We start from the raw sequence: 113,548 nt of genomic DNA, 5'->3' as shown, positions 1-113,548 counted from the left end.
CCTGACCGAACTGGAACGCAGCAACTTACAATTGATCCAGGCCGCCGAAAACAAGTAGAACTGCTTTATTTTGAAAAAAAAGTGGCTCAGCACTTGCGTATAATGGTGGGACGTATTACTTTTGCGTCACTCTTGGAAAAAACGCTTTCTGGGACTGGTTTTAGACCTATGGTGTAACGGTAGCACATCTGATTTTGGTTCAGCCTGTTAAGGTTCGAATCCTTATAGGTCTACAAGATTTTACATAATCCGTTGAAAACCAATGTTCATTTTTGAACCGTGGTTAGAATCGTGGTTATTATCTCCAAAAAGGGGCAATTCGTTGGTAGCGGGTGCCCCTTTTTCTTTTTACTCAACCTCGTTAGTTTGAGTTGTTGGCAGCTTTTCTGCTGCATCCTTCGCCAGCTTTTCCACCACTTGAAGAAAGGATATTCCCCAAGTTTCCACCAGCTTTTGAAGAATTTCGTGGGTATCGGGATCAACCCTTAAGGTTTTGTAACCCCGGCGCGTCCCACGCGGTTGGTATTCGCGTTTCACCTTCTTCATGTTATGCACAACATTAGAGTGATTTGACGGAACATACAAACGGAAAATGATAATGTGCTGAACTATTTATGGAACGGCTGCTTTTAGATGGTGATTGGCAATTTTTTCTAGGTTTTTGGAAGCGGCACTTAAATAAATCACTCTTAAAATGTTTTTTGATCCTTCTTTTGACCTGTTGCTGCTCTAATCAGCCAGTAAGTTTTGAATTAGGATTAAATACGATTCGATTAATTGACCGCTTTACTTCTTTTTTTTATTTTTGAGAAAGTCAACTATACCTTTTTAATTCCGTATTATGGATAAGGCTAAATCTCTTTCAAGACCGTCTAAAGGAAAAACGAAGCTCAACATTTGTTGGCCGGGAGCAATATTTAGAGCCTATTTAGGCAAAATTTAAGCCGTTCGCTAGATAGTGACGATTACTACTTCATTTTCAGCATCCATGGACAGAGTGGAGTAGGCAAAACCACCTTGGTAAATAAATTTCAACAACTTGCTAAAGAATATGAAACCTTAGTCATCTATACAAATGAAGATATTCGGGAAATACCTGATTTACTCGGTTTATTTGCCAAGCAATTTAAAGAACAAGGAGCTCCACTCAAAAAACTGGAAGACAGGCACCGTATCTATTTAAAAGAAAAGAAACTATTAGAAGCTGACCCAGAGGCACCAAAAAATATTGGGGCATTTAGTGGAAGAATGATCGCTAAGGGGGGAAAGGAATTAGCACGTAATTTAATACCTGGCGCAAGTATAATTCTAGACCAATTTGATACAGATGCAATTGGTGAGAAAATCGGAGAATTAACCAGCTATTTGGTGAAAAAAAAGATGAACAAAGATGAGGTGGAGTTATTGGTCAAACCTGTTGAGGTGTTAACACTTTTATTTTTGGAAGACTTGAAAGATTATGTGGATAAACCCAAAATTTGCTTCTTTTTCGATACTTATGAAAAAACAGACATTTATCTTGAAGAATGGCTGGGTCAACTATTGGAGGGCAAATTCGGCGATGCCCCAGACAACATTTTAATTTGCATTGCCGGGCAGGAGGAACTTAATCCCAATAAATGGAATGATTTTGCTGGTTCTATAAGTACTATTTCGTTAGAGCCTTTTACCCAAAATGAAGCTAGAAATTATTTATCCAGAAAAAAAGTAACAGACCCTGCTACTATTGACACCATTATCCATCTTTCAGGGTGTTTACCTGTGCTACTTGAGGTATTAGCTAAGACAGCTCCAAATTCACCAGATGAAATAAATGATCGATGTGATACAGCAGTAGAAAGGTTTTTAAAATGGATAGATGAGCCAATATTAAGAGATTTGGCTTTACATGCTGCATTGCCTAACTTACTAAATGAAGATATTATAAAGCAGTTATTATCAGAAGGGGCAGATGCTGTGAAGCTCTTTTACTGGCTCCGTAACAATCCTTTTGTATACAAACGTGATGATCATTGGGCTTATCACGCTCATGTTCGAGAATTAATGCTGCGTTATCAAAGGCAGTTATCCTTAGAAACTTGGGAGGGGCAAAACATCAAATTGGCAGAATATTACCTTCAACGAGCTAATACGATGGGTTTAGAAGGTGACACTGGATGGAAAGATAAGACCTGGCGTGAATGGATGCTAGAACATCATTATCATCAATTATTGGCTGCCCCTAAAAAGGCCATCATAGAGGCAATACGCGCATTTGCTAGAGTCTTTCGCTTGAACGGATTTTCCTCAGCAATACCTTGGAGTGAATTAATTGTTCAAGCTGAGCAAATAACCCAAGAAACAGAATTTGGAATAATTATTAGAAGAGGGGTAGCCGCATGGCAATCAGATGAAAATGAAATTGCGATTCAAATGTTTGACTTGATAAATAAACTGGAATGGCTAGTAGATTCAACAGATAAATGTTTCTTTCATTTTTTGGAAGCACATTGCTGGAACACAATGAGTAACTTGCCTAAAGCTATTTCTCAGCTCCAAAAGGCTATCGAAACTAAACCAGACTTTGCCAACGCATACCAGTTTCTAGGTGATACTTTGCAAGCCTCTGATGACTTACAGGGAGCAATTGCTCAGTACCGAAAAGCTATCGAACTCAACCTGGAAAATAATCTTTTATACACTGGATTAGGACTAGCATTATTGCGTTCCTCTAACCTAACTGAAGCTATTGCACTGTTTCAAAAAGCTATCGAGCTTGATCCAAATATTAGCATATCTTATACCTGTCTAGGTATAGCATTCCAAGTCTCTAATGATCTGCCAGGAGCAATTGTTCAACATCAAAAAGCTATCGAACTCGACCCGGGCGATTCTAATGCATATTTTAACTTGGGTATAGTATTGCAAGCCTCTGATGATCTGCCAGGAGCAATTGCGCAGTTCCAAAAAGTTATCGAACTCGCCCCGGGCAATTCTAATGCATATTTTAACTTGGGTTTAGCATTCCAAGCCTCTAATGACCTGCCGGAAGCAATTACGCAGTTCCAAAAAGTTATCGAACTCGACCCGTGCAATTCTAATGCATATTTTAACTTGGGTTTAGCATTCCAAGCCTCTAATGACCTGCCGGAAGCAATTACGCAGTTCCAAAAAACTATCGAACTCGACCCGGACAATTCTAATGCATGTTTTAACTTGGGTTTGGCATTCCAAGCATCTAATGATCTGCCAGGAGCTATTGCTCAGTTCCAAAAAGCTATCGAACTCAATCCGGAAAATGCGGATGCATACATTGGATTGGGTTATGCATTGCAAGCCTCTAATGATCTGCCAGGAGTTATTGCTCAGTTCCAAAAAGCTATCGAACTCAACCCGGAAAATGCGGATACTTACACTACATTGGGTTATGCATTCCAAGCATCTAATGATCTGCCAGGAGCTATTGCTCAGTTCCAAAAAGCTATCGAACTCAATCCGGATGATGCTGATACTTACGCTGCATTGGGTTATGCATTGCAAGCATCTAATGATCTGCCAGGAGCTATTGCTCAGTTCCAAAAAGCTATCGAACTCAATCCGGATGATGCTGATACTTACGCTGCATTGGGTTATGCATTGCAAGCCTCTAATGATCTGCCAGGAGCTATCGCTCAGTACAAAAAAGCTATCGAACTCAACCCGGATGATGCGGATACTTACGCTGGATTGGGTTATGCATTCCAAGCCTCTAATGATCTGCCGGGAGCTATCGCTCAATACCAAAAAGCTATCGAACTCAACCCGGATGATGCGGGTACTTACACTGGATTGGGTTATGCATTCCAAGCCTCTGATGACTTGCCGGGGGCTATTGCCCAATTCCAAAAAGCAATTGAACTCAACCCGGATAATGCTATTTACTATTACCACCTGGGTAATTTATTGTTAAAGTCAAAGGATTTTCATGGAGCTATTGTAAATTACCAAAAAGCAATTGAAATCAAGTCAGGCTATGCCGATGCTTGGCATGGTTTGGGGTGGGTATATCTTATAACTCACCAATTACAAAATGCAGACGATTATTTGATGAAATCTTGGGAACTTTGGAATAAAAATAATAGCTCCATAGCTATAAATCTTGGCCATGTAGAGCTACTCAAAGGCAATAAAGAAAATGCCATAGAATGGTATAAGAAAAGTATTCAACTAAATGAAAATATAGAAGACTTTTTTGAAGAAATGGAGTCCGATTTTACCGACCTCCAAATGGAAAAGCATGGTATCAGTCTAACTACTTACGACAATCTTTTACAAAAACTAAGGACATTCGTATAAAATAATCACTCCCCAGGACAGACTATTCTGATCTTCGCAATTAATAAAGCAAAACAAAATCATTAGTATTAGTGGGGCACTAAAATAAGTGCAGTGCCCCACTAATACCTTCAAAATTGGATTTGTACGTTAGATAGGTCTATTTTGCAAATCCAAATTACGATAACCGCAAAGATAAAAGCCAAAAAAACAAGGGAGTAAGCCAAATCACGTCCCTTCAATTTTCCTCCTTTAATCTTTAACCACTTGCCGAAATTGAGTTCAAATTCTAACATAGTTTTATTAGTTTAAATGAAGCCTAATTGTTTTTGATAGGCTCTATTGGTTGCTCCTATCCGATACCCTGTAGAAGCTTCAGGCGCAATAAACATCAAAAACCAGCTATTTGACCTAGCTAAAGATGCAGGAGAAACCCAATTGTGTCTCTATTTAGCATCACTTGCATGTTTTATTTGCCAGTAAAAGAGATACCTAATACTCTTTCTTTTAGCAGACAAACCTGATGTTGTTGTTTTCGCTAATACAAATTTAAGGACAGTTTGCGAACTTTGCAACATGTTGTATTTCAGCGCATTAGATCTAAAAAAAAATTGCCCATTTTTTGACCCACAACTGCAATTTTGGATGAGTTTAAAGTTCTAATCCATTCAATACCTTAGTATCCAAATTAACCCCTCGTTAATACTTTTTTAACGAGGGTCAATTTGAATTATTTTTATTTTTATTTGTATTTAATTGTAAATCAATACATTGAACAGTATAAGCGGCATTTAATTTTTTTGATCAAGAAAATAAATATTTAAATATTTAAATTTTAAATCGCTGATTATCTATGGTAATTAAATTAAATATAATTCATATCTAATCAAAAAAAATATTATTTTTTTTTACTACCCCTCTTTTTTGAAAAAAAACAAGGAAATACCCAATTGAAATGGGCACCTAATAGCAGAAAAAAAGGGGAATGCTCAACATCATATCAAAAGCTTTTTGCAGTCTCTTTCTTGTTTCGAGTGTGGACACATCTTTTTACAACACTTTTTTCAATCAATGTGACTAGCTCAGATAATAATACTCGCCTATGTTTGCTTCCTGGTAGAAAAATTAATGACAAATCACCCCTATCTTGCAAAGCTCTGATGTATTCGGATGAACATGCTAAATGTTCAGCGGCTTGTGAGGTAGTAAGTAGCCTTACATTTTCCTCTTGCTTAGCTTGCAAATTCTTTAGTGTATCTAGAAGGGTAGCCTTTACAGCATCGGCTACAGCAATTTGTATTTGTTGCTCCAAACTCATACATACATATTTTGAAGCTCTACCAATGAAGTAGCGAGATTAGGTAAATCGATCATTGGGTTCACTGCCCTACCTTGCCTCCAGGCTTCCCGCTCTATCTGTGGCTTCCAAAAGTGAGTCTTTCTAACTACATAGCTTTGCAAGTCGTTTTGCTCCATTAACAAACCTGCAACTTTGGCATAGTTAAGAGCCTTTTCTAAGTCATTTTCAGCAGTCAAAGCAGCCGACAAAGACAACTGCTTAATCATTATTTTAACGGTTCGGTCTGTTTTGGGTTTTGCTTTAGCCTTTATTCGCTGGTAGTTTTCGGTTTGCACTTGGTCAAAGTCAATGACTGTTATTTTTTCAGCCCTTTGAAGCCTTTTTTGCCTTTGGTGAGCATTTGGAGCATTGCGAAGGGCATCAGCGGGCACCCACTCAAAAAAGCTCTTTGTGGCCACTTCTGTCAAAGCAAGCAAACGCTTTTTATCGAATAAATGCGACCACTCAAAACCACATACGGTTTTTAAAAAATCAGTTTTCAATTCATACTCTAAGCGCCAGATATTACCCTTGACATCATTCAACCCGTTGGCTTTCCAATAGTCCAGAATGTACGTTTTGTGCTGAGATTTTTCGGTTATTTCCCTAGACTTGTCATAGCATCGAATAAGGCGACCACTGGAGCGAGAACCATAGGAAAACCCGGTACACTCCCGCTCAAAATTGGAGTAGTTGTAGGCGCAATTTCCCCCCTTCATGGAGCTTGCCCGGATGGGTACAATTTGCATTTGGTCAACCGATCTAGCAAAAGCCCCAAATTGCGGGCAATCCAAGGCAATATCTGCGCGTAAAACACTCAGAATTTTGGAGCCTATAGCTTTTACAAAGTTGCTGATTATGGAATGCAAGGTAATTTCTGCAAAGTCATCGTAAAATACAGTGTTTTCAAGCTGGAGTTTTGCCGTTTTAGAGAGGTTTTCAAAGATGGAATCAAAGTGAACAGTTCCCATTTTGGAATTACCATAGTATACCGCTGCGCCTGTACGATAAGTTTTTCCGCCAAAGGGCAAAAGCTCAAGGCTGTAAAACTCTGATCCTTTTACAAACGTACAAGTACCTTTTTGATTAAATGCTTCCAATGAGAGGTGACCAACCTCTAATTTGAGTTCAAGCCAATCCAAACCAATAAGAGTCTTTTTTTGATTTGTCCATTTTTCCCCCGTTTTACCTATTGGGGGAAAGTTAGCAGATATGGCTTTAACCGATGGAGCTCCCGTAGCAGCTTTCCAGCCTAGTTTGTTTTTGATCTTGCCCTGGTTAGGAGTAGTTGTGCCAGAAGTAGGTGCTAAGAGGATTGGCTTTAGCTGTGTGGCGTTTTCACTGCAATCGGTGGGATCACCATAAGGTAAGATTTCGGGCGATAGAGCGCCCTCAATGGCATGGCTGCTTTGGTTGTTATTAGCTTCTGTTGAACCAATAACAAACTCATTACAGGCCAAGACGTTTGCTTTTTCAAGCTTTTTACGTAACTTTGGCATGTTGAAAACATTTTTAGCCCGAGAGGGCTTTTTTTGTTTTTAAAAGTCGATTTCGCCAGGTCTTAAAGCCTGGCTTTTTTGTTTTTAAAAGTCGATTTTGCCCACCTTCGCAGTTCAAAAGACCTACAAAAGCGACATAGGGTATTTTTCAAGGTGAATCTGTGATCTGCGATTTTACACGCCAATAGCACAAAATTCGAGGTAAAAAAGCGGGGGGACATTTGCCCCGTTCCCCCCAGCGGGTTCGCATCTACACGAGTTCACCCGGTGGTCGTGAATACCCCTAAACAGTTCCACCGGGTAGCCCATTTGCGGGTTATTTTAAGCAGATTGTGCTGCTAATTGTAACACCTCTTGTTTTTCAAACAATGTAGTTTCACCTATTCTATACCTGGTCAATTGCTCATGCAACACTAGATGTTCACCTCCCAGGATTTCAAAAGCTTCGCTTTCATTTAGCAAAACTTTAATCCCCTTCGCTCCGATGCAGCGATTTTTGAAGACAGTGTCTACACAGTCAATCACCAGCATCTCTAATTCTATTTTGCTCAGATTGTCAACTACCATTAGTTTTTGTTTCTAGTGCAAAAAAAAGCCCTTTGCCACAGGCATTTTGTGAAAACCGTGAAAACTTCCCAGCTTTAATTTTCACCGTAATTTCAGCATTAAAGCTTGCCTCAATTTGTCCACCTTTGAACCTGGTTTAGGTCGTTCATCATCACTTACATATTTTATCTTATTGTGAATTTTTAGGCCAACAAATTCTGCGAATAATTCACAAAGGTTTGGTGGACTAACTTTAATATCAATCCTGCTTACAATGGCCTCAATGATCAAGGGGATAGCTGTTTTGGTCTTGTAAATCCATTCTTTGTTTTCATTCAAAACCTGTAATTCAATTAGAGCATTTATAACTCTTTCATAGTCTATTTTCCGTTCAAATGCTGTTTCAAAAGTTAGTTGTTCGTCCATCGTCATAAAAAGATGTTGAAGCCAGTTAAGTGAGCTGATCACTTCATCTTTGCCTTCTTTTATTTTTGGTAATGGACTATTTTTTAGTTTAACCTTTCCAAACATTTCTTTTTCAAGGTGCTTGCTAAATAATACAAAATCTTGTCTATCAGGTAGATTGGCGTCTATAATCATATTTACCTTATCTACCTTTTTTACTTCAACATTTGCACGGCTATTCTCTCGAAAATGCCATTCTATAAACTCAAAGAAATTGAGGGGCATAATCATTTTGTTTTGCTCCATCACTCCAGCAACATTATGGTAGATAGCATTAAATCTTTCAGCATGCTTCTTAAACAAAGTCATTATTGCCTTAGCAACCTCCAGATATCTCTTTACATTCTCAAATTTGACATCCGAGTCATCTGGATTTTTAGCAAATACATTTTGCCGAAAATCTACATACTCAGCTATGATTTCTTTAGGTGTCATCTTTTCGAGTTGGGCTGAGCGTAGTGCATTCTGCTTATCTAACTCTTCCCATTGCTCCCTTGGTGAAAGTTTCCGTTCTTCGTTCATGCTTGTTATTTTTAGCGTAATCAGGTATGTCAAAATTATTAATTTGCACACCTGGTTATCAGCTTTGATGCCCAAATATTACTCGCCAGTAATATGTTGTATTTTATCATGCTTAAGAAATTGATTTTCAATCGCACCCCCCTCCCCCCCCTTTTTTCACATCCTGCCGTTTAGGTCAAGAGAAGGGAGGGAAAATGTTTACCCCCCCCCTCCCCAATTTTTCTGGGTGGGTGAACAGAGCGGGGCAGCGATACGCGCCGGGACGGCGCTAGATATTTAGGCCACCCCCCGGTTCATCTTTCCCATGCCTCAACCATCTTTCTAATCTCTGCTAAGTCCACCTGAATGGCCGTTTCATTTTCCCACACTTTCCTAACTTCTAATCCAGCACTAGCAACTGCCCTATTCAGATCAATTAAGCCCGCTTTAATCTCATTATCCTGTTGAATAATGGTGCTGCTTTGCTCTTTAATTGTACATACTGTTTGCTCAAGCATTCGCAACCGCTGCCCGGCATTTTGTAGAAGGTAATCCAGTACCACTAAGTGATCTTGAACTAGTGTTAAGTCCATTGTTTTGATTTAGTTGATCAATGAAAAATTCAACCCATTCCAGGTTATTCACCTCTGCTTGCAAAGTTCGTTTCGTAGTTGTGCGCCCTGCTCTCTCATTGGCCAAACGTTGCTGTACAAAGCGGGCATGACGCTTTTTGTACATCTTTAAGCGTTGGCGCAATTGCCAGTCATTGAGGGCAATTTCGTGTGCTATAAAGGGTATTGGGCTTAAGGCTTCCCGGTTCCGTTTCCATTCAGAGAATGTCCGTTCAATGCCCCCGGCACATGGTGGCCATTCTTGCGCCGGGTTGATCCGTTTCCCGTGGTGCTGCTTGATTGAGGTGATCCGCTACCCGTATTTGATGGAGTTGGGTTAGGAGCTGGAGCCGATGCAGTACCGCCTGGCGTCCGGTTGGGTATAGTGATGTTTTTGTAAGCGGCGGGCAACTGCTCAAAACTTACATTGAAAACGGGTTGCTGCATGTTGTCTAGGCTATACAATTCATTAGGAGAAAGGGGTAGGGGTGGAGGTGGTGTATTTTCTTCAATGCGCCGTATGCGCTCCCTCACAAATTGGTTCCAACGGCATCCCAGGGCGTGAAACAATTCGCTCAAAACACTACTGGAAAAATCGTATTGAGTAGGTAATACTTTGGCTTCAATGCCTGATCCTTTTTTGTGGATTTCATCAACAGCAACCGATACAATCAAGATCAAGTGGCAAATGACTGTGAACCAGCTTAACCCGCCTTTGTATCTGCTTGTCCGTTGGTCGGTTTCAGCTACCGTTTGATTGTTGGCCTTTTCAGTTTGTTCCTTAACTTTCCCTAGATCAGCAGCAGCACTAGCTAAGGCTTCGTTTTTCCGGCCAGCAGCAGAACTTATCTCCTTACTCTTTGCTGTTTGTAAGGTGGCCAGTTTTCCGGCCTGGTCAGCCTCCAAAGTGGTGATTCGTTCACGAGCTTGGTTTTTGACGGTGGTGAAGCGCTGCCCAGCTCGTTCTTTAGCTTCGATTCTTTGTAGTTGCCCGGATGCTTGAGCAATCAATGCCTTATACTGTGCTTTGATTGCCTCCAGTTGGACACCATAGCGCCCAGTAATTTCTGTACTGTCTGTTCGCCAAGTGCTGAGTATTTTTTGTTCGGCTTGCTTATATGTCAAATCAGCAGCAGTAGTTTCCTCTAGCTTTGGTTTGGGCTTGACCTGTTCTACGATATCCCGGCTACCGTGGTAACTCATTAAAGTACCTACACTAAGCAGCACCATACAAGCACCCCATACAATGACTGTAAGCGGCAAATCCAGCCCGGAAAATCGACGGTGAAGGATCGCCCGGATACTATACGGCAAAAGCACCCTTAATCCAGTTTCAATAATCGCCACGCCAATAAAAGCCCCTACAATGGCACCACTCCAAGCCAAACCGGGCACAAAGAAAACCAAGCTGGAGTGGATCGCAGTAAACAAAACACCTAACTCCGTAAGGGCTGAAACGACCTGAGCCAAATAGCCCGATACTTTGAGCGCTGGAATCAATCGAGCGTAACGATTGAAAAAATCGCTGTCTTTGGGCAGCGTTAGAAATGATTTCATAAATTTGATTAAGTTTTCATTAGAAAATTGCCCTTGCTTGTCGCCTGCTATTGCTCAAGTGAGGGCTTTTTGTTTCTACCTCCAGGGGTCAGCCATACCCATTTAGGCAGCTCTTACCACCTCTTTAGCCTTTCCAGTTCGGTACAGTTCAGCGCAAGCAATACCATTGCGGATGGAGCATAAAAAGACCATCTGCCCAGGTTCCGGTTTGTAGTCACTCCGAACGAGCAGGCAGTTTTCACCGTCAGTTGCTACATACTTTTCCCAACCGTGGGTGATGTTGCCCGGCATGATACTTTCAAAGTGTTCTTTGGCCTTTTGGCCGAATTGCAAAGCGTTCATTAAATGCTCTTTATAGTTAGAAAATCAGATTACTTAGATTGCCTTGATTTGGGCTTTGATTGCGGCCACGGTTTCCCGGCGCTTTTTGCGCTTTTCGTCCTGGCTAACGCCAATGTATTCCATGAGTTGGGTAGCGTTTTTGTGTCCGGTAACGCTGCAAATTTCATCCACGGGCATGCCCAGATTGTACCAGATGGTGGCAAATGTTCGCCGCGCTGTGTGTGTACCCACGGCTTCCCATTTTTCGATTTCGTATTCTTTGATTTTTCCACCGCTGTCTTCACTCCAGCGCATTTTTTCGGTAATGCCAGCACGGCGGCAAAAGAACTTGACCCGCTCGTTTATCTTCACATCAGCGGTTTTATTGATTTGCTTTCCCACTGTAATAATTGGAGATTGATTGTCGTATTTGGCCAATAAGTCCCCCAATGAATGAGGCACCAAACCCGCGAAAAGGTCTAATTCTACCTCGCAGTAATTTTCGGTCTTTTCCTGTTGGTAAAAGCGTACTAAATCGCCTTTCACTTGGTACGGTTTAATAAATCCGTAATCGCTCCAGCGCTGCCCGGTAAATGATCCAATCAAAAAGCAATCCCTTATTTTTTCATCCAGCCCAGTAAGCTCCAAGGCTGCAAGTCGGTTCAATTCCTCCAAAGAAAGGGCAATAGGTACGTTTTTGGCCTTTTCAACTCCAGCACTTTGTACATTCGCCCAACCTCGTTCTTTTGAAATTGCGTTTTGGTGGTGACCATTGGCTCTTGACTCGTTGATGAATTGCCCGAAGCGCTTTAGAGTGCCTTGTACGTAGGAAACAGAATAGTTTTGTTCAAAGCAATAGCGAATCAGCCTTTTCCGAAAATCCCAGGTAATGGCCTCAAACTTTACATCCTTTGCCCTGGCTTTATCCCAGTCAATCAGCGGCCACGTTGCCACCTTAGCCCCGGTGACAAAATTGTACAAAATGCGCCCGGTAACTTTTAGCTCTTTACGGGTATTTTCTGCACAGTATTCACGCATATAGGCCAATAGGAAAGGCGTTTTGGCTGGTTCAGCTTTGCCCGTTGCCTCGTTCATCAATGCGGAAAAATCAGATTGGGTCAAGTATCCAGCTCCAGACAGGGCTTGTTCGGTGAGTACTTCCAGTGTGTTCAATTCTTCCCGGATGTGGGGTAGGTTACCCGATTTAGGACGGTTGCGCTTGGCATCCCATTGAGCAGGGTTGATGTGCAACCCGGTTGACCACTTCAAAGACTTTTGATAGTGGCGAATGGTTAGAATGATTGCTGTTTTGGCCTTCGCTTTGGCATCTCTTAAGTTAAAATGCACTTTCATAAATGGCTATTTTTGCCAAATCTCCAAATAACTGCCCGTGGTTAAAAATGAGGTTAAAACCGTTGGCGTTTATCTGTTGAGTTGGCTATTTTGCCACAATTCAAAAATGCGAAAGGCCAATAAAGCCAATAATACTGGTTTTAAACGTATTTGTAAAAGTCCTTATAGGTCTACATAGAAAAGGCATAATTACTTGTTCTGCAAGTTTTTATGCCTTTCTTGTTTTGGGGTGGGTGTTTTGATGCTCCGTTTAGAAATCTTCCGAACCGTTTCTGAGCTTCTTTCTTTTTTGTAAAAAACAGTACTCAACAAAATTAGCCAACTACATCTTGGAAAAAAAGAGCCAACACCTTCACAACGATTGCCCCCTTTTTTTTATGTTACACTATCTTTCATTAAAAATCAAAAAATGAAAACTGCAAAATTATTACGTTGGAGCACCCTGCATTTGTGTTTTGCCTTGTTTTTCTGGTCTTGTGGCGGAAACAATTCTGCTGCCCATGAGCACCAGCAAGACGATAAGGCTCAAACCGAACAGAAAGCGGAAAAAGGCAAAGAGTACACCTCTGCTTATGTTTGTCCAATGCATTGTGAGGGCAGTGGAAGTGAAGAAGCAGGCAAATGCCCTGCTTGTGGAATGGATTATGTTGCTCAGGCAGAGCATAGCAAAGATGGCCACAACCATTGATAAACATGAATCATCCCGAATTTTCAAAACAATCTCAAAGCGACATTTTTTATCACAAAGAAAGCACAGAGAACCACAGAGGACACAAATCGAAGCATCGTCTACGTCTAACTTTGTGTTCTTTGTGACCTCTTTTTTTCCTTTGTGATAAAAAAATGTCGCTTTTGTAATGCTTTAAGAAATTTGGGATGACTCATATTTCATTTTAATGTTTCCCTTATTGTTCCCTTAATCCACGTGTTTTACCTTTGGCTAAAACCAAGTAGACCTCAAGATCATGGATTCAAGGAGAGATTTTCTGAAAAAAGCCAGCGTGCTCGCTACGGGTGCGGGCCTGATGGGCTCACTGCCAGCTTCCATTCAAAAAGCATTGGCCATCAACCCGGCGGCGGGCAGCACTTTTTTGGATGCGGAGCACATCGTGATTTTGATGCAGGAAAACCGCTCTTTTGACCATTGTTACGGCACTTTGCAGGGGGTGCGGGGCTTCAACGACCCACGGGCGATCCGTTTGCCCAATCGCAACAAAGTCTGGCTGCAAACAGACAAGCAGGGCAATACCTTCGCGCCTTTTCGCCTGGACATGAAAGGCTCCAACGCGACCTGGCTGCATTCACTGCCCCATTCCTGGGAGGATCAGGTCGATGCGCGCAACAAGGGTTGGCACAACCGCTGGCTGCAAGCCAAACAAACCGGCCTGGCCGACTACAAACACATTCCCCTGACACTGGGCTATTACAACCGGGAAGACATCCCCTTTTATTACGCCCTGGCCGACGCCTTTACGGTATGCGACCAGCATTTTTGCTCCTCTTTGACGGGTACCACGCCCAACCGCCTGTACTTGTGGAGTGGCACGGCGCGGGAACAACCCGATTTTAACACCAAAGCCAATGTCAAAAATGAAGACGTGGACTATGGGAAATGGGCAAAATGGAAATCCTTCCCCGAGCGCCTCGAAGAGCAGGGCATTTCCTGGCGGATTTACCAAAACGAGATCAGTCTGCCTTCGGGTCTGGCGGGAGAAAAAGACGCACTTCTGGCCAATTTTACCGATAACCCGATCGAGTGGTTTGAAAACTATCAAGTGAAGTACCACCCCGAATACCGCCAATACCTGCTGGAGGTGAAGGACAGCTTACCGGGTGAAATCGCCAAACTGGAAGAAAAAATCAAAACCCTGAGTGGTACCGATTTGAGTAAGGCCCAGAAAGAGTTGAGTCGCAAAAAAGAGTTCTTCGAAACCGCCAAAAAAGACCTGGAGCTACACACCCCCGAAAACTTCGCAAAACTGAGCGATTTTCAAAAAAACATCCACCAAAAGGCCTTCACCAACAACCGCAAAGACCCCCATTACCGCGAGCTGAGCACTTTTGAATACCAGGAAAAAGGGGGAAAACGCAGTCTAGAACTCCCCAAAGGTGACATTTTCCACCAATTCCGCCAAGACGTGGAGGGCGGCACCTTGCCTACGGTTTCCTGGCTGGTTGCGCCCGAAAAATTTTCCGACCACCCCACGGCACCCTGGTACGGTGCCTGGTATGTGTCGGAAACCCTGGATATCCTGACCCAAAACCCGGAAGTTTGGAAAAAGACCATTTTTATACTCACCTACGACGAAAATGATGGGTATTACGATCACGTTCCACCTTTCATTGCCCCCAATCACGAAAAGCCGGACACAGGTAAGGTTTCCACTGGCATTGACGCATCTGTCGAACGGGTCAACATCGTGCATGAAAAACAGCGGGCCTATCGCGACCCTGAAAAACAGGCCCGCGAAGACGCTATTGGTCTCGGTTTTCGGGTGCCGATGGTGATTGCTTCACCGTGGAGCCGGGGTGGTCAGGTCTGCTCCGAAGTGTTTGACCATACCTCGGTAGTACAGTTTTTGGAGGGATTCCTGAGTGCCAAAACGAAAAAGGGGATTGTAGAAAGCAATATTTCAGCGTGGCGGCGCACCGTTTGTGGGGATTTGACCTCGGCTTTTAAACCCTACAACGGCGAAAACATCCAACTGCCCAGTTTTGTGGATAAAGAGCCGTTCATCAAAGGGATTTTTGAGGCGCAATACCAGGGCAAACCAGCCAATTTTAAGGCTTTTTCCGACGCAGAAATTGCCCGGATCAACCAGGGAGATCCTGGCTTTGACTGGGGAGGCAAGCAGGAAAAAGGCATCCGCAAATCCTGCCCTTTGTCTTACGAATTGTACGCGGAAGGAGTACTCAAGCAACAGCAATTTGAACTCCAACTCAAAGTGGGCAATAGCGTTTTTGGCAAAAAATCGAATGGCAGCCCCTTTATCGTGTACAACTCAAAACCTTATCAAAATGCCTGGCCCGAGGCCCGCAATTACGCCGTGAAAGCAGGCGATACGCTGACGGATACCTGGGAAATCAACGGTTTTGAGGACAATATATACCACCTGGAGTTGTACGGACCAAATGGTTTTTATCGGGCCTTTCAAGGGGATTTGCAAACCACCCAACTGGAAACGGCACTGACGTATGAAGCAAAAAATAAGGGCTTGACCGGGAATGTAATCCTGGAACTGAAAAACAAGGGCAGCCAAAGTATTCAAGCGGTCGTTGAGGATTTGGCCTATAAAACAGCTGCCAAAACGCTAAGCCTTGCACCCAATAACAGCCAAAAGCTGCGCCTGGACTTGCAAAAAAGCCATCACTGGTATGATTTTGTGGTGAAAATTGTGGGCAATAGCAGTTTTGAACGGCGCTATGCTGGGCACGTGGAAACCGGGGCAGCGAGTTTTACGGACCCGGCGATGGGTGGGGTGATGAGTGCCTAAGGTGTACTAAGATGTCTAAGTTGGTTCATTAAAACACTTGCGCGTAAGCGCGAAGTACACATTTTTTCACCACCTTAGACACTTAAGTACACCCTAGACATTCACCTAAGGTTATTGTTTGACCACAGGTTGGGGCATGTTAATACATTAGTAGTCCTTCCTTTACGCGTGCAGAATCCAAAAAAACTGTTGAAAAGGAAGCCAGGACCGAATCATGCTGTGCTCATTATTTTATTATCTTTACTACCCATCATGTTTAACCAAATCACAAACACATGTTCAAAGAATTTAAAGAATTTGCCCTCAAGGGCAATCTGATCGACACCGCTATTGCTTTCGTGATGGGAGCTGCATTTGGTAAGGTAGTGACCGCATTTGTAGAAAAAATGTTCGCACCGGTAGTGGGCCTTATTTTAGGGGGAGTCAATCTGGCTGAAAAAAAATGGGTGCTCCGTGCCGCTGAAGAAGGTGGGAGACCCGAAGTTGCTATTGCCTGGGGGGAATTTATTACGGCATCCATTGATTTTTTGGTGGTAGCATTTGTAATGTTTATGGTCATCAAAGCGATGAACGCCGCCAAGCGCAAAGAAGTAGAAGCTGCACCCGCGCCACCGGCTGGCCCAAGTGATGTAGAGCTGTTGGCCGAAATCCGCGATTTGTTGAAGAAAGGGTAGGGCGGCAGGATTGCCCAATTTAAAGTTTTTCCTCCTGCTCGACAATGAGTAGGATCTGGAGCGTGCGCTCGTCGAGCCCGCTCGCGCAGCGAGCAATTTGGGATCGACGAGCGCATTTACCCAAACAACAAAACCCCCGATCACCGTAGCAATCGAGGGTTTTGTTGTAGAGACGCACGGCCGTGCGTCTCTACATCGTCCCATCAAAGACGCACAACCGTGCGTCTCTACAGGTTATTCGACAATAATCATCTTTCTGGTAGCCGTGTGATCTTCAGCTTCCAGGGTATAGTACAATACTCCGGTAGCATTGAAATCACTTGCTTTGAGTACCACCTGATTGGCCCCTTTGGCGTAATCAGCGCGAATGCTCTTCAGTACGCGTCCCGTTACATCGCTGATGGTCAAGGTAGCAGCACTTGCTTTTGGCAAATTGAAGCTGATCAGCGTTTCACCATTGAATGGGTTAGGTGTATTCTGCTTCAATTCAAAACCATTGGCCGGGGCTTCGGCTTTGCCAAACTGCAGGGCAACACCCAGTTGCTCGTTGTTTTGGCTGTAAGCTTCGGCGGAAACCACCCGGTTCAGGCTCAAAGTATTGCTCAATTGAGCATCAGCTTTAGCGCGGAGCACAAGCGTAAACAAAGTACCTTGTTTGAAGTCTCCATTCCAGGAAGTGGTGATTACCCCTTCGTTGGTGAATACACCAAAGTTTTCAGCTTTAGCCACACCGTAAACGATGTCAACCAGCTCAACTTTGCTCTTGTCCAGGCTTAGGGCGAACTGATAGCCTTGTACATTCTTCAGGTCAGCAGCATTGAATTCAACGCTGTATTCCTGGCCAGCCTTCAGGGCAGCTTCAGCGGCCTGAATGTTCAAGGTGCCATTGGTACGTACTTCAGCAGTAGCAGCAGCACTTACGCTTGCACTGGCGTTGACGTCACCCACTTTGATGGCTACGAAGTTGGCTGTTGCATTGGCAGGAATGTCGTTGATGCTCACTACTTCAGGGAATGCCGCAGCCCATGGGTTATTGGCATTCGGGAAGGTGTAGCTGGCATCCACAAATCTCCAGGAAGTGTTGTTCTGGAAGTTTTGATCGATGTTGAGGATCAACTTGCGCAGGGCAATCAAATCCAGGGTCGAAATCGACTTGGAGTTGTTCACGTCAGCAGCGATCATTTTGTATGGGCTGTTCAAAGCCGTTACACCCAGGATGTGCTTTTGGATCAACACCAGGTCAAAAGTAGATACCCCGTTCAGGTGGTTTTTGTCCAGTTGCGGAGTTACGGTGAAGTCACCTCCTTTGCTCAGGTTGATGAAGGAGTAACCACCATTGGCAGCAGTAGTGGCACTCTGCGAAGCGGCACCACTCAAAGTGATACTGGCACCTTGCAAATTACCCGCCCCTTCGGTAGAGATGGTACCGGCAATGCTCACATTACCCGTTGCGGAACCAGGACAAACGCTGCGGTTGTCTTGCACTTCCACATAAGTTACACAGAAGTCATCCTTACCCGCTTCATCCCATGCGTGCAATTCCACTAGGATTACTTTGCCTTTGTCAGCACAAGTCAGGTTGATTCCAGTTTGAGTAGCTACTACTGGGCTACCTACGCGGTTCAGCGAGTACTTGGTAACCAGTTTCAAACCATCCTTGGTTTCTGGGCCTTGGCCGTTGCAATCGTAAATCTTAGAAGCAACGAAGTCAGATGCCCATACTGCCATCATACCACCACCTGCGCCGTCAGGCATCAGTTCAGTGCTCAAGCCGTTGATGCAGATTGGTGCTGGACCTTTGCAGTCTTCAACAGTGAAAGGAATGCGGGTTGCCACACTCAAGTTACCACACTCATCACGTACTACTACGATCAGGTCATGCTTGCCTTGTGGCAAGTTAGCTACGTTGATCTCGAACTGGCCGTTGCCCAAATCTTTGGTGCTCCAGCGTGGAGTAGAGTACAGGATCATCTTGCTGGCATCCAAAGTTTGGCCTGGAGCAATCATCAGGTACTGCGTTTCCAAAGTCACTTGGTCTGAACAGTTGTCCTTACCAGTGATCACCATTTTGATGTTGGCCAAACAATCGCCACCCTCACGGATGCAGAATTTGCCTGGGTCACCAGTTACAACTGGACGAGTGTCATCGTATACCTTGATGATCTGGGTATAGATGAAGCTGTGGTAGAACTCATTTGCGATTTCGCAATATGGTGGTTTGAAGCGGATGTCATCAGCATTGGCATGGATCAAGTCCTTAGAGATGTAGAACTCTTCGATGCCATCACGACGGTTGTCTTCGCGGTCACGAACCAATACATAGATTGGAGCTTTGCCATAGTTGCCAAACACGTCACGAGGAATGATCGAGATGTTGGTTTGCAGCAGTGGGTCACCACAACGGTCGTCGTAAGTACACCAGTTGATTACGGAGTAAGTACGGAACAGTTTGTAGCACTCATCGTCAGATGCATCGTAACGCTTGTCCGAAACGTTGACCGACAAGATGTCACAAGCCAATTCGTCTGTAATAACCGTATCAATGATTGGAGTCTTGCAATCAGTAGCTACGTCTTTAGGGAAGCAAATGTTGTATTCGTGTACTGGCAGGATGTTGATGCGTTGCTTGCAAGTTACGCTGATTGGACCTTTAACCGTTTCTTTGGTCAAAGTCCAAATCCGGTCGATCCAGCCATAGCCACACTTCAATTTCTTCTCAGTAGTGTAAACGGTATCCAGCGCAGCACAATCGTTGCCGGAAGGAATGATTACATCACCGAATGCAGCAGCAGATGTTTTGATATCATCGATCAAAGCGAGGTTTTTGTCATCGCAATAAACGGTAACATCCCATGGAGCCAAACAAGTTGGAGCCACTTTGTCTTCGATCAGGAGGTCCATCCAGCAGTAGTTGGTGTTGCCGTAAACGTCTTCACCCCAGAGTTCCACCGTTACGCGCTCAGCGAGGTCGCAGCAGAAGAATTCCACAAAGTCAGCCAGCGGAGTCATGAGTTTGCCACCCTTCAGGATGAAAGTTTCACCGAAGTCCGCCAAATCGCCGTCGCCGTTGCGGTCAAAACCGTCAGCTTTGGTCCAGTCGCCATCAGCTGGCAGAGGATCCAATTTGCCGTTGTTGTTGCTGTCGTATCCTTTGGCAATGAAGCTAGCTGCACAACCAGCTGGTACATTGCGACGTACAGCAATCCAGTCCAGTTTGCAGTTGTCCCAGCTGCCTTCGTCGATGTCTGCTGCGCTCACCTGAGCATAACCATTGGTGTAGCCGTTGGCATTGCTCAAAGTGACATGCAGGTCATCGTCACACTTCATGACGGGTGCAATCTTGTCTTTCACTTCGAAGATGAAGCAAGTGGTCGAAGCATTGTAGCAGCCATCGAAAGCGTCAATCACCATCAGGTGTTTGCCTACCGGAAGGCCGATCATCATGCCATTCATTACGGCATAATCTACCTTGTCCCAGCAGATTTCATCCTTGTCACAGTCACCCAGTTGATAGTCTTCATTGTTTCCGCGCAGTTCAGCACCTTGCTTTGCACGAACACAGAAAGGATTCTCAGGTCCTTCGTAAACGAGGATGCCTTTTACATAACGATCTTTGGTGTAAACACTTACGCTGATGTTGCCCAAGGTGCAGTTGTCTTTGATGGTCACACCAAAGGCAGACTTGATACCCGCAACAGTTACTGGAATGGCTGCTGTGCAATCCATTGGGCCAGTAGAAATATCGTAAGGTGCTCCGTGAGCGTATTCAATAGTAGGTGCAGTGAAATCACCGATTTTGATCAGGATGTGGAAAGTATCTACGATACCACCCGCGCACCAGTCAAACACATACAGTTCACGGTCGATTTTTACTCCTTTGCCCCCACAGATTGGGAACTCAGTATCCTTGATCGATACCGAATAGTTGCATTCAACCTGGTCGATGAACAAACAACGTGGGTTGGCAGAAGTATTGAAGTAGCTGCATACATATGGCGTTACATCTTCCTTCTTGATCAGGCTCTTGTCAGGAGTACAGGAGTTGTACTCTTTTACCCGATCGTACTTACCTTCGCCAGGACCATTGAACACAAAATCATCCAGGTCTGGGCGAGTGAAGTGGATTTTCTGCACATAAGTGGTTCTCATGCCATTGCAATCGGTAGCGACCCACTCCCGAGAGATGGTGGCATAAATGCCTCGGTCTCTAAGCTCTGGATCAGTACAGGCATAGAATACTACTTTGTCACTCCACTTCAGGGTAATGCGGCAGCCGCAGCTGTAGCAGTTGTCTTTGAAGTAAGCGTAACCCAGGTTTTTGATGTTGTCAGAAACCAGGCCTGGAGGAATCAAACCCAAAGCGCAATTGTCACCAGTTCCAGCAACACCTTCAGCGTTGTTGATGGTTTGGCTGCTCGTTGCAGCAGGACGTGGGGAACTGGTAGCACCTACATTACCAATCGTCAAACGATTGTTCAACACGTAGTTTACATCGTAGCAATCCAAAGTGAAATCGGCCGGAGCACAAATCAGTGCAGGAGCAGTTTTGTCTTCTGCAGTGATTTTACCCCAACAAGGACTAAACACGAAGCATCTTTTGTACTCTTCCTTCAATTGTACCACATAGGTATAGGTGCCTGCACAAGTGATTCGATTTTTATTCTCGCCATTGTTACCACTGATCACCACTTCCAATGCATCACGCAGTACACGGCCGTTTTCGCAGCGGTCAAAATCAAGTACATGATTTGGCAGTACTTCAAATTGGCAATTGGCATCCAGGCTAACATTCACCTGTTCCATACAAGCCAGGCAGGCGACTTCAGTTGGTGGTTCTACCGTGATCGTAATGTAGAAAGGCTCACCAACACAGCTACCCGCTACACTGGTAGGCACTACGCGGTAGATGATGGTTTGATTGACCGTGGTCGTATTGGTCAACAGATCGTTGATGTTTGTGCTGGTACCTGCAGGGTTGATGGTCTCACCGTCAACATTTGGGTTATTGTAAGCAACCGCAGAACCTACGCTCTGTACACTGTACCAGCTAAAGGTGCTAGGTAGTTGGCACTTAACCTGGTTTTGCAAATTGACTCTAACTCGGTTGCAGCTGTAAATCGTTTTTTCCAAAGATTCGCCAATAGGTTTGGGCGAAATGACAAACTGAACGTTGTTGCCAATACCCGTACAGCCATTGGTGTCGGTAACACTGGCACTAAAGGTATAAGTACCTGCACCAGCTCCGGTAAAGTCAACTTCAAAAACGCCAGTCGTATCCCGGGCAATTGCGGCAGGCCCATCACCAAGCGGAGTACAATCCGGACCTACATAAATCCGGGTATGCCCAAAGGAAATGGTATAAGGTGCCGTACCCCCTTGAATGCTAACTGTAACCGTCAGTGTGCTGCCATCGCCTTCACAAGATGCAGCAGGGCCAGTGATGGTAACAACGGGAGCGGAGGTCACCGCAATGTTGACAAAGGTTGTAGCTGAACCACAGTCATTGGTCGCAACAATGGTGTAAAAAGTAGCTGGACTTGCCGCAGTAGGTGTACCACTGATGATACCCGTGGAGTCATCAAAAATCAAACCAGCAGGTAAAGCTGGACTGATGGTAAAGCTTGCACCCACACCACCCCCTATGGTTGGTGTCAGCGGCGTGATTGCCGTATTCGCACAATAAACAACGGTATCAGGAGCATAATAGAATGAGTCAATTTCGGAATCAATGTTCAAAGTGATGACCATACTGGTGTGGGCTGTACCGCAATAAGCATTGTTGGTAATGATGCGGCGGAAATAATAGACACCAGGAGTATTGTAATCATTTAATACGTTGTTGTAGACCTGGTCGTCCGCTTCACCGGCGTTTGCACCCGCTGTAAAGGGACCAGCAGGAGTGGTAGTCGACACTTCCCAGGCAAAGGACTGACCACCAGTAGGATCACCACCTTCCAGGTTATCGGTCAACAGGACTATCGGATTACTCGTTTCGTCTTCACAAAGCGTCACTTCGTTGAGGATGTTCACAAAAAAGCCAATGTTGTTGGCATTGGGCGAAACAACCAATAACCTTGGATTGCTGGAACCGCAGGCGTTATTGGCAACCACAGAAACAGAACCGATTTGAAACAGTGCACCAGAGGTAACGGTAATCGAAGTAGTTCCTTGACCAGCAGTGATCTGCCAACCCGTCGGAACTGACCATGTATAACTGGTTGCTCCGGAAACTGGAGCAATAGAATAGACTAAGCCAGAAGTGTTGTCACAAACACTTATACCACCATTAATGGCACCCGGTTGAGGAGGGCCACCATCTACTACAAAACCATCGGTATTGTTGCTTGGTATAGCACATTCCAGCAAATTGATGGTAATGGTCGTATTGCCATTATTGTTCAAATTTCCAGTAGTAAAAGAGCCAGTACCACCCGTGAAAGTAACGGTGGTATTGTTGTTGCTGGAAGTATTCGCACCAGAAATGCTATATACCACACTATATGTACCATCTGGTACCGTATTTGAACTAAGCACGACTGTCGCAGGCCCATCTTCACAAACAGGTTCGCTTACAGCTACTGAAAAATTGGAAACAACCAGTCCACAGGTCCAGCTTACGCTTACTTGGCCACGGGCACCACTGCCAGCAGTACTTGTTAAGTTTTCAGATCTGCCGCCGCCGCCGCCGCCAGGAGCAAAGCCATTTTGAGCAACCGAAAAGCCTACATCATCGGCACCTGCGCCACCGTCTCCAGCGCCGCCAGCACCACCGCCAGTACCTGCGCCACCGCCAGCCAAACCTCCTTCTCCTGGAGTAGTATTAGTACCCGCAGCACCATTGCGGCCATTGGCCGCAGAAGTAGCAGCACCGCCGCCGCCGCCACCAGCATCGGCATCAATGCCACCAGCATTGGAAGAACCACCGCCATTGCCGCCCGAAAAAGCGCCAATAGTAGGTGTACAAGCACTGGCTAAACCACCAGCACCACCGGTTAGGCCGCTGCCTGCGCTACCACCTACCGCAATGACTGCGCTACCAAAGCTGGAGTTACCTCCGTTTGAGCCTACGCCACCACCGGTACCTACCGTAACAGTGTAGGATGTACCTGGCGTTACGGCAAAGGTACTGGTAGCAAAAGCACCACCGCCACCACCGGCGCGGCCTCCAGTACCACCACCCGCACTACCACCACCCGCACCCCAGGCTTGTACGGTAATGCTGTTTACGCCTTGTGGCACCACAAAAGTACCGCTGGAACTATAAGTAATGGATTGAGCATCGAGGCCAGTGATTAAAGCACAGCAGGCCAGGATAAGCAAGGGAATACGCTGCAAAAGCAGGGATGGAAGTTTGGCCCCAAAGGACGAACTCCTTCCTCCAGGAAAGGTGTAATTCTTTTTCATTTAGGTCGTCGTATTAAAGCGTGTTCTAAAAAAATGGTACAAAACGTTAAAATCAAAACCCAAAAATGCCGCAACTGGCTAAGATACAATGAGATTCGGCTCAAAATTAAGCCAATTAAACCACAACAGAATACCGCTATTAGGAGAAAGATGGATGAAAACAAAAAAAATCCATGTAAACTCAATGGGATTAATGTTTTCCACCTTAAAACTCATTTTCCATTACCTTTGACCGATTATATTTCACCAAAACGAAGCAAATGGTTACCGTCTTGTTGGCCTTGGTATTGGCACTCTTTGCCGCCATGCTTTTTTTGAATGTCTACTTTCGGGTCAAAGTGTTCAAAGTGTACAAAATTTTGGTCCAAAATCGCGTTGAATTCGGTGCTGCCCACCTGTTCAATAAGCAAAAAATGGAAGAAGAGGTCATTTCCCGTTATCCACACATGCGGGAGCACATTTTGGCTTTTGTCAACCACATTCAGTATTCCATGCGGATGGCCACGGTACTCATTTTTTTAATCACACTTTTCGGAGCCATTCTGATGTATTTCAAATAATTAACTATGCTAAAAATAGGTGTACTCGGCACTGGCCATTTGGGGAAAATCCATTTAAAATGCATCCAAATGGCTGTAGAAACCTATGAACTAGTCGGTTTCTACGACCCCAACCCCCAGATGGCCCAAAGTGTGGCCGAACAATTCCAGCTCAAAGCTTTTGACTCGGTGGAAGCCCTCATTCAGGCTGTCGATGTGGTGGATATTGTCACTCCTACCACTACCCACTACGAGTTGGCATTAAAGGCCATTCAGGCGGGTAAGCATGTTTTTATTGAAAAACCACTTACGCACACCATTGCTGAAGCCGAGGAACTCATTCGTTTGAGCAAGGCAAAAGGTGTTCAGGTACAAGTGGGGCACGTGGAACGTTTCAATCCGGCATTTTTGGCTCTGGAGGACATGCCCCTCAAGCCCATGTTCATCGAAGCCCACCGCCTGGCTGCTTTCAACCCGCGAGGCACTGATGTATCGGTGGTGCTCGATTTGATGATCCATGACCTGGACATTGTTTTGAGTATGGTTGACGCGGCGCCGACCAAAGTAAGCGCCAACGGAGTTGCAGTGGTGAGTGAAACGCCGGATATTGCGAACGCGCGCATCGAGTTCGCCAATGGTTGTGTAGCGAACCTAACAGCCAGCCGCATTTCGATGAAACAAATGCGCAAAGTGCGTTTCTTTCAACGGGATGCCTACATCAGCCTAGACTTTTTGGACAAAAATGCTCAGGTGGTGCGCCTATACGATCAGGATGCCCCCAATTTGCCACAAGAGGCAAACCTGCTGGAATGGCATACCCCGCAAGGTGTAAAAATGCTGCACATTGATATGCCCCCCATCGAATCGGTCAATTCGATCAAGATGGAACTGGAGTCTTTTGCCGAAAGCATCGTTCATCAAACTACACCCAAGGTGAGTATTGAGGATGGGTATCAGGCATTGAAATTGGCGTATGAAATCATTGCAGAGATTGATCGGGGGCCCTGGAAGGTTTAACATCTGACTTTACAAAGGAGTAAACATTTGATCATATAGCCTTAACCTCAAAAAATGAGTACTCAGGGGAAAAAGCCTGATATTGCAACCCGAAGATGGAGCCAGGTCACAGCCTGGTTTTTTTTACTGCTGGGGACAAGTACCTGTGACCTGATCAATCCGGAAGAAGAAATTCCTTCGTACATCTGGATCGCTCCTTTTGAGGTACAAACGAATGGGACAACGCAAGGCAGCGCTTCGGCCAAAATCACTGAAGTATGGGTGAGTGTTGACGATGCATTTTTTGGGGTCTATCCATTGCCCGCGAAAATTCCCATCCTCAAAACCGGAAACAGTAAAATCAAACTGGAGGCTGGAGTCAAAGACAATGGCATCAGCACCACACCGGAGATTTATCCTTTTTTTCAGGCTTTGGAGTACAACATCGTACTCAAAGCCAACGAAATAGACAGCATTCGGCCCAAAACCACTTACCGCAGTGGCATCCGTTTTGCTTTTGTAGAAAATTTTGAAAACAATTCACACGTTTTTCAAACCTTGGTCACTGGTAATGAGTCTAATCGCATGAGCATTACCAATGAAGGAGCTTTTGAAGGTAGTGGATCTGGTCTTATTCAACTTAGTACCCAATATCCGGCTGTAGAACTTGCTACCCGCAATACCTACAGCGGCCTGCTGGCCAAAGGGACAGCAGTGTACCTGGAACTCAACTACAAAGCCGAGGTTCCGCTACTCGTAGGGGTAATTGCCTACAAGGCTGGAAACATAAATGCAGGGGGGCAAATCCTGTACTCGGCGGGTTTTAATGCCAGTGAAAACTGGAATAAAATTTATTTTAACCTAAGTCGGATAGTTGCAGACAGCAAATTGGACGAATACCAGATCATACTAAAAACAGAAATACCCAAAAACGCAGATGGTACAATCAATCGATCCAACGCGAAAATCTGGCTTGACAACGTCAAACTCGTCCATTTCTAAAGTTGACTACCTCACAACTACCCGCATCCGTAGGCGCCACACCCTGGTGTATAAGGTTGCCGATTTTTTGTCAGCGATGTTGGTTTGGGCGCTTTTCTTCAGCTATCGCAAGGTATTCGTTGAAAGTGGTACTTTTCCTGCTGACGTAGTAGCTGATCAAAATTTTTGGTACGGTGTCGTGTTGATTCCTCTGGGCTGGGTAGCATTTTATTCGATTTTTGATCACTACAAAGACATTTATCGATTATCAAGGGTGTCCACCTTGGCGCGAACACTTTTTTTGAGCTTTTTTGGGGCAGTTTTTCTGTTTTTTGCGGTCATCCTCGATGATGTCATCATCAGCTACCGTACCTATTACACCTCTTTTTTCACCCTTTTCACCCTGCATTTTGTAATCACAGCAACCGTGAGGATGATCTTGCTGACCCGTGCCAGCAAGCGACTGAAATCGGGCGTAGTCAGTTTTAATACACTGATTATCGGTGGAAATACCAGTGCACTTGAGCTTTATCAGGATTTAACTACCCGCAAAAAAAGCCTTGGGTATAAACTGCTAGGCTTTATAGATACCAATGTGCAAAACAGTTCCCCTTTGCGCAAACATTTGCCCAAACTGGGTTATGTCAATACAATTCCAGCCGTAGTAAGGGATTGTAATGTAGAAGAGGTAATCATTGCCATGGAAAGTAGTGAGAATAGCCGTGTTCGCGAGATCCTCAATACCTTATTTGAATTCAGCCCACCTGTACAAGTCAACATCATCCCCGACATGTACGACATCATGCTTGGGACCGTAAAAATGAACCACGTGTATGGAGCCGTATTGATTCAAATCCGCCAGGATCTTTTGGCCAACTGGCAAGTCATCATCAAACGGATGATTGACCTGCTGGCTTCTTCTTTGTTTTTGCTGGTTTTTGCTCCACTGTATGCCTACATTGCCTTGCGGGTAAAAATGTCTTCTCAAGGCCCAATTTTTTACAAGCAGGAGCGGGTTGGCATCAATGGCAAACCATTTTTTATCATTAAATTCCGCTCCATGTATACCGACGCGGAAAACCAGGGGCCACAGTTGTCGCAGGATGGCGACAATCGGGTTACGCCTTGGGGGGCCACCATGCGCAAATACCGCCTGGACGAACTGCCCCAGTTCTGGAACGTCTTGCGAGGGGAAATGGCCCTGGTTGGCCCCCGTCCTGAACGGCAGTTTTACATCGATCAGATTGTGCCCCGGGCGCCGCATTACAAACACTTGCTCAAAGTGCGCCCCGGCATCACTTCCTGGGGGCAAGTCAAATACGGCTACGCCTCCAATGTAGATCAAATGATTCAGCGCCTGAAATTTGATTTGTTGTACATCGAAAACATGTCGCTTGCCCTGGATTTTAAAATCCTGTTTTATACGGTCCTTGTTTTGCTTCAGGGAAAAGGAAAATAGAGTGAACCAAAACTTCCTTCCAGTTGTATATACTTTCAAATCCGCACAAAGCATTACCTTTGCTGCGGAATTGATTTTTTTACAAAAAAACAACTTAACCGACACGATATGTATCCAATCGAGATTGTAGCGCCGATGTCGCAGGACCTGACTTCTTTTGGGTTCAAAAGCTTAGCTACTCCAGAACAAGTTATTGAGGCATTGGATCAAACAACGGGCACCACCATGATTGTGGTGAATTCTGTGTGTGGCTGTGCAGCAGCAAATGCACGTCCAGGCGCTAAAATGGCACTGCAAGGCGCCAAAAAACCAGATAATTTGGTGACGGTGTTTGCAGGTGTTGATCAGGCTGCTACTGCTAAAGCCCGTGAATACCTACTGCCTTATCCACCCTCTTCTCCTTCGATTGCCCTGTTTAAAGATGGCAAACTGGTTCACTTCCTGGAAAGACACCACATCGAAGGCCGCTCTGCCGAAATCATTGCGGAGAATCTGAAAATGGCTTTTGAAAGATATTGTTAAGGGCTAATCAGAAACTTTGAATTGATCTTATAAAAAATCAGTTCAGCACCGAACAAAGGGAATCGTGTAGGATCACTACAGGATTCCCTTTTTTTGTTCATGCTGGCCTCTTCGGCGAACAGCACTTCATAATATTGGCTCAGTATACAGAATAATATTTTGAAATAGAAAAATAGGCCGTATCGAGAAAGCTTCTTTTTTGGATCAGTAAAACTTTTTTTCTGTGTGTGCGCACACACAATTAATAAAAAAATTTACCTTTGTCTAGGTACTTTTTTAATTCTATACACTATAAGCAAACAGTAAGAACATAGATTTTTTTTAGCAATGCCTATAAATCTATTCAGGAGTGTGTTTGGGACTTAATCTTACAAATACAAGCCTGCCCCCTAATCACATTGTACATGGCTGTATATTTTTCACCAAACCAATTTTCATTTATGAAACAGAAAAGGTTTTACCTAACCCTCGCACTGTTGCTGGGAATGGTATCCTTTACTTTGGCACAGATCAACGTGTCGGGTAAAGTTACCTCCAACACAGGCGAATCCTTGATTGGTGCCAACATTCTGGAAAAAGGAACCACGAATGGAGCGGTCACCGACCTGGATGGGAATTTTAATCTTCGGGTGCAAGCCGGCGCCACCTTACAAGTAACGATGATCGGTTTTGAAAGCAAAGAAGTTGCAGTAGGCAACCAATCTGTTATCAACATTACACTCATTGAGGGGGCTACCCTGGGCGAAGTCGTGGTTACTGCCCTGGGGATCGAACGCGCCCAAAAAACATTGACTTACGCTGCTCAAAAGATTGGAGGAGAGGACATCAACGAAGTGCGCGATGCGAACTTTGTGAACACCCTTTCTGGTAAAGTTGCCGGGATGACGATCACCCAGGCCGCTGGAGGCCCTGGTAGCGCAACCCGGGTTGTATTGCGGGGCAACCGCTCTATTCAAGGCAACAACAATGCCTTGTTTGTAATCGATGGGGTACCCGTTGACAATACTACTGTAGGCGGTAGTGTCGGCAACGACTTTGGTGGCTACAACGGCTCCGACGGTGCTGCCAACATCAACCCAGATGACATCGAATCCATGTCGATCCTGAAAGGTGCTGCGGCAGCGGTATTGTATGGTAGCCGTGCGGCCAACGGGGTGATCCTGATTACTACCAAAAAAGGTAAGGCTGGAAAACTAAGCGTAGATGTCAACTCTGGTATCGTGACCGAAGCACCAACCATTTTGCCCGATGTGCAAAATGAATTTGGACAGGGCAACGGCGGCGTCTCCAACACCACTTCCAGCGGTAGTTGGGGCGGCAAAGCCACTACTTATTCCGACAACATCAGCGCGTTTTTCCGCGATGCCATTTCCCTCAACAACTCGATTGGCATCAAAGGAGGAACGGAAAAGATGCAAACCTATCTGTCGTATTCCAATGCGCAGAACCAGGGCATTATCCCCAACAACGAGCTGAAGCGGAATACCATCACCCTGCGCATCAACAATCAATTGACCTCTCGTTTGTCAACGGATGCTAAAGTTACCTACACCAACCAGGTGATCAACAACAAGATCAAGGTGGGGGAAGAAAGTGGAATCGTGATGAACTTGTACAAAGTACCCCGGAGCATCAGCGACGCAACCATGCAGGATTTTGAAGACGAAAGTGGGAATCCTAAATACTGGACTTCTTCTTCCATTTACATGAATCCTTACTGGACTTTGAACCGCACTTTGAACAGTGAAAACCGCAACCGGATTACTTCTTTACTGGCAGCGAACTACCAACTGACCGATTGGTTGAAAATCACCGGCCGCGCCAGCATCGACCGCTATACCGATAAAGTTACTCGTACTTTTTATGACAAAACCCTGTTGTTTGCGCAGCAAGGTGGCTCCTATGAAGAAGGGTATTACGATGTAATGGAGCGCAACCTGGAAGCTTTCCTGACCGGGGGCAACAAACTGACCGAAAGCATCAGCGTCAATTACGTGGCTGGTACCTCGGTATCCCGTAGAGAATTCAGCCAAACTTTTGCTTCGGCCCAAGGTTTGTTGGTGCCCAATAAGTTTGACCTGAGCTTTGCCCGCAACCGTTCTACCGGTACGTCCAACGTAAAGCGGGAAATCCAATCGGTTTTTGCTTCAGCTCAAATCAGCTTGAAAGATTACTTGTTCCTCGATCTGACCGGGCGCAATGACTGGGCTTCCACCCTGCCTCCGGAAAGCAACTCCTATTTCTACCCATCCGTGGGTTTGAATGCCATTCTTTCGGAGATGACCAACTTGCCAGACTGGGTGAGTTTTATGAAAGTTCGGGGGTCCTGGACTCGGGTAGGTAATGACGTACCACAGGGGATTTTGCTCCAAACCTACAGCTTTGAACAAGGTGGAACGGGTGGCTTTATCCGTCGCGACGGGACTCAACCAATTCCTGATGCCAAGCCTGAGTTGACTACTTCTTTGGAATTTGGTTTAGACTGGCGTTTGTTTAAAAATCGGGTTGGCATCGACCTTACCTGGTATAAAACCAACTCAGTCAACCAATTGCTGCAATTGGAATTGGCGGCCCCTTCAGGTTTTGATCGCCAGTACATCAATGCCGGTAACATCCAGAATACCGGGGTAGAATTGACCCTTAACCTTGGTGTGATCCGCAAAGAGGTAGGTTTGAATTGGGACATCACTGTGAACTATGCCAAAAACAATCCGAAAGTAATTGAATTGCATCCTGACATCAAGCAGGCCTTCCTCGGTGGAGGTTATGGCCGTACAGCTGGTCCGCTGGTGCAGGAAGGAGGCAAATTTGGCGATTTGTACAGCGAAGGCTGGAAACGTGATGCACAAGGTCGCTTGGTGGTTGATGCTAGTGGCAAACCTGTAGGTAGCGGTTCTGGTGGTACTTTGGTGGGCAACTACAACCCTGACTTCATGTTGGGCCTTACCAATACCTTTACCCTCAACCGTTTGTCTTTGAACATCTTGATTGATGGCCGCTTCGGAGGTGTAATGACTTCCGGTACTGAAGCCAACCTGGCTTTTGACGGTACAGCCTCCTACACCACCGCCAACCGTACCGGCGGCTGGATTCTGGACGCAGTAACTGCCACTGGTGAGAAGAACACCAAGGCCATCGACGCAGAAACCTTCTGGACTACGGTATCCGGTGGTCGTTACAGCTGGGGCGAATTGTTCACCTACGACGCAACCAATGTACGGATTCGTGAATTGGCCCTGGGCTACGATTTTAAACTGAACAGCAAATTCATCCGTTCGGCCAAGTTGTCTTTGGTGAGCCGCAACCTCTTGTTTTTGTACAGAGGTAATGCGATCCTGGACATCCCTGGAGTACCAACGCGTAAGTTGAATTTTGACCCGGATATCAACCTGGGTTCAGGGAACTACCAAGGGGTTGAATACGGCAACTTACCTTCTACCCGCACGATTGGTTTGAACCTGAAGTTGACCTTTTAACTTTAATTCAAAGCACCAATTGTGATCTTTAACAAACTAAAATTAAAATGTCAAATACCATGAAAATCTTCAAAACCAAGTTTATATCGCTTGGCATTCTGGCCGCTTTGGCCATCGCCTCGTCGGTGTATCTTTCTTCTTGTACGAAGGATTTCGAGGAATTAAATACGGATAAGACCAAGTTGACCACTTTGACCAAAACAGAGTTCCCTTACCTGTTTTCCAAGGCGCAGTCGGCTTCTTCTTATGCTTTCTGGCGGTATCAGGTTGCACAAAACCTTTTTGCCGACCTTTATGCCCAATATTATGCCACCTCGGCTACTTACTTCCCTTCCGACCGTTATGTGATCCGGATGGACTGGATGCGCTGGCACTGGACACCCATTTACACCGAGGCAGTTCCTCAGCTGAAAACCTTGTTGGAACAAACCGACCCGAATTCTGCTGAAAATGCCCTGGCCAAAATCATGTGGGTATACACCTTTCACCGGGTGACCGACTATTATGGCCCAATACCTTACTTCAAAGCGGGCGAGCCTGGCAAAACGGTTGCTTACGATGCACAGGACAAAATTTACGACGACTTTTTTGTGAAGCTGAATGAAGCGGTAACGGTATTGAAAGGAAAAACCGGCGATAAGCCATACGGCGACTTCGACCTGATTTATAAGGGTGACGTGAACAAGTGGATCAAATTTGCCAATACCCTGCGCTTGCGCCTGGCCATGCGGATTTCCAAGGTTAATGCTGCTAAAGCCAAAACCGAAGCCGAAGCTGCGGTTGCGAGTGGGGTAATGACCGATATCGCGGATGACGCCTACATGGTGAAATCTCAGGATGGAGCAGACTTTAATGGCCTTTCCGGCATTTCGGTGTGGAATGAGTTCCGCATGAGTGCCTCTATGGAATCCGTGTTGAAAGGATTTGAAGACCCCCGCATTGGTGTGTACTTCCAACCTGCCAGCAACACGGGTACCTACGAAGGTTTGCGCAATGGCTTGTCGCCTGCTCAGTTGGGTATCGCAGCCAATGGCAACGACAACAACTCGAACGTAGGTGAGCGTTGGGTGAGAGGTAAAGGTGCCGCCTGGTCTGGCCAGAATACCACACCTCAGAACATCATGCATGCTGCTGAAGCCTATCTGTTGCGCGCTGAAGCCGCCCTCAATGGTTGGAGTGTAGGTGGAACCGCCAAGGAATTGTACGAAAAAGGCCTGGAAACCTCAATGAAGCAATGGGGCATCACCGATGCTGCGGCCATAACTGCATACATCAACAGTACCAAAACACCGATTGCTCCGGGTGATCAGCAAAATTCACCTGCCCTGTCAAACATCCCGGTGAAATGGGGTGCTACCGTAGCCGAGCAACGTGAACAAATTGGTACCCAGAAATGGTTGGCCCTGTATCCTGATGGCATCGAAGCCTGGGCTGAATTCCGCCGTACCCGTTACCCTAAATTGTACGCACCGGTCAACAGCGAGAACGCGGATGTACCTGCAGGCCAGTTCCTACGCCGCATTCCTTTCCTTGACCTGGAGAAAAACACCAACAAACCAGCTGTGGACGCTGCCGCCGCCTTATTGGGTGGACCGGACAAAGCCAGCACCCCGCTGTGGTGGGATAAAAACTGATTTCAAGCTTAATTTTTGATAATATTGTAGGGACAACGTAACCAAAACGTTGTCCCTGTTTTTTTAATCGTTCCTGAAGTACCAAATCACATGAGAGGTTTACTGCTAGGTTTATTACTAATCGGGCTTTTAACGGCTTGTTCTGATTCCAAAAAACAATTGTTCAGCCCTCTGAGCAAAGGCCGAACCGGAGTGGATTTTCGCAATCTGCTGATCGAAAGCCCCGACCTCAATGTGCTCAATTACCAATACTTTTACAATGGCAGTGGCGTAGCCGTAGGCGACATCAACAACGATGGGTTGAGCGACCTTTGTTTTGCTGGAAACATGGTCAAAAACCGCCTGTACCTCAATCAGGGCAACTTCAAATTTAAAGATATCACTCTGCAGTCCACCATCGCCGATAAACAAGGCTGGTGCACCGGGGTAACTATGGTCGACATCAATCAGGATGGTTGGTTAGACATCTACATTTGCCGCTCGGCAGATGTGGAAGCGGCGCGCCGTAAAAACCTGCTTTTTATCAACAATAAAGACCTCACCTTTACAGAAAGCGCTGAGCAATATGGCCTGGACGACGAAGGCTATTCTACCCATGCCTCCTTTTTTGACATGGACCGGGATGGCGACCTGGACATGTTTGTTTTGAACCATTCCACCAATGAATACGCCGGTTTTCGCAAGGAAATGACTGGCTTGAAGCAACAAAAAAACGAGTTGTACGGCAGTAAACTCTACCGCAATGATGGCGGGAATTTCAGCAACGTTACCGAAGAGGCCGGGATTACCAGCAATGTGCTGAGCTTTGGCTTAGGCTTGGCCGTATTTGACAGCAACAACGACGGTTGGCTGGATATTTACGTCAGCAACGACTTCAACGAGGAAGACTACCTCTTTGTGAACCAGCAAAATGGCACGTTTAAAGAACAGGTCAGGGATGCCTTCGACTACGTATCACTCTTCTCGATGGGTTGCGATGCAGCCGATTTTAACAACGATGGAAAAATAGACCTGGCCACCCTCGACATGTTGCCCGAAGACAACGCCACTCAAAAAATGCACTCCGGTGCCGAGAACTACGACAAGGTGCAAATGCTTTTCCAAAATGGCTTCCATTACCAGTTCAGCCGCAACATGCTACAACTCAACAATGGGGATGGTACCTTTAGTGAAATGGGCCAACTGGCGGGTGTGTCGAACACCGATTGGAGTTGGTCAGCGCTTTTTGCCGATTATGACCTGGATGGTCAAAAAGACCTTTTCGTCACCAACGGCTATGTGAAGGATTACACCAATATGGACTTCCTGCGTTTTTCCGCCGAACTCGCCAGTGAATCAGAGCGGAAACTGAGCCAAAAAGAACTCATTCAGGCATTATTGGAAAAAATGCCGGGCTCCAAAACGGAAAATTACATGTTCCACAATCGTGGTGACCTGCACTTTGCCAAGGTCACCAAGGATTGGGGTTTGGCGGGTCAGGGCTTTTCCTCGGGCGCAGCCTATGCCGATTTGGACAATGACGGCGACCTGGACCTGGTCATCAACAAAATAGACGAAGCAGCAGGCCTTTACCGCAATAACGCCGAAACCCTAACGGGCAATCAATACCTGAAAATTCAACTCCAGGATCAGGCCCCCAACATCGAGGCAATTGGTACCCAGGTGAAGGTCTTTACCCGGGATGGCCAACAAATCCAGCAGCAGATGCCTTCGCGTGGTTATGCCTCTTCGGTGGAGCGTCACCTGATTTTTGGTTTAGGCAAAAACAAACAAGTCGATTCGATCGTAGTCGTTTGGAATGATGGCCAAAAACAGGTGTTGAATAATGTAAAATCCAATCAGACCCTGCAAATCAAAAAAGCCCAAAGCCTGCTCGCTTTTGCTGCCCAAGCAGAAAAAGTTTTCTTTTTGGCGACCAACAACCTAAGCCATCAACACCTGGAGAACAAGTTTCAGGACTTCAAAACCCAGCCCCTGCTGCCGCATTTTTTATCGCGGTGTGGACCACATCTGGCCAAAGGAGATGTCAATGGAGATGGCCGGGAAGATGTGTACATTGGTGCTGCCAAAGGTTCAGTAGGTGTATTGTACATGCAGGCCTCCAATGGCAACTGGGTAGTGCAAAAAAACACCCCTTTCCAAGCGGATGCGGGCTGCGAAGACAGCGATGCCTTATTTTTCGATGCCGATGGAGACAAAGACCTCGACCTCTACGTAGCCAGCGGTGGTTACGAATTTGCTGAAAATGACCCTGCGCTCCAGGATCGCCTTTATGTGAATGATGGCCGGGGAAATTTTAGCAAAAATGCCAGCGCACTCCCCGCTGAAAGCAAGTCCGCCGCCTGCGTACGTGCTGCAGATGTAGACCGGGATGGGGACCAGGACTTGTTCATTGGAGGCTACGTCATCCCCTCCAAATACCCGCTTGCTCCCGCCAGTTCGCTCTTGATCAACAATGGCAAAGGCCAATTCAGCGACCAAAGCGCCAGCCTTGCGCCAGCATTCGCCCAACTGGGGATGGTACGCGACGCCTGCTGGGCCGATCTCAATCAGGATCGGCAAATGGATTTAATTGTAGTCGGGGAGTGGATGCCTGTACAGGTATTCATCCAGCAAAAAGGCCAGTTACAACCCAGCAATACCTGGTCGGTCGAGGCCTCCAGCGGTTGGTGGAATCGGCTCGTGGCGGCAGATTTTGATCAAGACGGCGACCTGGATCTAGTGGCAGGCAATCTGGGAACCAACGCCCAGTTCAAAGCCTCAATTGCTGAACCTGTTACCTTGCATTACAAAGATTTTATGGGCTCGGGTGCCATCAATCCAATCCTCTGCTATTTCATCGGCGGTAAAAGTTACCCGGCGGCATCGCGGGATGACCTGCTGGAACAATTGGTCTTTTTGAAGAAAAAATACACCAGCTATGCAGCCTATGCCAATGCCACGCTTAATGATGTGTTTAGCAAGGAGCAGTTGCAGGGGGCGCAAACCTTGGATGCTGTACAATTACAAAGTTGTTATTTTGAAAACACCGGGAAAGGTTTCGAGATGCAGTCTTTGTGCCCTGAGGCCCAATTTTCCCCCATTTATGCCCTGGAATCCCTGGATGTGAATGCCGATGGGCATTTGGATCTCGTTGCCGCAGGCAACAACCAAACCAGCAGGGTCAAATTTGGGCACTATTCAGCCAATCATGGCCTGGTTTTGCTCGGAAATGGCAAAGGGAAATTCAAGGCTTGTACAAGTCCTCAGTCTGGATTGAAGCTTCGTGCGGATGTGCGGGATGTTATTCAGGTCAAAACAGCTACAGGGACTCAGCTGATTTTTGGCATCAATGATCAGGCTGTACAAACTTATCGCCTGGGTTTGTAAGGAATGATGTTCAAAAAGGAATCATTAATCGGGCTCTAAGTTTATAAATGAGGCTGGCAATATGGATTGTATTTTTATAGGCAAAATGGTGCATGTAAAACCTTATCAAAAGTTTCAGACTTTCGATAAGTTCTTTAGCGCAAGCTGTTCAAGCAAAAACTTCCAATCTAGTTCTACATTTAAAAGTGAATTAGGCAAACTAAATTTAGGCTAGGTTATTTTTTCTCATGCCTTACTTCGTAACTTACATCCAGATCTATTCGGAATACTACATCACTTCAGATCTTATGAGAGTTACAACCTGCATCATTACCCTGCTTTGGAGCGTCATTTCTTTCGCTCAAGGGCCCCTCAAAGTTAGCACCAATCAACGCTACCTCGTCAAAGCCGATGGCTCCGCCTTTTTCTGGCTGGGCGACACCGCCTGGGAGCTGTTCCACCGCCTGAATCGGGAAGAGGCCACTCAATACCTGAGCAATCGAGCTGCCAAAGGTTTTACGGTGATTCAGGCTGTTGCCCTGGCCGAAATGGACGGCCTCAACACCCCTAATCCCTATGGTGACAAACCTTTGTGGAAAAACGACCCAACAACCCCCAACGACGCCTATTTCAAACATGTCGATTTTATTGTGGACAAAGCGGCCGAACTGGGCCTGTTTATTGGCTTGTTACCCACCTGGGGGGATAAAGTATTTAAAGACCGCTGGGGCATTGGACCTGAAATTTTCACTCCAGAAAATGCCAAAATCTACGGTCAATGGATTGGTGCCCGGTACAAAGACCGCAAAAACATCATCTGGATCATGGGGGGCGACCGCAATCCCCGCAATGAGCAGGACCTGGCCGTTTGGCGGGCTATGGCTGCGGGTGTCATCGATGGAGTAGGGGGCACAGACAAAGCCTTGATGACCTTTCACCCCCAACCCAATGACTTGCAAGACGGTGGCTCCTCCAAATGGTTCCACAACGATGCCTGGCTGGATTTCAACATGTTTCAAACCGGGCACTGCCGCGAAAACAACGTGTGGGACCGCATCCAGGTCGCTTATAAAAAGACACCCATCAAACCCGTACTGGACGGGGAAACCATTTACGAAGACCACCCCGTTTGTTTCAATGCCAAAGACCTGGGCACCTCCAGTGCTTACGATGTGCGCAAACACGCCTATTTGGATGTGTTTGCCGGTGCTTGTGGCCACACTTACGGTTGTCACGACATCTGGCAGATGTACGACAAAACCCGTGAGCCAGTCAATGGGCCCCATATAGTCTGGCAAGAAGCAATGGATCTGCCTGGCGCGACCCAGATGCAATACTTGCGCCGACTGATGGAATCCCGTCCCATGCTTGATCGGGTTCCTGACCAAAGCCTGATTACCAGTGCCCGGGCTGAACACGATCGGGTGCAGGCCACCCGGGGTAAGGATTATCTTTTTGTCTATTCTTCGCAGGGCAAACCCTTCACGGTCAACTTGGGTAAAATCAGTGGAAAAACCCTCCAGGCCACTTGGTACAATCCGCGCAATGGCGAAACCAAAGTGGCCGACAAGGTGCCCAATGTAGGACAAAAAGCATTCACCCCACCCAGCAGTGGCTACGGTCAGGATTGGGTATTGTTGTTGGATGACAGCAGCAAAGGCTATCCAGTACCAAAGTAGTGGGGTAAAATGAACACTTATCTTTTATCACCCCAAAACAAGACCGCTATGGGATACTTTGGAACAAGTGAAGACCTGCCTGCAACAACTTCATTCCGAGCAGGCGCCTGGACTGGCGTTTACGAAGCGGGTAAACTCCGTTACCTCCGTTTGGGGAATTGTGAAGTTTTGCGCATGATTTACCCGGCCATCCGCGACCAACATTGGCGCACCGCTCCGGCACAAATCCTCAGTGAAAGAATCCAGATTGAAGCCCAATCCTTTTCCATCGAATACACGGCGCGTTACCAGTTGGAGGCTGTAGATTTTCAGGCGCATTATGTATTCGAGGGCGACGCTGAAGGCCGTCTGAGTGTGACCATGCTGGGCGAAGCCCTGGCTGATTTTCAGCGCAACCGCATCGGCTTGTGTGTATTGCAGCCCATCGATACCTGTGCGGGAAAACCCGTATCCATCATCCATCCTGACGGCAGCCGGGAAGCTTCAACTTTTCCCAGCTTGATTAGCCCCCATCAACCTTTTATCGGAGTACAAGGCATGGAGTGGAGCCCCGCCCCTGGCCTGCAAGTACAACTCTTTTTTGAAGGGGACATTTTTGAAATGGAAGACCAGCGCAACTGGACAGATAGTTCTTACAAAACTTACAGTACTCCCTTGTCGATCCCTTATCCGGTGCAGGTGCAAAAGGGCGAAAGAATGCAGCAAAAACTTATCCTGCAAGCTCAGCCCAATGCCGTAGCAAATACGGAACCTGAACAACTGGAGATAAAAGTGTTGGAACAGACTTATGCATTTCCGAAGCTGGGAACAGACTGGAACACAGATTTTACGCCACAAACGCCAGCCTTACCCTTTGATTTTTTGAACTTGCTGTTGAAACTGGATCAGCCCGATTGGATAGAAAAACTGGCCGCCGCTGCGCAAACTGCAAAGCTGCAAAACAAAAAACTGGGACTCAGTGTGGCCTTAAGGTCAACTGCGGATCTTGCCCCTTTGACCCAGGGATTAGAACCCCTTAGCGACCAAATCCAACAACTTTGTATCCTGTCAGCAAGTGGTCCGGTACCTGCGGCGGACTTGATGGAGGCCGCCTACGCGGCATTGAAAGCCAACTTTCCTCACCTCCCAGTTGGTTTCGGCACCGACGGCTACTTTACCCAACTCAATCGCAATCGCCCTCAAACAATTGCTTTTGATTTTCTACAGTTTTCACCCAATCCTCAGGTACATGCCTTCGATACGCTCACGATCATCGAAAACCTGAGTGCCCAGCGGGATGTTGTGCGGACTGCCCAAAGTTTTGCCCCGGGCAAAGCCATCCATGCTGCTCCCATCACCTTGCGGGCGCGACACAATCCCAACCCGGCGGATGCGATTGACCCTCGTCAACATAGCCACCTGGCTGCGGCTTGGACATTGCTGAGTATAAAATACCTGGCGTCTTGTGCGGCGTTGAGTTATTTTGAATGGGTAGGTGAAAAAGGGGTTTTGCCCCAAGATGGTTCTTCACCCCTGGCGGATTATTTGCAGCAGATTGCGGAATTTCAGCCGGTCTGCATCGTGGATACCACTTCCAGTGACCCTCTGAAAAAGGATTTGTTGTTATTGGAAAACGGCCAGAAGGAACGACTGGGGTTTGAGGTGGATTTTGAGGCGGGGGAAATTCGGGTGTTTTAGCAACAAATGACTAAGCGGGCATCGCCTTAAAATACAACTGCGCATACCTCGCAATGTACTTCCCAATTACATCAAATTCCAGATTCACCAAATCCCCCTCCTTAATCGACTGAAAGGTAGTATGCTCATAGGTATAAGGAATGATCGATACCGAAAACAGGTCATCCACCGGGCTCACCACCGTCAAACTCACGCCATTGATACAAATTGAACCCTTGTCCACCAGCAAATGCTCTTCGGTAGGTGTGTAGCGGAAATGAAAATTCCAGGAGCCATCACGATCGTCGACTTTGGTGCACACACCTGTGCCATCCACGTGGCCTTGTACGATGTGCCCATCCAGGCGACCATTCGAGCGCATGGCCCGTTCCAGATTGACCAGGCTGCCGACTTGCCATTGCCCCAGGTTGCTGCGTTTTAAAGTCTCTTCGATGGCCGTGACAGTGTGGATATTGTCTTGGATGGCTACCACCGTGAGGCAGACCCCATTGTGGGACACACTTTGGTCAATTTTGAGCTCAGCAGAAATGCTGGAGGCAATGCTGAAATGTACATTGCTGCCTTCCTGGCGGATTTGTTTGACTTCGCCCAGTGATTCGATGATGCCTGTGAACATACAGAGATTGAATTTGTGTGCAAACATAAACAAGCTTAAGAGAGAAAAGATGCGGGTGTAAATTTAATAAACGGTCAATTGCAACCTATCAAAAAGCACCAATTCCGCACCAGCAGTAAACAAGGCCTCAATATTTGAAACCTCGTTTTCAAATAAAGCAATTAATTCCTCATTTTTGATATTGCCGAATTGAAGCAGCAATACTTTAGGTGGCGCGCCTTGTGCTAGGTAAGCATCAAAGAAATCACTGTCTTTAGTAATAATGATTCGATTTTCTCGTGCAGCTATTTCTCGGATTTCTTTGTCTTGCAGTAAGTGTCCTTCTGGAAAAAAAGTAGTGTGAATTGTATCACAACCTTTCGCATTTAGAAATTTCGCTAATTTATATGGGAGTTGAGTATCAACTATAAATTTGAGCATATGCTAAGCGGCAACGAGCGGAATAATTGATTTTACATTTGCCATGCGAGCAGCAAACAATAAGCAAGCGTAAATATCTTCTTGCTCCAAATAGGGATAATCCTCTAGAATTTCTTCATGAGTCATACCTGCTGCAAGCAACTCCAGCAACTGCGCTACGGTAAAACGCATATTGCGGATACTCGGTTTGCCATGCGAGACTTCAGAATTAATGGTAATGCGTTCGATGATAGTTTCCATATCCTACAAAAATACTAGAAAATTTGTTGAAAATAAAGAAAATCTTTCTCCATTCGGACGGTAGCAGCAGCAACCCAGTTCGGAGCTATGTGTACTCCGCTGGGCAATCCTACCCGCCAGGCACAAACCTTCCCAGAACAATTTCACAACTTGCTCCATTCCCTCAAAACCGCCCAATAAAATAGCCCATCATTCACTCCGCAGCGACTTCACCGGGTTCATCAGGGCCGCTTTTACACTTTGAAAACTTACCGTCAAAAAAGCGATGCCCACTGCCAGCAGGCCTGCCAGTGCAAACATCCACCACTGTAACTCGATGCGGTAAGCAAAATCGGCCAGCCAACGCTTGGTGAAATAATAAGCAATCGGCATGGCGATGAGGATGGCGATAAACACCAATTTCAAAAAATCCTTGGTCAGGAGCAGGGTAATGCCAGCGACCTTGGCGCCCAACACTTTGCGGATGCCGATTTCTTTGGTACGCTGTTGAATGACAAAAGTTGCCAGTCCGAATAAGCCTAAACAGGCCACCAATACCGCCAAAGCGGTAAAAATAGCCATCAGTGCGCCCATGCGCTGCTCCGTGCGGAACAATTGGTCGTATTGATCATCGAGAAAAGATGGATTGAAAGGGCGCATAGGTACAGTTTCTTTCCAAATTTGCCCCACTTTAGCCAATAAAGCGCGTGAGTCCTGGCCGGCTCCAACGCGCAACAGGGCGCTGCTGAATTGACCCGCCTCATTGTACAACACGACGGGGCCTACCTCCGTGCGCAAGGAGGCGATATGGAAATCGCGGATCACTCCTACAATGGTTCCCTCATTGAACAACCTACACCTGCGGCCAATGGCCTCTTCTGGCTTCAGGTTGTAATGCTTCAAAAAAGCTTCATTGACAATGAATTCGGTAATTACATTGTCGCTACTTATTTTTTTAGGATCGAAATTGCGCCCTGCCAGCATTGAAATTCCCAGGGTTGGAAGATAATGCTCGTCGGCCCCGATACCCCCTACTATGTGCCAATCGCTATTGTCTTTAGGATTGGGATTGAGCGAGAAGCCGTTGCCAATGACGGTCTCAAAGGGCGAACGATGGGTTTGTGCAACACTTTCAATCCCGCTCAGTCCGCGCAACTTTGTACAAAACGGCTTCAACTGATCGCGTAAATCGGCGTTTCCCTGCAAATAAACCACCTGATCTTTATCCATCCCCAATTTTTCCGATTGCATAAAGCGAAGTTGCGCTCCGATGACTACGCTGCCCACAATCAAAAAAGCTGACCCGGCAAATTGGAAGACCACCAAAACCTTGCGAAGGGGCAATCCGGAATGCTGCATGGAGTCTGGGTTCCCTTTCAAGGTGGTCACTGGCTTGTATTTTGCCAATACGATGGCCGGATAAAAACCTGCCAAAAAGGAAAGTGCAACCCAGGCCACCGTCAATACCAATAAAAAATTGGGTTCAAGGAGTCGGAATGGGATTTCTTTGCCGAGTAATTCATTCAACATCGGCAGGGTCAAAGCAGTCAATGCGACCGATAAAACAATTGCAGGCAATACTAAAATGAAGGATTCACCCAAAAACTGGGTTACCAATTGGCCCTTCTTGGCCCCCAATGCCTTGCGCACCCCCGTTTCTTTGGCCCTTACCGACGCCTTGGCAGTAGCCAAATTGATGTAATTGATACAGGCAATGCCCAAAATCAGTAAGGCAATGGCACCTAGGAGGTCTAAATACCGACTATCCGTAATGGCCAAAGCATCAGAATAATTAAAAACCTCCGTATTGAAATGCACCACGTTGAGGGGTTCTAGGGGCAGGTGCAAGCTTCTTTGGGTGATCTTCTCCTCCGGCGGATAGATCCAATTTTCAATTTTTTTCGCCAGTGTGTTCAACTTGGCTCCTGGTTGTAGCAAAACCCAGGTTGTATAATTGGGGTTGTTCCACTCAATGTTTTTTTCCGACTGAGCGTAACCCTCAAGGCTGTAATGCGAAGTGAGAAAATTGAAAGAAAAATGCGAATTGGCTGGCACATCTTCCATCACTGCAGCCACTTCATAATCTTTGTTGTTGTTGAAATTCAGAGTTTTATCAATAGGGTTTTCGTCGCCGAAATATTTCTGGGCCATACTTTTTGTCAAAATCAGGGTATTCGGTCGCGCCAGGGCACTTTTTAAATCACCTTTGAGGGCTTTAAAATCGAACAAATCAAAAAAATTGGGATCTGCGTAGGCAAATCCCGATTCGTCGAAAAGGCGGTCTTTGTATCGAATGGTTCGAGGCCGCCATTCTGTCGAAAACCGGGTAACATCCTTTACTTCTGGAAAACGGCGCTTCAACTCCGGCCCCACAAATACCGGAACCGAAGGTGAAATCACCTGTTCATTGCCCATCAGTACGTCGTAATTCACCCGGTACAAGCGATCTTTGTGTAGGTGAAACTGATCAAAACTGCGCTCATGGCTGATGTATAAAAGAATGAGTAAGCAGGCAGCCAGGCCGATGCTTAGCCCGGTAAGATTGAGCAGGGTGTATCCCAAATGCTTTTTCAGGGTACGGAGGGCGAGTAACAGGTTTTTGTTAAACATAAGCTTAGGTCTTTTTTCAATAAAAGCTCAGCGTTTAATCGGCCCGCAACACAGCTTTGCGGAGTTGCCAAGGAATAATCCGCAAAGAACATGCCACGTGTCTAAAATATTGTTTATCAGTTTTTAATAAAATGAATTCCTGTTCGATTTTGAACAATTCGATCTGTTTTCGGACATTTTTAGCATCAACCAAAGCCACTTCCAAAATAGCGAAATACACTTCTCAGGTGTAAGATTGTATATTTGTAAGCATGGGGTCTTACTACTGGACATTTTTGTATTTTAGAAGCGACGCCTAAAACCTGCACGACGATGAAAAAGAGCCACTTCTATATTTTGTTTGTACTTGGGTCTATTCTCCTCAACTGCAAAACAGGGAATAAAGCCACTCGCCTTTCTGTAAACGGCCTGGCAGATGCTGAAAAAAACCTGGATCACGCTGGCTTTATCCGCGATTTTGACAATAAAGCATTGGCAAGGGGGGAGAGAATTTACAATGCCAACTGCATCAATTGCCACGGAGACGAAGAAAACGAAGGCTCCATCCCGATGTCCTTAAAGTTTTGGTCCGAGCCATTTAAAGCAGGCAATGATGCTTATGCCATGTACCGAACCATCACTCAGGGCTACGGTGCCATGCCACCACAAGTGACGCTCAGTCCTCAAGAAAAATACGACGTCATCCATTACATCCAAACCAAATTGGTGTCCAAAAACAAAACTTCACCCCTTGCGCCAGTAACCCCCGAATACCTTGCTGCGCTGCCCAAAGGCACATCGAGAGGGCCAGCTCTTAAACCTTACCAGCCCTGGGCCGACATGGATTATGGGAATTTCCTGATCAACACTTACGAATTAGCCGACGAAAAAACGGGCATTCCCCGCTATCACTCCCCCGGCCCATCCCCTTTCCGGGACGAAGACTACTCGAAAAACAATTTTGCGTACAAAGGTATTGCCGTGCGTTTGGACAAGGGTGCTGGTGGGGTTTCCAAAGGCAAAGCCTGGATGATTTTTGACCACGACCTCATGCGTGTCGCAGGGGCATACACCGGCGAGGGTTTTATCGATTGGAACGCCATATTGCTCAACGACAAACACGAAACTTACCCGCGAACCATCGGTAAGCTCCACTTTGAAACGCCCGTAGGCCCAGGGTGGGCAAATCCAACAACTGGAGAATTTGAGGACCCTCGCTTCGTAGCTCGTGATGGAAGGAAGTTTGGGCCACTGCCTAAACCCTGGGCCAATTACAAAGGCCTTTATCATTTTGAAGACCAAGTCATTCTTTCCTATACCGTTGGTGAATCGGCTATTTTAGAAAAATTCGGGTTCGTCAACTCATCCATTTTTACCCGAACACTGAATGTCTCACCTTCCAATTCTATTCTAAAAATGCGGGTGGCCAATTTGCCGGCCAAAGTAAGCATCTCGGGCAAAGGAGCTACCCTGGTTGAAGAAAATGGGCAGATTTTCCTCAGCATCGATGCCAAAAATCCGGTAAAAGTTTGTGTAATGATTGGCGACAAGGATGCCGACTTTTCTAAGCAGAACTGGCCTGAGCCCGAATCTTTGATCAAATACACCCTGGGAAAAGGCCGTGCTCATTATCCTGAAACCATTAAAACCTTTGCAACCAAGGGGAAAGAAGATGGCCCTTTTGCCATTGATCAATTGACCCCACCCTTCGACAATCCCTGGGCTTGTCGCATGAAATTGAGTGGGATTGATTTTTTTAAAGATGCCAATACCGCTGCCGCCTGTGCCACCGATGGCGACATTTGGTTGATCAAGGGGCTTTTGGACCCCAAAGGTGTCCTGACCTGGCAACGCATTGGTTCGGGGCTGTTCCAACCTCTGGGCATTAAAATAGTAGCTGAAAAAATATACGTCACTTGTCGGGACCAATTGGTGCGCCTGCAGGACTTGAACGGAGACAAGGAAACCGACTTTTATGAAAGTTTCAACCACGATCATCAGGTAAGCGATCATTTCCATGAATTTGCGATGGGCCTACAAACCGACCAGGAAGGCAACTTTTATTATGCCAAAAGTGGCCGGCACGCCCGGGAGGCGCTCATTCCACAACATGGAACTTTGCTGAAAGTTAGTGCAGACGGCTCTAGAACCGACATCATCGCCACGGGTTTTAGAGCCGCCAATGGAGTATGTATCAATCCCGACGGTAGCTTTATTGTCACCGACCAACAGGGCTATTGGAATCCGATGAATCGCATCAACTGGGTCAAAGGGGTAGGGAAATTTTACGGCAATATGTGGGGCTACAACCCGCCAAAAGATTCGTCACGGGCAGCCATGGAGCAGCCATTGGTGTGGGTCGACATGAACTACGACCGCTCACCCTCCGAAATGGTGTGGGTCGACAGCAAAAAATGGGGTGCCTTGAATGGTGGCCTGCTGAGCCTTTCTTATGGCTATGGAAAGATTCAGTATGTGCTGAAAGAAACCGTCAATGGGCAAGAGCAAGGAGCGGTGATCGATTTGCCGGGAATTAAATTCCTTACCGGGGTCATGCGTGGTAGGTTCAATCCTGCGGATGGCCAACTGTATGCCTGTGGAATGTCGGCCTGGGGCACCAACCAAATGATGCGCGGGGGCGGTTTGTACCGGGTTCGCTATACGGGCAAAACACTTCCGATTCCCATTAAAATGCAGGTACTCGAAGAGAGCATAATACTGAATTTTGATACCCAACTGGACCCAAACTCTACCACTGATTTGACCAATTTTACAGTAAAAACCTGGCAATTGCTGAGGAGTAAAAAATACGGCTCAGAACGATTGGACCAGAAAGTTTTGGAAGTAAGCAAAGCCCAAGCAGAAGGCAGTAGTTTGAAATTGAGCATTAAAAACCTGGAAAAAGTGGACGTAATCACCATCGATTACAACATCAAAAACACCAAAGGTGAGGCATTAAAAGGCTCTATTCAAGGCACCATTCATCAACTTGGGAAATAGAATGGTTACCTAGAGCTGGACGCTAAATGTATACAATTATTGGTGAAAATTAAGAAGGAAAGAAAAAACTCCCCTGCGGTGGAGGTGGAATTGGGATAAGTTAAAGCAATGTTCTATTGTGGCACCGCAGGGAGAGGAGGAAGGTGTTTGGTTTTACAAAAGTCAAACGGTTAATGGGAATTAAATGTAGGGATCAGTGGTGTTTAACAAAATCATTTCAGTTAACTGGTAATTTAGCATTACTTGTACTGGAATCCAAGTTTCACTGGATTTGAGATTTAGCTATTATCAGTTGTTTTTGACTTCTCAAAAGTACTTCATCTAAATAGGGGAATGGGCAAAAAAGGACAATTACACACATTCAGATAACAGATGAACTGTTTTTAAAAACACAATATATTTACACGAAAATATTCCTAAGCCGTGTACCCATCCAACCAAATCAAAAATTCGCGCAAACGCTGCTGAGCAACGGGTACTTTGGCCCCGGTACTGAGCACGATGCAGGACTCGCGATTGTCGTATTGCCGGATGTATTTGTAATTGACCAAATAGCCATTGTGGACCCGGAAAAAGCCCTTACCAGCCAGGGAGCGTTCAAAAATACCCAGGTTCCTACCTGCGCCTACGGGCTGGTTATCTGCCATGTAAAAACGGGTGATCGGGCCATCCGCCTTCAAATAACAGATGTCGTCGATTTTCAATAAATCAAAACCCGAATGACTGGATATGCGGATAAAAGTGGGCGCTTTTTTATTCAATTCGGCAATCTGCCCTTCGAGGTTGTGGGTCATGTATTTTTCTACTGCCCGGCGCAAACGATCCGCTTCCACTGGTTTGATCAGGTAATCCACTGCGTCCACCTCAAAAGCCTGGGCGCCAAACTGCGGATAAGCTGTCACAAAAATAATTGCGGGCGCAAACCCCTCTTCCTTGAGGCTTTTGGCCAAATCAACCCCTTTGATTTCGGGCATTTCAATGTCGAGAAAAACCAGATCAGGGCGCAGTTCCAGAATACCAGCCTTGGCCTCTACCGCTGATTGGTACTGTTTGATGACCACCACATCCGGGCAGTAATTGCTCAAGTCGCGCTCCAATACTTCCAGAGCGTCTTTTTCGTCATCTACCAATATGGTTTTGATCATCATGGTATTCAGTTTTTGGGGATGGAAAATGGATTTCAACGCGGGTGCCAGTGTTCGTACCACGATCGGCAAGGTCAACGATGTTTATGCTTGCGGCTTGATTAAAACGTTCATTGAACAGTTTGAGGCGGTCGGCACACAAACCCATGCCAACACCTGAGCTGGCCAGAGAAAGTTCTTTGCCTTTTTCGCTACTGGCTTTGCGCCCAATCCCATTGTCTTCAATACTGAGCAAGACCGTAGATTCAGCATTCATGGTCACCGCAATCACCAGGGCTTGATGCGGAGAATTGTCCTTAAACGCGTGTTTGATGGCATTTTCGGCATAGGGCTGCAACAAAAGTGGTGGCAATTGAATGGCATCGAGGTGGATGTCAGGATCTAGTTCAAAAACGACCTTGAAACGATCCCGAAAACGCAATTGTTCTAGGTCGAGGTACAATTTGAGCAAATCCAGTTCTTCCCGCAGAGAAATGCTGGACTTTTCGGTCAATTCAAAGATTTGCCCCAATAAAATGCCCAATTTAGATAGGTATAAACTTGCATCGCCCGCCTTGTCGCGGGCGATGAGGTTGCGGATGGAATTGATGCAATTGGCTACAAAATGGGGCTTGAGTTGTTCGCGCAGGGCCAGCAATTCAGTTTCGGCCAAGGCTTGCTGCTTTTGGGTACCGATGACGTTGATTTGCTGTTGAATCAGACCTTTACTTTGCTCCTGAAGCTCCAATTTTCTTTGATCCAACTCCAGTTCTTTGGCAACGCTGAGCGTCTTCGCGTGTTTGGCGTTTTCTTTAGCGGTTTTTAAGGCGAGGTTTTGGGCTTCATTGCGGTCGCGTAAAATGGTATGGTGCCGAAAACTCAGCGCAACCGCCAAACAGAGCACATCCACAATTATGGCTACGTGCAGGGGCATGTCCCCGAGATGCAAAAAAGTCAGGGGACTTTCACCTCCCAGTCGGGTGCCGATAAAATTGCCAAGAATGGCACCCACTGCCGCCAAAAACGAGCCAAACAGCACCCAACCGACCATCACCCCCAACTTGCGTTGGTACAACTTCACAAAATTCCAAATCCAGAAAATGGACAGAGGTGCCAACACCGGCTGCATAAAATCCAGGCGTTCCCAGTACAACTTGGTAAGGAAATGCACCGGAATCAGGCAAACCAGGATCACATTGCTCCAAATGATGAATTTTTCCAACCATTTCCACTGCAGCCGGTCGCGAAGCAAGTAAAAAATAAATATTTGATAGGCCACAAAAGAGAGCAAATAAACCGGCGCCCGCAAGTGTTCCCACCACCAGGAAGCAGCTGGGAAGTACAAACCCAGATCAAGGAAGGGATTGATTTTTTCCAGGCGGCGAAAAATCAAAAACCACATCAAACCCAGGTAAATTACGTAGTAAATGAAAGCTTTATCGCGTTGTTGCAGGTATTGGATGAGCCCCAACAACATCGAAAAACTTAAAAAACTCAGCAAAGCAACATAAAACATCAGGTAGTGTAAAGCCGGTACCCCGGTAAGTTCCTGATACCCTTGGGCGCTGTACAATTGGAATTGGTGTTTTTTGGCCACCTTACACAACACAAAAATGGTGTCATTTTGCAGTGGGGGAATGGTTAGCAGGACTTTTCCCTCCTCGGGGCGGTAGACCAGACTGCTGTACGACTGTCGATCCCAACTGCTGATTTCGTTGTAAAAATGTAAGGGCCGTCCCTTTTCCCGCTGGATCATTCCAAATTTCAACCTGGTTTTGAGGGTAGGAAGGGGAAAAATGAGCCTTGCGGTATCTCGTCCTGGATTGTGGAGTACAAAAACGCTCAATACACTTTTGCCGTCGGCAGGGAATTTATTGGTCTGGTTTTTAGCCGAATGAGCATTGGCAAGGTACCAGGCTTGAACGGATGATGGGGTTACTGCAATGCTAGAAGGGAAGTTCAATACCAATGGTTGAAAAGAATAGCTGAGGCCTTCATTGGTCAGTGGCTGGTCCAAAACTGCCTGCACATTGATCCGGGGCTGAGCTGGCAAGAGCTGAACCAACCCACAGAGGCAAAAACAAAGCAGCCATTGGCAGAACCTATTCATAGAATATATTTTTGGCTATGTAGTGGGGCAAAATGAGCACTTATTTTTTTATTGCCCCTATGCTAAGCATTTTGGCGCGTTCGTTTTTTGGTTTTTAACAAACGCGTCCTTTTGTTGAATAAATCCCCACGATCATCTCACGGTTGTTTTTTGTGGATGCTCACGGTCCAGCCCCCCGGACTTCCTTCCAGTGTGCCACTAAAATCTGTACCCAGATTGTAGTTTTTTAACTGCTCCTGGGCATCCATCCAAATCTCCGGTTGGATTTTGGAGAGTTCAAACCCCAAGTTGTCGCTTTGTAAACTGATTTTCACCCAAGCTTCTGCTTCTTCCTGTATCAACCGTAGCCCCGGTCTGCCCGATGTTGGAAATTTTGCACTATGGTACAACAAAGACAAAAACAGCAAGGAAGGACACTGCCATTGTGGTTGCAAAGTTGATCCAGGCAACTCGATGGCAAAATCATTGAGTTGTACCAGGCGTTTACAGAGTTCTAATTCCCGTTGAATGGCAATACTTGGTTCGGCAGCAAAAAACAATAAATCACGCACGAAACCGCCAAAGCGGGTGAGCTGTTCATCCGCCGCTTGTACCTGCTCATTGGCCAGGTGTTGGTTGAGTTGCTGCAGGATGTCATCACTGGTTTTGGCCAAAAAGCCGTAGCGGAGGGTGCGCAGCTGGAGCCGCTTATAGGCCAGTTCGCGTTGATTTTTTGAGTCCAGTTTTTGATTGCTGACAATTTCTTCTTCCTGAATGGCCAGTTGCCGTTTAACTGCGGCCAATTCCTGTTCCAGGGTTACCTGCAAACGGCGCTCGTGGATGTGTCGCTGCTCCAGGGCCTTGGTTTCCCGTTCGCGGAAAGCCAGGTGCTCCTGCAACCAGCTTTTTTCCTGTTCACCCAAACTCACCAAAAAGAACACACTCTCCAAAAGGCCACCTATTCCAATGGGTAAAAAGCCCAAATCAACGCCTTGCACACTACTCAACTGCTTTTCAAAAAAAGTAAAAGCAAGCAAGGACAGGAAAAAGCCCCCAATCAAGGCAAAAGCACTGCGCAGGATATATTTGGTTGGTGCGTAATTGACTTTGCTTAAAAACCAGATCGCCCGCATGCTGAACAACACCACAAACCAGAGAAAAAGGTAAAACAACACCCAGCTAAGGTAAAGCTGATCGAGCCAAAGCAGGATTAAGTCCAGCAAAAAATAGCCCAGTAAAAAAAGTTTGGCCCTGTCTTGGATGGATTCAAACCACTCCGCTCCAACCCGCTTTTTTACATAGGAATAAATAAACTGCAGGTAGGTATAAAAAATAGCCACCATAAGCCCGGCTTTGGTGTAATTCCAATCTACCCAAGGAGCTTGAGCACTTTCAACCGCATTTTGATCAATGATTTCCTGTAAAAAATAAAACGCCAGGCTCCATTTGAAGGCGGTGTACCACCCAAATACCTCGCGTCGGCGAGACAAGTAAAAAATGGAACTCACGATGGCCAGCGTAAAAAACAGGCTGATAAAGATGGTTTGGCCAAACGCCAGATTTTTCAATTTAGATGCCTGCGCCACCCTAAAATCATCCAGATTCCAAAGGGTTGGTGCGAGGTCCAAACCGAGGCGATTGTCTTTGATCAGGAGGTAAAAAATGACCGTTTTGCCTTTGGGCAAGGTGTATCGATACACTTGATTGGCAGCCAGGTTAAAGCCGATGTTTTGTTGTTTTTGGGCTTTGGGTTTGGGCAAAGGGTAACTGCGGCGATCCACTTCGACCCAAGCATTTTTGATGAAAGATTGTTCAATGCCCAGAGGAAAGTTTTGACCACTACGGTTTTCAACCCGAAAGGCCAGCCAATATTCATACAAACCGCGTTGAAATTTGCCCTTGGGCTCAAAATGATCAGGGCCTACCAGCGCCAACCCCTGCCCTCCGCGGAGCTGGGCTTGAGCCAATGGAAAGGGAATGGGCCTGGATGAGGTCAATATGCGCAATTCCGAGCCCAGGCGGCAAGAATCAAAATCGGAATGGATGGCACAAGCTTCCAAATAGGCCGGGCCTTGTGCAGCGATAGTAGCACACAAAAAACAACACAGCATCAGGGTGTTCAGAAGGTGTAGATTTATTTTTGCTGCTTTCATTAGGAGCTGTGGGTGAATACAGAGCCAAAAGGTACTAAAAATTGGGGATAATCCATTATTACTGGAATTTCTATCCTGAAAGCTGTATTTTTGAAAAATCGACATAAGTCCTTAAAATTGAGTAAAATTTAAACAGAAAAAAGAGGTATTTTCCTTATCTTTGCCGCCTTTTCTGAATCCATCGGGGCGATAAAAAAATAAGTGTTTCATTTTGCTAAAGGATTAGATAAGAAAACGATTCATTTTAAGTTTCTTATCTAATCCTTTGGCTCAGAAAAAATGAACACTTATTTTTGCCCCACTACATTGTTATCATGAGCAGCAACATCGTCGCGATAGTAGGGCGTCCCAACGTAGGCAAATCTACTTTTTTTAACCGCTTGATTGGGGAACGCCAATCTATTGTGGATGACACTTCTGGGGTTACCCGAGATCGGCAATACGGCAGTAGTTATTGGAACAGTAAAAACTTCACCGTAGTGGATACGGGAGGTTTTGTCCAAAACTCGGAAGATGTCTTTGAGGCAGCCATCCGCGAACAGGTCAAAATTGCCATCGAAGAAGCCACGGTGATTATTTTTATGGTGGATGTTACCACCGGAATCACCGATTTGGATGACCAGGTAGCGGACTTGCTGCGCCGCAGCAAAAAGCCCGTTTTTTTGGTGGTCAACAAAGTGGACAACGGCCAACGTTTGTTTGAAGCCAATGAATTTTGGAGCCTCGGCTTTGAAAATACCTTTTTCCTGAGTTCACTCACCGGTAGTGGGAGTGGGGAAATTTTGGACGCAGTGGCGGAGCATCTGAATGAAGACGAGCTCCCCAATGAAAACAGCCTGCCCCGATTTGCCATCGTTGGTCAACCCAACGTGGGCAAATCCTCGCTGACCAATGCCCTGCTGGGAGTAGAGCGCAACCTGGTAACGGATATAGCAGGAACCACGCGTGATTCCATCAATGCCGTGTATTCCAAGTTTGACAAGGAATTTATTCTGGTAGACACCGCTGGGATTCGCAAAAAGGCCAAGGTGCACGAAAACCTGGAGTTTTACTCTGTCATGCGTGCCATCAAAGCCATCGAAGAATGTGATGTGTGTATCCTGATGATTGATGCTCAAACGGGACTGGAAGCCCAGGATCAGGCGATTTTCCGCCTCGCCCAGCGCCGCAATAAAGGCATTGTCATTTTGGTCAACAAATGGGACCTGGTTGAAAAAGAAACCAATACCGCCCGGGATTACGAAAAGGTGATCAAGGAACGGATTGCTCCATTTACGGATGTACCTGTCATCTTTATCTCAGTATTGGACAAAACCCGGATTTTTCGGGCGGTTGAAGCAGCACTCGAAGTGTACGAAAACCGCAACCGCAAGGTGAAAACTTCAGAATTGAACGAACTGCTGCTGGATGTAATTGAAAAATCACCTCCGCCTTCCCACCGTGGCAAGTTCATCAAAATCAAATACATCACTCAATTGCCCTTGGCCTATCCGGCTTTTATATTTTTCTGCAATTTCCCGACCCACGTCAAGGAGAACTACAAGAACTTTTTGGAAAACCAGTTGCGGAAAAACTATAATTTCACGGGCGTTACCATCAGTATTTTCTTCCGCAAGAAATAATTGTTTATGCCGTTTATTCCAACTCCAATCCCCGATCTGTTGGTGTTTGAACCCCAGGTTTGGGCCGACGAGCGCGGTTACTTTTTTGAAGCCTTCAATGCTCAAACGTTTAAAGCTGCCGGGATTGAGGCCAATTTTGTGCAAGACAACCAGGCGCGATCTACCTTTGGCGTATTGCGCGGCTTGCATTACCAGTTGGAACCTTTTGCCCAAGCCAAATTGGTGCGGGTGCTGGAGGGGGAGGTACTGGATGTGGTAGTAGATATTCGCCCGCAGTCCCCCACCTATGGCCAATGGTACAGCATCCGGCTCAGCGCCGAAAACAAAAAGCAATTGTTCGTTCCGCGTGGTTTCGCTCATGGTTATGTGGTGCTCAGTCCTACCGCCGAGTTTTTTTACAAGTGTGATAATTTTTATTCCAAAGCGCACGAAGGGGGGATCCACTACAATGATCCACAACTAAAAATCGACTGGGAAATCGACCTGAGTGAGGCCATTTTATCCGAGAAGGATCAGGTTTTGCCATATTTTGGAGCACATCGGTGATGCAATTTATTTTGGCAGCCCCTTACAATTAAATTTGTTCCTGAATGACCTCGATTTTCTCCAATATTTAGGCAGCATTCCTACCCTCTGGTACGTTTTCCGATTGTCGATTTACCGACCAATTTGAGTAGGCTATTGGCAGTCTGAAATAAACTTCGTAGTTTGGATAAATTTTTGTGGTCTATGGAGATAGCATGGCCTGCCAACTATGAAGAAGACGACTTGATTCAAGCATGTGTACGGCGAGAGCGTTGGGCACAACAAGCCTTGTATGAACAGTACTACGGTAAAATGATGGGCATCTGTTTGCGCTATGCAAATGGTGAAGAAGATGCACTGGACATTTTGCACGAGGGCTTCATCAAGGTCTTTAAAAATGTGAACAAGTTTCAGCCGGGTACTTCAATTACAGCGTGGATGCGGCGAATCATGGTCAATACCGCCATTGATTTTTACCGCAAAAGCATCCGCCGCCGTACTGAAGACATCGATCAGGCCGTCCAACTAAGCGTAGAAGACGCCGATGCCGTGAGCATGTGCAGCCAACAGGAAATCCTGGAGGCGATCCAACAGCTCACTCCTGCATACCGAACCGTTTTCAACCTGTACATCCTGGAAGGTTATTCCCACAAGGAAATAGCCGACCTTCTGAACATTACCGAAAGCACCTCCCGGTCTAACCTGGTGAAGGCGCGCCTCAAACTGAAAGAGATATTGATGTCCCGCAACTACGACGAAAATGGAGCAGCCGCAATTTGACCGACTCATTCGTGAAAAACTGGAGAACCTTAATCCGGAATTCCGTGCCGACCATTGGCAACGGATGCAAGCAGCAATGGCCTCTGATGAAGAGCTGGAGCCCCTCAATGCTGCCGAGTCTGCTTTCGACCGGGAAGTGCTTCAACAGATGCGTCATTTTAATGTAGGTGCTGCACCTCGGCATTGGGCCCGCTTGCGGCGTCGGATGGAAGAGGCCTTGTATTTGCGCAACCTTATCTTGGGGTCCAAGTTTGGCGAAGTTTTAGTCTTTACCCTCGCGCTTTTGCTTTTTGTACAATTGCCGCTATCCAATCCAGAAAACAAAGCCTCTTTCCCCACAGAAAATACAGCTCCAAACCAACAGGCAATTGCTGGCCGTGTGAACAATAACGCTGCTTCCAAACCATCCACGGGCCAAGCCAAACAACTTGCGTCCAATAAACATTTGAGACAAGGCAGCAATCGTCACGATGACCGAAACCATGACGCCGTATTTTCTTACAACGCCCCCGAGGTCGAAATTGTATCACACCCCAATCAAAAGGCACTTTCCACGTTGGAATCAGCTAACCCAACCCTGGTTGGAAAAACTCCTGAGCTGGGCAACCAAACTTTACAGATTGAAGACCCCAAACACGCTGAGGCCATGTCCAACTACTATGTGTTTGGCAATCAACTGACGCCGCTGGCTCAACAGCGCTCCAATGCTGTTCTTCAGCGACGCCTGAGCATTTTTGAAGCCAACGCCCTCAAACCATTCCGCAAAAAGACCCTCTTGAGTGCGGCAATGTTTGGAGGTTCGGATTACAATCAAATCATAACCCCCGCGAATGAAGAAAACCGCACGGATGTCTTTAGCCGTTATGCCTTGGGCTACAGTGGAGGGATTCTTTTTTCAGCAGAAAGAGGCCGCTGGGAGTTGGGTACAGGTTTGATTTATGCAGCGAAGCCTTACAATCCTCGCCAGATCATAAAACTCGAGGGTAGTTTAGATCAAGGTTATACCAAAGCTTCATTCAACCAGGTTGCCCTCGACATCATCAACATTCCTTTCCACGCTCGTTATAATTTCTTCCTGCACAAACGTTCCCGTTTGTATGCAGTGATCGGTGGTTCCTTGCAAGTGGCTGCTTCTGCTTCTTATTTTATCACTACGGCTTCTTCTGCACCCCTCAAACCCGAAATGCGCGATGACCTCTTCGACAATACCTCGGGAGGAATTTTAGAAGGTGGCTCAGTGAAAGAAAACGGCTACATTACCGGAAATCTGGGCTTGGGTGTTGAACACTTTATGAGCGACCGCTGGAGTCTCTTCGCTCAACCGACCTATCAACATTCGCTTGGACATTTTTCGGATGGATTTGGACCTAGCCACGACCGTATCAATACCATGTCACTCTGGATGGGTATCCGCGTGAGAATCCTAGAATAAGGCTGGTGCCCATTGGGACAAAACAGAGGTATGAAATAAATCATGCCCTGCTTCTGCAATGCTCGCCCATTGCAGTTGGGGAATTTGTTGTGCCAAATAAGCAAATGAAGCAGGTGGGATCACTGCGTCGCGTTCCCCCGTAATGAGCCGTTGTGGCAGGTCAGGCGTTGTTGACAAAAAAGAACAACTTGAACGTAAGCTTGGGAAAGCCGCTGCGGAAAGCCAAATGCCCTTTAATCGTTTGCGGGTAGCTTCCGTTTGCAGGTGCTGACGCATAAATTTCAGGCTGAAGGCATCCAGGCATTTCCATTCATACAATTTATTCGCCCACTTCAGCAACAGGTCAGACCGATCAAACCAACGAACCACTTGTTTTTTTATTCCTAAAGGTAAGTGATCAAAAAAGGCATACCACCCACGCCGCGGCAAGCCATCCGGTGCCAATAAAACCAGCCGTTCCCAACGCTGGGCTTCATCTCTGGCCAAAGCCAACGCAAGCCGGGCCCCGAAACTAAAACCAATCAGGCTGTACTTCACCTGCTGTTTTTTGGCCAACAACAAATCAATGGCTTCCCGCATGTCATTAATGGAAAAATGATCTTTCTTCCAATCGGAATCTCCATGCCAAGGCAAATCGAGGGCAATCAAACAGACATCTTTGGGCAGGTAAGGGGCTAAGGGTGCAAAAACACTTCCATCTTGGGCGAAGCCGTGGAAGGCAAGCCAGAGGTGGGGCCCATTTCCGTGATGGTGGTAGGAAAGGGTTCCGTGGGTAAGATGTAGTTCGTTTTTTTGCATAAAAAATTAAGCCTGCTTTGCGAATGAACGGCTCTCCAGTTTACTCAATCATCGGTTTTAATGCTGCCAAAGTAATCAATTTATTATTGGATTCCTTTTGCCAGGCCAAGTCTTCCAACTCCAACCAAAAACATTGCGCTACCGCTGGTACAGGTCTCCAGACCTGTACCATTATCTGCATGTCTCCTGACGTGTGTAATCAAAAGAAAATGAGTTCTTTAATCTTTAAAAATCAGCCTTCTCCAACAAAAGGCTTGCCCATGTCGTTTAACATCGTGCATGATTTTGCGTCTGGAGACGCAGGGATATTGGTACAAGTCTGGAGACTTGTACCAGCGTTGCGCCTCAAAGCTGACGGACAAGACTTGGGCTAGGGGAAAATAGATTTGGGCTAGTGGATAATTATTCTATGCATAGCAAAAAAAGTATATGTCGGTCTTCAAAAAATTTATTACTTACTTTTTCCTGTGTATCCCGTTTGCCTGTAATCAGACGCAACAAGGTGAGGATTACCTCTCTTTGTATTACCCTATAAAAGTAAATGGTAAATTCGGTCTTATCGATACTTCAGGGCAAATTGTGATGGAGCCAAAGTATTTGAATGTTTATCCCCTAAAAAAAGATGTATTTTTAATTGAAGATTCCATAGGAAAGCGCATGGTTAATAATCAAGGTTCAGTTTTACTAAAAATTCCTCCAAACTCGATGCCTCTAGATTTTAATGGGGAATGGATCAAAGTTGATGAGATAGAAAACGACACTGTTTTTTTCTATGATCTAGATGGGCAAAAACGGCTAGCAATTCCTAATCAGGGAATTTCACATATTAGTGGGAATTTTGATGAGTGTGATCGACTTTTAGCGGTATTGAGCGAAGGGAAATTCCTTTATTTGAATAGGAAAGGAGAAAAGGTATTTTCCATTAGCGGAGGCGTGCCTAGTTCATTTGACGCTAAAAGTAGGTTGGCTTGTATAATCTATACTAAGAAGACTTGTTACTATGACACTATGGGGCGGGTAAAGTTTTGTGTCCCGGGAGAGGGAAATCAGTTAAATGAGGGATTAGCTTTGATTGAACAATCTAATAAAAAATATTTCATCAATGAATTTGGCAAAAAATCCTTGGATGTAAGTCCGTACGACTATGTAGATCCATGGTTTCATGATGGTATTACTTTAGTAATCAAAGGAGAATCCCATGGGTATATTAATTCCAAAGGAAATGTGGTAATTCCATTGATTTACAGCCAGGTTTCTCGCTTTACTTTAGGTCTTGCCACTGCACAAGACCCAAAGGATGATAAATGGATCATAATCAATCGCCAAAATCAAGTTGTATCAGATAAAAGGTTTGATTGGCTGGATCAGTTTGGCTTTCAAGGTTACTTATGTAAGGCGAGCATAGGTGACACTACTGGCTGGATCAATAGGAGAGGGGAATTCGTGTGGGTTGATCCAGATTAAAAGCAATTTTTTCATTCCCAGCTAGTTCAAGTCTTCCGAAACCAACCAAAAATATTGCGTCACCGCTGGTACAGGTCTCCAGACCTGTACCATTATCCGCACGTCTCCTGACGTGTGTAATTTGAAGAAAATGAGGTCTTTAATCTTTGAAAACTGGTCCCTCCAACAAAAGACTTGTCGTTGTCGTTAAACATCGTGCATAATTTTGCGTCAAACTACTCGCCTTTCCGATTCGTACATTACTTTATTGACACGATGAGGATGTACAAATTCAATCCCATTAAAAACAGGGCAGGCAATGAAACAAACAGGGTGTCTTTTGATTTTATCCGTACCAGCACGCCAAAAAACATCAATAACGCTAAGCCTCCTGAAGAAAGCAGCAATATAGGGGTGTAGACCAATCCGCAAAGAAGACCAGCCGCCCCCAGTAATTCCAAAACTATGGTGAGCATTCCTATTCGCTCCAAACCAAAGCGTTTGAATTCGCTTTTCATGTGAGGAGAAAAAAAATACGATATGCTATACGCAAAAAAAGAGAGGCTTGAAATGAAAATACAAAAGTGGAGTAGGCTCACGATTTAAGGATATTTGATGAAACCAAAGCAATGAAAATGCACAGCAGTAAAAGGAATAAAGAAGGCAAATGTTTCACCAAAGGGTTGCTTATTTTGAAGTGAAAAAATTGTGCAGCTACCATCAGTAAACCCATCAGCAGCGATGGCACAAGCACTAAAGACGGATACCATATGCCTGCAACAAGTAAGGTCGCCAACGCTATTTTGGTGGCACCAACTGCGCTGCGTGTTAAGTCACTAAGTCCGAATTGTTTGAATTCTAGGATGATGTTGTGAAATCTAAATATCCAAACATAAGCCACTGAGAATGCTACAATGATTTGACAAGCTGTCGTGAAGTTGATCATTTTGTTTTTTTATTTTCGTTCTATTCATCTGGCCTTTCGGAGATTGTCCCATGTGGAGAGAAGAGGTAGATCGTCGATTTAGGATAGCTGATACTCAAATGTAGTGAAAAATAGGCGCAAGACTGGTATTTTCAAGCTGAAAGGGATATTCGTCCTGTAAAAACCAAGTAAAAGGTTGCTGGATGCTTTCGTACCATCGAGGGGCAGGATCGCTAATGTTGACGATTAAAAATGAGAATGAGATGAAAAAAATAGTCTATTATTTACTTTTACTTTCATTCCCGGCGTGCTACGAAGAAGATGTGGATGTTGAACAAGAGGCCAAGAGAATAGGGAAGTTCTTTTGTAATTGTATGTATACCGAACTCGTTAAAAGAGATTATCGACATGCTAGAGTTTTGTGTGAATCCAAGGCAAAAATCAAGTTTAAATGGTACAGGAAGTATGTCGCATATCTCTCCCTGCCTGACACAAGCCATACAATAAGTCGTGAAAGGCATACAGTTATCCAAATTTCCTCTGAAGTAATGATCTATCTTCGAGAGCATTGTTGTGAGGAAACTAAGTCAGGCCCCTGCCAGGAGCGTAAAGACTAAATGGACTGAACTTTCTTAAACATTCAGAACTTATCTTAAAATTCAATTTTTATGCCCCAAATAACAGCACGATTAAAAAACAAAGTAATAGCCGCCATTTGTATCTGTATCATAACGATACAATTTTGGAGCTGTAAACCACATGGCGACATCCAAGCAGAAGCTCAATTTGCAGGAAAAAAATATTGCCAATGTATGCGCCAACGCTTAAAAAAGGAAGAGTTTAAATGCGCGGTTATGTATTGTGAATCTAAGATGGTTTTGGCCAGTGAATATGCTCTTTCTCACTACGTTGAATTGAGATTTTGGAACCAAACTTATCCCTTAATGCCAAATGAGGACAAAGAAAAAGCAGATCAATTTTGGGAGGAGTTTTGTCACTATACTGATTGCAATTGTTATCAAGCATCCCGGGTTGATTATTGGCGGAACAATAAACTGGAAAATGGGACGAAGTACGATGAGTAATGAGCGCAAAAGAACGGGAATATCAACCAACTAAGGTGCCCCTTTAGTGCCTTAGGTTTCTTAGGTGGTGAAAAAAGAAGTCACCTGCGAAGCAGGATATAATTCTTCACCACCTTAGAAACCTAAGGCACTAAAGGGGCACCTCAGGAAGATAGGCATTTTACTCCACCTTCAGCGGCACATACGGCTTAAACAACGAAAACTGCACCGTTTCCACCTTCTTCCGATAATCCGCAAACTTCGTACTGAAGAAATTATTGATGCGGTTCAACACATCTGCAGTTTGTTTGCGGGCTTGAGCCAGCATACGTTGGGCACCCTGGTTCGGTGCGCCCTCTGATGCGTTGATGTATTGCTGGGCGCGTCCAAGTGCTGAAGTCAGGTTGTCGTCATCGCGCTGGATGCCTTTGACATCTTCGGGTTCCATGTAGAGGCGTTCCAGGATGTTCAGACTGTCTTGTAGTGCTTTACCCAGTTTGGACAATTGTTGTTTGGTACTATCCGGTGCATTGGCCAGGGCCGCATCTACCCGGCGAATGGTATTGCGGGCTTCCTTGAGCTGATCGAAACCGTCGCTGGCTTTTTTGATCACTTTTTCAAAGTCGCGGTACGCAGCGTCCTTGGCTTTCAAGTCCTCCATTTTTACCTCAAGGCGTGGGTCAGACTTGACTGTTACTGAGGTCGAATCCTTGAGTTTGCCCCAAATTGCCACTACTTTGTAGGTGCCGGGCAGTACCTGTGGGCCGCTGGGTGCATCTTCATCCGGGCGGCGTTCCTGGCGGCTGGGCTGGCGGACTCCGTTGCGATTCAAAGGCCAGTAGACTTTTACCATACCCGTATCTACCCGAGAGCTAAAGGTTCGAACGGTATCCCCGGTACTGGAAAGGATGACTATTTTTACCCGCTCGGGGCGTTTTTCTTCCTTGGCTGCGGCAGGTTTTGCAGTTGTGCTTGCAGGTGCAGCGGCAGGTTTTACATAAGGTGCCCACAAGGTGATCCAGGCACCAGGCGCCTTGTTTTCCCCGGCAAACATCCCGTCGGCAGAGAAGCGGATGCCTTCAAAAGATTTAAACGCTGCCTGATAAGCATCCGGAACGGGGAAAACTTTGAAGGGTTGCTCCAGCACCTTGCCACCCGTACGGGCAATTTCGCGTAGGGGGCGGATGTCGTCCAAAATCCAGAATGCCCGACCAAAAGTAGCAATGATCAGGTCGTGATCACGCGGGTGGATTTTCATGTCAGCAGTAGGTACGCTGGGGTAACCATTGGTCCACTTGGTCCAGGTGGTACCCTTGTCGATGCTGAGGTACAAACCTTGATCGGTGCCCAGAAACAACAACTTGGGCTCGATCGGGTCCTGTACAATACACAAAGTGAAACCACTCACCTTGTTTTCATCCACAATTTTGCGGAAAGTTTGGCCGTAATCGCTGGTATGGTACACGATGGGCCGCCAGTCGTTGCGGCGGTAGTCGTTCACGATCACAAAAGCCTCTCCGGCATTCTGTGGTGAAGCTTCGATGTAGGGAATCCAGCTTGCCGCCTTGTAACCCGGCAGTTTGCTGATCAGATTGCTCCAGGTTTTGCCGCCGTCGCGGGTCAATTGGAGGTTACCATCATCGGTACCCACCCAAATCACCTTCGCGTCTTTGGGGCTGGGGGCAATCGCCAGGATGGTGGTATGGTTTTCGGCGTTGGTTGCGTCCAGGGTCAAACCACCACTCAGGTGAGGTTTTTGTTTGGAGGTATCGTTGGTGGTCAGGTCAGGAGAAATGATCTCCCAGCTTTGGCCACAATCTTTGCTGTAGTGCAAAAACTGGCTGCCAAAATACACCCCGCAGGCATTGTGCGGGTCCTGGGAAAAACCAGCGTTCCAGTTGAAGCGCAGCTCGGTACCGTTGGGCGAAGTGGGTTTGATGAACTGGGTTTTGCCCGTTTCGGTATCCACGTAACCTACATTGCCCCCTTGCGACATGGCGTAGACATACCGCGAATTGTCGGGGCGGAAACCGAGGTCAAAACCATCGCCGAAGAACACTTCCAACCACTGGCTGGTACGGATTCCTCCGGCTTGCCAAACGGCACTTGGGCCAACCCAGGAACCGTTGTCCTGCATGCCACCCCCAATTTTGTAAGGGATCGACATGTCGTAGTTGACGTGGTAAAACTGGCCCACCGGAATGTTTTCAATGAAGCGCCAGCTTTTTCCGCCATCATGCGAGATGTTCAAACCACCGTCGTTGCCGTCAATGATGTAATTCGGATCATTTGGATGAATCCAGAAGGCATGGTGATCGGGGTGTACACCCGAGTAGGGGAGTACGGTTTCAAAAGTTTTACCCCCATCTTCACTTTTGGTGACCAAAGAGAAAATATTCCAGAGGCGGTTTTCATTCTTGGGGTCAACATAAATTTCAGCGTAATAAAAGGGACGGTCGCCAATGTTTTTGGTAGCTACTACACTCCATTTTTTGCCACCATCAACGGATTTGTACAAGGCATTGTCTTTGGCTTCCACCAAAGCATAAACGATATTGGGTTTGGAGCGGGAAATCGCCAACCCAACCCGGCCGAGCATACCTTTAGGTAAGCCGTCGGCGTCACTGCGGCGTTCCCAGGTATCGCCACCATCGTGGGTCACGTAGATGCCAGAGCCTGCTCCTCCCGAATTGAAGGTCCAGGGCTTGCGGCCATATTCCCACATGGCTACGATGATTTTGTTGGGGTTGCTGGGGTCTACAACCATGTCGGCCACACCGGTTTGGTTGTTGACATAGAGGATTCGTTCCCAGTTTTTACCTCCATCCTTGGTCCGGTACACGCCGCGTTCCTCATTGGGGCCATAGGCTGAACCTTGAGCTCCGGCGAAAACCACATTGGGATTGTCGCGGTGAATGATGATGCGGTGGATGGTTTTGGTCTCTTTCAACCCCATGTTTTTCCAAGTCTTTCCTGCATCGAGCGAACGGAAAATACCCAAACCGAAGTTTTGAGAGTTGCGCGGGTTGCCCTCACCCGTTCCGACCCAAATGTCGCTTGGATTGGATTGGTTGATGGCAATGGCACCAATGGATTGAATGGCTTGATCGTCAAAAATAGGCGTCCAGGTGATGCCACCACTTTCGGACTTCCACACCCCACCCGAAGCGCTGCCCACGTAAATGTGGTCGGGCTCGCTTTGTACAACGTCAATGGCGGTGATCCGCCCAGACATCCCGGATGGGCCAATGTTGCGTGGTTTGATGTTTTTGAACGGTTTGAGATCAAGGCTTTGTGCAGGGAGAGACATAGCAAAAACTGCACAACAAAGGGTAAACAGCAGCCTAGGTTGCATAAATTTGGATTTGGTTATAGCTGAGATAGAAAATACCCCCAGAAAGTTGTGGTAGCGGGGTGAATAGGCGAATATACCCCACACGAATTGAAAAATAAATGAACAAAGCCCAAAGGCCCAATTGCAAGGGGATAAGGCAGTAAAACGAAGATCAAAGTCGCTTTGGCCCGATTTGTGTAGGTGGAATAATCGCTGGATTGAGGTCAAAAAAAACTATTCTTCGCTTCAATGCATTATATTACATGCTGTTTTATAAAAAAATCTGGAGAAGAGATGATTGACGCAAAAATGCAATACGCTTTCAAAACCGTCCCTGACGATTTATTGAAAGTTCAACGCTATACCCTTTCTAACGGATTACAATTGTTTTTGAGTGTAAATAAAAATGAACCAAGAGTGTACACCAATATTGTGGTAAGGGCAGGATCCAAACAAGATCCACCGGAGACTACAGGCTTGGCCCACTACATGGAGCATATGTTATTTAAAGGCACCAGCCGCATTGGGACATTGGATTGGGAAAAAGAAAAAGTACTACTGGAGCAAATTTCTGATTTGTACGAAGCCCACCGGGCCACTCAGGATGAAGCTGAGCGCCGGCGGATTTATGCCGAAATTGATCGGGTATCTTTTGAAGCTGCCAAATTGACGGCTCCCAGCGAATACGACAAATTGGTGAGCAACATTGGCGCCAAAGATACCAATGCCTACACCTGGGTTGAGCAGACTGTTTACGTCAATGACATCCCAGCCAATGAACTGGAACGTTGGATGCAACTGGAATCTGAACGTTTTCGGATGATGGCCCTGCGTTTGTTCCATACCGAGTTGGAAACTGTTTACGAAGAGTTCAATATTTCTCAGGATAAGGATGTTCGCAAAGTCAACACCGCGATCCGGGAAGTACTTTTCCCTTCACATCCCTATGGAACCCAAACCACCATTGGATCGGCAGAACATTTGCGCACCCCTTCACAGGTGAACATCCAGAAGTATTTCCAAACCTACTATGTTCCGAACAACATGGCTCTGGCTATGGCGGGTGATTTTGACCCTGCACAGGTGGTAGAATTGGCAGAAAAATACTTTGGTACCTACGAGCCCAAACCCGTTCCACCCTTCACTTTTTCCCCACAACCAGATCTGAATGAACCCGTTCTGAAGGTGGTTTATGGGCAAGAACCTGCATTGGTGATGCTCGCCTGGCGCTTTGATCAGGCCAAATCGGCAGATACCCTTTTCCTTTTGCTGATCCGTACCCTTTTGTACAACGACCAGGCGGGTCTACTTGACCTGAATGTCAATCAGCAGCAAAAGGTATTGGAGTCGGAATCCTGGTTCTGGTTTTATGAAGATTATTCCGTCTTTGGTTTGTATGGCAAACCTCGGGAAGGCCAAACCCTGGAAGAAGTTAAGGAAATTCTCCTGGGCGAATTGCAAAAAATATGCCGGGGTGAATTTGAAGAATGGATGGTAGAAGCGGTCATCAACGACTACAAACTCGGACAAGTGATGGCTTCAGAATCCAATAGTGCCCGGGTCAATGCCATGACCAGCAGTTTTATCCTCGGGATGGACTGGGAGCACTACACTCGCCGAATCAGCGACATTGCCAAAATCACCAAAGAACAAATTGTCGAATTTGCCCAAAAGCATTTTAAGGACAATTACGTTGAAGTACAAAAAGTACAAGCGGAAGATTCCAACGTGATCAAGGTAGAAAAACCGGAGATCACCGCCGTGGAACTCAATCGAGACTCGGTTTCCGATTACGCCCAGGCTTTTTTAGACATTAGCACTCCGCGGATTGAGCCCGTTTTTGTTGATTTTGAAACAGCCATTCAATCCACCACGCTCAAATCGGGTGTACAGTTGGATTATGTCCGCAACCCGAACAATTCGCTTTTCCGTCTGGATTACATTTTCCCGATGGGAAAAAACAGCGATCGCAGGTTGGCCATCGCGGTACAATACCTGCCTTACCTGGGTACGAGTCGCTACAGTTCCGCTGATTTGCAAAGGGAATTGTACCGTTGGGGATTGAGCTTCGAAGTCAGCAATGACGATGATTACACTTACATGACCCTGAGTGGCCTGGAAGACAACATGCTCAAGGGATTGGAGTTGTTGGAGCACATCATCAGCAGTCTTCAACCGGATACCGCCATTCTGCAAAACGTTGTGACCGATGCTTTGACCCACCGGGCCAATGCGAAGAAGGATCGGAATATAGTGTTGCGCAACGCCTTGGGGAATTACGCCCGTTACGGCACCGATTCGCCTTTTACCTATCGCCTGGCGGTAGAAGAATTGCGCCAATTGGAGGCCGACGAGCTTTGCCAAAAAATCAAGGACCTGAGTAGCTTTGAGCACAAGATTTACTACTACGGGCAAATGCCGATGACGGAAGTAACCAACTTGCTGGAAACCCACCACCGGGTTACTTCGCCATTGAAAAAAGCCGTTCCATCCCGGGCATTTACCCAACTGGATACCAAAGAAAACCAGGTGGTATTTTTGGATTTCCCGATTGTCCAAACGGATGTGATGCTGGTTTCCAAAGGCACCCCACAGTTCAACATGGATGAACACCTGAGTAGCGATCTGTTCAACGATTATTTTGGCTTGGGACTTTCTTCGATCGTTTTCCAGGAAATTCGGGAATCCAAAGCATTGGCTTATTCCACCTATGCCTTTTACAGCTCGCCCCGCAAACGGGATTGGGCGCACTACCTGCAAGCCTATGTGGGTACGCAGCCCGATAAACTTTCGGATGCTATTCCTACTTTCCTGCAATTGTTGAATGAAATGCCAGTGGTTGATTCTCAAATTGAACACGCCCGACAAGCCATTCTGAAACGTATCGAAAGTGAGCGCATCATCCCTTCCCGGATATACTGGACGGCACGCGCCAATCAGGAACTGGGCTATACGGGCGATATGCGTCAGGAAATTTATCAACATACCGAACGCTCTAGCAGCCGGGATTTGGTCGCTTTCCATGAAGAATATGTACGGGGTCGTGCTTATACCTTCCTGGTTATGGGCAGCAAATCTCAGGTGGATTTGAAATATCTGGAAAACTTCGGGGCGTTGCGGGAAGTGAGTCTGGAGGAGGTGTTTGGCTACTAACGTTAATCTTAGCCTGTAGGCTGACAAATAGGCTTTGAAAAAAGCCATACAACTCATTATGCCTTCCCGAAAGGTACACCCTTTCGGGAAGTTCTTTAGCGTACCATTTTGAATGCAAAGTTCTGATCAAATGATTTTTGCGCAAGACGGTGCAGTTAAGAACCCTCCGAAAGTCTGAAACTTTCGGAGGGGAGTTCTGGAGCCGTGCTTTACTTTTGGTATTTGAAGTAAACGCCAGGTTTTACACTACTATTAGACTGCCATCATTATGCAGGCTCTTTTCCAACATCCACCCAGCCCTCTTCAACGCTTCCAACACCCGATCCTGGAAGCTCGAAACCTCACTTGTTTCATCAAACGCGACGACTTATTACAACTGGAAACCCAACCTGGGGATCAAGCTTTTTGCGGCAACAAATGGCGCAAACTGAAATACAACCTGGCTGCCGCTCGTGAGCAGGGTTTCAAGACATTATTCACCTTCGGCGGAGCATTTTCCAATCACATTGCGGCTACCGCCAGCGCGGGGAAATTATTTGGTTTCAATACCATCGGCATCATCAGAGGGGAGAAGGTACTGCCCTTGAATCCGACCCTGGATTTTGCTACGGATTGTGGGATGGAATTACATTTTTGGTCTCGGGAAGCTTATCGACGCAAAGACGATCCACAGGTATTGGCTCAATTGCAAGCGCAGTTTCCTCAAGCCTATATCATTCCGGAAGGGGGGACCAATACTCTGGCTTTGCGCGGTTGTGCAGAACTGGCCGAAGAGATTTTGGCGCAAGCAGAGGTGGATTACGTTTGTTTGAGTTGTGGGACAGGCGGTACCCTGGCGGGTATGATTCAGGGTTTGGCGGGCCGGGCCTTTGCGCTGGGTTTTTCAGCTTTGAAGGGAGATTTTCACAAAGCGGAAGTTCAACAGTTATTGGGTTCGAACAGCCTTGACAATTGGGCTATTGCTACCGAGTACCATTTTGGTGGCTACGCCAAAACGCCTCCTGAGTTGCTGGATTTTTTGGTGGAAATAAAAAAGTATGATCTGCCTTTGGAGCCCATTTATACGGGGAAAATGATGTGGGGAGTGCTGGATAGGGCAAAGCAAGGTTATTTTCCAGCCGGTTCCAGGATATGTGTGGTGCATACGGGGGGCATGCAAGGCTGGCGCTAATTTCTAAGGTGTTCCTTGGGTGCCTTAGGTTTCTTAGGTGGTGAAGAATAGATTTTGCACCACCTAAGAAACCTAGGCACCCAAGAGTCACCTCAGTCGGGTCACTTCAAATCAATCACTCTTGCCACCTTCTCCTCTTCCAATACCTTATTAAAACGCTCCAGAGTATTTTTCACCGCCACATCGTAGCGTTGTGAAATTCCCTGGTATACCTTTTTAATGTCGGAGTAAGCTTCTAGTACCCCACCAGTTGGACGGTGATGATCTCCGATGAGTACGCTGTAAATCCGCGCCATGTGGTTGATGAAGCGCCGAGGATAATTAAAATTGTCCTGGCTGGCTTCGGCCTGGTTTTGCACGATTTCATCTTCTACTGCAGTCAGGCCTTTGGCCAATTCCGTAGCCAGATCCTTGATTTTGGCAGCATGACCAGCTTTTACGGCCAGCCCGGCAGCGTCCTCAATTTGCTCCCGCAAACTGCGCAGGTTTTTGATCTTGCGTTGAGAGTCGCTGATCAGGTCGCGCATTTCCAGGGCTAGTTTTTCCTGCGCCACATAATCTTCCTGTTTTACATCCTTCCAGCGTGGATCGGGCAGCACTTTAAAGGCCTGGGTTTTGCTTTCTTTCCCGACCGTAACGCGGACCTGGTAATCACCCGGCGCTGCGGGTGGCCCCATGATGGGAACGCCCATTTCCATCAGCACCAGCCGTTCAGCGTTGATTGGGCCATCGTGCAACAAATCCCAGGACAAGGTATTCCAGCCTTTTTTCAAACTCAGTTTGCTGCGGCGATCTTCTCCTTTAGAACTGTAAGTGCGCACTACTTTTCCTTGCGCGTTCAGAATTTCCAGCTTGCTTTCGGTATCCTTGCCGGGTTCATCGGCGAGGTTGACATGGAATACCGCCCGGTAGCCGCTCACATTGGTGCGGTAGGTATCGCGAGGTTTGTACAGGTGTAAGGCAGCTTTGGCTTGTTCGTTTTGCAGTTGTTCCAAAACCGATACACCTTCCAAAAGCCAGAATCCGCGGCCCTGGGTGCTCATGGCCAGATCGCCGTGGTGAACTTCCAGGTCAGTGATTGGTGTATAGGGGAGGTTCAACTGCAGCGATTGCCAGTGTGCTCCATCGTCGAAGGAAACGTAAATGCCATATTCCGTTCCGGCAAACAACAAGCCTTTTTTGTCTGAATCCTCAGCAATGGCGCGGGTGAAGTGGCCGCTGGGGATGCCATTTTTTCCATCAGTCAACAATTGCCAGCTTTTGCCATAATCATTGGTGCGCAGGATGTAGGGCTTGAAATCGTTGTTGCGGTAATTTTGTACAGCCACGAATGCCCTCCCCGGCGTGTGTACCGACAACTCAATTTTATTGATGGTACATTCAAAAGGAATGATGCCTTTTGGCGTGATCTCGGTCCAGGTTTTACCTCCATCCCGGGTGATGTGGATGCGGCCATCGTCGCTGCCTACCCATAGTTCGCCGGCGGTTTGAGGCGCTTCTTCAATCACGAAGGCCGTACTGTATACCTCCACTCCGGTAGCATCGTGCTGAATGGGGCCACCGGGCATGATCAGGTATTGATCCAACTTGCGGGTCAGATCGGGACTGATGATTTGCCAGGTCTGGCCATCGTCGGTGGAGCGGTGCACGTAATTGGAACAATAGTATATGGTGTTCGCCTGGTGTTTGGACGCCAATACGGGGGCATTCCACTGAAAACGGTACTTCAGATCGCGCATTACGGTACCCTCGGTATAGTGGGGATACGCGGTCAATTGGCGAACTTCTCCAGTGGCGCGATTCATCCGTGTGATTTCGCCGCTGTATGCTGTTGCCCAGATGATGTTTGGGTCGGTCGGGCTAACTGCCACATCGGCGCATTCGCTGCCCCCCGCATCGTGCCAGTGCTCGGTATCACTCAGGCCTCCGGGTTCGCGGGAAGGAACACTGATGGTACTGTTGTCCTGTTGGCCAGCATAAAGCAGGTATGGAAATTGTTCGTCAACGGTGACGCGGTAAAATTCCGAAGTAGGTTGATTGTGCTGATCGGTCCAGGTTTTGCCACCGTTCAAACTCACCGTTGCACCCCCATCGTTGCAGTTGATCATGATGTTGGGGTTATCGGGGTTGAGCCAGATGCCGTGGCAGTCGCCGTGGGGTACGTTGATTTCTTCAAAGGTTTTGCCCCCATCGATCGACTTCATAAAGTCGACATTGTTGATGTACACCGCATTTTCGTTTTTAGGATCAGCGGTAACGTGGCTGTAGTACCAACCGCGTTGTTGCAGGCGGTGGTCGCGACATACCCGCGTCCAGGAATCTCCGGCGTCTTCACTGCGGTACAGGCCAGAAGTAGCGTCGTCTGGCGTGATCACGATGGCCCAAAGGCGGTTGGGGTTGACGGGAGAAGCAGTGATGCCGATGCGGCCGAGTAGGCCAGTGGGTAGGCCACCTTCCAGTTTTTTCCAGGTAGTACCCCCATCGACTGATTTCCAGATGCCGCCTTTATTATTGCCATCATGGATGGTCCATGGCTTGCGTTCGGCGCGCCACATGGCAGCGTAGAGGATACGCGGGTTACTGGGGTCCATTACCAGGTCGACACAACCGGTGGAATCTCCGGCGGTATGTACCAGATCCCATTTTTTGCCGCCGTCAGTTGTGCGGTACACCCCTCGTTCAGGGTTAGGTCCAAAGGGGTTGCCCAGGGCTGCCACAAAAGCCACATCGGGATTTTGGGGGTGGACTTCGATTTTGCCTACCATGCCGGACTTGGGCAAACCGATGAAATCCCAGGTTTTGCCTTTGTCACTGCTTCGGTAGACCCCAACTCCAGCGGAGATGTTGCCCCGTGGGCAAGCCGAACCCGTACCCACGTAAATAACCGAAGGGTCGGAGGGTGCAACGGCAATCGCCCCGATGGAGCCACATTTGATCTGGCCATCGGACAAATTTTCCCAGGTATTGCCTGCATCGTTGCTGCGCCAAACTCCACCACCCGTTGCACCCAGGTAAAAGGTGAAGGGCTCCTGGCGAACCCCGGTGGTTGCCGTCGCCCGGCCTCCCCGGCTTGGGCCAACGTGGCGGTATTTCAAATTGGCCAACAAATCTGGCTGGATGATCGCATTCGGATCTTTGGTGGTTTGGGCTAAGGCCAAAAAAGCGTGGCTCATCAACACCACGCACAGAAAAAATTTCTGCATGTTTTTTTTGCTGGGAAGATAGCGATTTCCGCATTTTGTCGACTAAAAACATGCATTGATAATTTTACTGAAAAAATCATGATAATATTTTGTCCAAAACTCTTTTTAAAAAATAAAATTCATTGCTTACCTTAGTGTGCGAATTACATTATCGGTTTTGTTTCCATGAACTCACCAACACTTAAACTCTACCCAATTCTGCCATTTTCAAAGTATTAAACATATGTTGAACAGATTTCTATCCTTGTGCGTAATCCTCGCAGCCTTTGCAGTGGGTACTGCTTTTGTGCTGAAAAAAGAAAAAGCTGCGCCAGAAGTTGCTCCGAATACCTTGACTGCTGCTGAAAAAGCAGCTGGCTGGATCTTGCTTTTTGACGGCAAAACGACAAAAGGCTGGCGCAATTACAACAAACAAACCATCGGCGAGCGCTGGAAAATAGCAGATGGAGTCCTGTACCTGGACGTATCCAACAAAAATGCCGACGGCTTTCAGGTAGGTGGCGGTGGCGACATCATTACCGAGGCTGAATACGAAAACTACGAATTGCGCATCGAGTGGAAAATTGCCAAATGTGGCAACAGTGGTATCATTTACCATATCCACGAAGATCCGTCTATTCGCTATCCTTGGCAGACTGGCCCAGAATTACAACTCATCGACAATGACTGTCACCCCGATGCCAAATTTGAAAATCGCCGGGCTTGTAGCCTCTATGATATGTATGTGGCCACCCCTCAAACGGCCAAGCCGGTCGGAGAATGGAACAAAGTCCGCCTGATCTGTAAAGGCGATATGGTAGAACATTGGCTGAATGGTAAAAAAGTGGTTTCTACCACGATGGGTTCTGCCGAGTGGAATGCCTTGATCCCGAAGAGTAAGTGGAAGGACCACCCCAAGTTTGGCACCTTCCGCAAAGGACACATTGGTCTGCAAGACCACGGTGATGGAATCTCCTTCCGCAACATCAAACTGCGGAAACTATAAACAGGCTTGACAAGTGGTTGAACAGTGTTAATCGACAGAATTTGACGCCGAGATTTTGGATTTCAGCGACTTATTTTTGAAGCGTAATGCAGCGCATTGTAATGAAAAAATAAGGAAGATGAAATTCAAAAGATCAAGTCAAAAATGTCGATTAACACTGTTCAACCACTTAGAAGCCTATAACAAACAACATTCAACAGACACTTTTAACTCGGTCTTGCTATGATCAACAAATCACGACTTTTTTACGGCAGTTGTTTTGCCCTTATCACGACCGCCTTGTCTTTTAGCATCAGGGCGGGTATTCTACCCCAGCTTGGTGAAGAGCTTGGTTTGTCAGCTGAACAATTGGGATATATCAACTCCATGTGGTTCCTCGGATTTCCGATTTCCATGGTAATCGGTGGATTAGTTTATCACACCGTTGGAGGCAAACGCATCATGCAGTTTGCTTTTTTGGCGCATGCAATCGGTATTCTGATGACTATTTATTCCGGCAGCTATGTTGGATTGCTTATTTCCACGTTGCTCATTGGGATAGGAAATGGATGTACGGAAGCGGCTTGTAATCCGATGATTGCAGACGCTTTTGAGGGCAACACCATGAGCAAAATGTTGAATCGTTTTCACATGTGGTTTCCCGGCGGTATAGTCATTGGTAGTTTGGTTTCAAAATTCATGACTGATGCTGGTTTTGGCTGGGAGGCGCAGATTTGGGTTATTATAATTCCTACCCTGGTTTATGCCTACTTGTTCTATGGCCAAGATTGGCCGGTAGCTAAAACCAAGGAAGAGGCTAGTTTGTCCATGAATCTTAAAGCGATGTTTTCGCCATTGTTCATTTTTATGATGGTTTGTATGGCGTTAACCGCAATATCAGAGTTTGGCCCGCAACAGTGGGTTGGTTTGATATTGGCAAAGAGTGGCGCTCAACCCATGTTGATTCTGGCCTTGGTTACTGGTTTGATGGCTGTATGTAGGTATTTTGGCGGAGAAGTTGTTCACAAATTCGATCAGACCGGGGTGCTTCTTGGGTCTGCCGTTCTTGCTGCCATTGGAATATTTCTTTTCAGTACACAAACCGGAGCAATGGCCTATGTGGCTGCAATTTTCTTCGCATTTGGGGTAGCTTATTTCTGGCCTAATATGATTGGTTTTATTGCCGACAAAATACCCGCCAGTGGTGCCTTGGGGATGTCGATTATCGGTGCAGTCGGAATGTTCTCTACATCGATTTTTCAGCCCATTATTGGGCGTTGGATTGATTCCGATAAGGCAGCTGCAGCAGCAACCGGACTTACTGGTGATGAACTGGAATTGGTGGCAGGTCAGGCTACTTTGGGAACGATGGTCTTATTCCCAGGTATATTGATTGTGTTGTTTACCATTCTGTTTTTTTGGGTAAAAAAAGGAAAAGCTAACGCTTAACATCAGTCTTTTTTCAGCTTCTTTCAACCTACAGATTGCAAACCAAGTGACCCAACACTTTTTTTAAGGGAAAAACTTGGAATTAAGCCTGGGGATGTGGCAAAAAACCATACCTCAGGCTTATCTTTATCCAGAACTTTTTAACACCTACGGATCATGAAACGCAAAATAAGAATGGGCATGGTAGGTGGTGGCCGTGGAGCCTTCATAGGAGGAGTACACCGGATTGCCGCCGCTATCGATGGCCATATCGAACTGGTATGTGGCGCTTTTAGCAGTGACCCTGAACGCTCTCGTTTGTCGGGCGAAGACCTGTACGTGCCCGCCAACCGGGTTTACGGCAGCTACCAGGAAATGATTGAAAAAGAAAAGTTGTTACCAGAGGGCGAGCGGATGGATTTTGTGTCCATCGTAACCCCCAACCACGTGCATTTCGGCCCCGCTAAAATGGCGCTGGAAAATGGTTTTCACGTGGTTTGTGACAAACCCCTTGCCTTTACCATGGAAGAGGCTTTGGAACTAGAAGCTTTGGTAGAAAAAACCGGACTCATTTTTGCCCTCACCCACAACTACACCGGCTACCCGATGGTGAAACAAGCCCGGGCGATGGTGCGCAACGGGGAGTTGGGCAAAATCCGCAAAGTGGTAGTGGAATATCCCCAAGGTTGGCTTTCCCGCAAGGAAGAAGATACCAATTACAAGCAGGCCATCTGGCGCACCGACCCAACCCAATCGGGCATCGCTGGAGCCATGGGTGATATTGGTACCCACGCTGAAAACCTGGCTGAATACATCACGGGCTTACAAATCACCGAAATGTGTGCCGACATCAGCACCTTTGTGGAAGGCCGCAAACTGGATGACGATGGCAACGTGCTCCTGCACTTTGACAATGGCGCCAAGGGAATTCTGCACGCCAGCCAAATCTCGGCGGGTGAAGAAAACGGACTGAATATCCGGGTTTACGGTGAAGAAGGTGGTTTGTACTGGCGGCAGGAAGAGCCAAATACCTTGCTGGTTACCCGTTTGGACAAGCCCAAAGAAATTTACCGCCCTAAAATCACCCCGCTCAGCCCGGAAGCGAATGCCCACATTCGGGTACCTGCGGGCCACCCGGAAGGTTACCTGGAGGCTTTTGCCAACATTTACCGGAACTTTGCACTGGCTGTGCAAGCACGTATGGCGGGTGAAGCGGCTGATCCACTGCTTGACTTCCCATCAGTAAAGGACGGCGTACGCGGCATGCGCTTTATTGAAAAAGTAATTGAATCTGGAAAATCCACTGCGAAGTGGGTGAAATTTTGAATATAGTTGAGAAGTTGAGGAGTTGAGAAGTTGAGGCTACCGCAGCGACCCGGTCACTGAGCGTAGCCGAAGTGGCCGGGTCGCTACGGCAGCCTCAACTTCTCAACCCCTCAACTCCTAAACTTTTTTATGCGCGCCATCATCTTCGCCGCCGGCCTCGGTACCCGGCTTCGTCCCATCACCGACTCCATGCCCAAGGCATTGGTACCTGTAAAAGGGCATCCCTTGCTTGAAATTGCCATTCTTCGCCTCAAAGCAGCGGGTTGCCGAGACATCATCGTGAACATCCACCATTTTGGCGAGCAAATCATCGATTTTTTACAAGCCAAAGACCATTTTGGGATCAACATTCAAATTTCGGATGAGCGGGATTTGCTCTTGGATACGGGAGGCGGGCTGAAAAAAGCGGAGTGGTTTTTGAAAGAAGAGCCTTTTTTGGTGACCAATGCCGACGCTCTGACCAATCTCGATTTGCGGCAATTTTATCAAACTCATTTGCAAAACGATGCCCTGGCAACTTTGGCGGTGCGTCAACGGGAAAGTTCGCGCTATTTTTTGTTCAACTCAGTTGGGCAATTGTGCGGCTGGAGTAATGTAAAAACTGGCGAGACCCGTTTGTCGCGCGATGAGCCCGACTTAAAGCCCCGGTGCTTCAGCGGCATTCATGCAATCAGTCCACAGATTTTTGATTTTTTCCCGGCGGAGGCCTCTGTTTTTTCCATCATTGATACTTATCTGAGTGCGGCTGCGACCGAAAGGATTGTGGCTTATCCGCACGATGGGGATATTTGGATGGATGTGGGGAAAATCCCGCAGTTGGAAAAAGCGGGCGAGATTTTGGAGGCGGTGTTGCCGCGGTAATTCAAGGCTCAATTTGGACGCGATAGGTTAACTCCATAATGGCTTTAAGACCGTGATTGCTTTTTCGGTCAAGTTTCCACGTAGGGCCTTCGGTCAGGATGGATGCGATCCGTTGATCGACTATAGGATGTATAGAGCTCTTGAATCGATAATTATAGATGCGACCGTCTGGATTAAAAAATAACTGAATTTTACAAATGGACGAAGCTAGATCGCTATTGGTGAGATTTGGGGAATTTCCAAGTTGTCGTGAATAAATTTAAGTGCTCCTAAACTCCCATTAGGAAAGCTGAACCCACTTTGATAGAAATCAGTATAATAATGGCCAGGGTAAAACACTTCTGTACCTTTTGGATATCGTGTTGCGGGTTTAAAAATAAATTTAGCTAAAAAAACACGCGGTTGACTAAAGCCGTAATAATCTATTGACGTCCAAGGGATAGACTGGAGTGCAGATACAGTAGCCTTAGCAAACGGACTATCAGAACTTTGCAGGATTTGGAGCGAATCAATCAACCCACGGCTATTGAGCATGCCGTGCAACATGAATGAATCTTTTTCAGTATCTGGCTTTTTTTCCAGCCTGGCCTGAATTTTCAGGTCGGAAATAAGCCTTTGAGTCAAAGCTCTAACCTGGCCAGGGTAGTCTAAAAAATCACCTATCGCAGTTACTTCGTAAAACACATAGGGCTTTCGAGCCACGCCGATAAGCTTATAGAACCGTAAGGAGTCCAACGTTTGGTTACTCCAAAATAATTCAGCATAAATTCTGGCGTCAATTACATCGGCTTGATCCACATAACCATTGAGATAGGTAGATTCATTTCCGGGCAACCAACCTGTGGGCACTTGGGATAAAGCCGATAACAGTTGCTTTGCCAGTTGAGTATCCCTGCAATTGATAATCCCGTAACCGCTCACGTTGCCAGTATAATCAATACTTAAGTAAACTTGAGCACGAGCAATGGGCGTTGTGGAGACTTCTGCCCAATTGATTTTCGCCCGCAAGAAAGTAGCAAAAGCTTTCTCAGTGCAGTTTTTTTGCTCAGTGATATAAGCACTTCTTTTTTCGCAGCTTGGCCAAATGGGGTAGTTGAGTTCCTTGTTGGGGTAAGGGGCGGTTTGAGCCAAGGACACTATGGCGTACATTGAGAGTAATATACTAAGGCTGATTTTTAGCAGGTGCATGATTAAGGTTATACGCTGATGATACAAAGCAACTGGCCTAGGCCCATTTTTTATACCCCTCATACCGATAATACTTAGGCCTAGAATCCATCCGCAAATGCAACCAAGAAACTCCCAAACCCGCTGTACTCAGCCACAGTGGTTGATCATTCAAAGCCGCTTCATACAATTCACCTACTCTTTTCCAGAATTCATCCTGCTGTGCCGCTGGGGCATGCCTTACAAATTGGGCAAGATGCGCGTAACAATTGGCATCGCCAATCGGTGTAGGCACCAGCAAATGGGCGTCTTTGCCCAGGTTTAAAAAATCTACGACTGCTTTGCCTTGCGCAAAATATTCCTGAAAAGCGCTTTGATCTGGAATGATGTGGCGCAAAGGAGCGCTGTTGATGGCGACGAATTCAAAGGAAAGACTGGTTTGAGTTTGGGTCATTGGTGCTACTTCCCAATAGTATGCCTCAAAGGGAATTTCGGCGAGAAAACTGTTGAAGTAGCTGCGAAAAGGGGTGGAGCTTTGCCAGAGTTGAATCACTTGGGCGAAGGATAATGGCTCATCTTGTTCCTTGATTTGGAATTGGAGCGTTGTTGGGGCTTGAGTTATAGGGTCAGCTTGCCACATGTTTTAGTAGGTTCAAGGTATAAAGTGATAAGGTGTAAGCGAGGCTAAAGCGACATGATAGCAACGCGGATGCCACGGATGCCACGGATTTACGCGGATTTTCTTTTGCCTGCGGCAAAAGTTTTTCGGCCACAAATGACACAAATTTTCACAAATTAAAGCCCAAACTTCGTTTGTGCTAGAGCACTGAATTAAAGTTTCGCGGAGGTACAAACGAAGTTTGTGCCCAATTTGTGAAAATTTGTGTCATTTGTGGCTTACCCCATCACGCCGAAGGCGGGATAAAAATCCGTGTAAATCCGTGGCATCCGAGTCATCCGTGCAGCTATCATGTCGCTTTAGAAAATATTTTCAACCAATTTACTTCCTCAATACCCCATCAACTTCTTCAACTTCTCTACAAACCGCCCCACTGGCAAAAACTGCTTTTCCAAAGAAGTAGCAAACGGAATTGGAGTATCCAATGCAGCCTCCCGCATCACCGGCGCATCCAGGTATTCAAACAAATGCTCAGAAATGTAGGCCGCGATTTCCCCTCCAATGCCTCCCACTAGGGTGTCTTCGTGCAGAATGATCACCTTGTTCGTTTTGCGTACACTCGTTTCGATGGTTTCATAATCGAGGGGAAGCAAAGTCCGCAAGTCGATGATTTCGGCGTCGATGCCCAGTTCGGCGATCACTTTTTGTGCCCATTGAACCCCCATGCCGTAAGTCACCACGGTCAGGGCTTTGCCCTCGCGTACTACCCGGGCTTTGCCAATTTCTACGGTGTAGTAGTCATCAGGGATGGCCTCACTCAAGCTGCGGTACAGAGCCTTGTGCTCAAAGTACATCACCGGGTTGGGATCTTCAAAAGCGTCCAGCAAAAGCCCTTTCGCATCATAAGGGGTAGCCGGGTACACCACTTTTAAACCTGGTGTATGAAAGAACCAGGCCTCATTACTCTGAGAGTGGAACGGCCCTGCGCCCGTACCCGCGCCCGTAGGCATACGTACGACCACGTCGGCATTGGCGCCCCAGCGGTAGTGCAGTTTCGCCAGGTTGTTGATGATTTGGTTGAAGCCGCAGGTCACAAAATCAGCAAATTGCATTTCGACCATGGCTTTGTAGCCCTTCAGACTCAAGCCCAGAGCGGCACCCACAATGGCACTTTCACACAGTGGCGTATTGCGCACCCGCTCCTTGCCAAATTGGGCCACAAAACCATCCGTAATTTTGAACACCCCACCGTAATCGGCAATATCCTGGCCCATCAGGATGAGCTTATCGTGTTTTTCCATGGCCTGACGGAGGCCATCGGAAATGGCATCGACAAATCGTTTGTCGGTTTTTTGCTCGGTCTTTGGTGTTGTAAGCTGCGGTACGTAAGGTGCGTACACGTCGGCCAATTCTTCAGCCAACTCATTCTGCGGATCACCTTCCTCAAAGGCATGTTGCAAACCCGCTTCGATGTGTTTTTTCCACTTGGCCGTCAAGTCCTTCTTGCTCACTTCGGTAAGCAGGCCTTCCTCCATCAAAAAGCGCTCGTAATTGCTCAATGGATCGCGCAAGGCCCAATGATCCATCAGGGCTTTGGGCACGTATTTGGTGCCCGAAGCTTCCTCGTGCCCCCGCATGCGGAAGGTCATACATTCCAGCAGTACGGGCTCGGGATTTTCGCGCATGGATTCGGCCAGTTCGGACACCGTGCGGTACACCTCCAGGATGTTGTTGCCATCAATGGTCAGGGCTTTCATGCCGTAGCCGATGCCTTTGTCGGCCAATTGGGCGCAACGATATTGTTCGGTCGGTGGCGTGGACAAGCCGTAGCCATTGTTTTCAATCAAAAAAATCACCGGCAATTGCCACACGGCGGCTACATTGAGCGCTTCGTGGAATTCGCCTTCGCTGGTGGCGCCGTCGCCGGTAAAAGCCAAACTTACCCGCCCTTCACCCGAGAGTTTGTGGGCCAAACCTACTCCTCCCGCCAGCGAAAGTTGTGGCCCCAGGTGGGAGATCATCCCAACAATATGGTGCTCCAAAGTGCCGAAGTGGAAAGAACGATCCCGACCCTTGGTGTAACCAGAGTATTTGCCTTGCCATTGGGCAAACAAGCGGTCAAAAGGCACCTCGCGTACGGTGAATACCCCCAAATTGCGGTGCATGGGAAAGATCATCTCATCGGGCAACAAGGCAGCAGTTGCCCCCACGGAAATGGCCTCCTGACCAATGCCGGAAAACCATTTGCTCACTTTGCCTTGGCGAAGCAACTTGAGCATCTTATCTTCGATCAGGCGTGGATAAAGCAGTTGGCTGTACAGGCTGAGCAGTAACTCGTCGGAAAAGCCTGCGCGGTTGAAAACCATCTGGTCTACAGCGGCGTCTTGCATGGTAATTTGGTTAGGTACGGGCCAAAAGTACGATAAGTCTGATAAAAAATTGGTGTTTATGCTAAGGATTGAACGGGTTTTGCCCCAGGATATTTTGACCCTGCAAAGGGTGGTGGAGGAAACGTATTTGCCTTATTTTCGTTACCTCTGGCACGATGAGGGAACGGCTTATTTGGCTTACATCAACAATGTGGAGGTGTTGGAACAACATTTGGCGAAGCCTCAGCACCATTATTATTTCGCGAGGCTGGAGGATGATACCATTGCGGGTTACCTGAAACTTATTTTTGAGGCCCCAATTCCTGATACTCCATTTAGCAATGCGGTCTCTTTGGATAAAATTTACCTGACTGAAGCGGCAAAAGGAAAGGGCATCGGGAAATTACTGATGGATTTTGCGGACGAACAGGTACAGATCACCAAGGCGGAGTATATGTGGTTGCGGGTAATGGACAGCAACGCGTACAATCTGGATTTTTATGTGAAAAATGGGTATAAGATATTGTACAAACGCTGGCTGGAATTGCCCAATATTAAAGAAGAGTATCGAGGGATATTTACGATGATAAAGCGCTTAGCCTAAAACAGTGTGGAAAATTTGGGTTTAATTAAACACTACAATACATTTGCGTGAAAAAATATTTATAATGGAAAATGACTTTCAACAATTAAATGAGGATAAGTTAGAAATACTAATCCAAAAAGTTGTAGAGTGGTACGCATTGGAAGACGCAAACAATCATCTGGTAGGCCAACGACTCTCAGCGTTGGGTGTTGAAGAGCAGTATCATCAAATGATTCGAACTAAAGCACATCGACGTGTACAAGATGCGACTCACCGTCAAGGCGATATCAAATTATTAATCGGCATTGTCCTGATATTCCTAGCGTTTTTTTTATTCTTAATCTCCATTGAGATAAACTTCGGATTAACGTGGCAAATCATAACAGGCATTCTAATTATTGGTACATATTTGATTGTTTCAGGGATTATTCAAAAGAGATCAATATAGAATTTACTGTTCCCTTTTTCCTTTAAACACCGCCCGAATCCAAACTGGCACCACCAGCGCTCCCGCTGCCAAATACAAATAATACGACAACAAGCGCCAGATTGTCGAAATCACCGTAGCGTGGGTATTGCTGTGCACATAATCGGTCAGGAAACCGTTGAAGGCCAGTTCGATGATCCCTGCACCGCCCGGAGTGGGGCTGAACATGACCACAAAAAACATGGTTTGGAGCCGAGCATACAACTCACTTTGAAAACGCAAAGTCAATGGCAATTCGGGTGTAAAGGCAATAACCAAACAGCTGATCAGCAAAAAGCGGAAAATCCAGGCCAGCAGAGTTCCAACTACCGCCTGGAGGTGAATGCGCCAGCCTTGCTCTTTCAGCCCTTTTGATGCGGTGACCAAATCCTCACCCAATTTGATTGCACCTTGATGAAAACGGCGCAGCAAACGGTTATTCGTAGCCCAGCCCAACAAACGTTTCATCTGTTGTGGACCCCAGAAAATGCCGTATGCGAAAATAATGGAGTACACGATCATAAAAATGTAAAAGCCGAGGGCCAAATAACCCCATTGGCCCAGATCGCCAAAAGACTGCGCACCTGGCCGTAAAATGTCAAATCCAAAAATGAAGAACAAGATGGGCAAGGTACAGAGCATAAACAAGGCATCCAGCACAATGGTATAGGTCACAATGGTCACGGTGCGGGCTACCGAAAGTTTTTCCTGCGACAAAATAAAAAAGGCTACCGCTGAGCCACCCAGCGCGGATGGTGAAACCGCTGAACTAAACTCCCAAATAATCACCACCTCAATACATTTCCACCAGGAAAGCTCTTTATTGGTCAAAGCCCGCAAGCGGAAAGCATAGGATAGATCTCGAATTAAGACCGTCAGAATGCCCATGCCAATCCAAAAATAAACATGCCCGGTCCATTGGATGCGTTTGAACTCTTCCGGGTCAAAATTGCGCCACAACATGTAAAATACTCCGGCAAGGCCGAGTAAGGCGGGGATGATGATGCGGTAGGGCGAAATTGACTTTAATGCCTTGTGCTGATCCTTTTCAGTATCTTTCCAGGCTTCTTCTTGCTTCACTCTGACGTGGTTTTGGGGCGCTATTTTTGCTGCCCAATTTTTATTAAATGCCAAAATCAGGATTTTTTTCCATTTTTGGTAATGATTAGGAAAATATGGACAAAGAAGAACAACTCAAACGCTGGAGACTGGTACTTGGGCAAAATGCTGACCCTAAAGATAGCATCGGGCTAGGGGAGGAAGAGCAGGGCATGGACAAAGTCCTGGACGCCTTGTACGATAGCGAACGCGAGCGTGGACTGGGTAGTTCCTCGCCCAATGTAACGCGCTGGTTGGGAGACATCCGCAAGTATTTCCCTGCTCCCGTGGTACAATTAATGCAAAAAGATGCTCTGGAGCGTTTGCGTTTGCACCAGATGTTGTTGCAGCCCGAATTGTTGGAAACCTTACAAGCCGATGTACATTTGGTCAGCACCTTGCTGAGTTTGAAAAAAGTCTTGCCCGCACAAACCCGCGAAACTGCCCGCGAGGTCATCCGCAAGGTGGTAAAAGAATTAGAAAAAAAACTGCGCCAACCCCTGCAAAATGCCATCAAAGGTAGCCTTAGTCGGGTGGCTCGTTCCCGCCGCCCCAAACCCAACGCCATCGATTGGCACCGCACCATCCGCGCCAATCTGAAACACTACCAAGAAGAATACCACAGCATCATCCCCGAAAAACTTTGGGGCTTCGGCCGTCGCCAGCCCAAAATGAAAGACCTGATCCTGCTGGTGGACCAAAGTGGCTCTATGGCCGCATCGGTGGTTTACGCCGGGATCGTGGGCTCAATTATGGCATCCATGCCCAGTATCACCACCCGTTTCATCGTATTTGATACCAGTGTGGTTGACCTCAGCGAGAATTTGCATGATGTAGTTGACTTGCTTTTTGCCACCCAGCTCGGCGGGGGTACACACATCAGTAAGGCCCTGCGTTATGCCCGCCAGCACATTCGCCAGCCCAAGCATACGATTATGGTCCTGATTTCGGACTTGATGGAAGGCGGGCCACAGGAGGACCTGCTCCGCCAAGCCGCGGAAATTAAGGCCACGGGTGTCAATTTGATTGCCCTGCTGGCCTTGAATGACAAGGGCGCACCGATGTACGATCACCATATTGCTACGCAATTCACACAGTTGGAGATTCCCACTTTTGCGTGTACACCGGATGCTTTTCCGGATTTGATGGCGAAAGCGATCAAGGGGGAGAGGTTGCGGGGGGCGCCGTGAGGTCATATTCTAAGGTCAACCTATAATTTAGCGTAAATTCGCTACCCACTTTCCAAAATTTAGCGTAAATTCGCCAATTCTTTCGTTTGTGCTGGAATTTCTGGCACAACGAACCAATCTGCGTTTTTTAGCCTCAACCTTAACCAGACCAAATAGCGGGTACCGGGATTGCCAGTACCCGCCATCAAACCAAATGACGATGAACTTTCATTTGTCCGAAGAGCACTTGGCCGTTCAGGCCGCAGCCCGTGATTTTGCCCAAAAAGAATTGAAGCCTGGCGTCATCGAACGCGATTCCAAAATGGAATACCCTTACGAGCAAATCAAAAAGATGGGCGAGTTGGGCTTTTTAGGCATGATGGTTTCGCCAGAACACGGTGGAGGGGGGATGGATTCCTTGTCCTACGTACTCGCCATGGAAGAAATTTCCAAAATAGACAATTCCTGTTCGGTGATCATGTCGGTCAACAATTCCCTGGTTTGCTGGGGCATTGAAACCTTTGGCAGTGCCGAACAAAAAGCCAAATACTTGCCCAAACTGGCCAGCGGTGAATGGATCGGCTCTTTCTGCCTATCCGAACCCGAAGCGGGCAGCGATGCCACCAGCCAGCGCACCACCGCTGTTGACATGGGTGACCATTACCTGCTCAATGGTACCAAAAACTGGATCACCAACGGCGGTACTTCCAAATTGCACCTGGTGATGGCCCAAACCCACCCGGAAAAAGGTTCCAAGGGCATCAATTGCTTGATTGTGGAAACCAGTATGCCTGGCGTGGCCATCGGGGCCAAAGAAGATAAACTGGGCATCCGCTCATCGGATACCCACACCATTATGTATACCGATGTCAAAGTGCCGAAGGAAAACCGGATCGGGGAAGATGGTTTCGGGTTCAAATTCGCCATGAAAAGCCTGGCGGGTGGCCGCATCGGCATCGCCGCCCAAGCCTTGGGCATTGCTGGTGGCGCTTATGAACTGGCTCTGGAATACTCCAAACAACGTACCGCCTTTGGCAAACCCATCAACCAACACCAGGCCGTCGCTTTCAAACTAGCCGATATGGCCACAGAAATTGAAGCGGCCAAATTGATGGTTTACCGGGCTGCCTGGCTCAAAGACCAAGGGTTGGACTACAGTGCCGCCAGCGCGATGGCCAAATTGTATGCTTCAGAAGTGGCGATGCGCCATAGTGTGGAAGCGGTGCAGGTACACGGGGGCTATGGTTTTGTGAAAGAATACCACGTAGAGCGTTTGATGCGCGATGCGAAGATTACTCAGATTTATGAGGGGACTTCAGAAGTGCAGCGGATTGTGATTTCAAGGGAAGTTACGGGAGGGAAACCTTATTTGCCGGTTTAAGGAAGAATATACGGCATCTTGCTTGGCTTAATGCCAAAAATAATAGCACAAAGGAAAAAAAGAGGACACAAAGAACACAAAGCGAAGCGTTGTCAACGTCTAACTTTGTGTTCTTTGTGTCCTCTTTTTTTCCTTTGTGATAAAAAAAATGTCGCTTTGGTGCAAATCCTTAGTTGTAGCCCTACAACAAGCGCCTCTGCACGAACGCCATTAACGCCTTCACCTTTGGTGTATACGGCGGAAACAACACACTCAGCGTCCCAAAATTCCGCTTCACAACCGCCTTTTCATTCGAAAAAGCCACAAAGCCGTGAAAGCCCATGTATTTGCCGATTCCACTGTTGTTCACCCCACCAAAAGGTAAATTCGGGTTGCCAAAACCCAACATGTAGTCATTGATCACCGTGCCTCCCGCCGAGGTATTGGCCATGATGTAGTTGATGAAGCGTCGATTGCGAGCACCGATGTACAAGGAGAGCGGTTTTGGCCGTTTGCGGATGATTTGAACGACTTCTTCCTGGCTTGAAAAAGGCAAAACGGGCAGGATTGGCCCAAATATTTCCTCTTCCATGATCGCCATGTCATCGCTGATGTTGCCCAGAAGGGTAGGGGGTACAAACAGTTCCGCCTCATTCCAGGTACCGCCCAATAACTCCAATGCGCCCTTACTGATGGCATCGTCGTACAGGCGCCGCAAGCGCAGGTAGTGCCGGTGGTTGACAATGCGGCAATAATCCGGGTTGCTTTCCAGACTGGGTAAATCGGTATACAATCGCTTTAAGGATTTTTCAAAAGCACCTACAAAGGCGTCCATCTTGGACTCGTGCACCAGGACGTAATCGGGTGCAATGCAGGTTTGGCCATTGTTGAGGCATTTGCCCCAGGCCAGGTTGTAACTTAGTGTATCAATGGCAGCGGATGCGTCCAAAATAGCCGGGGATTTTCCTCCCAGTTCCAGCGTCACCGAAGCCAGGTTTTTGGCGGCAGCGGCCATCACGATTTTGCCAATCTGTGGACTTCCAGTAAAAAAGATGTGATCGAAAGGCAGCTCCAACAATGCCGTAGCCAAACTTGCATCTCCTTCTAACAAAGCCACCTCTTCTTCGGAGAACAACTTTTTGATGGCCTTCGCCATAAATGCAGCCGTATATGGCGTCAATTCCGAGGGCTTGATGATGGCGGTATTCCCGGCTGCAATTGCATAAACGAGCGGAGAAAAAGTAAGGTTAAATGGGTAGTTCCAGGGGGAAATGATCAAACTTACCCCTTTGGCTTCATACTCGATGTAAGAAGTAGTGCCCAGCAAAGTAATTGGCGTAGGTACTTTATGCGGCCGCATCCAACGGCGCAACTCGCGGCGGGCGTGTAGTGCATGGCTTCTCACCACTGCTATTTCCGACAACATCACCTCGACCTCGGCTTTGCGGAAATCCTGGTACATGGCATCCTTTAGCCCTTGCATTTCCTGCTCGTCGTCCATAAACTGGATCAGGCGATTCAGGCGGGCGATGCGCTCGGTAGCAGTAGTATTGGCTAGCTCAGGGGCGTATTGTTGTTGCTTTTCAAAAAGAGCCTGGATGTTTATTTGGCTGGCGGTGATGGTTTCCATGAGCTACAGAAATTATTGGAATTTTTCAATGTCGTACCCTTTCATGATTGTATCCTCGTAATTGCCAGGCATCAGGCGGGCAATGCTGTCCATGTAGCGGGCGTCTTTGCCAATCAGGACCCGTTTTTCCTTGCGTTCAATACCCTTGATGATACGTTTGGCGGCATCGGCGGCGCTGGTTTTGGCCATACGGTCGAAGACCTCCGAAAATTTATTGAGCCGTGCGGTTTGCTGGGTATCAATGTTCCGAACGATATTGGTTTTGATGCCACCTGGGTGGACGCAAGTTACGCTTACACTGGTTTTTGCCAATTCCTGGCGCAGCACTTCGGTAAAGCCACGTACTGCAAACTTTGCGGTTACGTAAGCCCCTTGATCGGGGTAAGCGGCAATGCCAAAAATACTGGATACATTGACCAAGGCAGCTTCTGGCCTTTCCCTTAAAAAAGGAATGAAGGCCTTGGAGCCATAAATGACCCCCCACATGTTGATGTTGATCACTTTTTCAAAAAGCTCGTAGGAAGTACTTTCAATTTTTTGCTGCAAGAGGGAAATGCCAGCATTGTTGATGACGATGTCGACCCCACCGAAGAGGTTCACTGTTTCCTGGGCGAAATGGTACATTTCCGTACGATCGGCTACACTAAAGGCCCGACCAGCTACCGTCCCACCTTGGGCTTCAACCAACTGAACAGTTTCTTGCAAGGTTTCTTCATTCCAATCGTTGAGCACAACACTCGCTCCCGCAGCAGCAAGCTGAAGGGCCAATTCCCGGCCCATTCCGGAACCCGCTCCGGTAATGACCGCTACTTTTTTAGAAAAATCTTTCACGCGCGACCTGATTTTAGCACAGGGCTGGGAGTTGGTTTGCCTCCCCAGCCCTGTGCTGACATGACCTGTCAATATTAGGTTTTTTCAGAGGAAATTTCAGGTACAGGGGCAGGTTTTTTTGAAAAAGACCAGACTAGTCGATACTTTCCAACACTTTTTGGATTTCTCTCAAGCTTTTGGGTTGATAAACCAGGTTGTAACTTTGTTTACTCTCTCCTATTTTGATGTCCTTCACCGCCAACATTGAACGCCCCTGGTCCACTTTGATTCCAATCAACTTGGCAGGCATTCCCTTCGGGATATTGTCTGAGAGGTATTCCCCCTGTAAGGTTTTGATTTTGACCGATAAAATGCTCGGCAAATGAGGGAAAACCAGCATCAAACGTTCTTCACTTGCATCGCTATCCTGAATGGCAATCTGGGTTAGTTGGGATTCTGGAGTGTCCATAAATTTATCACAATTGATCCATCCCAGGCGATTGACGGCGAAAAAATAGCGATCCAGGGTTTGTTGCGACAATTGGCCATCGCTGCTAACCCCTTTTTCGTACAATTCCTGCATCTTTTTTTGGTCTTGTTCCCGATTGGCGGCAGCATGGTTCGCTTCATTCAGGGCAGCTTGATAATTCTGAATATCACCATTGAGTGCTTCCTGGTAAAGGCTGACATAATTCAAACTGTCCTGAAAATATTTCTTCCACTGCATGCTATCGCGGCGGAAGTATTTTAGGTCCCGTTGGTAGTTTTTTACTTGTTTAGCATAGATTCGATCCTTTTGCACTTCGACTCTCTGCTTGTTGGTAAAGATTTTTTGAAAGAAATTTAAATGAACCTTGATGTTCTCACGGCGGGGTTTTTGTGGTAGGGTTCTTCTGGTCCTGGTATTCAGTTTAGGCCGAACAGGCTGTTTTACCAGTTGATTGATCGCTGTTTCTCTAAATATGGCAAATTGTCTTACTGCGTCCACTGACAAATCTTTGCCAGATGCAGCCAAAAGTGAAGTTGCTTTACGTTGGGTGGGGTTCCAGTTGAGGTGACCTTGGTGATGAGGGTCTTTGTCCCCCAGGAACAATGCCATAGCTGGATCAAATTGACCTTTCCGTATGGGCATCCCAACGCCAATTTCTTTTTGGGGCGCCAGCTGAAGTTCCTGCCCTTGAGCCAGGGCTTTAAGGTTTATCATACCTCCAGTGGCCAGTAATTTGTGGTTGGAAGAAGTACTCAGCCCAGCCATAAGCATGTCACTCAATCCATAATACTCCTGAATTTGCAAAGTTACCTCTCCTTCAGCTACTGGACTACCGTTGGCATAGACAAAGGCTTGAGCTGGAATCATCAAAAAAGTACCCTGATGGGTGAGTAAGCAGGTGGATTTAGTGCTGGAAATGGGATATGTATAGGTCTGGGTATGATCTAACTTGTTCAATAAACTTTGGAAACTTTCGCTAAAAACAGCCTGGATAAAGACATCAACCCGACGGTTTTTGGGGCGATTTTCAACTGTGTTGTTGTCCGCAAGGGCTTTCTGCTCTCCATAGTTGTTCAGTTTTGCATTTTGAGTTGCCAGGCCCAAGCTGTCGAGGTAGGCCAAAACCGCGTCCGCCCGTCGTTGCCCCAACGCCTGATTGTAAGCATTGCTGCCTTCATCGTCTGTATAAGCTTGAATGTTGATTTGATAACTTTCGGCACCACTCAGGTCCATGCTGGCCTTACTCAGGATTTTATAAGCTTCAGCAGAAAGCTGGTGCTGATCGGAGTTAAAATAAACGGTGTAGGTGAAATTTGTAGTTTGGGCACTTAGCACAAAGTTGGCCAATACCCCAAGGAAGAGCAAGTAACACCTCATGGCAATTTAGGTTTAGTGTGTTAGCGATTAATCATATAACACCAAAACCCGTTTAAATTACACCTAACTGAGTATTTTTTTAAAATTATTTATGGCCTGCGCAGTGGTTGCTTTAAAGATTCATAAAATGATTCGAGGTAATTGATCGCATCGCTACGCCCGGCAGCGCTCAAGGCCTTAAATCCTTTGATGTGATCAATCATCGCCTGGCGTTTGGATTCAAAAAGCGCTTTGGTCGAGGCTATTTCGGCGTCACTTTGGGTCAAACTCAGAAAAATGCGCTCGCGGATGCTAGTGAGTTTATAATCGGCATTGGGCAAGGCGTAACTGGCGTTGACAAAGCCTGAAAAGTCAAAGTCATAAGGAACGATAGCAGCCTTGCTCCCATCTTTAAACTTCAACATCTTTACGTTGCGCACCATTTGGATGGACCAGTCGGTATTGCCAATCATGTATTCAAACATGCAGGCCGCATTGACTTGCTCCATGTTGAAACTGTCTTTGGGAGTAGAAAAACAATCGTCGCATAGCTTGGCGCCATAACGTTTGGCCATGCTGCCTTCGTCTTCCATCAAAATTCCCCAACCACTGGATTTAGCCTTGGATTTGCTGTCGCGGTATTTGATTTCTACCAAATGCACCTTTAATGCATAAGGGCTGATCATTTGATACAACTTATAAGCCAGATATTCCCGCATCAAAAACTCTTTGCCTTCGAAGCCTTCCACACAATGGGTAATGAGTTTGAGCTCATCATCTTTGGCCAGGCCTGCTTTTTGCAAATCACCTTTGTTGAAATTGAGTTTGAGCGGTGGTAATACGCAAATGCGGCGGCGGAATTTCCCACGAGACCGTAGTTTGACCTCCCATTTTTGGACTTGCCCTGCGGCATCAGTAAAAGTTATGCTGGCAGGTTGGTACTCATTGGTCTTTTTTTGATCTTTGAGCAGGGTCATGTCCGTACTCAACTCCATTTCAAGTACATCGCCAAGGGCCATGAAGTCGAAAATGGTTTTGGTAGAGTCCTTTTTTTGGCCATACAACACGCTGCATCCAAGGATCAGGGTGCTAAAAAAGAGGAGTGAGTGTTTGGTCAACATGGGTTGCTGGATATTTCTTAGGAACAGAACTGAAATAAAGGTAAAGATGCAAAAAAGGCCAAACATTTTTTACCTGCTCAAAATTAATTTAGCGACCCAACTGAGTATCGTCGGTAATGACGATGCAGCAACTGCTTTGGATTAAGGGATTGTAATTCGGGGTTAATGGATAAATTTGCTTCATGATTTGGGTTTTGTGTGCATTAAATTGCCCTGGCCTGTCTGGGACTTTTATCCTGTTGACCCGGTAATACAAAAATAAAAGGATGCCCGGGCAGATGCACTACCAGTTACTCCACATTTGTTCCAACGCAGATTGGCCAATAGGGAGGTGATGGTTTTATTTAATTTGCTCAAAAATAATCTTTTGTGAGTTTGTTAAAACAGGTTTTATTATGCTAAAAGCTGCATTGCGCAAAGATAAATCACTATGGGCAGAAGTGTTGCAACAAGCATCCGACGCTCAACAATTTCAACTATGGTGGCTGGGTCAGAGTGGCTTTTTGTTGCAATGGCAGGGCAAGCGAGTACTTTTTGACCCCTACCTTTCCGACTCACTCACCCGCAAATATGCTCAGACCAACAAACCACACGTACGCATCAGCGAACGAGTCATTGACCCTATACTGCTTCATGACATTGATATTTTGACCTCCAGCCACAATCATACCGACCATTTGGATGCAGAGACCTTGCAGCCAATTTTGGCCAATAACCCGCAAGTCTCCTTTGTTATCCCGGAAGCCAACCGGGATTTTGTGGTAGAAAGGGTTGGGTGTGCACAGGACTTCCCTTTGGGATTAAACGACGGTCAAGACCTGCAACTGGGAATGTTCACCTTGCACGGTGTGCCTGCTGCCCACAATGAACTGGAAAGAGATGACCAGGGCAATTGCCGTTTTATGGGGTATGTGCTCGAATTTGGCTCCTGGAAAATTTACCACAGCGGCGATACGCTCTGGTACCCGGGAATGGTAGAGATCTTAAAACCTTTCCAAGTGGACATTGCCTTATTACCCATCAACGGCAATGATCCATCACGTGGTGTGGCGGGCAATTTGAACGCCCAGGAAGCAGTGGAGTTGGGGCTGGCGATTGGTGCTAAACTGGTGATTCCTCATCACTACGACCTATTTGAATTCAACACCGCCGATCCTCAAACATTCATTGACCTCGCCGAGAAAATGGGACAAGCCTATAAAGTACTCGCCCTCGGCGAAGCCATAAAAATTTAACATACTTAATTTCAGGCGCCTGTTTCGCATTTGCCAGAATAGTTTTAACTTGAACAGCAGTGAGCAACCAGCTTTCAGCCAAAGCATCCCCCTAGCTGATGGCCAATAGCTCACTGCTGACGGCTAAAACCATATTCCCATGGCTGAAACTTTTTGGCGTTTTACCAACGATACCGGACAACCTTACCTCATTGGCCTTTTTCACGGCGACAAAGACGGGCACCTGGTGGTGCACTGCAACTCCCGGGTTGTACTCGTTGATTTTAATGTACAACAATCTAAGGCCTATTCTTTTTTCATTGAAGAAGAACTTTGTGAACTAAAACTGGATCGAGAGGATACTGGATTTAAATATTCGTGTCAGATCAATGTAGATGCAGATACCCCGAAAAACCGTTGGCGAAAATCTACCGAACAGACCGAAAAAACCTACACCCAACGCGCCTGGTGGATTGCTGGCGGCACCTTTGTCTTCCTCATCATTTTGAGCATCTTATTAAGAAATGTCTTTTTTCCCAAAATCTGAATTATTTTTGCTGCACTATTAAGCATAAAAAGTAATTGGCCTTGAAGCATTTGGCACAACACATCGAGAGTTTGATTTTTACGGCGGATGCCCCCATTTCATTTACCGACATTCGAGCTTGTTTGGAAGAAACCTTTGGATTAGAATTCCACCAGGAAGAACTGGAAAAGGCGATTCAAGGGCTGATTGAAAAATATCAGGACGAATCCTTTGCTTTTGAACTGATCGAAATTAGCGAAGGTTACCAATTTTTGACCAAAGGGGCCTACCACAACACGGTTGGGACCCTACTCAAACAAAGAACCCGTAAACGCCTTTCGCGTGCAGCTTTGGAGACGCTGGCCATCGTGGCGTACAGGCAGCCTGTGTCAAAAACAGACATCGAAAAAATTCGTGGAGTCAATTCTGATTACGCCATACAGAAACTATTGGAGAAGGAACTTGTTTCTATTGTAGGCCGGAGTGAAGGCCCAGGTAAACCGCTCTTGTACGGTGCCGGGGATAAGTTTATGAATTATTTTGGGCTAAAAAGCATCAAAGACTTGCCACAACCCAAAGAATTTAAAGACCCGGAAAACCTCATCGGCGAACCTGAAGACATTGAAGAACTGGCGGAAAATGCCGCTGATCCAATTGAAGATTAAGCAATATGGAAGATTTGCTCGTAAACCGGGTGGCCAATAGTGGCTTGATTACGATAAACCTGGAAGATTTTTTCCCTGCTGGCGAAATTGCCCATTTCGATCTGGTCGATTACCTGTTCATGGGGCTGATTTTGAAGGAAAAAGATTTCCGGGAAGCGCTCAAAAACCACGACTGGACGCAGTACCAGGACAAGGTTTTATTGGTTTATTGCTCCAACGATTCCATTATTCCGGTTTGGGCCTATATGCTGGTGGCTACTTACGCGGAACCTTTCGCGAAAGATATTTTTCAAGGGGATGCCGACAATTATTATAAGGCGGCTTTCAACCGATCTTTGAGTCAAATCGATCCTGCCGCTTATGCTGGTCAACGCATCGTCATCAAAGGCTGTAGTGATAAACCTGTGCCACCTTCCGCATACCTGGAACTGACCCGTTTGCTCAAACCACATGTACTGAGCATCATGTATGGAGAGCCCTGCTCTACTGTACCCATTTACAAGCGGAAAGCGTAAACCACTTGGAGGTGTGGCCTGAGGCCGCAATTTTTTGTATCTTTGAGCCACTACTTATACTTTTCGACTATGCAAAAGGGACTTCGAATCTACGTTGCGGTAGCTGCCGCACTTTTTACCATTGCACTTTTGAGTTCTTACAGCGGCTTGCGTTCGGGCAACAATGGGGGAGATAACGATAGTTTGCCGCAAGTCATCAAAAGTGTGAACCTCAACCGCAAGTTCGATTTTGCAGGTGAAGTGGTGCCTACCGAAAGTTTCGATGTACGTGAACGGCTGGAAAAAGAACTGCTGATCAACTCTTACCTACACGCCAATACCCTGATCAACATTAAACGGACCGCACGGTATTTCCCCTTGATTGAAAAAGTATTGGCTGAAAACGACCTACCCAACGATTTGAAATATTTCCCGGTCATCGAAAGCAACCTCAGCAATGCCACTTCCTCGGCGGGGGCTAAGGGGCTTTGGCAGTTTATGAAAAGTTCAGCCGATTATTATGGTCTGGAAGTAAATGAAGAAGTGGACGAACGTTACCACGTGGAAAAAGCAACCCGAGCAGGGATCAAATACCTGAAAGACCTCAAAAAACGCTTTGGTTCCTGGGCACTAGTTGCCGCCGCCTACAATATGGGGCCAACCCGCCTCGCCAGCGACATCAAACTTCAACGCGCCGAGTCTTATTACCAACTCAACCTGCCCGACGAGACTTTACGTTATTTCTTTCGCCTAATCGCGGTCAAGGACATTTTTGAAAACCCCCAGCAATATGGCTTTTATCTCGACAACGACAATTACCCCCCTCTTGATAATTACAAAATTGTAGAAGTCAAAACGCCCATTTTGAGCCTGGGCGACTTTGCCAAAGAACACAATACCACCTATCGGATGCTCAAAATTTACAACCCCTGGCTGATTGACTCCAAATTGAGCAATCGGGCTGGAAAGTTGTATGAGATCAAAATCCCCAAGTAAAAATTTACGCAATGAATATATCTTGCCGCCGCAAGAAACATTCATACCGCGATGAAAAAATTCCTTTTGCTTTTTGGGCTATTTTTCAGCCTGATTTTCACTGGCATTGCCCAGGAAACCTTCACGAATCCTTTATTGCCCTCCGGTGCCGACCCTTACAGTTTTTACAAGGACGGCTACTACTATTATACCCATACCATGGGCAATCGATTGGGCATTTGGAAAACTAAAAACCTGGCCAACCTCAAAACAGCTCAGGCAAAAATCATCTGGACGCCTCCACCCGGCACGCTGTATTCCAAGGAAATCTGGGCCCCGGAAATTCATTTTATCCAGGGCAAGTGGTACATGTATTTCGCAGCTGATGATGGCGACAACAACCATCACCGCATGTATGTCCTGGAAAATGCTTCACCCGACCCCATGCAAGGCAATTGGGATTTTAAAGGAAAAGTGGCCGACGCCACCGACAAATGGGCCATTGATGGTGACGTTTTTGAGCACAATGGCCAATTTTACATGATTTGGTCGGGCTGGGAAGGTGACGTCAACGTACAGCAAAACATTTACATCGCCAAAATGAAAAACCCCTGGACGATTGAAGGCCCGAGGGTGATGCTTTCCGGTTCAGACTTCGACTGGGAAAAACACGGCGATTTGCCCGGTAATCCCAGCCATGTCAATGTCAACGAAGGACCGCAAATTTTGAAGCACGAGGATAAATTGTTGATCATTTATTCCGCCAGTGGGTGCTGGACCGATTTTTACGCATTGGGGATGTTGAGTGCGGATAAAAACGCGGACTTGCTCAATGCCAAAAGTTGGACCAAATCCCCTCAACCTGTTTTTAAAGCTTCCCCCGAAAATGGCGTTTATGCCCCTGGTCACAATTCATTTTTCAAATCGCCGGATGGCAAGGAAGACTGGATTTTGTACCATGCGAATGCCAAACCAGGGCAAGGTTGTGGCACTTTTCGGTCACCCAGAATGCAAAAATTCAGCTGGAATGCCGATGGTACACCCAATTTTGGCACCCCGGTAAAAGAGCAGGAGGTGTTAGCCATACCCTCTGGGCAAACCCGTGCCAGTGCAAAAGCCAAGCTGCCCCGAAACCCCATTTTTGAAGGTTGGTATGCGGACCCGGAAGGCGTGATTTTGGGCAACAAATACTGGATATTCCCAACTTTTTCAGCCAAATACAAAGCCCAGGTTTTTTTGGATGCTTTTTCTTCCAAAGATCTCGTAAACTGGAAAAAGCACCCGAGAATTCTCGACACCAACGCAATCAAATGGGCCAATATGGCCATGTGGGCTCCATCGATTGTAGAAAAAGACAAGCAGTACTTCCTGTTTTTTTCAGCCAATGATATCCAAAGTGCCGAAAGGAACAAAGTGAAAGACGATACCATGGGGGGCATTGGGATTGCGGTGGCCAATCGGCCCGAAGGCCCTTATCGAGATTATTTGGGAAAACCGCTGATCAATCACTTTTACAATAAAGCTCAGCCCATTGATCAATTCGTTTTTCAGGATAAAGACCAGCAGTACTACATCATTTACGGTGGCTGGGGACATTGCAATATTGGCAAACTCAATGCTGATTTTACGGCTTTGACACCCTTTCCAAATGGCGATTTGGTCAAAGAGATCACCCCGGAAGGTTATGTCGAAGGGCCGACGATGTTCATTCGCAATGGAAAATACTACCTCATGTGGTCGGAAGGTGGTTGGACCAACGGCACCTACAAAGTAGCTTATGCTATGGCGGATGGAGTGATGGGGCCTTTTAAAAAGATCGGCACGATTTTAACTGCCGATGAAAAAATTGCTACTGGTGCCGGACACCATTCGGTCATCAATATTCCCAATACGGATGAATGGTACATGGTTTATCACCGCCGCCCGATCCCCAATTTTGACAGAGACCACCGGGTGGTGTGCATTGACCGCCTTTACTTTAATGCCGATGGCACGATCAAAGATGTAAAAATGACCTTTGAAGGGGTGAAGCGAAAATTGAAATAAGGACCATCCTGCTGAATATTTTGCTCGGAGGACATCAATTGCCTCCTGTTTTAGCTGGAGGAGGGCGAGATAACTTGTTTTGGGCTTTAGCCCTAGCTCGAAAATTAAGACTTGGGCTGAAGCCCATTAAAAGGGCAAGTGCCCGTCCACGAGCTAAAGCACGTGGCAATTGATGTCCTTCGCTTCTCAAAAACAAAATCATTCGGTAGCGTGGGTAGCGATATTTTCTTTTTAGTTACCGTTGCAAAATCAACCGCAACCCCACCGAAGATTGTCGATGTTTGAGCCGAATCACATACATCCCTGAAGGATAACGCCCCAGATCCAGTGTCCAGTCCTGGAATGCTTGATCTGGAACAAAGGTTTCCAAGAGTTGGCCACTCATATTGTACAACTCCATGCTGGCCCCGTCGATAGCGGTAGAGAGGTGGATATTGACTTTACCTGTACTGGGTACGGGTTCCAGCCCGACATCCAGGTTGTTGATTTTTTGCAGGTTGCTTTGAAAAACGGTGAAGGCCCGCACCGGGGAAAAAATGGTAGCGCATAAAGTGGTGGCTTTTACCCGCCAAAAATAGCGACCAGGGGCTAAATCCTGAGCGCGTTGGTACTCCGTTACTTCCAGATTAGCCACCCAAATTGGGAACTTAAAAAGCGAATCGGAAGCTACTTCCAACTCGTAGCGCAAATTAGACCCCGTACCGCTCCAGGACAAACGCGGGCGTTGATCCAGGGTGACGGCTGAAGCCGCAGGTGTGTTGAGCACTGGGGTTGAAGGAGGTGAAGAAACTTCAAAATTGACCTTTACGCTGTCTCGTAGCTTATTTTGGTTGGTGTAAAAAGTAAGCTCATAGGTGCCCGGTAAGAGTTGCCGCAAATTTTTGGCCTTGGCCTGAAAGAAGACACCTGCTTTGATTTTGGCGGGGTCTTCACTAAAGGTCAGTGACAAGGGCAGGCGCGGAGAGAGCCGATAACTCAAGACTGCCGAGCCCTGATAACCATCTGCTGCTTTGAGGGAAAAAACCAAAGAATCAGCTTGGCATCTGGCCTGGAAATCGGGCAGAACCGAAGCCCGAATGCTGGGGGCAATGGAAAATTCCTGATAGGTATTGGCGAATTGGCTGGTATCACAAACATTGGTGCCCCACACTTTCCAGTAAAAAGTCCCTTTTAAATCCAGTCTTTCAATTTGATAAGTGGTATCAAAGGTGTTGTAACGCCCCACAATGTTTTTAAATCCTGGATCAGTTGCCAATAAGACCGAATACCGTTGTACAAAATTTGCTTTGTGCCAACTCAGTTGCACCGGTAAAGGCACCAGATTGTCGCCATTTTGGGGCTCCAAAGCTTTTACTTGACCGGGAGTTTGAACAACCTCCAACAAAATGAAGCGGGACAGTGTATCTGTACCGATAATGGCCTGCACCTTGATGGTTTGAAAGCCGGAAAGGGAAGCAGATTCGTTGCTGATTTCCAGGGTGGTTTTCGTGCCCGTAGTTGGATTGCTGCCAAATCTGGCTATGAGGCCTTTAGGTAAATCGGCTACCCTGAAACGCAGCGACAAGGCATTCGGGTTGTTCACCTGCAGATTCCAGGTCGCTTTCCCAATGCCACAAACCCGGCGAATTTCCTGATCAATGTTGATGTTGTTGCCACACTGGTAGTGCCAACGGCCCGGCATTTCCTCAAGACCAGCCCGGTCTGGGTCGAGCCATTCTTTTAGGCGGTTGGTTTGGCTAGTGCCTGCATCCCAGGAAGCATCGAAGCTGCCAAAAGAATCGTAACCAGTATTGCCACAGAGGGCGGTTCCACCATGTAGTTGACCCAACACCTGGCCTTTCAGGTTGAACAAAGGTGCCCCTGAAGAACCATCCTCAGTGCTGCCAATGTCCCAGCGGGGAATGATCAAATGGGAACCATTGGCGACTTGGGTAGAAGCCCCCCAATTGCCGAGATAGGTGCTTCGTCCCGAATAACTGAAGCGTTTTTCCTCACTACCTGCCTGATGAATGGTGACCACGCCGTCGTTGGGGGTTTGCATGGTGGCGTTCCAACCTGCGAAATAGGCATTGGCATCGGCTACGACTGGGTCGTCGAGTTCCAAAAGGGTAAAATCGGAATTGGCGTTGGTAGCCCTTTGGACCATTCCGGAATTAAAAATGGTGAATGCTCCATCGCCGGATGAAGCGTTGGCTACACTGCCGGGTTGGCGACAAAAACTATTTTGAAAATTCCAGTACACCACCAAAGAGGGCGCGTCGGAGGTGCGGCTTTGGCAGTGGCGTGCGGTTACAAAATAAGGTTTGCAGTCTTCCTTGCCATTGTTGACCAAATATCCAGTACAGATTGAAGTGCCTCTAATGCTCATTAATCCCACGGCCTGGGCTACATCCCGAAAGTTTTCGATTTGGGGATAACCATTGTTTTGTCCACAAAGGATATCGATATGGCATCCTGAGGAGCGAACAACACTCAGGTTCATAAAATCGTGGTTCACATAACTCAACTGTAAATTCAAATCCGATTTTTGACGGGTAGGCAAGGTGATTTCCAAAATAACCTCCTCACTTTCGATGATGGGGCTCCAAAATTCAGCATGGTCTTCATTGTCCGCACTGCGGAATGGACCAATTTTTTCTGCCGTTTTTCCATTGATCAAAAAGAATTCCGCACCAACAGGAAGGTAAAAATTGGTAAAACCAAAATTGAGCGAATATGCCCCAGTGGAACGTACACTCAAACGCCAACGGCTCGTGCCCGGAGTTGATTCTACCCAGACTCCACTGTTTTCTGGATTGTAATCTACCTCAATCGCTTTGGCAAATTGCGGAGCCCTTCCCATTTGCCGCAAATTAAACTCCTCTTCCTGCAAGGCAGCGTTGTTCTGAATCGGCATATTCACCCGGGGAACACGCCCAAACAAGGGGTGTTCCCATTGGTCTTTGGTCGGGAATTGCTGCGCGCTGAGTAAATTGCTGCAAAACAGTAAAAAAGCGAGGAGTAAAGTATGCTTCATAATACTTGAATTAATACAAAGGCTTTTAACCTAAAAATAATGCTTATTGCACGCCAAAGGTTGCCAGATAAGCCTTAAGTGTAGGTCGCCTGACAAAAGTAAGTCTTGATTCAACTTTTCCTGTATATTTAAGTTTATTCTGGAACTTGAATAAAAGTACAATCTTTTCTTCAAACGTTGGGGGCCGAACTTGGTACCCCTCGAACTACAAACTTTTACCCATGATCGTGGAAGACCACAACGTTGTTACCCTAAGTTATGAATTGCGGGAAGGCGGCCCCGAAGGAGAAATATTGGAGGTGATGAATGTTCATTATCCATTCAAGTTTTTTTGCGGTGGCGATCAATTGCTGCCTGCATTTGAAGAACAATTGCGCGGACTGAGAGAGGGCGAAGCTTTTGAATTTACCCTCCCTCCTGACCTCGCTTATGGCGACCTCGATCTGGATCAGGTGCTGGACATTCCACGTGATGTTTTTGAAGAAGAAGACAAAGGCGGCCTGGAAAATCTCCTCATTGAGGGCAATTTCATCCAATTGACCGACGAAGAAGGGGAACAGTTCAACGGCAAAATTTTGTCCTGGGACGAGGAGTTGGTCAAAGTGGATTTTAATCACGCCATGGCAGGTAAAACCTTGCACTTTAAAGGCGTTGTACTCAATATCCGCAAAGCTACTGTGGATGAACTGATCCGCAAACAGGTGGTGGAAGAAGATGGCGTACGTGGTTGGGATTGGGGAGTAAACTAAATTTTGGTATGGAACAGGCATTGAGTATTGATACACAATTGCGGCAGCGGGTTCAGCAACTTTTGGCTGGATTGTGCCAAGGTTTATACGAGCGGGAAGAGGCCATGAAATTGGCGCTACTCAGCGCTTTGGCGGGTGAAAGTATTTTTTTGCTGGGTCCTCCGGGAGTGGGCAAAAGTTTGATTGCCCGGCGGCTCAAACACGCTTTTCGGGATGGTGTTTCCTTCGAATATTTGATGAGCAAGTTCAGTACGCCCGACGAGGTTTTTGGCCCGGTTTCCATCAAAAAGCTCAAGGAAGAAGACCGCTACGAACGCATCACTGAGCGCTACCTGCCGGGAGCCAATGTGGTTTTTTTAGACGAAATCTGGAAAGCCGGCCCGGCCATTCAAAACGCCCTGCTCACAATCCTCAACGAAAAAATTTACCGCAACGGTGACCAGGACCTGCGGGTGAACATCCGTGGCATCATCACCGCCTCGAACGAATTGCCGCCGCGCAATGCCAGTTTGGACCCCATTTGGGACCGTTTTTTGTTGCGCCTGGAACTGGACAACATCCGCAAGTTCCAGAACTTCGTCAACATGATTGTGGATACCGAGGATGTGTACCAGGTGGATTTGCCCACCGAGCTGCAATTCAGCGAAGAGGAACTCAAACAATTCGACACGGCCATCAACGCCATCGAAGTGCCAGCCGAGGTGCTCAACAGCATCCAGGTACTCAAACTGCGCATCGACGAGCACAATACCCGCACCAACAACCTGGATAATCCCATTCCGATCCACGATCGACGCTGGAAAAAAATTGTACGCCTGTTGCGCACCTCCGCCTTTTTGAATGGCCGCAACCGGGTCGATTTGATGGATTGTTTCCTGATGATCCACTGCCTCTGGAGTCGACCCGAACAAAAAGAGCTGATCGAAGAAATGGTCACCGACGCCATTCGCCGCCACGGCTACAGCATGGCCGTCAACCTGAATCTGCTCAAACGGGAAGTGGAGGATTTTGAAAAAGACGTGAACGATGAAATTCGCGTCAAACACACCGTAGCGGAGGAGCAATTGCTGGTGGTGCAGGAGGATTATTACGAGCTGATCAAGGAAGACCAGCAGTTTGAAGGCTTCCTGGTGCAGGTCAAACAGTTCCGCCAACTCAACCTCGAAGACCTTCAAGTCATCAACCTCTACGATGGCAACCGCAACCTCGTGAACCGCCTGCGCGCCAAACAGGGCCTGGGCGAATTTACCATCGAAGTGAACCACAACGACCGCAGCTATACCTACGCCCTGCGCACCAAAAAAGGGGAACGCCAGGAAGTCATTTTCAAAAAGCCGCACCCCATTGTGCAAAAATACTGGGAGGAGCGCTTCGAACAAATCCGCAGCTACTTGCGCAAACAGGAGGAAAACCTGCGGAATAACCTGCCTGCGGAGTTGGAATTCCTGGAGCAAAATTTATTTGTGGAGGCTCGGTACGCTGAAGTGGTGAAGAGCAATTTGCGGGAAGTGCAGGAGGCTTTGCAGAAGGTGGGCTTGCAGTTGGAGAAGGTGCAGTTTAGTTATGGGGGGTAGGGTTAGGCTTTTATTAAATCAATGGATGGTTTATGGTAAAAGCCATTATCGCCTATTCGGAGAACTCTTTCATAGAGGAACTTACTTATACAGGATTGTGGTAGGGACTTCAACCTGTGGTATTTTTGTAATTCCCAGCCATTCGATGTTGCTCTTTCTGCATAACTTCTGCAGCTTCCGATGATCGAATTAATAGCATGTAGTTTTGTAACTTTTTTTTCCGCATGAAATCTTAAAGCTTCATTTGTGGCTTTATAGATAATTCCATAAATCTGACTAACAGAATAATCCTTTAACAAGTCTTTAATGGTTAAAATTGTCTTTTCTCCAACAGTATAATCCATTTTAAATGTGCTATCTATACTGTTTTTTAGATATTCAATACACTCGTAAGTTGCAACTTTCTCCCATAGCCGGTAGCCATTATGTAAGTCATGTATCTCGATAAAATCTGGGTTCATTAATCGGTTATAAACTTCTAAACCAGTGAGTAATTCGTCATAAACATTAGGGCTCCAAGATACTTGGTATGTGTAGTAACTAAATGAGCCTGTTTCTGAGTCAAGATCAACTATAGATTCTGGGTTTGATTCAGGATGTACGACCAAAACTCGAGTCTCACTAGATAAGTTATGCACTATTTCCTGTGTAAAGGTCTCATCGGGTGTAAGTTTGCACTGAAACAATTGGAAAGGCTTTATTAATTTAAAGTCTTCCGTCATCCCGTCTCTAATAATTGTACCAAGATAAACCCTTTGTTCAAAAGAAAGATCACCTAAATCTATTGGTTCATGTTGATTTAGTGATAAATGAATGGCGATTTGATCTTTTTTTTGCTGAAGGATAATTTTTTGATTTTTTTCTTCTATATCCCTACAATTCCTACAATTACATCTTTGATCATTTTTATGATTACAATTTGGACAGGCTCCGATTTTTAGCGCTCCTTGATAAGATGATTTAGATGGGTATTGAGCTAATAAAAAAACATCACAATAAGGACAAATAGCTTCCAGCTCAATTGGAGGGAAAATTTTATAAAGATTACTTGCTGATGTATTTACATTATATTCTTTTATTAAGGTGTTGATGTTCTCACCAGAATAGTATCGTTTTATGAGTTCGTTTAATTGTTCTGCGTTCAAATGCTGAATTCTGGGATCAATACGCATAAAATTATTTGTTTAAGAACAGTGTGTGGTTTGCTAGGAATATTTTTGTTTAACTGGGTTGAAAGCAAGCAATTTAACGAAAACGATATAAAAACTAAGTTAAATATGCAGGTTTTGTTGTTCATTTTTACAAAACTACGCCACCGCAAACCCTGTAAACTGCCTCACACTCTCCGGATGAAACCCAATGACAATATCCGAAGCAGGGACTCCTTTTTTGACCAATTCCTCGGCTACCAGGATATCCGTATTGTTGGCTAAAAGCCAGATTTTTCCATCAAGTTTGATTTGAAAATGAAAAACCACGCTGTGGATGAATTGCTTCTCATACCAGCCCGTTTCAACCAGCTGGAAGTGATTGTTTCTAGTATCGGTGATTACTTGAAACTCAATCCCGGGGATTGTTTTGCTATCGGCTTCTTCCTGGAGAAAAGCTTCCAGCACTTGCTGGTATTTTTTTATCTTCTTATCCATGATACAATGGTTTCCTCTGAAATATCGTAGACTAAAATTTTGACATTGAAATGCTCACAAATGGCTTCAATGTCAGGAGCTAAAAAGAAAGTACGATAAGCTTCTTCTGAAATAGCAAGAAATAATTCTCTTGTCATATCTCGCTCCTCCATAAAGAATCGATAAACACCATATTGCCCAAAAGCTGCATGAAAATCGTAAGTCATCGATGAACCCAAAAAACTCTTGATTTCTACCGCGATCAGCTCAGTGTCACGCTCAGCGGCAATGAATTTTTCAGCACCTAAATCTATTTCATAAGGCTTTCGACTTAGCCTACGAAGAAGATAAGGATCGTGGGTGATTGTCCATCCGTCTTTTTCAAGCGCTTTGCGTACAATCCTGTGATGTACATCTTTAGCCATAGGGTAAAGCTATTTCTTTTTTATCAAAAAATCAATTGCATAATTCTTCCGTTCAAACAGAGCACTACTCCAACCACCCCTTCAATTCCTCATCACCATCCCACACCTGTTTTGGCAAATACCCCTCAAAATTGGGCACCGATTGATCCGCTCCAGCCTCCAGCAGCATTTTGACAATGGCCTTGTATTGATCCAGATTTTTGCCTTCTGTGCTGCGCAAACCATGTACCGCCCAAAACAAGGGCGTCGATTTAAACTGATGGCAAAGCAAATTGATTTCAGCACCCGCTTCAATCAGTTTTTTGACCAGCTCAGGCCGCCCACACCAGGCCGCCCAATGCAGAGCCGTACCCCCGTGACAGCCCTGGTGCCCAATATTAGCCCCCGCCTCGATGTACAACAAGGCAACCTGATCCGCGTGTAAACTAGCTGCGGCCACCAGTGGCGTATCCTTCAGCAGTTGAGGGTAATTGCCATCGACTTTGGCGCCATGTGCCAGAAACAGCTCCGCCATTTGCCGCCCTTGTTCATCGGAATACACCTTGTGAAAAACGCCATCACAAATCCGGTGCAGGGGGTGCGCCGCTGCGCCTCCTATGTGCTCAATTGAGATTTCGGTATTGGCCAAAGCAGGGTTTTGGGTCAGGGCAGATTGAATGCCAGCCAGGTCTACATTTTTTATCAACTCGATCATACGCGGTGATTAATTTTTTCTCAAAAAAACAAAAAATATCAGAAAGAATCAATTGCTTGTATTTTTTGTTTTAATTTCTTGATCGAAATCAATTTATCACAGGCTCAACACTTTTTACTGCTATTCGTTTATGCAAATATGAATCAGACCCAACTGGAGCAAGAATACGAACGCTTTATCGAATTTGGCAGCATCCTGGATCGCAAGATGCGGCGCTACCTCGTGCAGTACCTGCAAAACAAACTCAGCCCGGGCTCGTACAGCATCCCCGAACTGAAGGACGAGTATTTTCGCTACTTCCAGGCTGCGCTCGATCAACTGTTTGCCTTGCGCGACCTCTTGCCCATCTGCCAGCGCAACCAGCGCATTTCACAGCAGGTAGTGTTGGATACGCTGTTTTGGTTGCGCAAGACCTACGACAAAATGCGGCACAAAAACCCTTACCAGGAAGACCTCAACCGCATCGACAATTGGGCGATTACCCCGCTGCACCTCTTCGTCAAACGTTGGCCCATTCTGATCACCTACCTGGAAAACCACTACCGCCGCGAGGATTTGGATGCCCAGTTTTACAAACAACGCTTTCAAACCCTCATTGGGGAAAAAGCCCTGGAGGACATTCCCGCCGATGAACGCCAACGTGTGGAAATCCTGCTGACCGACCTGCTCGCGCAATGGGATGCCTTGGTGCAAGCCCGGATTCTGGAGTACCAAATCTCCAAATTGGGCGAAGAACTGGACAATTACCTCAACCTGCTCGATGCCAAGGTGCAGGAATACCAAAAACTGCTGCAACTGATCAGCCCTTTCTCCGATTACCTGGGCTGGGACATGTCGCGCTCACTTTGGGAAGACAGCTCTTTCGACGTCATCCAACAGTACCAGGAATTGCTGGAAGATGAAAAATCCATCCAGGAATTGGCCGATTTGTTGGGCAACTTGCGCGAAGCTGAAATTGAAATGGAGGAGGAAACTTTTGAAAAAACCATCATTCGCCAGGAATGGATCACCGACGAACTGACCCCAGCAGAGATCACGGGCATCAAAGAAAGTGGCGATTTGAATCACCTGCTGAGTTCGGAAGCTGCGCTGCTGGGAGATGCCAGTACCGAAGACCTTTTTATGCACAAATGGCTGGGCAAAAACCTGCTCACCCTCCAGTTTGAAGACCGCCGCCTGCAACCCAGCAATGAAAACTACACCGAGGTCCATCAACGCATCAAGCAACGGGAAAAAGGCCCTTTCATCGTGTGTGTGGACACCAGCGAGTCGATGATGGGCCGCCCCGAACAAATCGCCAAGGTGCTTTGCCTGGGCATCCTGAAAATGGCTACCCGCGAAAACCGCCGGGCTTACCTGATCAATTTTTCCATTGGCATCAAAACCCTGGATTTGTACGATATCGCCAACTCCATTGATGCCCTGGCCAAGTTCCTGCGCATGTCTTTCCACGGCGGAACCGACATTTCACTGCCCCTCTACGAAGCCATCCGCCAACTCAAAACCCAGAACTACCGCGATGCCGATGTGCTGGTCATCTCCGATTTTATCATGTACCGGGTGGATCAAAAAGTACTGGAAGAGGTGCGTTATTTTCAGCAAAACAACGCGACTCAATTTCACAGCCTTACCTTGTCCAATGATCCTAACACGGAGCTGTTGAGTTATTTTGATACGAATTGGGTGTATGACCCGGCAAAAAAAGGGGTGGTGAAAGAGTTGACTAAAGTATTACATGGTGCCTAAAAAATGGATGTGCTAACGAATTCTGTTTCATCTCCTGCGAATTCTAATCAGGAATATTTTAATTTTAGTGCCAGTGTACTTTTGTAGGGTACTCAAAAACACTGGCATGAAAAATAGTAAAACCTGGAACCTGAACCTCTTGTTCACTTTTGCCTTTCTTTGGCTCTCTATTGCTGGATCATTTGCTCAATCCTCGAACAGACCTAGTCCGATTTCCTCTCGCGATCAGTTCATTCAACAAATTGCTCCTTATATCGATGGAAGGGAAGAGATAAAAGAGGTATCACGAACTTCTCCTGACTACTACCGTTGGTTGACTCTAGTCTCGCTTGATAAAATCACGAATCAATGGTTGCAAGATGCTCATTATTCAAAAAGTATTCCTTCGAATTGGGCTCGATTTTTATATTCAGGGCACATGGCGGATTCACTGGATATGCTGGGGGAACATATATTTTACCGTCAGCAACTTCATCCAGTTTTAGGGTTTATGTACCATGATACCACATCCTTACTTTTGTCTCTCCTAGATAGGGATACTGTAGTTTTTTTAATCAATAGAGTACTTTGGAATGGACCAACGGATGGAAATTTAATCAAACTGCACCTCCTATTTAAAGACGAGAAAAAAATGCCATTTGTTATCGATATAATGTCTGAGCACAGAGGATCGAGAAGCCAAAAACTTCCTGCCAAAATCAAGGGGGCCTTTTTTTATCCGGAGTCCCACTCAAAACTAAAAAATGCCATTGCTGCTGAGCTGAAAGAAGGGTCTTTGATGGTGTTCAATCGTGAATGGTCAATTATCCACCAAAGTGAAATTGATGCGATTGTCGGACCAGCTTATCGCATTTTAGCCAAAAATAAAGAAACCCAGGAGCTCGGTTATTTCACCATTCGGATCGTAGGATCACCCGGAATTACCTGGCAGTTGAGTTTATTTCAGCCCGAGCAGAAAACCTATTTTGTTATCGGCGAAAAAAAGATGAAAGACTCTTACAAGTACCAACGATTAGCCAAAAAGATCTTGTACTACCTAGCCATAATAATCGGGGGGGGATCTGTGCTGATTCTGGTCATAGTTTTCTTTGTCCAACGCAGGCGCAAGCACCAACAATTGCGCACCCAAATGGCTTTGAGCGGCCTACGTGCCCAACTCAACCCCCATTTTTTATTCAATACCTTAACTTCCATTCAAGACCTGGTCAATCAAGAAAACAAATCCGCTGCCAATCGCTACTTCAACGAAATGGCGCAACTTTTGCGCTACGTGGTGGATGGTTCCGCAGAAGAGTACACCAGCCTGGCTGCTGAATTGGCGGCACTCGAAAAATACTGTTCCCTGGAAGCCCTGCGCACTCCCTTTAACTACCATTTTGACATCCGGCCTGAGATCGATCTGCAAAACATCGAAATCCCCACCATGCTCTTGCAACCTTTTGTAGAAAACGCCATCTTGCATGGGCTACGGCCAAGCTCAATTCCCAAAGACCTCCAGATCAGCATCTGGCCAGAGGGCGAATATCGGATTGGCATCTCCATCATCGACAATGGAATTGGCATTGACGCCGGGGAGGCGAGCCTTCAGCATAACACCCTAAAGCGCAGCCACCAAGGCATTAACACTACCCGCAAACGCATCGAGCTACTGAACATCGGCAAAAAACAAAAAATCACCCTCACCATTGCCGACCGCAGCCAGCTCAAAGCCAAGCAAAAGGGAACCCTTGTGCAACTGTCAATCCCGGTATAAACCCAAGAATGGGTATGCGTGTGAAGTGTGAAAGTGTGAGTGTGGTGGCCTTCCACCGTCCAGAAACTTACGCCAACCCACGGATTTATCCGTGGGAGGCCACCATAAAACCCACCCCACGAATTTATTCGTGGGACACCAATCCGCGGATTTATTCGTGGGGAAAAACCAAAACCAATGATCCGAACCCTCCTCATCGACGACGAAGCCCACAACCACCGCGAACTCTCCCGAGTCCTCGCCGAAACCTGCCCCCAAGTCCACATCCTCGGCCAGGCCTACAGTGCCGCTGAGGCCAAAATACTGTACCAAAACCAAACCCCTGACCTCCTATTCCTCGACATCGAGATGCCCGGCGGCAACGGCTTCCAGTTCCTTGAATCCATCCAACCCGTGCGCGCCGAAGTCATTTTTGTCACCGCTTACGACCAATACGCCATTCAAGCCATCAAGTTTGCGGCCCTAGACTACCTGCTCAAACCCGTCAATCCCAGTGAGTTAAAAATAGCAGTAGAGCGAGCCCAGCAAAAAATCCAGGCACGCTGGGGCAACCAACAGCTCCAAGCCTTGCTCGACAACCTCCGCAATCCCCAGCAGCAGCCCAAAATTGCCCTGCCATCCCTTGATCGGGTTGATTTTGTGGAGCCTGATCAAATCATTCGTTGCCAGTCCGACAATACCTACACCCATGTGTTTTTGGAAGATGGCAGCAAATTGCTGATTTCCAAAACCCTACGCGAGTTTTCAACCCTGCTGACTGAATACGGCTTTCTGCGCACCCATCAGTCGCATCTGGTCAACCGCAAGTACATCCGCTCGTTGCTCAAACGCGACGGGGATGTACTGTTGCTGAGCGATGGTACGGAGGTGCCCGTTTCGTTGCGGCAAAAAGGGGAAGTGCTGGCGGGCTTGAAGTAAGAAGAAGGTAAGAACACACGACTCTCATTTTTTGGCATCTCCATTTTGGGGATGTCTTTTGTATTTTAGGGGCTCAATGAAATGGGGGGAATACTCAGTGGATGGGGGGAAGGTATCAAATGCTGAATTGCGACAAAGCAGGTAGATGATATTTGTAGAAAATAAAAAATATGAAAAGGAATCGGATCAGTTTATTGCTCATCTTCTTAGCCTGCCCATTTTTTCTGTTTGCTCAGTTAATGGAAGAAAGCCCCACTTGGCCAGACGTAAATATCTCTGGGGAAGTTGAAGGAGGCTGGGATTATGAAGGAACTTCTTATAGCTTACACCTTTATCGACACTGTTTATGGCGGGATAATCAAATGTGGCCCTATCACCGTATTGCCAGAAAAGGAGACACAACTCTGCTTTCCGTTATTTTTCGAGGAGTGCTTTGTGAGCTTGAATTAATTCCCCAAGGGTATGATTTTCTCAAAGTCCGCTGCCAGACGGGTTTCTTCTTTCTACCGGCAGGAGTATTAGAAGAAGAATTTATTACACTAAAAAGGTTGAACCCTGGGCCGATGACTCCTCGGGAGTTTAGGGAAAGGGCTATCAATTATAGCCGTACTACCAGCTCACGACTCCCTTTCGGGTACCATGAAAACATCAACATTCCACAACGAATACTATCAGAAGACTGGGTTAAAAATGCGAAACAGTTGGAGACAATCCCATCAGCACTGTTAGGGTATTGGCAAGAAATAAAGAAAGGTGTAGAGGGGCAAAAGGGAATAGTGGCTTTTTTCCCTCGTGGGATTTTGACCGCTCAATCGGAAAGAAGTATGTATCCGGTTCACTACTCGGAATTGTCCAGACTGTACAAATTCCAAAACATCTATGCCCTGAGCACAACAATTGAAAGTTATCCATCCGAAGGAGAAATGTGGTTGAAATACCAGAATGATACTCTTACCATTCATAATATCAGTTGGGGGTCAGATTTTGGCAACGCCCCTAGAACTTTTATTCGGAAAAATCGCTTGAAGCCAACTACCCTTCCTGCCTCTCTACAAAAAAAATATCCCGAGTTCAGAGAAGGTTTTTACCCTGAGGTTTCAACTATTGATCCCCCAGAAAACGTCCAGATCGTAGGCGATCAATTGATTTTTAGCGGGTATCGTTTAAACATTACCAAAGTATATAAAAACGAGAATCGTTATGCTATAAATGGAGCTAATAAAGTCAACTACGATGTTTTTGCGGTAGACCCGAAGGCCCAGAAAGAATATTTTTTTGCATTGCTTTTTAATCAAAAAAAAGGTTCTTATTTTCTGTATGCCTTCGGCATACATATGCGGGCTGGCGATGGTACGCTTCAAATATACCCATGGGTTTTTGAAATCAATGGAGGCCTTTATACGGCAAGGAAAGTCTTTCAAATCGTAGTTGCTATTCTGACTCCGGTTTTGTTCTTACTCGCTCTACTCTTTCTCCGCAACCGCCGCAACCGCCGCCAACGCCAACAAGCCCAGCTCGCCCTGCGCGGCATCCGGGCCCAACTCAACCCTCATTTCCTTTTCAATGCCCTGGCCTCCATCCAATCCCTGGTCAATCGCAACGATCAAGAGGGCGCCAATCGTTACCTCAGTGGCTTTTCCAAACTCTTGCGGCATACCCTCTACCATTCGGAACAGGACTACATCAGTTTGGAAGAGGAGTTGGCATACCTGCGGCAATATTGTGAATTGGAGTCCTTGCGTAGCCCTTTTGAGTACACCATTAAAGTAGCTGAAAACTTAGATGTATTCAACACCGAAGTTCCCAGCATGCTGCTACAACCCTACGTGGAAAATGCTATTTTGCACGGCTTGCGCGAGCATCCCGGGCAGCCAGAGCTGGAAGTTTGGATTCACCAGCAGGGCAAAAACCTGCGCTGTGAAATCACTGACAATGGCCAGGGCATCAAAGCAAGTCAGGAGCACAAAAGCCCAAGCGATTTTGCGCCCAAATTGCACGGCATGAGCCTGAGCGCGGAACGGATTCGCTTGTTGAATTTGCGCTTGCGCAAAAAAATCACCCTGGAAGTGGTCAATCGTCGGCAAAGCGAAAAACAGCCTGGTACCCGTATCATCATCAACATCCCCCAATAAACCATTGCGATGAAAGCCATTCTAGTCGACGATGAGCACAACAACCTGGAAAACCTGCGCTTGCTACTCGCCAAATACTGTCCCGAAGTACAGGTGTTGGCAACGGCAACGACCCTCAGCCATGCCCTGGAACATTTTCGGGCGCATCAACCCGAACTGATTTTCCTCGATATTGAAATGCCCGGCGGCAATGGCTTTGAATTGCTGGATGCTTTGAAGGGCTACAATTTTGAAGTCATTTTTGTCACTGCTTTTGACCATTATTCCCTGCGGGCCATCAAATATTCGGCGCTGGACTACCTGCTCAAGCCCTTGGACATTGCCGATTTGCAAGCCGCGGTGCGCAAAGCTCGGGAGCGACTGCAAACGCGCAGTTTTCAGCAACAAGTAGATGTACTGCTGAGCCATTTGGGGCAAAATCCCCGAGCGGCGCGGATTGCGCTACCTTCTTCAGAACGGATTGATTTTGTAGAAATCGCCCAAATCGCCTATTGTCAAGGCGATAGCAATTACACCCACGTTAAGGTTGGTGACCAGGCGCCTGTCCTGGTCGCCAAAACCTTAAAAGAGTTTGAGGAATTGCTCAGCCCGCATGGCTTTTTTCGCACCCACCAGTCCTGGTTGGTCAACCTGGATTTTGTGGTGTCCTTTGTCCGCAAGGACGGAGGTTATGCCCTGATGCGGGATGGGGCACAAGTGCCGGTGGCGCAGCAGAAGCGGAAGGATTTTTTAGGGAAGATTTAATTAAGCTCGCCTCTTCCCCAAACTTCCCCACACCATCGCCCACAATTCCTCAAACGGAATTACTTCCAATTCATACCCCTGCGGACTCATTTGCAGTGGATATTGCTCCAACAATTTCAAATAGCGCTCCGCCCGAGACAACACAGTTTGGGGATGGAAATGCGCCTTCGGAATTTGCAACAACAAACGAATGAAGACATTACATCGATAATTTTCATCCTGCTTCAAATAGCGACTGCAATACCGCTCGATCGCTTCGATGCGGCTGAGTACGGCGTCATGGCGTTTTTGGGCGATGAGGAACAAAATTTGGATGACTAGAATGGGAACGTTCATGCCCCGCTTGTCTTTGGAAAAAATGGGTACTTCGTTGAGAAACTTGTTGAGGCGAAATTTGCCACTCGCTTCCACCGAACTAGATTTGAGCTTGCCAATAAAAAGCAGGTACTCCAGCCAGGCTTCATAAATTTTCCATTTTTCCAGGGCGCGTTTGCCCAGGGTATGGAACGATGGGTGATTGGTAGCATGTTGCCAAACCTGCTGCGCTTCTGCGTAGTTGTGGGTGTGCAATGCCAAAATCAGGCACAGTTCCCGGTTTTTAAACCAATTGAAGGAGCCTTCTTTTTCCAGCTCCAGCGCTTTTTCCACCACCATTCGCCCCGCAAGGTAATTTTTGAGCTGAATGTGGCAAACCAGCTTTTGGTACAAAAAAGTCAAAAAAGCCGCCTTGGGCACAAATTCAATGCTGCTTAAAGCAGCTAATGCTTCATCACAAGCCAGGGCCGCTTCGGCATAATTGACCTCAGCCATCAATGCTGCCACTTTGAGCAAGTACATGTGGCGCAAAAAATGATAAGAGCGGTGTTGTTCCTGCAAAGGAGCCAATTGCTCATAGTACGCTCTGGCCGGAGAGGGCTCAGTCGAGGCATTTTGATCGAACAAATGACTGTACACCAAACGGATGTACAAGTCCTCGGCCAGATTTTCACTTTGCCAAAGCTGCACGTATTGGGTATGCAATTCATCGTAATGCTTTAGTTTGCGGGCATCCGGCTGGCGAGTGGAATAATAAAGGCGTAGAATTTTACTGATGTTTACCAACAATTCCGAAAACTGGTAGTATTCCGCCCGTTTGAAAATTTTGAGTGCCAAATCCACTGCTATTTTGCTGGCACCCCGGTTGAGTAGAATTTTAACCGCGGCCCATTCCTTGCAACAACTGATGTAGGCCCGGTCCCAATCCGAATAACCAGCTTGTTTGACATCAATGAAAAACAGTGCGTTGACCAGGCGGTTTTTGAGCTGGTTTTTGAGCTTGCGGTAGGCGTGATCGTTAGGTGCAGCATTAAAATAGTACTGGGCCGCCTCTTCATCCGTGCAAAACTCCCGCGAAGCAATTTTTAC

At 46.7% G+C, this 113,548-nt stretch carries 81 protein-coding genes, 1 tRNA gene and 1 pseudogene (1 of these 83 only partly in view); 46 read left to right on the top strand and 37 right to left on the bottom strand.

What is annotated here, in order from left to right; translation table 11 throughout:
- Positions 1 to 162 precede the first annotated feature (162 nt).
- Positions 163 to 233, top strand: a tRNA-Gln gene (locus ACO08K_RS03115).
- A 115-nt stretch (positions 234 to 348) separates the two neighbouring features.
- On the opposite strand, the gene ACO08K_RS03110 is transcribed toward ACO08K_RS03115, so the two are convergent.
- Positions 349 to 546 (bottom strand): hypothetical protein, encoded by a 198-nt coding sequence (locus ACO08K_RS03110; protein WP_421794930.1) that lies wholly within the window; start codon positions 544 to 546, stop codon positions 349 to 351.
- Positions 547 to 1,017: 471 nt separating this feature from the next.
- On the opposite strand from ACO08K_RS03110, the gene ACO08K_RS03105 reads away from it, so the two are divergent.
- Positions 1,018 to 4,314 (top strand): tetratricopeptide repeat protein, encoded by a 3,297-nt coding sequence (locus tag ACO08K_RS03105; RefSeq protein ID WP_421794929.1) that lies wholly within the window; start codon positions 1,018 to 1,020, stop codon positions 4,312 to 4,314.
- Between the two features lie 979 nt (positions 4,315 to 5,293).
- On the opposite strand, the gene ACO08K_RS03100 is transcribed toward ACO08K_RS03105, so the two are convergent.
- From ACO08K_RS03100 to ACO08K_RS03065, 8 genes are all read right to left on the bottom strand, one after another.
- Positions 5,294 to 5,611: a hypothetical protein gene (locus ACO08K_RS03100; RefSeq protein ID WP_421794928.1), complete on the bottom strand. Its 318-nt coding sequence runs from the start codon at positions 5,609 to 5,611 to the stop codon at positions 5,294 to 5,296.
- Positions 5,608 to 7,131 (bottom strand): hypothetical protein, encoded by a 1,524-nt coding sequence (locus ACO08K_RS03095; RefSeq protein ID WP_421794927.1) that lies wholly within the window; start codon positions 7,129 to 7,131, stop codon positions 5,608 to 5,610. The genes ACO08K_RS03100 and ACO08K_RS03095 overlap by 4 nt, the downstream gene beginning before the upstream one ends.
- Before the next feature lie 321 nt (positions 7,132 to 7,452).
- Positions 7,453 to 7,698: a hypothetical protein gene (locus ACO08K_RS03090; RefSeq protein ID WP_421794926.1), complete on the bottom strand. Its 246-nt coding sequence runs from the start codon at positions 7,696 to 7,698 to the stop codon at positions 7,453 to 7,455.
- Between the two features lie 81 nt (positions 7,699 to 7,779).
- Positions 7,780 to 8,664 (bottom strand): hypothetical protein, encoded by an 885-nt coding sequence (locus ACO08K_RS03085; RefSeq protein WP_421794925.1) that lies wholly within the window; start codon positions 8,662 to 8,664, stop codon positions 7,780 to 7,782.
- Between the two features lie 293 nt (positions 8,665 to 8,957).
- The gene (locus ACO08K_RS03080) at positions 8,958 to 9,236 is read right to left on the bottom strand and encodes a hypothetical protein (protein WP_421794924.1); all 279 of its coding nucleotides are present in this window, start codon (positions 9,234 to 9,236) and stop codon (positions 8,958 to 8,960) included.
- Between the two features lie 210 nt (positions 9,237 to 9,446).
- A complete protein-coding gene (locus ACO08K_RS03075; protein ID WP_421794923.1) occupies positions 9,447 to 10,811 on the bottom strand; it encodes a hypothetical protein in 1,365 nt (454 codons plus the stop codon).
- Between the two features lie 102 nt (positions 10,812 to 10,913).
- Positions 10,914 to 11,153, bottom strand: coding sequence for a hypothetical protein (locus ACO08K_RS03070; RefSeq protein WP_421794922.1), 240 nt, complete (start codon positions 11,151 to 11,153; stop codon positions 10,914 to 10,916).
- Positions 11,154 to 11,186: 33 nt separating this feature from the next.
- Positions 11,187 to 12,485 carry a hypothetical protein gene (locus ACO08K_RS03065; RefSeq protein WP_421794921.1) on the bottom strand — a complete coding sequence of 433 codons (1,299 nt, stop codon included), beginning with the start codon at positions 12,483 to 12,485 and terminating at the stop codon, positions 11,187 to 11,189.
- Positions 12,486 to 12,894: 409 nt separating this feature from the next.
- Between ACO08K_RS03065 and ACO08K_RS03060 the strand changes: the two genes are divergently transcribed.
- The 3 genes from ACO08K_RS03060 to mscL all read left to right on the top strand — a co-directional run bounded on the left by ACO08K_RS03060 (position 12,895) and on the right by mscL (position 16,653).
- Complete coding sequence (locus ACO08K_RS03060) at positions 12,895 to 13,173, top strand: heavy metal-binding domain-containing protein (RefSeq protein ID WP_421794920.1); 279 nt, start codon at positions 12,895 to 12,897, stop codon at positions 13,171 to 13,173.
- Positions 13,174 to 13,450: 277 nt separating this feature from the next.
- The gene (locus tag ACO08K_RS03055) at positions 13,451 to 15,979 is read left to right on the top strand and encodes a phosphocholine-specific phospholipase C (protein ID WP_421794919.1); all 2,529 of its coding nucleotides are present in this window, start codon (positions 13,451 to 13,453) and stop codon (positions 15,977 to 15,979) included.
- A gap of 275 nt (positions 15,980 to 16,254) precedes the next feature.
- The gene (gene mscL / locus ACO08K_RS03050) at positions 16,255 to 16,653 is read left to right on the top strand and encodes a large-conductance mechanosensitive channel protein MscL (protein WP_421794918.1); all 399 of its coding nucleotides are present in this window, start codon (positions 16,255 to 16,257) and stop codon (positions 16,651 to 16,653) included.
- A 234-nt stretch (positions 16,654 to 16,887) separates the two neighbouring features.
- Here the strand turns inward: mscL and ACO08K_RS03045 are convergent, their stop codons facing one another.
- Positions 16,888 to 24,057 (bottom strand): PKD-like domain-containing protein, encoded by a 7,170-nt coding sequence (locus ACO08K_RS03045; RefSeq protein ID WP_421794917.1) that lies wholly within the window; start codon positions 24,055 to 24,057, stop codon positions 16,888 to 16,890.
- Positions 24,058 to 24,317: 260 nt separating this feature from the next.
- On the opposite strand from ACO08K_RS03045, the gene ACO08K_RS03040 reads away from it, so the two are divergent.
- The 10 genes from ACO08K_RS03040 (at position 24,318) to ACO08K_RS02995 (ending at position 40,368) form a co-directional block, all read left to right on the top strand.
- Positions 24,318 to 24,617 carry a hypothetical protein gene (locus ACO08K_RS03040; protein WP_421794916.1) on the top strand — a complete coding sequence of 100 codons (300 nt, stop codon included), beginning with the start codon at positions 24,318 to 24,320 and terminating at the stop codon, positions 24,615 to 24,617.
- Between the two features lie 6 nt (positions 24,618 to 24,623).
- On the top strand, positions 24,624 to 25,613 hold the full coding sequence (locus tag ACO08K_RS03035) for a Gfo/Idh/MocA family oxidoreductase (protein ID WP_421794915.1): 990 nt from the start codon (positions 24,624 to 24,626) through the stop codon (positions 25,611 to 25,613).
- A 54-nt stretch (positions 25,614 to 25,667) separates the two neighbouring features.
- On the top strand, positions 25,668 to 26,594 hold the full coding sequence (locus tag ACO08K_RS03030; RefSeq protein WP_421794914.1) for a hypothetical protein: 927 nt from the start codon (positions 25,668 to 25,670) through the stop codon (positions 26,592 to 26,594).
- Positions 26,530 to 28,032: a sugar transferase gene (locus ACO08K_RS03025; protein ID WP_421794913.1), complete on the top strand. Its 1,503-nt coding sequence runs from the start codon at positions 26,530 to 26,532 to the stop codon at positions 28,030 to 28,032. The genes ACO08K_RS03030 and ACO08K_RS03025 overlap by 65 nt, the downstream gene beginning before the upstream one ends.
- Positions 28,033 to 28,140: 108 nt before the next feature.
- Positions 28,141 to 28,554: a BrxA/BrxB family bacilliredoxin gene (locus ACO08K_RS03020; RefSeq protein WP_421794912.1), complete on the top strand. Its 414-nt coding sequence runs from the start codon at positions 28,141 to 28,143 to the stop codon at positions 28,552 to 28,554.
- Between the two features lie 440 nt (positions 28,555 to 28,994).
- Entirely contained in the window at positions 28,995 to 32,030 is a 3,036-nt protein-coding gene (locus tag ACO08K_RS03015; RefSeq protein ID WP_421794911.1) for a SusC/RagA family TonB-linked outer membrane protein, read from the top strand.
- A 59-nt stretch (positions 32,031 to 32,089) separates the two neighbouring features.
- Positions 32,090 to 33,664 (top strand): SusD/RagB family nutrient-binding outer membrane lipoprotein, encoded by a 1,575-nt coding sequence (locus tag ACO08K_RS03010; RefSeq protein WP_421794910.1) that lies wholly within the window; start codon positions 32,090 to 32,092, stop codon positions 33,662 to 33,664.
- A 90-nt stretch (positions 33,665 to 33,754) separates the two neighbouring features.
- Complete coding sequence (locus ACO08K_RS03005) at positions 33,755 to 37,033, top strand: VCBS repeat-containing protein (RefSeq protein WP_421794909.1); 3,279 nt, start codon at positions 33,755 to 33,757, stop codon at positions 37,031 to 37,033.
- A 287-nt stretch (positions 37,034 to 37,320) separates the two neighbouring features.
- A complete protein-coding gene (locus ACO08K_RS03000; RefSeq protein WP_421794908.1) occupies positions 37,321 to 38,691 on the top strand; it encodes a glycoside hydrolase family 140 protein in 1,371 nt (456 codons plus the stop codon).
- 48 nt (positions 38,692 to 38,739) lie between these two features.
- On the top strand, positions 38,740 to 40,368 hold the full coding sequence (locus ACO08K_RS02995) for a hypothetical protein (RefSeq protein ID WP_421794907.1): 1,629 nt from the start codon (positions 38,740 to 38,742) through the stop codon (positions 40,366 to 40,368).
- 10 nt (positions 40,369 to 40,378) lie between these two features.
- Here the strand turns inward: ACO08K_RS02995 and ACO08K_RS02990 are convergent, their stop codons facing one another.
- The 4 genes from ACO08K_RS02990 to ACO08K_RS02975 all read right to left on the bottom strand — a co-directional run bounded on the left by ACO08K_RS02990 (position 40,379) and on the right by ACO08K_RS02975 (position 44,233).
- Positions 40,379 to 40,984 carry a riboflavin synthase gene (locus ACO08K_RS02990; RefSeq protein WP_421794906.1) on the bottom strand — a complete coding sequence of 202 codons (606 nt, stop codon included), beginning with the start codon at positions 40,982 to 40,984 and terminating at the stop codon, positions 40,379 to 40,381.
- Between the two features lie 63 nt (positions 40,985 to 41,047).
- Complete coding sequence (locus tag ACO08K_RS02985; protein ID WP_421794905.1) at positions 41,048 to 41,404, bottom strand: DUF5615 family PIN-like protein; 357 nt, start codon at positions 41,402 to 41,404, stop codon at positions 41,048 to 41,050.
- A 3-nt stretch (positions 41,405 to 41,407) separates the two neighbouring features.
- The gene (locus ACO08K_RS02980; protein ID WP_421794904.1) at positions 41,408 to 41,644 is read right to left on the bottom strand and encodes a DUF433 domain-containing protein; all 237 of its coding nucleotides are present in this window, start codon (positions 41,642 to 41,644) and stop codon (positions 41,408 to 41,410) included.
- A gap of 189 nt (positions 41,645 to 41,833) precedes the next feature.
- Complete coding sequence (locus tag ACO08K_RS02975; RefSeq protein ID WP_421794903.1) at positions 41,834 to 44,233, bottom strand: ABC transporter permease; 2,400 nt, start codon at positions 44,231 to 44,233, stop codon at positions 41,834 to 41,836.
- A gap of 312 nt (positions 44,234 to 44,545) precedes the next feature.
- On the opposite strand from ACO08K_RS02975, the gene ACO08K_RS02970 reads away from it, so the two are divergent.
- A complete protein-coding gene (locus ACO08K_RS02970; protein ID WP_421794902.1) occupies positions 44,546 to 47,212 on the top strand; it encodes a DUF6797 domain-containing protein in 2,667 nt (888 codons plus the stop codon).
- A 416-nt stretch (positions 47,213 to 47,628) separates the two neighbouring features.
- Here ACO08K_RS02970 and ACO08K_RS02965 read toward each other — a convergent pair whose 3' ends face one another.
- The 3 genes from ACO08K_RS02965 to ACO08K_RS02955 form a co-directional block, all read right to left on the bottom strand.
- Positions 47,629 to 48,360 (bottom strand): LytR/AlgR family response regulator transcription factor, encoded by a 732-nt coding sequence (locus tag ACO08K_RS02965; protein WP_421794901.1) that lies wholly within the window; start codon positions 48,358 to 48,360, stop codon positions 47,629 to 47,631.
- Positions 48,332 to 50,446 carry a sensor histidine kinase gene (locus ACO08K_RS02960; RefSeq protein ID WP_421794900.1) on the bottom strand — a complete coding sequence of 705 codons (2,115 nt, stop codon included), beginning with the start codon at positions 50,444 to 50,446 and terminating at the stop codon, positions 48,332 to 48,334. The genes ACO08K_RS02965 and ACO08K_RS02960 overlap by 29 nt, the downstream gene beginning before the upstream one ends.
- Before the next feature lie 137 nt (positions 50,447 to 50,583).
- A complete protein-coding gene (locus tag ACO08K_RS02955) occupies positions 50,584 to 52,578 on the bottom strand; it encodes a hypothetical protein (protein WP_421794899.1) in 1,995 nt (664 codons plus the stop codon).
- Positions 52,579 to 52,892: 314 nt separating this feature from the next.
- On the opposite strand from ACO08K_RS02955, the gene der reads away from it, so the two are divergent.
- The 4 genes from der (at position 52,893) to ACO08K_RS02935 (ending at position 56,937) form a co-directional block, all read left to right on the top strand.
- The gene (gene der / locus ACO08K_RS02950; protein ID WP_421794898.1) at positions 52,893 to 54,200 is read left to right on the top strand and encodes a ribosome biogenesis GTPase Der; all 1,308 of its coding nucleotides are present in this window, start codon (positions 52,893 to 52,895) and stop codon (positions 54,198 to 54,200) included.
- Positions 54,201 to 54,206: 6 nt separating this feature from the next.
- The gene (gene rfbC, locus ACO08K_RS02945; protein ID WP_421794897.1) at positions 54,207 to 54,746 is read left to right on the top strand and encodes a dTDP-4-dehydrorhamnose 3,5-epimerase; all 540 of its coding nucleotides are present in this window, start codon (positions 54,207 to 54,209) and stop codon (positions 54,744 to 54,746) included.
- Positions 54,747 to 54,929: 183 nt separating this feature from the next.
- Positions 54,930 to 55,505: an RNA polymerase sigma factor gene (locus ACO08K_RS02940; protein WP_421794896.1), complete on the top strand. Its 576-nt coding sequence runs from the start codon at positions 54,930 to 54,932 to the stop codon at positions 55,503 to 55,505.
- A complete protein-coding gene (locus ACO08K_RS02935) occupies positions 55,486 to 56,937 on the top strand; it encodes an outer membrane protein (RefSeq protein WP_421794895.1) in 1,452 nt (483 codons plus the stop codon). The genes ACO08K_RS02940 and ACO08K_RS02935 overlap by 20 nt, the downstream gene beginning before the upstream one ends.
- Here ACO08K_RS02935 and ACO08K_RS02930 read toward each other — a convergent pair.
- Together ACO08K_RS02930 and ACO08K_RS02925 are read right to left on the bottom strand one after the other, a co-directional pair.
- Positions 56,929 to 57,735 (bottom strand): alpha/beta fold hydrolase, encoded by an 807-nt coding sequence (locus tag ACO08K_RS02930; protein ID WP_421794894.1) that lies wholly within the window; start codon positions 57,733 to 57,735, stop codon positions 56,929 to 56,931. The genes ACO08K_RS02935 and ACO08K_RS02930 overlap by 9 nt on opposite strands.
- 40 nt (positions 57,736 to 57,775) lie before the next feature.
- Positions 57,776 to 57,916 carry a hypothetical protein gene (locus ACO08K_RS02925; protein WP_421794893.1) on the bottom strand — a complete coding sequence of 47 codons (141 nt, stop codon included), beginning with the start codon at positions 57,914 to 57,916 and terminating at the stop codon, positions 57,776 to 57,778.
- A 248-nt stretch (positions 57,917 to 58,164) separates the two neighbouring features.
- On the opposite strand from ACO08K_RS02925, the gene ACO08K_RS02920 reads away from it, so the two are divergent.
- A complete protein-coding gene (locus tag ACO08K_RS02920; RefSeq protein WP_421794892.1) occupies positions 58,165 to 59,199 on the top strand; it encodes a WG repeat-containing protein in 1,035 nt (344 codons plus the stop codon).
- Positions 59,200 to 59,438: 239 nt separating this feature from the next.
- Here the strand turns inward: ACO08K_RS02920 and ACO08K_RS02915 are convergent, their stop codons facing one another.
- Positions 59,439 to 59,696, bottom strand: a complete 258-nt coding sequence (locus ACO08K_RS02915) for a DoxX family protein (protein WP_421794891.1) — start codon at positions 59,694 to 59,696, stop codon at positions 59,439 to 59,441.
- Positions 59,697 to 59,773: 77 nt separating this feature from the next.
- A complete protein-coding gene (locus ACO08K_RS02910) occupies positions 59,774 to 60,124 on the bottom strand; it encodes a DoxX family protein (RefSeq protein ID WP_421794890.1) in 351 nt (116 codons plus the stop codon).
- Between the two features lie 647 nt (positions 60,125 to 60,771).
- On the opposite strand from ACO08K_RS02910, the gene ACO08K_RS02905 reads away from it, so the two are divergent.
- Complete coding sequence (locus ACO08K_RS02905) at positions 60,772 to 61,188, top strand: hypothetical protein (protein WP_421794889.1); 417 nt, start codon at positions 60,772 to 60,774, stop codon at positions 61,186 to 61,188.
- A 160-nt stretch (positions 61,189 to 61,348) separates the two neighbouring features.
- Here ACO08K_RS02905 and ACO08K_RS02900 read toward each other — a convergent pair whose 3' ends face one another.
- A complete protein-coding gene (locus ACO08K_RS02900; RefSeq protein WP_421794888.1) occupies positions 61,349 to 64,522 on the bottom strand; it encodes a WD40/YVTN/BNR-like repeat-containing protein in 3,174 nt (1,057 codons plus the stop codon).
- A gap of 273 nt (positions 64,523 to 64,795) precedes the next feature.
- Between ACO08K_RS02900 and ACO08K_RS02895 the strand changes: the two genes are divergently transcribed.
- Entirely contained in the window at positions 64,796 to 67,654 is a 2,859-nt protein-coding gene (locus tag ACO08K_RS02895; protein ID WP_421794887.1) for a M16 family metallopeptidase, read from the top strand.
- Positions 67,655 to 67,922: 268 nt separating this feature from the next.
- Entirely contained in the window at positions 67,923 to 68,825 is a 903-nt protein-coding gene (locus ACO08K_RS02890; RefSeq protein ID WP_421794886.1) for a 1-aminocyclopropane-1-carboxylate deaminase/D-cysteine desulfhydrase, read from the top strand.
- A 101-nt stretch (positions 68,826 to 68,926) separates the two neighbouring features.
- On the opposite strand, the gene ACO08K_RS02885 is transcribed toward ACO08K_RS02890, so the two are convergent.
- Entirely contained in the window at positions 68,927 to 72,028 is a 3,102-nt protein-coding gene (locus ACO08K_RS02885; protein ID WP_421794885.1) for a VPS10 domain-containing protein, read from the bottom strand.
- Positions 72,029 to 72,251: 223 nt separating this feature from the next.
- Between ACO08K_RS02885 and ACO08K_RS02880 the strand changes: the two genes are divergently transcribed.
- The 4 genes from ACO08K_RS02880 (at position 72,252) to ACO08K_RS02865 (ending at position 76,607) form a co-directional block, all read left to right on the top strand.
- Complete coding sequence (locus ACO08K_RS02880; protein ID WP_421794884.1) at positions 72,252 to 73,013, top strand: 3-keto-disaccharide hydrolase; 762 nt, start codon at positions 72,252 to 72,254, stop codon at positions 73,011 to 73,013.
- Between the two features lie 222 nt (positions 73,014 to 73,235).
- Positions 73,236 to 74,441 (top strand): MFS transporter, encoded by a 1,206-nt coding sequence (locus ACO08K_RS02875; RefSeq protein ID WP_421794883.1) that lies wholly within the window; start codon positions 73,236 to 73,238, stop codon positions 74,439 to 74,441.
- Between the two features lie 174 nt (positions 74,442 to 74,615).
- On the top strand, positions 74,616 to 75,746 hold the full coding sequence (locus tag ACO08K_RS02870; RefSeq protein WP_421794937.1) for a Gfo/Idh/MocA family protein: 1,131 nt from the start codon (positions 74,616 to 74,618) through the stop codon (positions 75,744 to 75,746).
- Positions 75,747 to 75,875: 129 nt separating this feature from the next.
- The gene (locus ACO08K_RS02865; RefSeq protein ID WP_421794882.1) at positions 75,876 to 76,607 is read left to right on the top strand and encodes a nucleotidyltransferase family protein; all 732 of its coding nucleotides are present in this window, start codon (positions 75,876 to 75,878) and stop codon (positions 76,605 to 76,607) included.
- A 207-nt stretch (positions 76,608 to 76,814) separates the two neighbouring features.
- Here ACO08K_RS02865 and ACO08K_RS02860 read toward each other — a convergent pair whose 3' ends face one another.
- From ACO08K_RS02860 to ACO08K_RS02850, 3 genes are all read right to left on the bottom strand, one after another.
- Complete coding sequence (locus tag ACO08K_RS02860; protein WP_421794881.1) at positions 76,815 to 77,795, bottom strand: hypothetical protein; 981 nt, start codon at positions 77,793 to 77,795, stop codon at positions 76,815 to 76,817.
- A 37-nt stretch (positions 77,796 to 77,832) separates the two neighbouring features.
- Entirely contained in the window at positions 77,833 to 78,414 is a 582-nt protein-coding gene (locus ACO08K_RS02855) for a DUF6940 family protein (protein WP_421794880.1), read from the bottom strand.
- Positions 78,415 to 78,782: 368 nt separating this feature from the next.
- Complete coding sequence (locus ACO08K_RS02850; RefSeq protein WP_421794879.1) at positions 78,783 to 80,783, bottom strand: alpha-ketoacid dehydrogenase subunit alpha/beta; 2,001 nt, start codon at positions 80,781 to 80,783, stop codon at positions 78,783 to 78,785.
- Positions 80,784 to 80,841: 58 nt separating this feature from the next.
- Between ACO08K_RS02850 and ACO08K_RS02845 the strand changes: the two genes are divergently transcribed.
- Together ACO08K_RS02845 and ACO08K_RS02840 are read left to right on the top strand one after the other, a co-directional pair.
- Positions 80,842 to 81,366, top strand: a complete 525-nt coding sequence (locus ACO08K_RS02845) for a GNAT family N-acetyltransferase (protein WP_421794878.1) — start codon at positions 80,842 to 80,844, stop codon at positions 81,364 to 81,366.
- A gap of 64 nt (positions 81,367 to 81,430) precedes the next feature.
- Positions 81,431 to 81,796, top strand: a complete 366-nt coding sequence (locus ACO08K_RS02840) for a hypothetical protein (protein WP_421794877.1) — start codon at positions 81,431 to 81,433, stop codon at positions 81,794 to 81,796.
- Positions 81,797 to 81,799: 3 nt separating this feature from the next.
- Here the strand turns inward: ACO08K_RS02840 and ACO08K_RS02835 are convergent, their stop codons facing one another.
- Positions 81,800 to 82,894 (bottom strand): lysylphosphatidylglycerol synthase transmembrane domain-containing protein, encoded by a 1,095-nt coding sequence (locus tag ACO08K_RS02835; protein ID WP_421794876.1) that lies wholly within the window; start codon positions 82,892 to 82,894, stop codon positions 81,800 to 81,802.
- A gap of 95 nt (positions 82,895 to 82,989) precedes the next feature.
- Here ACO08K_RS02835 and ACO08K_RS02830 point away from each other — a divergent pair, with 95 nt between their 5' ends.
- Positions 82,990 to 84,102 carry a VWA domain-containing protein gene (locus ACO08K_RS02830; RefSeq protein WP_421794875.1) on the top strand — a complete coding sequence of 371 codons (1,113 nt, stop codon included), beginning with the start codon at positions 82,990 to 82,992 and terminating at the stop codon, positions 84,100 to 84,102.
- A gap of 199 nt (positions 84,103 to 84,301) precedes the next feature.
- Positions 84,302 to 85,462: an acyl-CoA dehydrogenase gene (locus ACO08K_RS02825; protein WP_421794874.1), complete on the top strand. Its 1,161-nt coding sequence runs from the start codon at positions 84,302 to 84,304 to the stop codon at positions 85,460 to 85,462.
- Between the two features lie 181 nt (positions 85,463 to 85,643).
- Here ACO08K_RS02825 and ACO08K_RS02820 read toward each other — a convergent pair whose 3' ends face one another.
- The 4 genes from ACO08K_RS02820 to ACO08K_RS02805 all read right to left on the bottom strand — a co-directional run bounded on the left by ACO08K_RS02820 (position 85,644) and on the right by ACO08K_RS02805 (position 90,848).
- Positions 85,644 to 87,071: an aldehyde dehydrogenase family protein gene (locus ACO08K_RS02820; RefSeq protein WP_421794873.1), complete on the bottom strand. Its 1,428-nt coding sequence runs from the start codon at positions 87,069 to 87,071 to the stop codon at positions 85,644 to 85,646.
- Between the two features lie 12 nt (positions 87,072 to 87,083).
- Complete coding sequence (locus ACO08K_RS02815) at positions 87,084 to 87,902, bottom strand: SDR family NAD(P)-dependent oxidoreductase (RefSeq protein ID WP_421794872.1); 819 nt, start codon at positions 87,900 to 87,902, stop codon at positions 87,084 to 87,086.
- A 133-nt stretch (positions 87,903 to 88,035) separates the two neighbouring features.
- Positions 88,036 to 89,748 carry an OmpA family protein gene (locus ACO08K_RS02810; RefSeq protein ID WP_421794871.1) on the bottom strand — a complete coding sequence of 571 codons (1,713 nt, stop codon included), beginning with the start codon at positions 89,746 to 89,748 and terminating at the stop codon, positions 88,036 to 88,038.
- An 89-nt stretch (positions 89,749 to 89,837) separates the two neighbouring features.
- Positions 89,838 to 90,848: a hypothetical protein gene (locus ACO08K_RS02805; RefSeq protein ID WP_421794870.1), complete on the bottom strand. Its 1,011-nt coding sequence runs from the start codon at positions 90,846 to 90,848 to the stop codon at positions 89,838 to 89,840.
- A 395-nt stretch (positions 90,849 to 91,243) separates the two neighbouring features.
- On the opposite strand from ACO08K_RS02805, the gene ACO08K_RS02800 reads away from it, so the two are divergent.
- The 7 genes and pseudogenes from ACO08K_RS02800 to ACO08K_RS02770 all read left to right on the top strand — a co-directional run bounded on the left by ACO08K_RS02800 (position 91,244) and on the right by ACO08K_RS02770 (position 96,768).
- A complete protein-coding gene (locus tag ACO08K_RS02800) occupies positions 91,244 to 92,083 on the top strand; it encodes an MBL fold metallo-hydrolase (protein ID WP_421794869.1) in 840 nt (279 codons plus the stop codon).
- Between the two features lie 139 nt (positions 92,084 to 92,222).
- Positions 92,223 to 92,609: a hypothetical protein gene (locus ACO08K_RS02795; RefSeq protein ID WP_421794868.1), complete on the top strand. Its 387-nt coding sequence runs from the start codon at positions 92,223 to 92,225 to the stop codon at positions 92,607 to 92,609.
- A 41-nt stretch (positions 92,610 to 92,650) separates the two neighbouring features.
- Entirely contained in the window at positions 92,651 to 93,253 is a 603-nt protein-coding gene (scpB, locus tag ACO08K_RS02790) for an SMC-Scp complex subunit ScpB (protein WP_421794867.1), read from the top strand.
- A gap of 5 nt (positions 93,254 to 93,258) precedes the next feature.
- Positions 93,259 to 93,768 (top strand): DUF2480 family protein, encoded by a 510-nt coding sequence (locus ACO08K_RS02785; RefSeq protein WP_421794866.1) that lies wholly within the window; start codon positions 93,259 to 93,261, stop codon positions 93,766 to 93,768.
- A 69-nt stretch (positions 93,769 to 93,837) separates the two neighbouring features.
- Complete coding sequence (locus ACO08K_RS02780; protein WP_421794865.1) at positions 93,838 to 94,743, top strand: lytic transglycosylase domain-containing protein; 906 nt, start codon at positions 93,838 to 93,840, stop codon at positions 94,741 to 94,743.
- A 51-nt stretch (positions 94,744 to 94,794) separates the two neighbouring features.
- A pseudogene (locus ACO08K_RS02775) lies at positions 94,795 to 95,814 on the top strand (family 43 glycosylhydrolase); the annotation flags it as partial.
- Positions 95,797 to 96,768, top strand: coding sequence for a glycoside hydrolase family 43 protein (locus ACO08K_RS02770; RefSeq protein WP_421794936.1), 972 nt, complete (start codon positions 95,797 to 95,799; stop codon positions 96,766 to 96,768). The pseudogene ACO08K_RS02775 and the gene ACO08K_RS02770, both read left to right, overlap by 18 nt.
- Before the next feature lie 235 nt (positions 96,769 to 97,003).
- On the opposite strand, the gene ACO08K_RS02765 is transcribed toward ACO08K_RS02770, so the two are convergent.
- Positions 97,004 to 99,784 (bottom strand): T9SS type A sorting domain-containing protein, encoded by a 2,781-nt coding sequence (locus tag ACO08K_RS02765; protein WP_421794864.1) that lies wholly within the window; start codon positions 99,782 to 99,784, stop codon positions 97,004 to 97,006.
- Between the two features lie 221 nt (positions 99,785 to 100,005).
- Between ACO08K_RS02765 and ACO08K_RS02760 the strand changes: the two genes are divergently transcribed.
- Entirely contained in the window at positions 100,006 to 100,533 is a 528-nt protein-coding gene (locus ACO08K_RS02760) for an FKBP-type peptidyl-prolyl cis-trans isomerase (protein ID WP_421794863.1), read from the top strand.
- A gap of 8 nt (positions 100,534 to 100,541) precedes the next feature.
- Positions 100,542 to 102,107 carry an AAA family ATPase gene (locus ACO08K_RS02755; protein WP_421794862.1) on the top strand — a complete coding sequence of 522 codons (1,566 nt, stop codon included), beginning with the start codon at positions 100,542 to 100,544 and terminating at the stop codon, positions 102,105 to 102,107.
- A 2-nt stretch (positions 102,108 to 102,109) separates the two neighbouring features.
- Here ACO08K_RS02755 and ACO08K_RS02750 read toward each other — a convergent pair whose 3' ends face one another.
- The 4 genes from ACO08K_RS02750 to ACO08K_RS02735 form a co-directional block, all read right to left on the bottom strand.
- Positions 102,110 to 103,279 carry a hypothetical protein gene (locus ACO08K_RS02750; protein WP_421794861.1) on the bottom strand — a complete coding sequence of 390 codons (1,170 nt, stop codon included), beginning with the start codon at positions 103,277 to 103,279 and terminating at the stop codon, positions 102,110 to 102,112.
- A gap of 135 nt (positions 103,280 to 103,414) precedes the next feature.
- Entirely contained in the window at positions 103,415 to 103,753 is a 339-nt protein-coding gene (locus ACO08K_RS02745; protein ID WP_421794860.1) for a XisI protein, read from the bottom strand.
- On the bottom strand, positions 103,738 to 104,157 hold the full coding sequence (locus ACO08K_RS02740) for a XisH family protein (protein ID WP_421794859.1): 420 nt from the start codon (positions 104,155 to 104,157) through the stop codon (positions 103,738 to 103,740). Before ACO08K_RS02740 ends, ACO08K_RS02745 begins: the two co-directional genes overlap by 16 nt.
- A gap of 64 nt (positions 104,158 to 104,221) precedes the next feature.
- Complete coding sequence (locus ACO08K_RS02735; protein ID WP_421794858.1) at positions 104,222 to 104,851, bottom strand: ankyrin repeat domain-containing protein; 630 nt, start codon at positions 104,849 to 104,851, stop codon at positions 104,222 to 104,224.
- A gap of 138 nt (positions 104,852 to 104,989) precedes the next feature.
- Between ACO08K_RS02735 and ACO08K_RS02730 the strand changes: the two genes are divergently transcribed.
- The 5 genes from ACO08K_RS02730 (at position 104,990) to ACO08K_RS02710 (ending at position 112,144) form a co-directional block, all read left to right on the top strand.
- Complete coding sequence (locus tag ACO08K_RS02730) at positions 104,990 to 106,597, top strand: VWA domain-containing protein (RefSeq protein ID WP_421794857.1); 1,608 nt, start codon at positions 104,990 to 104,992, stop codon at positions 106,595 to 106,597.
- Positions 106,598 to 107,249: 652 nt separating this feature from the next.
- Positions 107,250 to 108,350 carry a sensor histidine kinase gene (locus ACO08K_RS02725; protein ID WP_421794856.1) on the top strand — a complete coding sequence of 367 codons (1,101 nt, stop codon included), beginning with the start codon at positions 107,250 to 107,252 and terminating at the stop codon, positions 108,348 to 108,350.
- A gap of 177 nt (positions 108,351 to 108,527) precedes the next feature.
- Positions 108,528 to 109,268 (top strand): LytR/AlgR family response regulator transcription factor, encoded by a 741-nt coding sequence (locus tag ACO08K_RS02720; protein ID WP_421794855.1) that lies wholly within the window; start codon positions 108,528 to 108,530, stop codon positions 109,266 to 109,268.
- Positions 109,269 to 109,969: 701 nt separating this feature from the next.
- Positions 109,970 to 111,400: a histidine kinase gene (locus ACO08K_RS02715; protein WP_421794854.1), complete on the top strand. Its 1,431-nt coding sequence runs from the start codon at positions 109,970 to 109,972 to the stop codon at positions 111,398 to 111,400.
- 9 nt (positions 111,401 to 111,409) lie between these two features.
- Entirely contained in the window at positions 111,410 to 112,144 is a 735-nt protein-coding gene (locus ACO08K_RS02710) for a LytR/AlgR family response regulator transcription factor (RefSeq protein WP_421794853.1), read from the top strand.
- Here the strand turns inward: ACO08K_RS02710 and ACO08K_RS02705 are convergent, their stop codons facing one another.
- A protein-coding gene (locus ACO08K_RS02705) for a hypothetical protein (RefSeq protein WP_421794852.1) crosses the window boundary here: on the bottom strand, positions 112,145 to 113,548 show its 3' portion. The gene runs 111 nt beyond the window's last position; the window shows 1,404 of its 1,515 coding nt (coding positions 112–1,515); its start codon lies beyond the right edge, outside the window; the stop codon is at positions 112,145 to 112,147. It lies immediately after the preceding gene.

Origin of the sequence: Haliscomenobacter sp. (genome assembly GCF_965225875.1) — a bacterium.
In the GTDB taxonomy this organism is placed as follows: domain Bacteria; phylum Bacteroidota; class Bacteroidia; order Chitinophagales; family Saprospiraceae; genus Haliscomenobacter.
The sequence above is the reverse complement of the archived record's forward strand: the minus strand, read 5'-3'. Positions and strand labels throughout refer to the sequence as shown.

Excerpts from the sequence above, each read along its gene's own strand:
- ACO08K_RS03110 (WP_421794930.1), bottom strand. The coding sequence starts at position 546 with ATGAAGAAGGTGAAACGCGAATACCAACCGCGTGGGACGCGCCGGGGT.
- ACO08K_RS03100 (WP_421794928.1), bottom strand. The coding sequence starts at position 5,611 with ATGAGTTTGGAGCAACAAATACAAATTGCTGTAGCCGATGCTGTAAAG.
- ACO08K_RS03095 (WP_421794927.1), bottom strand. The coding sequence starts at position 7,131 with ATGCCAAAGTTACGTAAAAAGCTTGAAAAAGCAAACGTCTTGGCCTGT.
- ACO08K_RS03090 (WP_421794926.1), bottom strand. The coding sequence starts at position 7,698 with ATGGTAGTTGACAATCTGAGCAAAATAGAATTAGAGATGCTGGTGATT.
- ACO08K_RS03085 (WP_421794925.1), bottom strand. The coding sequence starts at position 8,664 with ATGAACGAAGAACGGAAACTTTCACCAAGGGAGCAATGGGAAGAGTTA.
- ACO08K_RS03080 (WP_421794924.1), bottom strand. The coding sequence starts at position 9,236 with ATGGACTTAACACTAGTTCAAGATCACTTAGTGGTACTGGATTACCTT.
- ACO08K_RS03075 (WP_421794923.1), bottom strand. The coding sequence starts at position 10,811 with ATGAAATCATTTCTAACGCTGCCCAAAGACAGCGATTTTTTCAATCGT.
- ACO08K_RS03070 (WP_421794922.1), bottom strand. The coding sequence starts at position 11,153 with ATGAACGCTTTGCAATTCGGCCAAAAGGCCAAAGAACACTTTGAAAGT.
- ACO08K_RS03065 (WP_421794921.1), bottom strand. The coding sequence starts at position 12,485 with ATGAAAGTGCATTTTAACTTAAGAGATGCCAAAGCGAAGGCCAAAACA.
- ACO08K_RS03060 (WP_421794920.1), top strand. The coding sequence starts at position 12,895 with ATGAAAACTGCAAAATTATTACGTTGGAGCACCCTGCATTTGTGTTTT.
- ACO08K_RS03055 (WP_421794919.1), top strand. The coding sequence starts at position 13,451 with ATGGATTCAAGGAGAGATTTTCTGAAAAAAGCCAGCGTGCTCGCTACG.
- mscL (WP_421794918.1), top strand. The coding sequence starts at position 16,255 with ATGTTCAAAGAATTTAAAGAATTTGCCCTCAAGGGCAATCTGATCGAC.
- ACO08K_RS03045 (WP_421794917.1), bottom strand. The coding sequence starts at position 24,057 with ATGAAAAAGAATTACACCTTTCCTGGAGGAAGGAGTTCGTCCTTTGGG.
- ACO08K_RS03040 (WP_421794916.1), top strand. The coding sequence starts at position 24,318 with ATGGTTACCGTCTTGTTGGCCTTGGTATTGGCACTCTTTGCCGCCATG.
- ACO08K_RS03035 (WP_421794915.1), top strand. The coding sequence starts at position 24,624 with ATGCTAAAAATAGGTGTACTCGGCACTGGCCATTTGGGGAAAATCCAT.
- ACO08K_RS03030 (WP_421794914.1), top strand. The coding sequence starts at position 25,668 with ATGAGTACTCAGGGGAAAAAGCCTGATATTGCAACCCGAAGATGGAGC.
- ACO08K_RS03025 (WP_421794913.1), top strand. The coding sequence starts at position 26,530 with ATGGTACAATCAATCGATCCAACGCGAAAATCTGGCTTGACAACGTCA.
- ACO08K_RS03020 (WP_421794912.1), top strand. The coding sequence starts at position 28,141 with ATGTATCCAATCGAGATTGTAGCGCCGATGTCGCAGGACCTGACTTCT.
- ACO08K_RS03015 (WP_421794911.1), top strand. The coding sequence starts at position 28,995 with ATGAAACAGAAAAGGTTTTACCTAACCCTCGCACTGTTGCTGGGAATG.
- ACO08K_RS03010 (WP_421794910.1), top strand. The coding sequence starts at position 32,090 with ATGAAAATCTTCAAAACCAAGTTTATATCGCTTGGCATTCTGGCCGCT.
- ACO08K_RS03005 (WP_421794909.1), top strand. The coding sequence starts at position 33,755 with ATGAGAGGTTTACTGCTAGGTTTATTACTAATCGGGCTTTTAACGGCT.
- ACO08K_RS03000 (WP_421794908.1), top strand. The coding sequence starts at position 37,321 with ATGAGAGTTACAACCTGCATCATTACCCTGCTTTGGAGCGTCATTTCT.
- ACO08K_RS02995 (WP_421794907.1), top strand. The coding sequence starts at position 38,740 with ATGGGATACTTTGGAACAAGTGAAGACCTGCCTGCAACAACTTCATTC.
- ACO08K_RS02990 (WP_421794906.1), bottom strand. The coding sequence starts at position 40,984 with ATGTTCACAGGCATCATCGAATCACTGGGCGAAGTCAAACAAATCCGC.
- ACO08K_RS02985 (WP_421794905.1), bottom strand. The coding sequence starts at position 41,404 with ATGCTCAAATTTATAGTTGATACTCAACTCCCATATAAATTAGCGAAA.
- ACO08K_RS02980 (WP_421794904.1), bottom strand. The coding sequence starts at position 41,644 with ATGGAAACTATCATCGAACGCATTACCATTAATTCTGAAGTCTCGCAT.
- ACO08K_RS02975 (WP_421794903.1), bottom strand. The coding sequence starts at position 44,233 with ATGTTTAACAAAAACCTGTTACTCGCCCTCCGTACCCTGAAAAAGCAT.
- ACO08K_RS02970 (WP_421794902.1), top strand. The coding sequence starts at position 44,546 with ATGAAAAAGAGCCACTTCTATATTTTGTTTGTACTTGGGTCTATTCTC.
- ACO08K_RS02965 (WP_421794901.1), bottom strand. The coding sequence starts at position 48,360 with ATGATGATCAAAACCATATTGGTAGATGACGAAAAAGACGCTCTGGAA.
- ACO08K_RS02960 (WP_421794900.1), bottom strand. The coding sequence starts at position 50,446 with ATGAATAGGTTCTGCCAATGGCTGCTTTGTTTTTGCCTCTGTGGGTTG.
- ACO08K_RS02955 (WP_421794899.1), bottom strand. The coding sequence starts at position 52,578 with ATGAAAGCAGCAAAAATAAATCTACACCTTCTGAACACCCTGATGCTG.
- der (WP_421794898.1), top strand. The coding sequence starts at position 52,893 with ATGAGCAGCAACATCGTCGCGATAGTAGGGCGTCCCAACGTAGGCAAA.
- rfbC (WP_421794897.1), top strand. The coding sequence starts at position 54,207 with ATGCCGTTTATTCCAACTCCAATCCCCGATCTGTTGGTGTTTGAACCC.
- ACO08K_RS02940 (WP_421794896.1), top strand. The coding sequence starts at position 54,930 with ATGGAGATAGCATGGCCTGCCAACTATGAAGAAGACGACTTGATTCAA.
- ACO08K_RS02935 (WP_421794895.1), top strand. The coding sequence starts at position 55,486 with ATGGAGCAGCCGCAATTTGACCGACTCATTCGTGAAAAACTGGAGAAC.
- ACO08K_RS02930 (WP_421794894.1), bottom strand. The coding sequence starts at position 57,735 with ATGCAAAAAAACGAACTACATCTTACCCACGGAACCCTTTCCTACCAC.
- ACO08K_RS02925 (WP_421794893.1), bottom strand. The coding sequence starts at position 57,916 with ATGCAGATAATGGTACAGGTCTGGAGACCTGTACCAGCGGTAGCGCAA.
- ACO08K_RS02920 (WP_421794892.1), top strand. The coding sequence starts at position 58,165 with ATGTCGGTCTTCAAAAAATTTATTACTTACTTTTTCCTGTGTATCCCG.
- ACO08K_RS02915 (WP_421794891.1), bottom strand. The coding sequence starts at position 59,696 with ATGAAAAGCGAATTCAAACGCTTTGGTTTGGAGCGAATAGGAATGCTC.
- ACO08K_RS02910 (WP_421794890.1), bottom strand. The coding sequence starts at position 60,124 with ATGATCAACTTCACGACAGCTTGTCAAATCATTGTAGCATTCTCAGTG.
- ACO08K_RS02905 (WP_421794889.1), top strand. The coding sequence starts at position 60,772 with ATGCCCCAAATAACAGCACGATTAAAAAACAAAGTAATAGCCGCCATT.
- ACO08K_RS02900 (WP_421794888.1), bottom strand. The coding sequence starts at position 64,522 with ATGCAACCTAGGCTGCTGTTTACCCTTTGTTGTGCAGTTTTTGCTATG.
- ACO08K_RS02895 (WP_421794887.1), top strand. The coding sequence starts at position 64,796 with ATGATTGACGCAAAAATGCAATACGCTTTCAAAACCGTCCCTGACGAT.
- ACO08K_RS02890 (WP_421794886.1), top strand. The coding sequence starts at position 67,923 with ATGCAGGCTCTTTTCCAACATCCACCCAGCCCTCTTCAACGCTTCCAA.
- ACO08K_RS02885 (WP_421794885.1), bottom strand. The coding sequence starts at position 72,028 with ATGCAGAAATTTTTTCTGTGCGTGGTGTTGATGAGCCACGCTTTTTTG.
- ACO08K_RS02880 (WP_421794884.1), top strand. The coding sequence starts at position 72,252 with ATGTTGAACAGATTTCTATCCTTGTGCGTAATCCTCGCAGCCTTTGCA.
- ACO08K_RS02875 (WP_421794883.1), top strand. The coding sequence starts at position 73,236 with ATGATCAACAAATCACGACTTTTTTACGGCAGTTGTTTTGCCCTTATC.
- ACO08K_RS02870 (WP_421794937.1), top strand. The coding sequence starts at position 74,616 with ATGGGCATGGTAGGTGGTGGCCGTGGAGCCTTCATAGGAGGAGTACAC.
- ACO08K_RS02865 (WP_421794882.1), top strand. The coding sequence starts at position 75,876 with ATGCGCGCCATCATCTTCGCCGCCGGCCTCGGTACCCGGCTTCGTCCC.
- ACO08K_RS02860 (WP_421794881.1), bottom strand. The coding sequence starts at position 77,795 with ATGCACCTGCTAAAAATCAGCCTTAGTATATTACTCTCAATGTACGCC.
- ACO08K_RS02855 (WP_421794880.1), bottom strand. The coding sequence starts at position 78,414 with ATGTGGCAAGCTGACCCTATAACTCAAGCCCCAACAACGCTCCAATTC.
- ACO08K_RS02850 (WP_421794879.1), bottom strand. The coding sequence starts at position 80,783 with ATGCAAGACGCCGCTGTAGACCAGATGGTTTTCAACCGCGCAGGCTTT.
- ACO08K_RS02845 (WP_421794878.1), top strand. The coding sequence starts at position 80,842 with ATGCTAAGGATTGAACGGGTTTTGCCCCAGGATATTTTGACCCTGCAA.
- ACO08K_RS02840 (WP_421794877.1), top strand. The coding sequence starts at position 81,431 with ATGGAAAATGACTTTCAACAATTAAATGAGGATAAGTTAGAAATACTA.
- ACO08K_RS02830 (WP_421794875.1), top strand. The coding sequence starts at position 82,990 with ATGGACAAAGAAGAACAACTCAAACGCTGGAGACTGGTACTTGGGCAA.
- ACO08K_RS02825 (WP_421794874.1), top strand. The coding sequence starts at position 84,302 with ATGAACTTTCATTTGTCCGAAGAGCACTTGGCCGTTCAGGCCGCAGCC.
- ACO08K_RS02820 (WP_421794873.1), bottom strand. The coding sequence starts at position 87,071 with ATGGAAACCATCACCGCCAGCCAAATAAACATCCAGGCTCTTTTTGAA.
- ACO08K_RS02810 (WP_421794871.1), bottom strand. The coding sequence starts at position 89,748 with ATGAGGTGTTACTTGCTCTTCCTTGGGGTATTGGCCAACTTTGTGCTA.
- ACO08K_RS02805 (WP_421794870.1), bottom strand. The coding sequence starts at position 90,848 with ATGTTGACCAAACACTCACTCCTCTTTTTTAGCACCCTGATCCTTGGA.
- ACO08K_RS02800 (WP_421794869.1), top strand. The coding sequence starts at position 91,244 with ATGCTAAAAGCTGCATTGCGCAAAGATAAATCACTATGGGCAGAAGTG.
- ACO08K_RS02795 (WP_421794868.1), top strand. The coding sequence starts at position 92,223 with ATGGCTGAAACTTTTTGGCGTTTTACCAACGATACCGGACAACCTTAC.
- ACO08K_RS02785 (WP_421794866.1), top strand. The coding sequence starts at position 93,259 with ATGGAAGATTTGCTCGTAAACCGGGTGGCCAATAGTGGCTTGATTACG.
- ACO08K_RS02780 (WP_421794865.1), top strand. The coding sequence starts at position 93,838 with ATGCAAAAGGGACTTCGAATCTACGTTGCGGTAGCTGCCGCACTTTTT.
- ACO08K_RS02765 (WP_421794864.1), bottom strand. The coding sequence starts at position 99,784 with ATGAAGCATACTTTACTCCTCGCTTTTTTACTGTTTTGCAGCAATTTA.
- ACO08K_RS02760 (WP_421794863.1), top strand. The coding sequence starts at position 100,006 with ATGATCGTGGAAGACCACAACGTTGTTACCCTAAGTTATGAATTGCGG.
- ACO08K_RS02755 (WP_421794862.1), top strand. The coding sequence starts at position 100,542 with ATGGAACAGGCATTGAGTATTGATACACAATTGCGGCAGCGGGTTCAG.
- ACO08K_RS02750 (WP_421794861.1), bottom strand. The coding sequence starts at position 103,279 with ATGCGTATTGATCCCAGAATTCAGCATTTGAACGCAGAACAATTAAAC.
- ACO08K_RS02745 (WP_421794860.1), bottom strand. The coding sequence starts at position 103,753 with ATGGATAAGAAGATAAAAAAATACCAGCAAGTGCTGGAAGCTTTTCTC.
- ACO08K_RS02740 (WP_421794859.1), bottom strand. The coding sequence starts at position 104,157 with ATGGCTAAAGATGTACATCACAGGATTGTACGCAAAGCGCTTGAAAAA.
- ACO08K_RS02735 (WP_421794858.1), bottom strand. The coding sequence starts at position 104,851 with ATGATCGAGTTGATAAAAAATGTAGACCTGGCTGGCATTCAATCTGCC.
- ACO08K_RS02730 (WP_421794857.1), top strand. The coding sequence starts at position 104,990 with ATGAATCAGACCCAACTGGAGCAAGAATACGAACGCTTTATCGAATTT.
- ACO08K_RS02725 (WP_421794856.1), top strand. The coding sequence starts at position 107,250 with ATGTCTGAGCACAGAGGATCGAGAAGCCAAAAACTTCCTGCCAAAATC.
- ACO08K_RS02720 (WP_421794855.1), top strand. The coding sequence starts at position 108,528 with ATGATCCGAACCCTCCTCATCGACGACGAAGCCCACAACCACCGCGAA.
- ACO08K_RS02710 (WP_421794853.1), top strand. The coding sequence starts at position 111,410 with ATGAAAGCCATTCTAGTCGACGATGAGCACAACAACCTGGAAAACCTG.